Origin of the sequence: Psychrobacter pacificensis (genome assembly GCF_900101915.1) — a bacterium.
Taxonomy (GTDB): domain Bacteria; phylum Pseudomonadota; class Gammaproteobacteria; order Pseudomonadales; family Moraxellaceae; genus Psychrobacter; species Psychrobacter pacificensis.
Genome location: NZ_FNAL01000009.1, coordinates 1 through 115,343, shown reverse-complemented (window position 1 = coordinate 115,343; position 115,343 = coordinate 1). Strand labels below are relative to the sequence as shown.

Sequence of the window (115,343 nt, the reverse complement as noted above, 5' to 3'; positions counted from 1 at the left end):
TCATTTTATTATGAATAGCAAGAGCCGCACTTTGAATCAGTTCTCCGCCTTCATGGGCTAAAATTTGTGCGCCTATCAGTTTTCCCGTGGATTCTTCAGCTACCAACTTGATAAAACCATCCGTTTCAAAATTTGCTAAAGCTCTTGGTACGTTTTCCATATCAAGTACACGACTTATCGTATTTATTCCTACCGCTGAAGCTTGTACTTCGGTTAGACCTACCGTAGCAACTTGTGGGTCGGTGAATATAACAGCAGGCATGGTAGATAAGTCGAGTTGCGCATTTCCACCTGTCATATTAATTCCAGCCCTACTTCCGGCAGCAGCAGCAACATAAACAAATTGTGGCATATTGGAGCAATCTCCAGCGGCATAAATGTTAGCTGTTGATGTTTCCATCATACTATTAACAACAATGGCACCACTTTTATCTGTTTCAACACCAACATTTTCTAAACCAAGCTTTCCAGTATTTGCATGGCGACCCGTAGAGATAAGCAATTTTTCAGCGATTAATGTTCCTTCGTTAGTTTCCAATGAAAAACCATTGCTATCATAAGAAACATGACTTGCTTGCGTATTATTAAGTACCCTAATACCTTCTTTTTCAAAGCACTCTGCCAGTTTTTCACCTAATAACGGATCTTCAGCATATAAAAGGGTATGTCTGGCTAGAATTGTCACACGGCTACCTAAACGGGCATAAGCTTGCGCAATTTCCAGAGCAACAACGGAGGAGCCGATGACAACTAGACTACTCGGTAACTCTTCTGCAAATAAGGCTTCTGTTGATGTCCAATAAGGTGTATCAACTAAACCCTTAATTGGCGGAATGCTTGGTGTAGAGCCTGTTGCAATTAAAATGCGATCTGCAACCAGCTCTTCTTCACTACCATCAGACTTGTGAACTAGCAAGGTATTTTGATTTTTAAAACGTGCATAACCTTTAAGTAAAGATAGCGCGGGATTACTCTCTAAAATACGTTGATATTTAGCATCGCGTAGTTCTTCGACGCGAGCGTTTTGCTGATGTGCTAATAAGGAGCGGCTAAGTTGTGGCTGAATATTTTCTAAACCATCAAACGGGTTAGTACGTTGCTGATGCGCTAATTGCGCAGCACGGATCAATATTTTTGAAGGAACACAGCCGACATTTACACAGCAACCTCCGATTACATCGGCTCCTTCAATGATAGTAACTCTTGCTCCGCCTTCTGCTGCTTTAATCGCACTGGCAAAGGCCCCTGAACCACTACCAATAATGGCTACATGTAATTGTTCTGGCTGGATGTCATTTGGCGAGCAACAACTATTCGTTGACATATTTTATTCCTCTTAAAAAGTTAAGCGGTACAAGTTTCATCATCACAGCATTTATTCGCAGGAGAAACCATGTCCCAAATTGATACAGCAACCATTAGTCCTAGCCCCGTATAAGTAACGTATGAACTCCACCCGTACTGGAACCAAGGGTATAAAGAGAGTAAAACCAAAATGGGGCCAATTGAACCGATAAAACTACGGTGCCATTGACGATGGCTAAACCAGCCTAAGATATTCATTGCCAGCGCTAATACTGCAAACAGTGGTAACAACGTATTGATAAATACCCCTTCCCACTGACTAAGAAATCCCATCCCAATTGCCGCACCAAGACTAGCTATCGCGGGAAAACACATGGCGCATCCCATTGCCGAAACAAGTGCACCTATAGAGCCTGCTTTATCTCCGATACGCGTAACTAGTTCTAAGGGGCTAAATATTACTTATTTTCACTTTTTAAATTTGAAGGGTAGCCAGCGTTGGTAGTCGCTGCAATTAATGCATTGATGTTGGTTTTAGTGTCATCAAAAGAAACAACAGCTAGCTTAGGCTTGTAGGTAACTTTCGCATTTTCAACGCCATCAACATTTTCTAATGACTTTTTAACTGTGATTGGACATGTCGCACAGTTCATCGTTGGCACTTCCAGTGTAACTGTTTTTACTTCAGCAAAAGCACCAAAACTAGAAAGTGAAAGCAGTGCGGTTAATAATAATTTTTTCATAATTAGCTCCAAATTTTAAAATGTTATAAATTTCTTGATCTGTATATTAAGCAAACAAAAGTATCCAATAATTACTGGTCACTAAAATTGTCGCAACTATAGCGCTCAGCCAGAAAATGACTTTTCGTTGTTGCTGTTTCTTAGGAATTGCACAGGCCGTTCCCGGCTCACACTCTTCTACAGGACGGTAAATTTTCCAACCTGAGTAACCAAACAACAACACTACAAATGCGATAAATAATGGCCTATAGGGTTCAAATGCAGTTAAATTACCAATCCATGAGCCACTTACCCCAAGTAATAACAGGAGCAAAGGACCTACACAGCATACGCCTGCGCCTAATGCTGCTATGATGCCTCCTATCATTGGAAGGTTTGATTCTTTTTGATTCATATAGATACCTCATTAGATAATGCAAGTGTATTGCATGTACCTAAGTACGGAGTCAAGGGTGATTTATAAAAAATTTATCTTTGATAATCTGCTACGACAGATACGGGGAATAAGCTAACTTGAATTAAGGCGCAGAAGTAAAATTGGATATGCTGTTTTAGTGGGAAATGGTAGTTAAGTGAATCATTTACTTCGGTTGCAACGAATCAATTATTGGGCAGTGGCTATCGTCATCATTATTTTGGCATTGTCCTAAATGTTCTTCCAAAGCGTGTTCTAACAACAACAAGTCAGCCATCTTTTTTTGTACTGCGATCAGTTTTTTATTAGCTAATTCTTGTACTTTACTACATGGACTATCGTTTAACGCAAGTAACCCTTCAATCTCATTTAGCGTAAAACCTAATTCTTGAGAACGCTTGATAAAATGTATTCTATTTACCGTTTCTTTCGGGTAATGTCTATAGCCCTGCATAGGCTTTGGTGGTTGTTTAATTAAGCCTTTGCGTTCATAAAAGCGAATTGTTTCGACATTTACACTCAGTTCTTTAGCCAACATACTTATGGTTCGTTTAGACACGTTATCAATTACCTTACTGACTTTTTGTTTACTTACTTTATATCTAATTAAAGTGACCATCAATGAATACCAGTTTAAACATCGCTAATTGATTTTGTTTTTTCTTCTATTAAATAAGTAAAGTTACCGTTGTTACAACAATATTAAACCACAACAATGTATGGTTTATCCTTTTTCATTATCAAAGTCCAAATTAGTGTTATTACATGCAGTTCTACATGAGTATACCCTAGCGGAACCATCTATTTCAGCATTTAAACCTATTAACAGACCACTTAAAACAGACCGGTATAATGGAACCACTTATATTAAGTCGTCTTTGATTATTTATAAATAGGTATTATTCACACTAAAATAATCAAGTACGACGTGAACAATACCTATACGGCGATGAGCCATAACAAATATATCAATTAGTAAGCGACTTATCCGCCATTTCATTAGCCATCTTCAATGCTTGGTATAAACTCGTCGCACTTGCGCCGCCGCGTCCCGCCAAGTCTAGCGCCGTACCATGATCGACAGAGGTGCGAATATAAGGCAGTCCTAAGGTGAGATTTACCGTATCACCAAAGCCGTGTGATTTGAGTACGGGCAACCCTTGATCGTGATACATGGCGATGACTGCATCGCAGTTTGCTAAGTGTCTGGGGGTAAACAGCGTATCGGCTGGCATCGCCTCTGAAATATTGACGCCTGCATCGGTGAACTCTCGTAAGACTGGATTGATAATCTCAATCTCCTCCATACCCAAATGCCCGCCCTCGCCTGCATGTGGATTGAGACCGCACACCAAAATACGAGGCTGCGTGAGGCCAAACTTTTCTCTCATGTCATTGACAACGATTTGTACTGTTTGACGTACATTATCCGCGGTGATGGCAGCAGGTATGTCTTTTAATGGCAAATGGGTAGTGACAAGCGCGACTTTCATCGCTTGATTGGCAAGCATCATCACCACTTTCTCACAGCCACTTTGCTGCATAAAAAACTCGGTGTGACCGCTAAACATAGTGCCATCCAATAGCTTGATACCAGCATCTATCAGCGCTGATTTTTGTAAAGGACCTGTGACGATAGCGGCAACTGTTCCATTTACTGCTAACTGATGAGCAATGTCTAATTGCTGAGCCACCATCGCTGAGTTGGCAATATTGATTTGTCCGCCAGTAACTGGTCCTGCACAAGGGACGTTAAGCAAAATAAAAGCACTATCAGCATCTATATCCTGCTGTGCTATCTGCTCGGCCGCGTCCATATCAAAGTCACCAGCCTCGTTGTCAATGGTTTGCCAAATAGGCACTTCTGTCAACACGCCAGCTGAAACCAACTCCTCTGCACGGACTTGCATCGTGCTCGCATCAGCGGTTACCCAAATGGGACGGTCAAAATCTTGCAGCTTGCCCTCTGCCGCCAGATTCAATACGACATCCATTCCAATGCCCGCAGGTTCACCTGTCGTGATTAATAATGGTCGTTTTTGTTCTGTCATAGCAATAGCCTTATTTTATTTAAATTTTTGATTTTATTATATTTATCGTCAATATTTTCAGTTGTTACGTTTAGACAATGGATGCGGTCTCTTATTTTATGCATAACAATCACTGTAGATTTAGTTGCTTACCCAGCCTAAAAAATCACATTATGTGTTAAACTTTCGCTTCTGATTGTAGCATTTGCAGGCAAATCTAAAACCACGTTTTGGTACATCTACCGTAGAGATGTACCATATCTGTTTTGCGCTACCATCGACATCTTTTTTTATACCCATTTTGACTCATTAGGCACTCATGGCAGAAAACGACAAAACCGACGACTTACTCAATCAGACACCGCCGCACAATATCGATATTGAAAAGGCATTGCTCGCGTCTTTGATGAGTATCGAAGAGGCGTACGACAAGATTGCCGATATCGTCACCAAAGATGACTTTTATGCGGGGCGACATCAATATATTTTTGATGCGATTGCTCACCTTGCAGCCGTTAATGAGCCTTATGATACGGTCATGGTACACGACTGGTTAGAGGCGCAAAAGTTACTCAAAGGTGCAGGTGGGGACAGCTACTTAGCTGATATTTTGAGCCAAAGTCCGGCGACCTTGTTTAACCTGACTGCTTACGCTCAGCGCGTACGTGAGCTCTCAACGCTGCGTCAGCTCATTACCACGGGTAATGACATGCTAGCGCTGGCCTACAATCCAAAAGACCAAAGCGTTAGTGATATCTTGGACAATGTCGAAGGTAAGATATTTAGCATCAATGAGCAGCATAACAAACGCGCGGAACAGCGTGGCCCTGTCGGTATTACTTCGGTCTTAACCAATGTTATCGATCAAATTCAAGAGCTAAAATCCAACCCCGATGGCATGATTGGTTTACAAACGCCATTTGTCGAGCTGAATAATAAAACGCAAGGGCTACAATCAGGCGACTTGATTATCGTCGCCGCTCGTCCTTCTATGGGTAAAACCACTTTTGCAATGAACTTGGCAGAAGGGATTTTATTTAATGAAGATTTGCCTGTTGTGGTGTTTTCGATGGAGATGCCGGCAGAGTCTATTGTCATGCGTTTGCTGTCTTCATGGGGCGCGATTAACCAGACGCATCTACGTTCTGGGCAAATGAATGAAGATGAGTGGGCAAAGATGATGAACGCCATTCAGCATCTACAGTCTAAGCATTTATATATTGATGACAGTACCGCCTTGCCGCCATCCGAGATGCGCTCACGCTGTCGACGTATTGCCAAAAACCATGATGGGCGCTTGGGTGCTATCGTGGTCGATTATCTTCAGCTGATGAAAGTGCCGAGCCTAGATGGCAACCGTGTTGGCGAGATTTCTGAGATTTCGCGCAGTCTAAAGGCGCTCGCACGTGAGCTTGAATGTCCCGTGATTGCGTTGTCACAGCTTAATCGTAGTCTAGAAAACCGTCCAAATAAACGCCCAATTATGTCGGATCTACGTGAGTCTGGTGCAATTGAGCAGGATGCCGATTTGATTATGTTCATCTATCGTGATGAGGTTTATAATGAAAACTCAGACCACAAAGGTGTGGCGGAAATTATTATCGGCAAGCAGCGTAACGGCCCTATTGGTACCGTACGCTTGGGTTTTGAAGGTCAATTCACCCGCTTCATTAATCTAACGCCAGAATACTATCAAGGCGTCAGTTTTGAGAATGATGAGTAATCAGCGTTATAACATTTAAGTCTTAGTAAAATGTAAGCCCATACCGATTTTGGCTTACTCACAAGTTAGTAAGTAGCTTTAACCACATAGCCAGTATAGTATCAACTCCATTGATGCTGTACTGGCTTTATCACTTCATAATTCTACTCATAAAGAAGGCGATTATGCGCACCATTACCATAAAACCAAAAGCCATTACTCATAATCTCAATCAAGTAAAACAACGCGCACCGCAAGCAAAAGTCTTAGCGATGGTCAAATCCAATGCGTATGGGCATGGCGTGGCGGCGGTATTACCAGCCCTGCAGCAAGCAGATGGTATTGGGGTTGCGACTTTAACCGAAGCATTAGAAGCCAGACAATTAGGTTGGGAGAAAACCATTGGTCTAGTAGAAGGGGCATTTAGCGCTGATGAGTGGCAACAAGCCATTGATCATGATATTAGCTGCGTGATTCACCACGGACCACAGTTAGAATGGGCACTACAAAACTTCCCGCCAGCTGGTAGTGCAACTAATGTGGTTTGGCTAAAATATAATACAGGTATGAACCGTTTGGGTTTCAATGCTGAGGGTGTGCTATCAGCAGCCAAGCGTTTGCATGAAGCAGGTTATCAGCTGATCCTAGCCACCCATTTTGCCAATGCTGATGATCATGACCATCCATTAAATGCCATGCAGATTGAGCGCTTCTCAAGCGTACTTGCGACTTTGAAAGATACCATTAGCCTAGATATCAAAGGCTCATTATGCAACTCTGCTGGCATCGTCAACTTCCCAGAGTACCATTATGATTGGGTACGCCCAGGCATCATCTTATACGGTAGCTCGCCTGTCGTCGATAAAAGCGCACAAGAGTTAGACTTGCAGCCCGCGATGGAATTTAGTGCTCAAATTATGGCATTACAAACGGTCAGTGCCAATGATGCGATCGGCTATGGTAGCCGCTGGCGTGCGCAGCAAGACACCAGAACCGCTCTCGTGAGTGTGGGTTACGGAGACGGCTACCCGCGTGTAATAAGTGACGACGCTTATGTCACCGTCATCGATACTAACGACAATCAAAGCTACCGTTGTCCTGTGATTGGGCGTGTGGCAATGGATATGATCGTCATTGATGTCAGCAAAACGCCTGAAAGCCTTGCTTTGGATAGCAAAGTCATGCTCTGGGGCGATGCGCCGCGTGTCGATGAAGTGGCAGGTCATGCTGGAACGATTAGCTATGAGCTGTTATGTCGCCTCAGCATACGTCCAAACCGTACACAGGCATAATCATTAACGGCACAGGCATTAGCATACGAGTACTATGGCTTGCTAATGCGATTTCGGTCTATTTAGCAAGCCATTCGATCTTGATAAAATTGCACGTTTACATTGAAAGTAAATACGCTATACTAAAAGTTTGTTGTCAACCCAGTATACGCACTGACGCGATGATATTGAAGACTGATGACGTTTCACTGACTGCGATCGACTGCTAGGATTACTATGAGTTTGCGCCATTTTTTAACCTTATCTGATTTAACCAAACAAGAACTAGAAAACTTAATCAAACGCGCAAGCGAATTGCGTAAGATGCAACACGCAGGCGAGATATATCAGCCTTTCGTTGGTCGTACGCTTGGCATGATATTTGAAAAATCTTCAACGCGTACCCGTATCTCATTTGAGACCGGCATGGGTCAATTTGGTGGTAATGCTATATTTTTATCACCCAACGATACGCAGCTCGGTCGCGGTGAGCCATTAGAAGACTCAGCACGCGTGATCTCCAGCATGGTTGATATCATTATGATTCGTACCTTTGGGCACGAAAAAGTCGAGACCTTTGCTGAATACTCAAGCGTCCCTATTATCAATGCGTTGACCGATGAATACCATCCTTGTCAATTGCTTGCTGATATGCAGACTTATTATGAGCATCGCGGTAGCATCGAAAATAAGATCGTCACGTGGGTCGGTGACGGCAACAATATGTGCTCGTCATTTATGCAAGCCGCCAATCAGTTTGGTTTTGAATTACGCGTGGCAGCGCCTTATGGGTTCGAGCCTGATCCGAAACTTATGGAACGCTTCTCACATTGCGTGAGCTTGGTCGAAAACGTACAAGACGCAGCCAAAGATTCTAATTTGATTGTCACCGATGTATGGGCAAGTATGGGTCAAGAGTCCGAGCAAAATACGCGCGCACGTCGTTTTGCCCCTTATCAAGTGACGCCGTCTCTACTAGACAAAGCCGACCCTGAAGTGGTGTTTATGCACTGTCTGCCCGCCCATCGTGGTGAGGAGATCTCTCATGATATGCTAAATGATCCGCGCTCTGTTGTGTGGGATGAAGCCGAAAATCGTCTACATGCGCAAAAAGCCTTGATGGAGTTTTTGCTAAAAGACAAAATCAAACTACCTGCCTAACTTACCGTGTAAAAAACAGTAAGATAAGTTATTAGTCCGTTCATAAATAAAAAAGCCGTTCAGATTTGGACGGCTTTTTATCTGTAAAAATGGCTTGAGACTGTATTCTTGAGACTGTATTAGCGCGTAAGCGTTGTTACGCCATCTGCACTGGCTTTTAATAGCACATCCGCTTGGTTTGCCGCAAAGATACCATTACAGACCACACCCACGATATTATTCAGCTCTTTTTCAAGCGCGATTGGATTACTCACATCCAAGTCATAAGTATCTAGAATAACGTTGCCGTAATCAGTGACAAAGTCTTCACGATAGACAGGCTCACCGCCCAATTTTGCTAATTGACGCGCGACATAAGAGCGCGCTTGCGGCAGGACTTCAATCGGCACTGGAAACGCGCGACCTAAGATCTCAACGCTTTTGCTCTCATCAACCATACACACAAACTTTTTGGAAGCAGCCGCGACGATCTTTTCGCGAGTCAATGCACCGCCGCCGCCTTTGATAAGTTGCAAGTGCTCATTGACCTCATCAGCACCATCGATATAAACATCAAGCGTACCAGCAAAGTTTAGATCAACAATTTCGATACCAAGCGCACGCAGTTTGTCTTCAGTCACCTGTGAGCTGGCAACCGCACCAGCAAGCTTCAATTGTGGCAACAACTCAATCAAACAGTTGACCGTACTACCCGTCCCCACCCCAAGTATCATATCATCTTCGATATAGCTTAGGGCAGCGCGGGCGGCGGCTTGCTTTTGTGCTTGCTGATCACTCATCATAAATCCTTGGAAAATAAACGTATGGTCTTAAAAAAAGTAAAAGGCTAAAACAAATAAAATGCGTGGCTATTATAACCGATGATATTGATCGATGTTAGCGCAATCACAATTCTAATTCGGTAGTCATATAATACTTATCTCACAACGTTCTTCACCACACGCTTTCACTTTATATTCATTCAGGCATAAAATCCCAAGAAAACTGCAATTGAGTCTTGCAAGATACTCAAAATCAGCATAGGCTAATCTATTTCATTTTTATATTCATTCTGTTTAGGGATTACTATGCTGTCACACTGGGTACGAGCCATACTACAAGCCACCGTCTATGACGTTGCGATTCAAACACCACTTGAAACGGCGCCCAAGCTGACCCAACGTTTTGCCAATGACATTCGTTTTAAACGTGAAGACTTACAACCTGTCAAATCTTTTAAGTTACGAGGTGCCTACAACCGTATCAGTCAGCTAAGCGATGAGCAAAAAGCGCGCGGCGTTATCTGCGCCTCAGCAGGCAACCATGCTCAAGGCGTGGCTTACTCTGCGCGCAAACTGTCACTAAACAACATCATCGTTATGCCAACGACTACGCCTGATATTAAGGTAGAAGCCGTCAGAGCGCTTGGTGGCAATGTCGATCTGCATGGCGATAGTTTTGATCAAGCAAACCGCTATGCAATAGATCGTGCTGAGCGCGAGGGCCTGACCTTTATACCGCCTTATGATGATGAATTGGTGATTGCTGGGCAAGGAACCATCGCGCTTGAGTTGACCCAACAGTGGCGTAACATGGATTATGTGTTTGTTGCCGTTGGTGGTGGCGGTCTCATCTCAGGTGTCGCCGCATTTTTGGGAGAAGTGGCACCGCATGTCAAAGTGATCGCGGTAGAAGCGGAACAATCAGCTTGCCTAAAAGCCGCACTTGAAACGGGTGAACGTGTCAAACTTGAGCAAGTCGGACTGTTCGTCGATGGCGTGGCAGTCGCGCAAATTGGTGAACTGCCTTTTGACGTCGTGCGTACTCAGAAAAGTGACAATTCAGGCCCTATCGTGGAGCCTAACGTCGTCACCTGTAGCAACGATGAAGTCTGCGCAGCAGTCAAAGATGTGTTTGAGGAGAGCCGCAGTATCGTAGAGCCTGCAGGTGCGTTGGCAGTTGCTGGTATGAAAAAATATATCACAGCGAACAATATTCAAGGCAAAAACTGCGCGGCCATCATTTGCGGCGCTAATATGAATTTTGACCGTCTGCGTTATATTGCTGAGCGCACTGAGATTGGCGAGAAAAAAGAAGCTATCTTTGGGGTTACTATACCAGAACAAACTGGCGCTTTCTTGAACTTCTGCCGCAGTCTGCACGGTCGTAATATTACTGAGTTTAACTACCGTGCCGATAGCAAAAAGTCACCAGACTCAATGGAGCCTGCCTCAATCTTTGTCGGTATTGCATTAAAAGAAGGTGAAAAAGAGCGTCAAACTATTAGTACTCAATTGGCAAATGATGGCTATACCGCTCACGATCTGACTGACGATGATATCGCCAAGTCACATATCCGTCATTTGATTGGTGGTCACGCTAAGGTCGAAAACGAGCAGTTACTACAAGTGATATTCCCAGAGCGTCCGGGCGCCCTGCTGACTTTCTTAGAAAAATTGGGCGATGACTTTAATATCACTTTATTCCATTACCGCAACCATGGTGCCGCTGAAGGCCGTGTACTGGTTGGTCTACAAGCCTCAGAAAGCAACTCTCGTCAGCTACAAGACGCCTTACTAGACATCGGCTATGACTGCACGACGGTCAATGACAATATTGGCTATCAGTTATTTTTGAAATAATGACTTAACGGGATATATTTAGACCTTATTATAAAAGCGACTTGTCATATGATGGGTCGCTTTTTACTTTCTATAATCTGCTACAGACGGCGACGAACACAAAACCTTATTTGTAAATACCAAATATGCCCTCATATTATTTGATATAAAAACAAATACAGAGTGAGCTTTATGAAAAAAAATACTGATGATAACACCCAAGGTTTGGTCAAAATTCGTCTCGATAAATGGTTATGGGCCGCTCGGTTTTACCGCACACGCACCCTTGCCAAGCAAGCCATTGAAAGCGGACGTGTGCATTATGGTGGCAGCCGCGTCAAGACCAGTAAAGAGATTTCAGTCGGCGATGAGCTAACCATTCGTCAAGGCTCAGCGACCGCCATGACTGAAAAGACTGTCATTGTTGAGGCGCTATCTGCACAGCGGGGCAATGCGACCGCCGCTGAGGTGCTATACTCAGAGACCAAAGAGAGCGAAACGCGGCGTGCTTATTATGCTGAACAGCGCAAACTGGCCAACCTTGCTCGTCCTGATAATAAGCCCAACAAAAAAGAGCGCCGTGACTTACAGCGCTTCAAAAGCAATCAAGATTGATACAGCATTACCCTCGCATCACCCAGTTACCTATAGCATTGTCATAAACCCAGTATTAAGTGACGCTATTGTCTAGTCTCTGTCCTTGCCATTCAAGCGATTAAGCGTTACGCTAGTCGTTGGTTCAATCGATTGCATGCTAATAAAAGCCGCATTAACAGTGCTGGTTTCTTATAGCATGTTTTTTTGTTATAGAAGGTCATATTATGCTGATGAAAGCCTGTACTCCCTCGTCTGTATTATTGGTTTGTTTAGGAAACATCTGCCGCTCCCCTACCGCTGAGGAAGTTTTCCGTCAGCAAGCGGCGATTGCTGGACTCTCAATAAAGATAGACTCAGCAGGTACCAGTGATTCACATGTCGGCGACAAACCTGACCCACGTTCGCAGCGCCATGCGAAATCACATGGCTACAAAATTAATAAATTGGTTGCACGCCAAGTCAGCGCCGATGACTTCCGTGATTTTGATTTGATCTTAGCCATGGATTCACAGAATTTGGCTGACCTACAAGCCATTAAAGACGACATGGCAGAGTCAGAAGAGGACTTGGCAAAGCTGGCCCTATTTAGTGAAGAAGACCCTACCTATTGCGGCAGTGATGTGCCAGATCCATATAAAGGCGATAACGATGATTTCGAAGAGGTGATCGAGCGCATCGAATCAAGCGCCCAAGCTTGGATCGAAAGCTGGAAGGCTTGCTAGCTATAAATTCTATATTTCTGCTACTCTTGCATCCGGTATCCTCTATAATATGGTTAATCCTCTATAAAAGAGCTGCAGCGTTAACCGTGCTTGAAGTAACACAGTTACGTCTGTACTCAACTGCCTTGTATCTCTTTTAAATTGAATCAACTATAGCTACCTTATTATTTATTATCCTTTTGCCCCATAGGCTATGTTATGACCCAAGCTGCACGCCTTGATCTCGACGCTCAGACCATGACTATAAATGACTCATCAGCGACTCTGTTAGTCAGTAATTCAGTCGATTTGGCACATAGCAATACGATGGCACTGTCGTGTGTCGCTGACTCTGTAGTGACGTTGACCAATGAGGCACAGCTTGATGACTTTATGGCAACCTATGCAGAGGATGTAGAGCATCAGCTGTCATTATTTGTCTTATCTGGCGGTAGCAATGTTTTATTACCAGCAGCGTTAAATGCAGTGGTATTGCAACCCAAAATGCGCGGTATTCATTTGACTGCACAAACCGACGATTATGTTGATATCGAAGTAATGGCGGGCGAAAACTGGCATGATCTAGTCGTACATACAGTCAATCAAGGCTGGTATGGGTTAGAAAACCTTGCGCTCATACCTGGCCTAACTGGTGCAGCGCCAGTACAAAATATTGGTGCGTACGGTGTGCAATTAGAAGACTGCTTACAATATGTACGCGCCTATCATTTACCGACACAAACTTGGCACCATTTATCAGCGGCCGACTGTCAATTTGACTATCGTGATAGTATCTTTAAACGCACGCCAAATACATGGCTGATCAGCCGCGTGGCTTTTAGACTGCATACAGATCCCACCCATATTTTAGCCAGCTATGGAGATGTACAGACTGTGGCGCAGCGCTATGCGGAACAACAAGAGCGCGAGCAAGCCAATCCTCATGACGTTATGCAAGCCATTATAGATATTAGACAACAAAAGCTACCAGACCCAAAACAGCTACCTAACTGTGGCAGTTTTTTTCAAAATCCTATTATTGGTCAAGATCAATTTACGGCGCTGCAAACAACTTATCCAGCTATCGTTGGTTATCCGATGCCTGACGCGATGGTAAAAGTTGCCGCAGGTTGGCTCATCGAGCAAGCAGGATTAAAAGGGGGCGGCATCGCACCTATCATGACTCATAAACATCAGGCGCTGGTACTGACCAATCATACTCCTTATCAAGCAACTCAAGAAGATGTGGAAACAGCACAGCGCTATATCGCCAACATCGTCTATGAGAAATTTGCAATTCAGCTATCACGTGAGCCAGTTTGGGTGAATGCTGATGGCTCAATTGGATATCCTGAGCATGTGGTCTAAACAATCATGGTCTAAACGCTTATGGCGAAACTATTTGCGTTCAGCCGAACGAATGGTGAAGCTATTCCGTATCATCAATATTACCTTTGTATTAGGCTCGACGTCTGTTATTTTAGTCCTAATCAGTTTGTTCACACCGCTATTTTCACAAGCCGTTGTCTATATATTTGCGCTTCTTCCTTTACCAAAAATGCCTTCTGCTGCTATGAGCTCTCCGCCGACTGCTTACGTGGTATTAGGCGGTGGTCTAACTAATGATAATAACAATCAAATCATCCTCAATCGCTATAGCCTGAATCGTGTCCGTACCGCGGCTGGGGCCTATCACGATCTTCCCTTACCTATTGTACTAAGCGGCGCTGAAGCCCCTTGGCTAGGTCAATGGCTCATTGAGCATGGTATCGATGGGCTGATAAGCGAAAATGCCAGTATGAATACGTGCGAAAACGCCCGTTTTACAGCCAAGCGTATTCCGCTTCATCACGTTTACCTTATTACTGATAGTTATCATATGGCACGTGCGCGCAGACAGTTTGCCTTGAATGGTATTAATAGCACACCGCTTAGCGCACCATTGCCAGTGAGACGCGACTGGATGAAACCTGCGCAAAACCTAAGTCATTCACGGCGGGCTGTTTATGAAATCGCCGCCTATCTACGGGATGTGATACGTCCGCAAATGAACTGTCGTCACGCCGATGATGTGACTTCACAGCAGCTCCTAACACCGCGAGGCAGTGCCAAAAAAGCATCTGATGAATAGGTTTTTATACTAAACGCGCAGCTAATATCGTCATATGATGCTACGCCTCATTCTAATCGCTACAGATCATCCACTGCATTTGCGATGGGTGTATAATAATAAAAGACACTGCTATTGAAGAGAGTTACCATGCTCAGTATATTTTTATTAATCCCATTAAGTCTCATGCTATTTGTGGTTGCCATCTGGGCGGTGCGTTATGCGGTAAAATCAAACCAGTTCGAAGATTTGGACAATGCATCACAGCGTATCATATTGGATGATCGTCAAGAGCGCAGGCAAACCATGCAGGCTCATGAGCGCGCGGTGCAGTCTCAGCCTTCTGCTGATACCGAGCCGTCAGATGATAACGTTGATAAAGATGCGCTCGTTCGTACTGATGTAGAGAAAAACACAAAAATCTAACCTTTATTCTTCTCTCTTTTCATCGTGTAATGATGAGCTTTCGTTAGATAATAATCGTGTCTATAGATACGGCCTTTATGACTTTTAGGAGATGCATCCATGACCATGGCTTTACTTGCTGCGGCATTACTGATGGGGTTTTTTGGCTCGCCGCATTGTTTGGGTATGTGTGGCGGTCTTGTGACGGCATTTGGTCTGTCTATGAAAGATGTCAGTCCTACTAAACGCCGCGCGCTGGTGGCCACCTATCATCTTGGCCGTCTGAGCAGTTATGCACTGTTAGGTCTGCTGGCAGGATTTATCGGTACGACGGTGTTAGAGCCACTCATGAAAGGCAATAGCTTGCCACGTATTTTACTGGGCGCAGTGTTGGTCTTTGTGGGTGTGACCATGCTTGGCGCACCTTTTTTGAATAAGCTCGAGCGTTTTGGTATGCGCTTTTGGCAATACCTCAGCCCGCTACGCCAAAAGGTCTTTCCCCTAAACACCTTTCCACGTGCATTGACAGCTGGTTTGCTTTGGGGCTTTTTGCCTTGCGGTTTGGTATATGGCGCCCTACTCATCGCGGTGGTGGCTCACAACCCATTAAGCGGTGCAGCGTTGATGTTTGTTTTTGGTCTTGGCACGGTGCCGATGTTAGTTGCAACGCACGAGACAGTCGGCTGGTTACGTGACAAGATTGGTCGTTTTCGCTTAAGGCAGTTAAATGGTGCGGTGATGGTACTCTCAGGTTTGGCAGTTGCTGTCGTTCCTATGGTCATGGCAAACATGCATGGCGGGCATGGTGGTGGACACGCACAGATGGATCATAGTAGCCACTCTGCTATGATGTCTGAGACAGATGCTCATAATATAGATCAGATGAATCACGATATGACGCCAGCTATGGATCATGATATGCAAGACATGGATAATCATATGGATCATAGCATGCATGATATGGGTGATGACGCCACCTCCATGCATCATGGTCAATAATTTCTAACACATAACTCGAGTACTGCGCGGACTTTACCAAGCGTACAAAAACCCCTTAATATCAAAAATGATATTAAGGGGTTTATTGGTTAAGTGTTACCTATTTATAGCAATTATTCCTGCCACTGCTCAAGCGTAAACTTGGTTTCTAAATGCTTCTCTAATGCTGGTATATTAAATGCGTCATCTTCACTGACAAAGCTAATGCTAATGCCTGTTTGCCCAGCGCGGCCCGTACGACCAATACGGTGGACATAATCATCTGGTTGATCGGGCAAGGTATAGTTAACGACATGACTGATATCATCAACATGGATACCGCGCCCTGCAACATCTGTCGCCACCAAGATAGACGTGTGACCATCCTTGAAGCGCTGCAAGTATTTCTCACGTTTTTGCTGAATTACATCACCTGAGAGCATGACAATCTTATGCGCTTGACGCAGTTTATGATAGAGACGCTTGACTTGATCTTTGCGATTGGCGAATACAATGACCTTTTCAACGGCCTCCTCACTAATAATACGCTGAAGGGCTTCGAGTTTTTGATCTTCTGTCAGTAAGTAAAAGTGCTGATCAACCAATTCGCTGGTCTTGTGTTCTGGCTCGATTTCCACAAACTGCGGCTCATGCAACCAGCGATACGCCAAATTCATCACATCTTGGTTAAAAGTAGCAGAAAACAGTAAGCTTTGACGGTCTGTATTGGCGGGCATACGCCCCACAAGGCGCTTGATATCAGGGATAAAACCCATGTCCAGCATACGGTCTGCTTCATCAAGCACCAGCACCTCTACTCGATCTAAATACACCATGCCTTTATTGGCAAGATCAATTAGACGGCCAGGCGTCGCCACCAAAATATCAACGTATTGGCGCTCAAGCTCATGCTGCTGGGTTTCGTAATTGGTCCCACCCATAATACAGACACTGTGTAATGAGGTGTATTTGGTCAGTGCAATGCAGTCCTCAAATATCTGTTGAGCCAGCTCGCGAGTTGGCGCCATAATCACGGCACGCGGCTCACCTAGATAACGCGTTTCATCATGCGTAAAAGGACGTTTGAGTAACGCTTCCATGATTGTCAATAAAAACGTTGCTGTTTTACCCGTTCCCGTTTGCGCCTGTCCGATGGCATCTTGACTTGCTAGTGTATGCGGTAGTATTTTCGCCTGAATCGGCGTGAGTTCCGTGAATCCCAAATCACTCACTGCCCGCAGGGTCGCGGTTGAAAGTGGCAAATCAGTAAACGTTGTAAAATTACTCAAAAAAATATCCTTTTAAATTAGTTGCTTGTATTTTATCAATCACAAATCAGCTCACAATAAAATTTTATACTGACATAAGCGTGACCAATAGTAGTCGCAACATTATATCTATAGATGGCCGCTAGACATACGGGTACAAAAAAAGCCAAGCCCAATACCTGACCTACCAAATATGCTGTTGTTCACTCAACATGGGTAAGACAATACGGGCTTGACTCAGTAGTATATCAGTAGTTCATACAGACATTATAACTAAACTGCTTTAATGTCTGGATAGATTACTCTTCTAACTTTCTGACTTCTTCAGCTTGTAGGCCTTTTTCACCTTCTACTACGCTGAACTCAACTTTTTCGCCATCTTTTAAAGAACGATAGCCATCACCCTGAATCGCGCGGAAATGGACAAAAATATCTTCTCCGCTGTCACGTTGAATGAAACCAAAGCCTTTTGAGTCATTAAACCACTTAACGATACCTTGCTCACGAGCTGACATAATATTACTTCCTAAAAAAGTTCGCTTAGCCCCAAATTCCTTTGCAACATTGCATATAAACGGGATCTAAGATGATGAAATCAAAAACTTAAGAGTACTAATCTAGTCACAGTCATCTTTAAAACGCTTATATAAAAGAAAGCCAATCTTGCAAACTATCTCTCATATCAATGACAGTAACAAACTTGCAATACTTATTGCATAAAAAATATCATAGCACGGGTTTTTAGCAACATAAAGACTTTTAACACGCTTTTTAAGGCATGGGTGAGTTTTTCCTGTAATTTTTTTATAACCCAGCCTACAAGCTGCTATTATAAAGGGATACGCTGGATCAGCGTGTGCAACCTATTTGTCATGCATACCTTATTCATTATAATAAATCATTCACATATTTAAACAGCGATAGAGATTACTATGACGTCCTCTTCTCCATCTACAGCAGCAGAAAATCCTGCTGACCAACACATCGATCAGACCCTCAATCACAAACTGCTATTGGTGAATGGCGTCAACCTGAACTTATTGGGTAAGCGTGAGCCTGAAATTTATGGCCATATGACGCTGGTAGATATCGAAAAACGCTTGGTCGAACGAGCCGCTCAGCACAGCATTGAATTAATTTGTGTACAGTCAAACCATGAAGGCGATCTAGTAGATAAGATTCAATATTATGGTTTATTAGCAGAAAAATCTGCCCAAGCTGATGCCGTTATTATCAATCCTGCTGCCTTTACCCATACCTCAGTTGCCCTACGCGATGCGTTACTAGCGACACAGAAGCCTTTTATAGAGGTCCATTTATCCAATGTCCATGCACGTGAGCCTTTCAGGCATCATTCCTATTTGAGCGATGTCGCAGTCGGTGTCATCTGTGGTTTGGGTCATATGGGTTATGAGATGGCACTAGACTACTGGCTAAGCAATATTTATTCAGTCAATACAAGCACTTAAGGTGTTTTCTAATTTTATAGATTACTAGCTTTGTTAATAAAGTAAAACTTCTTATTTTTCACACATTAGTTAAACAGTAATTGTTTGATGAAAATAATAGAATTATGACTGAGCAAAACAATCCACTATATGGTGATATGAATGGCAAAAACGTCCGGAAAGCGCTTTATGAAACTCGCTGGCATGACAGCAAGCATCGCCGGCAAAGCCGCTAAAAACTCGTTTAAGCATCTCTCGAGTGACGAAGAAAAGCGCCTACAAGCTCGCTCAGACTTGATGCAAGACGTGGGTATCCAGATTGCCGAGACGTTGGGTGAGATGAAAGGTGCGGTGATGAAAGTCGGACAAATTGCCTCACAGTACAAAGACGTGTTCCCGCCTGAGGTCGCAACTGCCCTAGAAAAACTCCAAAAAGATGCACCGCCCATGCCTTATGCGCAAATACGTGCACAAGTTGAGCGTGAGCTTAAAGCACCGATGGCAGAGCTGTTCAGTGAGTTTGACGAGACGCCATTTGCCGCAGCATCTATTGGGCAAGTCCATAAAGCTGTGCTACCTTCTGGACAAAGGGTCGTGGTCAAAGTCCAGTATCCTGATGTCGATGAAAACTGTGATAGCGACCTCAAACAGGTGCGCATGGCGCTAAAAATTGCAGGTGTGCTCAATATGAGTAAGCAGTTGCAAGAGCAGTTATTTAATGAGATTCGACAGAGTCTACACGACGAGTTGGACTATACCAAAGAGGCGCACAATCTGCGTGTATTTGGTGCCTTTCATGCTGATGATGAAGGTCTCATTATCCCAAAAGTCATTAGCAGCCACTCTTCTAGACGGATTTTGACACTGACTGAGGAGATAGGAGAGACATTGACCGTCGCTGCAACATGGGACAATGCCATTAAGCAAAAAATAGCAAAGCGCTTGTTTCATTTTACCGCAGGACAACTATTTAGTCTGTACCGTATGCATTGTGATCCGCATCCAGGCAACTTTGCTTTTCGGCAGGATGGTAGTGTTGTGGCGTATGACTTCGGCGGTATCCGTAGTTACAGTGATAGCGAGGTCCAACTATTCCGTCGTTTTGCCAAGCATGCTATCAAAGGCGATGTGACCGCGCTTGAGCAAGACCTTGTCGCCTTAGATATTCGCCGTGATGATGATAAAAACATCCCTGGCGAGTTTTATGAAAAATGGCTATCTATTGGTCTAAAACCACTATCTATCCGCCCATACCAAGAAGGGCCATTTGATTTTGGTAGCAGTCAAATACACCATGAGGTGATTGCCCAAATGCGCACTTCATTAAAATACTTCGGTCAGTTTCAGCCCTCTGCCACCACCATGATGTTAGACCGTACCGTATCTGGACAGTACTGGAATCTGGTCAATCTTGGCGTTGAGACTGACCTCTCGCCGCTCGTTGATGAGTACATTGACGTATAATAAGCGATCAATTGGCAATAACAGTCAAACCTGTCATTAAATGTGGAGCGCGTGCCCGCAGCGATCGCAAAAGTCTGCGCCCACTGCATGACCGAATTTACCACAGTTCGGACAAGTGACAGGATTAAGCTGCGGACGCATATTACGAGCCAGCTCAGAGGTAAAAATACCTGTCGGTACAGCGATAATCGAATAACCTGTGATCATAACCATGGTTGCAATTGCTTGGCCTAACGGCGTCTTGGGCGACATATCACCATAGCCAACTGTCGTCATCGTGACGACCGCCCAATAGATAGACAATGGAATACTAGTAAACCCGTTCTCAGGCCCCTCTACTACGTAAATGATTGAACCAAAGATGGTTACCAATAGCACAAGCGACAAGAAGAAAACGGTAATTTTCTGCTGACTGGTTTTGAGTGCAGAAGCCAAAAAACCTGCTTGTTGCATATAGGCTTTAAGTTTTAGGACACGGAATACACGTAAGATACGTAGCACTCGTATGACAAGTAGATACTGCACACCTACAAATAGTAAGCTGAGATAGCTTGGCAAAACAGACAACAAATCCACTATGCCAAAAAAACTAAACGCATAGCGCAAGCGATTGGGTGCTGAAAACAACCTTAGTGCATACTCAATGGTAAATAGAATCGTAAAAAACCACTCTGCATAAAAAAACAACGTGCCATATTGCAAGCGCATGTACAACACACTATCAAGCATGACGACAGCCACACTGGTCAAAATCGCAATCAATAATACAATATCAAAGAGCTTACCCAAACGGGTATCTGTACCTTCAATAATAATATGCGTACGGTTACGCAAGTGTGTTAGGGCTTCAGCAGTTGGTCGCTTCATAGAATCAGTAACTTTATAAAATCAATGGCTTGATAGCGTTCCATGACTTAAAATGTGATGGATAAGGGCAAGTTGGTCAAAATAGTTAAAACTGGTTTATAATATTGCTCACTTATCACAGTGAATACAATCTATAATTTGCCACAGTGTAGCAAAAAAGCACTCTCAACAACATACAAATCGTTAACGTGCAAGTAGCGCTATTACCTGATATAGACAAAATAATGATAGTATAAAACAAGGTGATCAGACATCGAAGGCTGTAATTCATCGCCTTCTTGCACATAAAAAATAATACGTAAACCTTAAGGATGTTATATGGCAGGCCATTCAAAATGGGCAAATATTAAACACCGTAAAGCCCGTCAGGATGCAGTAAAAGGTAAAATATTTACCAAAATTATTCGTGAAATCGTCTCAGCTGCCAAACAAGGCGACCCCGACCCTGACAAAAACCCGCGCTTACGTGCTGTTATCGAAAAAGCGCTATCAGTCAATATGACTCGCGACACGATCAACCGTGCTGTCGACCGTGGTACAGGCGGCGGTGATAATGAAAAAATGGAAGAAGTCAGTTACGAAGGCTACGGTGTCGGCGGTGTAGCGGTACTGGTCGAAACCATGACTGATAACCTCAATCGTACGGTCAGTGAAGTCCGTCACGCCTTTACCAAATGTGATGGCAATCTTGGTACTTCAGGTTCAGTGGCTTATCTGTTTACCAAACGCGGCGAGATCACTTTTAATGATGTAAGCCTAGAAGATGAAGTCATGATGGTGGCACTAGATGCGGGCGCCGTTGATATCGAAAACGATGGTGAAAGCTTGCTTGTCATCACTGAGTGGGAAACTTTCGGTCAAGTTCAAGACGCGCTTAACGCTGCTGGTCTTGTCTCTGACAATGCTGAAGTCACCATGTCACCATCTACCACGGCTGAAATCGACAATGTGGAAGATGCTGAAAAAATCCTAAAGATGATCGATATGTTAGAAGATGCGGATGATGTGCAAGAAGTTTATACTAACGTGAACTTCTCTGCTGACGTCATGGCGCAGCTTGAGGGATAGCCAGCTTAATAACTAAATACTGGCAAGAACACCCCCAGAAAAAGCACCAATCAATTGTCGGTTTGGTGCTTTTTTCTGCTCACTCATTCAATAGTTGAAGCGTTATATTTATCTTTACGTTCTACACCTAACCCCTTCAAGCGCCAGCAGATATTCCTTCTTATCTAATCCACCTGTATAACCGCCAAGCTTACCGTCGCTTGCAATCACTCGGTGACAAGGCACAATGATACTAAAAGGATTTTTGCCATTAGCCTGTGCAACCGCGCGGAACCCCTTCGGGCTATTAACACGCTGCGCGAGGGTGGCATAGCTGATGGTTTCGCCATAGCCAATCTCTTGTAGTGCCCGCCATACGCTTTGTTGAAACTCAGTACCCATAGAAAAATCTAAGGGCAAGTCCAATGTCTTGCGTTTACCAGCAGCATAATCTTTGAGTTGGAAAATCGTTTCTATCAGTAAAGCTTGAGTAGGCTCTTTCATGCTTAGGCTATTGCTGTCTATAAAGGTAAAGTCTTCATCTGTCAGGCCATAATATTTTTTAAGCTTGGGGACAGATTTTGAGCTGTGCCAAGTATTACCGGGCAGCAGCCAGTTGGCTTCAACGAGCACAGGCTGGTCATGCTCATCGAGACGGGCAATGAGCGTTAATCGATACGATCCAAAAGATGCTTCGGTCACTATCATGGCTTTGATTTCCAAATTATTTTAAAGATTGTTTAGCCGTTACAAATAGCGGTTCTACTCTTTGTCATCTGTCTCAAACAAAGCGGCGACAAACTGTTTCGGACTAAAGGCGCGCAAGTCATCAATCGACTCACCCACACCAATATAGCGGATAGGCACGTCTGTCGTTTCGGCAATGTTAAACACCACGCCACCTTTTGCCGTACCATCTAGCTTCGTAATGGTGATACCTGTCAATGGTACAATCTTGTTAAATAGCTCAACTTGGTTAATGGCATTTTGACCCGTGCCAGCATCGAGTACGATCATACCTTCATGCGGAGCGCTTGGATCAGCTTTACGCATCACGCGCACCACTTTCTCTAACTCTGCCATCAAATGTGTCTTGTTTTGTAGACGGCCAGCGGTATCTGCTATGAGTACGTCGATATTTTTTGCTTTGGCAGATTGCATCGCATCAAAAATAACAGAAGCACTATCAGAGCCATGACCTTGTGCCACCACTGGGATATGATTACGCTCGCCCCAAATCTGTAGCTGCTCGGTGGCAGCCGCGCGAAAAGTATCCCCTGCTGCGAGCATGACTGATTTACCCTCACCTTGTAAGCGCTTGGCAAGCTTACCGATGGTTGTGGTTTTGCCCACACCATTGACGCCCACAACTAAGATAACAAATGGTTTTTTGCTGGTATCGATCACCAGCGGCTCAACCTTAGGCGTTAGGATATCAACCAGCTCACTTTGCAAGGCTTTATAGAGTGAGTGAGCATAAATCAAGTCACCACGGGCAGTCTGCTCGGTCAGGTTCTTGATGATACGGTTGGTTGCATTAACGCCGATATCAGCAACCAATAACTGATCTTCGACCTCTTCTAACAGCTCGTCATCGATCTCTTTACCACCGATAAGTATGCTGACCATCCCTTCGGCCAAATTTTTACGTGACTTACTCAGCCCCGTCTTCATACGGTTAAACCAGCTGCCTTTTTTCTTATTGTCTTGTGGCTCTGCAGCAGGCTCTTGTGGCGTAGTCGTCTGTACATTACTGCTAGCGGCTGGACTTACGCTTGGCGTGTCCCCGAGCTGCTCTTGTAATGGCATGGCAGGAATGGTTGTCGCAGTGTCAGGTTTGCTCGTAGTGCCTGTCTCTTTAGCACTTGAAAAGCTCTCAGAGGCACCTTTAGGGACGTTATGCTCTTCTGTCATAACAATTGGCGTGGCCAAAGCAATATTTTCTGCTGCCTGATTGTTTGAGACATCTGGATTTGCCGTATTATCCCTTTGTGGCGCAGCACTCTCTGTTTCATCAATAATGGTTACAGATTGCGCCGGTAAACTGGGTAAGGTAATATCATCGTCATCTAAGTCATCAAGACCATCATCAAGATTGATGACCACACGGTTGCTATTGTTTGGGTTATTCATAAGTTTGCCCTAAAAGTTATCGCTATTAATTATTTGTTTATTGTAAATGGATTTTTAGATTGTCATAAGCTTGCCAGCTATATGACCATGGGTTTTAGCCTATTTTAGCATAATTCAAGTCGCGCTTAGCCCTTACCATAGTAGACTGTCGTCAAAAATTATCTGCTCAAAAAATCACATAATGATTTGAGAGAGTTTTGCTTAAGGTTTGGACACAAAATTCTGACTTGTTCCTTGCAAGACTTCGCCTACTCTACCAAGACTCATTCAAAAATCCTTATTAGGAAACGCTTATGTCATCACTCTCTAAACACTATAAAAGCATTGCCAATATCAGTATGGCGATTTTGCTAACGACAACTGTATTATCTGTGGCAGGTTGCAATACGACGCAAGGTATTAGACCGACTGCGAGTGTTATGGTAGGTGCTCAGACATCACTGTGATGCATTGTATTGCTATGATTACGTCCATCACTTCAGTCATTATTTTATATAAGTAGACCATACCATGCCATTGTCTTTACCACTACCTACTACGCCGTTACGTATCGCCTGTGCTCTAACGGTGGCAACATTATTTTCTGCCTGTCAAACCACCGCACTACCTTCTAGCACGACTACCACCACAAAAAATACGGTCACGACAGATGGGTCATCTCAAAGCGCATTTAGTAAAAATAAAACAACTGATGAGGCAAAGCCCTCTGCGTTGACAATGGATATGTCAGGTCGACATGAGTACCAGTTAGAAAATGGCCTAAAAGTGGTCATAAAAGAAGACCACCGTGCACCCGTCGCCATGACCCAGATTTGGTATCGGGTGGGCTCGGCAGATGAGCCGCTGGATAAAGGCGGCATCTCTCACTTACTTGAGCATATGATGTTTAAAGGCACCAACAATGTATCAAGTGATGATTATGAGCGGTTGATTGCCAAGTTTGGCGGGGTTAACAATGCTTTTACCAGCTATGATTATACGGGCTACTACGAGCTATTTCCTGCCAATCGTATGCCGTTGGCGTTAGAGCTTGAAGCAGATCGAATGAAAAACCTCACCTTCAATGACAAAGAGTTTGCCAAAGAGCACCAAGTTGTCATGGAAGAGCGACGTCAGCGTACTGATGACAATCCCCTTGCCAAAGCTTACGAATCCTTTCGCCTGCTAGCATTGCCTAACAGTCCAAAAGGCGAGTCTGTCATCGGACCTATGAGTGAGCTTGAATCTATCAAACTCTCGGATCTAAAAGACTGGTACAAGACATGGTATGCGCCCAATAATGCTACTTTAGTCATCGTCGGCGATGTGCAACCACAAGAAGTACTCACTCAAGTCAAACGCTATTTTGGTGAGCTGGCGCCAAGCAACGTACCTAAGCGTAACGCTGTCACTCAAAAAGGCTTTCGTGGTTATCAAAAAGTAGACTCTGAGCAAGCGGTGCAAGTGCCCGTTTTGCTACTGGGTTACAACGTACCTAGCCTAGTGACAGCAGGCGCAAACAATGAAAAACAGGCTTACGCCCTCTCGCTTGCTCAAGATGTACTCGATGGCGGTCTATCTGCACGCTTGGAGAGTCGATTGATACGTGAGCAAGGTCTACTGACCACGGTTGGTACTTCTTACGATTTGTTAGATCGCGGCGATGGGCTATTTATGATTCAAGCGACAGCGCGCGAAGGTGTCAGTTTAGAACAAGCGCAACAAGCCATAATATCAGAGATAGAAAAACTCAAAACCGATCCCATTGCTGCCGATGAAATCAGTCGCGCCAAGACCAATGCCGTCACTGGCCTAGTATATGCACAAGATAGCATGGAAGGACAAGCACGTATGATCGGCTCATTACAGTCTATCGGGCTGGATGACAGATTACTTGCTAAGTTACCAACCAAACTAGATGATATCAGTGTCGCTGACATTCAGGCTGCCAGTAAGAAGTATTTGGTTAAGGACAACTTAACGGTGATGCATATTGTGCCCCCAAAAGAGAACACTACCAAAGCACAATAAATACTGCCTGTTATCAGAACGTCTCATAAAAGCGACGATATAACCGTATTCTTAATAAGAAGAACATCATGTTTCAGAATAAATATAACTCTCAAGCAACACACAAATCTTTGAGTAATGCTTTGCCCTCTACATCATCTAATCTCCCATTAAAAAAGCTATCATACCTTAGTACCAGCATAGTTTTTGCGTTGAGTATATTGGCTAATACTGCCCAAGCCGACACTACAGGCGCTGAAGATTACCGAGCCCCTACTGCTGTTGATGCAAGTGCGCCGATTGCAGCCTTATCTAAACTTACCAGTATCGATGATGCCAAATCTTTAAAAGTCACAGTGCCAACGATTCAAGAGTTTAAGACCAAAGCTGGCGTTCCTGTCATGTTCGTTCAGACCACAGCCTTACCGATCGTCGATGTGGACTTACGTTTCAATGCTGGTAGTGCCCGTGATGGCAGCATCAGTAAAGACGGTTTTGGCATCGCCAACATGACCGCAACGATGCTTGAGCAGGGCTCCAAAAGCTTAGATGAAGATGCGTTCACGCGTGCTGTTGAAACACTAGGCATCAATCTGGGCAGTAGTGCCTATAAGGATATGTTCATTGTTTCGCTACGCAGCTTATCAGACGATAAACACCTGTTACCAGCTGTTGATTTGATGACGCAAATGGTGAGTGAGCCTACGTTTAATGACGAGGTATTAGCACGTAACAAGTCACGATTACTCGTTGGCTTACAGCAGCAAAAACAAGACCCTGGCAGTCTTGCCAGTATTGCCTTTGATAAGGCTTTATACGGCAGTCATCCTTACGCTCATCCCTCAGTCGGTACGCTAGAGAGCGTGCCAACTATCCAGAAGCAACAGCTGATAGACTTTAAAAATCGGTATTTAGTGGCGGCAAATGCCTCTATCGCTATGACAGGCAATCTGACCTTGGTACAGGCGAAAAAACTGGCTGAAGATATCACGACTAAACTATCTGCTGGTCAAGCTGCCGCTGATTTACCTGAGCCTAAACCTCTCACTAAATCACAGCACATTCATATTCCCTTCCCAAGTACCCAAACTACCGTATTGATGGGACAATTAGGCAGTAAACGTGCAACCAATCCAACAGCCCAGCAGCAGCAAACCAATTTTGCGGTTGGTAACGAGATAATGGCAGGTGGTGACTTCAATGCCCGTTTGATGACTGAGATTAGACAAAACCTCGGCTACACCTACGGTATTTCAGGATCAATGAATCCGATGCTAGCACGCGGGCCTTATCAGATTGGTTTTTCAACACGCAATGACAAAGCACGTGCGGCAATCGATGCAAGCTTAGCGGTTATCGATGACACGTTAGAAAAAGGAGTCACTCAGGACGAGATACGCCTGACCAAAGACAATCTCAAAAATAGCTTCCCGATGGGTTTTGCAAGTAACGCAGGGATCAATGGGTTGTTAGGAATGATGAATTTCTATCAATTGCCAAACACTTACTTGGCCGATTATGTCAACCGTATTGATCAAGTCACGCTGTCAGGGGTCAACAAAACGCTGCGCGATACCTTAAATCCGGATAACTTTTTAATCGTGACAGTTGGGCAAGACGATCCTTGGAAGGGGATAGAAGCTACGACAAAAACGACCAAATAACAAGAGGGAAATAAGCTAGGTTAAATTCACTCAGTTAGATAACAAATAGCGTGAGTGATGAGCGATTCAGTATGCCCGACTCATCACTCATGTGCTTATTATCTTGTGACTGACTTGTGCTATCAAAAAAGACTACGAATACTCTTTATCAGAGTTATCAGAAATGGTCATTACGATGTCGTAATTGAGGTTTTGAGGCTTATAGGTGGCACCATTATAGCTCAGTCGAATGATATGCTTGTCGTAAGACATGACCTTATAACCACCATTAGCAAAGTTATGTAGCGCGGGGACTATAAGTAAGGCTTCGATTTGGCGATTATTTGTGGCGACTGAAATATGCTGACCTTCTCGAGGATATAGGAAATAGTCACAATAATCGTTTACCATTACTTCTGCAACACGCTCAATAACCTGACTACCCTGTTCTTCTATCAACTTTGGGCATACATCAGCGCGCTCTGAGGCCAAACGAGCATAAGAGTTTCTAATACTGTCTTCAATGTTTTCAGAATTTTGTGCGATGCTATCACGTGTTAGCGCAGCTTTATCTGTCACCAGCGAGCTGTTTTCAGGATAGGGTTCTGGACTGCAGGCACTCACCAATAATATGGAAAATGATGCCATTCCTATTAACGTGGTGTAAATATATTTTGAGCGAAAAAAACGTTGTTTCCTTTCATTCGATTTACTGCATCTTGCAACTGCTGAATGCTGCTTTGTCATAAATCCCGCTTATAATAACCATAATCTTCTTCCTTGAAGAGTGATAAGGATATAAAGATAGTAAATGGAAATATTCATATTAGAACATAAATATTAAATTCCAAACAATTTTTTAGTGAACTTGCGCGTCTAGCCAGCTCATCCTATTAATCATTTACCTGTAAAATTTATAAGCGATATTATACTGTTTCTCGTTTTTTTATTGTCACTAATTTGAGTGTGCGCTTGCTTATGACGCGTTAACCCTTAGCTATAGTGAATTCGGTATAAAAACGATACAGTGGGACTGGGATAAATTTTTCGCAGCATCGAGCAGCGTAGGCACAGCACGCAAGGAAAATTTAGACCAGTTCCACCTTGATATATAATGTATCTGTTTTATTTAGGATTGACTATATCTAATAGCGACAAGAAGAGCTACTACTGGTATGGTTAAAACCCCATTTACGATAACCATCGGTATCGAGATGAATCGCACCTGTGGCATATAAACCCAAGCCAAAGTTGTAAGACTGTCCTTGATACTGCCAAAACTGGCACAAGCCATCCTGCATCGTACTGAGGCGCCATAGGTTGTCTTCGTACTCTGGCACCCAAATATCCATGGCACTTGCATTCATATGCTTGCTACTGCCAGCACCGCCAGCACAGTCGTTCAGCCCAGGGCTACGATACACCGAGCGTATCTCAGTACTTAAAGGCAAAATGCCTTGATTTTTTAGCTCACTATAGAGGTGTAGTGTTGGCACGATATTGGCCCACAACTCTCGCGGTGGCAGCTGATAAGGCTCATAACCGCATTTGTCCCAGCTGCGCGCGGTGGTAAGTAGCTGAGACAGTGGTGGTACATTTTGTGCACCCACACGTGCGCTCAAATAGCGCTGATATTCGGCTACTTGCCTAGCACGGTAACTGTTACTGTTGAGCCATGCATTAAAGTCCATGCTCGTAAGATCGTTATTAGCACTATTATAGGTGTTATTCGTTGTGCTGTAGCTGTTATTACGGTAAGTTGTATTATAAGTCGGTCTTCGTTGATTCACATTGACGCGTTTGTTTTCCTCGATAGACAGACTGGCATCAATTTCAAAATCACGCTGCTTTTGTGCAATCAAGCTTTGCATACTATCGCCATTTGATGCATTTGCGCCACTTAACATAGTGACACCAGGGCGCTGACTAGAGACATTGTTAGAAGGCGATATATAAGCATTGCTAGTGTCGCCACTGCCTTGACGCACTTCGATACGGCGTTCACTACTATCAGTTATAATAGCGGCATGAACATTGATGCTACTCATACAAACAACCAGTGCAAGAATAGGCTTCTGGATTTGTCCATAGTTATGGTTTTTTGATTTTATCATTGCAGGAATCTACCGCTAAAAACGTTTTATCGATACTATCAAATTTTCAGCAAGCAGGCTAAACTATCGCCTCTAATCTGAGGCAGGATATTCGTAATTAACACTTATCCTTATCACTTTTATAATTACGTGACTTTATTGCCTAGATGTTAAGTATCTGCTTGTTTTTTTGTCCGTGAGCTTCTATTAGAATAGAGACCGTCAAATACTCATCACATATTTTATATAAGACAGCTTAGAGAACCTCTCCCTTTTACTCCAACTGCTAGCCAAACTTTGCCTATGTCTTCTAACCCGCAATACCGTTTTTCACGTCAGAGCCATCACTTAGGCCAAGGTCATGCACCGACGATCTGGCAACGTATTCACATCGATCCGTGGTTGACCTTGCTTTTGTTAACGGTTTGCTGCATTGGCCTGACGATTTTATATAGTGCTGCCAGTCAAGACATCGGCATGGTCATACGTCAGATGGTAAGTTACGGTGTGGCATTCACCGTAATGTTTGCGATGGCACAAATACCGCCAAGCCTTTACCGTACCTTTACGCCTGTGTTTTATGTATTAGGTCTTATATTATTGGTATTGGTTGATATCATTGGTGAAGTGCGTATGGGTGCTCAGCGCTGGATCAACTTACCTGGGTTTGGTAGTGTGCAGCCGTCTGAGTTTATGAAGCTTGGTATGCCGATGATGTGTGCTTGGTTTTTGTCCAAGCGTGATCTTCCGCCATCACCGTCCAGTATTGCCATCACTCTGGCATTGATTATCGTTCCTGTATTGCTGATTGCAAAAGAGCCTGATCTTGGCACTTCGCTTTTAGTCGCTGCTAGTGGCATTTTTGTGCTGTTCTTGGCGGGCCTATCTTGGCGTCTGATTTCTGCTGCTGTGGTTTTAGCGATACCTTTTATTGCATTTGCTTGGAACTTTTTGTTGCATGATTATCAGCGTACGCGCGTCCTAACCTTACTCAATCCTGAAGCCGATGTACAAGGTGCTGGATGGAATATTATTCAGTCAAAGACAGCCATTGGGTCAGGTGGTCTCACTGGCAAAGGGTATTTAGAAGGCACACAGTCGCATCTGCATTTTTTACCAGAAGGTCATACTGACTTTATTATTGCAGCTTTCTCTGAAGAATTTGGTTTACTAGGTGTCATGCTGCTGATGTTTATTTACTTTTGCCTTTTGTCGCGTGCCTTGTATATCGCTTTCACCCATCCTGACATTTATAGCAGGCTGCTTGCGGGCGCTATTGCCATGTCTTTCTTCGTTTATATATTCGTCAATGTCGGTATGGTTGGCGGTATTTTACCTGTTGTTGGCGTACCCCTTCCTTTCATCAGCTATGGTGGTACCGCTATCGTGACTTTGATGGCAGGTTTTGGCTTATTGATGTCGATTCACACTCACAAATCTGGTTAAAAACACTGATAAACAATACCTTATATATAAAACATCAGTAAATTATCATTGAAATATGACAAACACACATCATTTATATCTCTCAAAAACACTGAGCATAAAATAAAGCACTCTTGCATGACTAATGACAACAAAGTTTAGATTAAATCAAAGTATCAGCGATTTTGCTACTATTAATATTTTGTTACTTTTAATAGATACTACATAACCCCCAGTCATGACCAGACTATCAAAATGCTGTCATGAGACATAAAGTATTGTTATTTAATTACTTGTATCATACTGTCATTAACAGTGATTTTTTTAACCAAAATGAATTGTAAATCAGGGCTGAAATATTTTATTTCTTGTTTTTTACAAAAAATTGCGTTAACCTCGTTTTACTGTACTTTGATACATAACCCGTACATAGCCACTAACAAAATTTGCATTTAATTATACTTTGGTTGTAGATTGGTCGTATAGTTAGCATCTTGTAGATTTCAGACTTTCAAATACACTACTTAATTAACGGTTTAATAACAAAGCATCACGCAAAAACTTTTAAACCCTTCATTACTTTAGCAATATCAGAAAGTTTGTATATCGGAAGTTTTATAGATACGACATATAGTGACATTGGTACTTACTCTCCAAGTTAAAAATAAGTACTCAATGAATATCACTGACTATCATTTAAGCATGTCCTAAGTAACTACGGTCATTACTACCGCTACTTATGATCATAAAATGAAAAATTACCATATATTGAAACCTATAAGAGTCTCGCCCTAAATATTAATCGCTATCAAAACAATAGATTAATATAAAGATTCTAGAGTTTGATTCACTGTTAGATTGGTCTAACGCTGTCATACTTAATCTAAAAATTTAGAGTTAGGTTTTGGTGTATAAGTTATAGAGGTATTTATGAATAAGCGTTTATCTGGTTTACTTACTATGTCGGCAGTTTTATTCGCTGGCTCTGCAGTTGCTACAAATGTAAATGCTGTAGAAGCAAAAACCTCCCTTGCAATGATTTCACAAGATAACGCCTCCCATATCGATCGTGTACTTGGTGAGCTTAGCCGTCAGCATGATGGTGCATCAAGTTTGGTCAAATCAGCACGTCAGCCTACTTCATTAGCACTTAGTAGTTCACTATTAGCGAGTGATACCACTCAAGTCACTAATGATGAAGATGTGTTAGAGCGTCTAACCGCAGTAGCCTCTAATTCTGTTAGTAAATTTAAGCAAACTGGTCTTGCCTCTTGGTATGGTCGTAAGTTTCATGGCCGAAAAACTGCTAGTGGTGAAACTTTTGATATGAATGGTTTGACGGCAGCACATCGCTCACTACCACTCAACTGCTATGTCAAAGTGACCAACAAGACGAATGGCAAGAGCGTTGTAGTAAAAGTGAACGATCGTGGTCCATTCCATGGCAACCGCGTATTAGATTTATCGTATGGTGCAGCTAAGCGCCTAGGTATCACTAATAAAGGTGTCGGTAATGTCGCTATTGAGCGTGTTTCAGGACCTTAGTTTTAAAACTTATAGCATATAAAAAAGCCCTTAACTTATCATGAGTTAGGGGCTTTTTTGATCAAATCTTTTATACTTTTCAAGATTGGTTATAACTCAAACGCACTTTCGATGGCATCGTCAAGACGTTCAACAGCAATCACATTGATTCCTTTAAATTGAGGCGCATCTTTAGCAGGTGCATTGGCCTTTGGAATAATCGCATGTTTGAACCCATGCTTCATCGCTTCTTTTAAACGCTCCTGACCGTTGGGTACTGGACGGATTTCACCAGATAAACCGACCTCACCAAACACTGCTAATGACGATGGTAATGGCTTTTCTTTGATGCTTGAGGCACATGCCAACAACACTGCCAAATCAGATCCAGTCTCTATGACTTTGACGCCACCAACAACGTTGACATAGACGTCTTGTCCACTGGTATGAATGCCACCGTGACGATGCATCACTGCTAGTAGCATGGACAAACGCTGGAAGTCCAAACCCAACGCCATGCGTCTAGGCTGTCCTTGGGAGTCATCCACCAACGCTTGCACCTCAACCAGTAATGGCCTAGTCCCTTCACGGCTAACCATAACAACAGATCCAGCAACGGGCTTATCATAACGGCTCAAAAATATCGCTGATGGGTTGGCAACTTCTTTGAGCCCCATGTCAGTCATGCCAAAAATACCCAGCTCATTAACCGCACCAAAACGGTTTTTGACTGCACGAATCATCCGAAAACGTGAGTCAGACTGACCTTCAAAATACAATACCGTATCGACCATATGCTCAAGTACACGTGGGCCTGCTAAAGTGCCTTCTTTCGTCACATGGCCCACTAAAAATAGCGCTGTACCTGTTTGCTTTGCATAGCGCGTTAAGATCGCGGCAGACTCTCTGATTTGACTGACGCCGCCTGGTGCAGAATTGATGGCGTCAGTATAAATAGTCTGGATAGAGTCAATAATAGCAATGGCTGGCTGCTCTTGGGTCAAGGCCGCACAAATGGTTTCCACATTGGTCTCTGCGAGTACGCGAAGTCTATCAGCAGGTAAATCTAAGCGTTTGGCACGCATAGCTACTTGTGCAAGTGACTCTTCGCCAGTCACATAAAGCGCGCTACCTGCCAAAGAGTCAGCACGTGCCATATTAGTCGCTGTCTGCAACAATATGGTTGACTTACCAATACCCGGGTCACCACCGATTAGTACGACGGAACCAGCTACCAATCCGCCACCCAGCACACGATCAAACTCACTAATGCCTGTTGGCAAGCGTGTGTCTAGCGTCACACTGACTGCGTTAAGTGGCATAACGGCGCTGTGAGTGCCAGAGTAGTTACCAACTGGTGCAGCAGTACTACGAGAAGTGGATCGGCCGGCATTAGGCTTGGCGGTACTTTTATTGTGATGCGGCATACTGACATTTGGCGCTTCTACCAAGCTATTCCATTCGCCGCAATCTGTACACTGCCCTGCCCATTTGCCAAAATGCGCGCCGCAATTCTGACAGACATAACTGCTTTTATTTTTTGCCATAAATGATGAGCCTTATCCAGATGATTAGTCGAGAATAATGAATAAAATATCGTACGCTCTTTGATGAGTGGGAATGTAAGAGTGTTTGTCGCGATCAGCCAGTTGTGAGTATCGAAAGCTGTATTTGATAGAAGGAAGAGCGTTAAGCGTAGGTTATTCTAAATATAATGAAGATGTTGACTGCTGGCTTTATAAGTTAGTTGCAATGCTAAAATCAGCAGTTCGTGTAGATAAGAATATGAGTAAAAAATGATTTAGCACAGCGGGCTATACTTGAAAGTCTTTACCTAAGTAAACAGATTTGACCAGATCATTTTCTAAGACTTCCGATGAAGTACCTTCGGCAATGATAGCCCCTTCTGAAACAATATAAGCCTTTTCACAGATGGCTAACGTATCACGAACATTGTGATCAGTGATTAAGACACCAATACCACGATTTTTCAGTGTCAAAACAACATCCTTGATATCGCCAACAGAAATGGGGTCTACACCAGCAAATGGCTCATCCAATAAGATAAATTTAGGATCCGCTGCTAGCGCACGAGCAATTTCACAGCGACGACGCTCGCCGCCTGACACACTCATTCCAAGTGAGGTACGTACATGTTCTAAATGAAATTCGCCAATCAGCTTTTCAAGCTCTTGCTGCTGCTCAGCTTTACTTAATTCTGTACGAGTCTGCAAAATCGCCAATATATTGTCTTCGATAGATAATTTACGGAAAATCGACGCTTCTTGCGGCAAATAACCAATACCAGCACGAGCACGCTCGTGCATAGCGTATTTAGACAGATCCATTTTTCCTAGAGTGACACGGCCCTTATCCATATTGACCAGTCCCACCACCATGTAAAAACTGGTCGTTTTACCAGCACCATTCGGGCCTAGCAGTCCAACAACTTGGCCTTGCTCAACAGAAAACGAGACATCTTTGACTACCCAGCGCTTGCCGTAACGTTTACCCAAATTTTGCATAGTCAAGCGAGCGACAGGCGCCGTATTGCTATTTGATACTGAAGAATCTATATTTTTATTGTCACTCATAGCTTACTCTTGCTTTCACGATATTCGTATACTACCAAAAACCTATTCATGCTTTGGTTGGCTAGGTTAGCGAACGCCACTTTGGTTGGTATTATTATTTGGTGGAAATACCAACTCTACTCGCTGATTACCACCAGCGGTCGCTTCTACATCACCTGCTTTTAGACTATAACGAATAACATTACCGGCAAAACTTGCCCCATTCTGAACCAGCTTGGCATTTCCTGTTAGAGTGATAATGCCAGATACCGCGTTATAATCAATCTTATTTGCCTGACCTTTTGCCAAGCCTTTTTCTTGCGTCACAACCTGCTGCATAGTTGCTGGACGACCCGTCGCTACCGCTGAATTAATGCTGCGCTGCTGCGAGAGATTGACTGTGATATTGTCCGCAGTCATTTTAAAAGTGCCTTGAGTAATAATGACATTACCTGAGTAACTAGTGACGCCAGTACGCTCACTATAAGTGGCCTTGTCCGCTAGCAGTTTGATTTGCTGATTGGCATCTGATGGCAGTGCATGGCCATACAATGGTAGGGCTAACAACATAAACGTTGGAACAACACGTAGCTTATGTGAGCAGATTGATGCGCATAAAGTAGGCAAAAATTTAGATTTCATATAATAACTCGTTTCATAATTGTTGATAGGATTTGCAAACTTCATGATGGCTGCTGTTTTAATGTAGTAGAAAACGCTAGTTTAAAATAATGCTTTGTCTTGACGATCAGCGGGCGTAAAAGCGACAGCAACTTGCCCAAACTCATATTCACCCGTTTCCAGATTGGCAGTCATGCTGGATGCTTCAAAACGATTCATCCCTTGTTCAATTTTGACGGGCTCATCGCTATACACTTGACCAGACTTTGTATTGCCTTTTAGGGTACTACCAGTCACTTTGATTGGCTCAATATCAGACGCCTCTTTATTACCTTCGCTAACCAGTGTAAAGCCACCTGATAAGCTCAACTCCCCTGTTTGCTGACTGATGGCTGCACTACCTGCTTGAATACGGTAGCGCTGCTCTGTTGACGGCTCCCAATTCATCGTGATGCCTGACATCTCATCCTGATTGGTCTCAGGATTATGCGTTAAAGACTCAGCAGTAAGTTCATACTCAGTTTCACCTTGCTCATTTGTCTGAACTGCTTTGATATCAGTGGCTTCATAATCGACATCTGTCGTCTCGATATTGACTGGTGGCGACACATCCCCTTGTTGCTGGAAAAACCAGCCCGCAATACCAGCAATAATCAACGCTAATATAATGAGAACACGTGTATTCACGACAGTTCATCCTGAGCTTGAGTTTCATCAAGCGTATAATGTGCAATAAAGTCTTGATAATGTCCGTACCCCTTTAAGATGAGATCACATACTTCACGTACTGCACCTGCACCCCCTGCTCGAGTGGTGACCATATCACTGCGTTTTATGACTTCCGCGTGTGCATTGGGTACGGTTGCTGCAAACCCTACCGTTTGCATCGCTTTAATATCTGGCAAGTCATCACCCATATAAGCGCAGTCGGCAGCAGTAATATTGAGCGCAGGGTCAAGAGACGATAATAACTCTTTTAGTGCAATGAGCTTATCATCCCGTCCTTGTACCACATGATTGACACCCATTTCTGTTGCACGTTTATCAACCATAGCGCTGCTACGCCCAGTAATAATAGCAGTTAAAATGCCATAACGCGCTAGAGACTTAACACCGACGCCATCCTGTACTGAAAACGCTTTGGTTTCGATACCATTTGCGTCGTAGATAATTTGACCATTAGATAAAATCCCATCGACATCCATGATCAATAGCTTTACTTGTCCGGCTTTTTTTATTAAATCTTGCATTATTTGTCTCTTTTTGACGAATATTTTTCTAACTATTTTATATGAAAAACCAATCGTTCTATCAACTATTAATGAATTACTTTACACCAGCTTGTAATAGATCATGAACCGTAATGACTGCTTCTAAACGATCTTCATCATCAATAATTAGTAATTGACTGATACCATTTTCATTCATGACACTCAAGGCATCCGATGCGCGCATTGTTTTACTGATATGGCGTGGGTTACTGACCATTACCTCATTCATCGGCGTTTGTAGATCAATACCTTTTTCAAGACCACGGCGTAAGTCACCATCTGTAAATACGCCAACGACTTTATCATTATCATCCGTCACCACGGTCATCCCTAAGCGTCCAGCAGACATCGTAAATAGTGCTTGCTGTAGCGGTGCTTGTTGGTGAATCAAGGGTAAGTCTTCTGACTTGGTATGCATTAAATCTTCGACACGCGTCAATAGCTGACGACCTAATGCGCCCGCTGGATGCGATAATGCAAAGTCCTCAGAAGTGAAGTTACGAGCATGTACCAAGGCGACCGCTAGAGCATCCCCTAACGCTAAGGTAGCCGTTGTACTCGATGTAGGGGCAAGATTGAGCGGACAAGCCTCTTGTGAGTGGCCAAGGGTCAAAACAATATCAGCCGCTCGTGGCAGCATACCGCGTTTATCTCGGCTGATACTAATTAGAGGGATGTTCAAGCGTTTGACCACTGGCAATAGCATCTTAATCTCATCGGATTCACCAGAGTTCGAGATAGCAAGCAGTACATCACCTTTGACCAGCATGCCCAAATCGCCATGACCTGCCTCACCAGGATGCATAAAAAAAGCAGGCGTACCCGTCGAGGCAAAAGTCGCTGCTATTTTACGTCCAATCAATCCTGATTTACCCATGCCCGTTACTACCACTCGACCCTGACAAGCCAAAATAACGTCACATGCTTGTGCAAACCTGTCATCTATCTGCTCCGTCAACAATGCTAATGCAGATATCTCAGTATTAATCGCGTCAATAGCCGTTGTGATAAATTGCTCATGGGTCAAATCAGTTGTAGTATCGCTCATGAATCTGCTCTATTTTTATAATGAATCAACCTAGTATTTTACTATACTCTGTTTCATATTAATAATGGCCTACCATTTATATAATGGAGGCAGCCATTATTTTTTACAGTAACTATCTGCTTATTTATATAAAAAAAACCCACTATAGCAGCAGGTCTTAATCGTATAAATCATGTCTTTTAATGTATAGTTGGATAATATACTCAATGCGTGCAGCTAATTAACTATTGGTATCATTCGATCCGTTGTCCGGCTTTTCTTCAAAGCCCGTACCGTCTGTCGGTGCATCAAAACCACGATCCTGTCCAAAGCCGCCGCGCTCAAAACCGCGTTCCTGACCTTGTCCAAAGCTACCACGCTCAAAGCCACGTTCTTGACCTTGACTAAACCCTCCGCGATTAAATCCACTACGACTAGAGGCAAAACCACGCTCTTCAAAACCGCCCGCAGCAGGATTGCTGCCACGCTCAAAGCCACCCCCTTGATAACCAGTTTGCGCTAAGCCTTGAGGTTGAGCGCCAGTACCTGTAGTGGTTGTACTACTACGCGGGTTACGAGCTGGCACTACGGTTGAGATGGCATGTTTATATACCATCTGACTGACTGTATTTTTGAGGAGTACAACATATTGATCGAATGATTCAATTTGGCCTTGCAGCTTGATACCGTTAACCAAAAAAATAGAGACAGGAATGCGATCTTTGCGCAGCGAATTCAAGAATGGATCTTGTAAAGTTTGTCCTTTTGACATGAAATCTCTCCTAAATATTATATAGTTATGTTTAGAGTGCCAATTATTCTAAGTGTCAATTTAATTATAGTGGCTAAAAGGTAGATACAATAATATGTTTTCTTTATAAAACGTATCTAAATAAATATTCATTGTTCTTAAGTTATTCCACTTTAACGCGAGTACGTTATCATTGTCAGTAATTAGGTAACCACTTGTTTCATCAAGCGTTTTTTCTGTAAAAGTTAATAGCTATCTACTACCAAGATAACTGTATTTAACGGCTACTAGATCTGTAGTAAGCTCAAATTATAACAGTTATCCACGCTAATTTTTGAAACTAATTGTGATTCTTTATTTATATATCAATAACGTGCTTTGAAAACGTAAAGTAAGACGCAAGCCAATAAGATAAAAGTATATTTTCAAAAAAGATAATCTCTTGCTTGTGCCATTGTTGTAAAGTTTTTTAGCACCATCCCTTTGGTGACCGCATCATCAAACTCAGATGCAGCATCAGGCAATTGAGCAACTTTTCTAAGCCATGTATATTGGCGTTTTGCCAGCTGCCTTGTGGCATATAATGCCTTATTTTGCATTTCCTGACAAGCAAGCGCTTCGGTCTCAGCATAGGATACATCTGGCTGAGCATTTGTGTAAACGCCCTCGCCTTGCATCTTATTTATGGCCATTAGGCTTTTAGAGTCTGCAAAGGCTTCATAAAATTGGGCTTTGTCCAAATGGGTTTTATCCAATACTGGATGCTGCGTACGAACGAGATATTCCAATACTTGGCGATAACCCACACAGCGCATCGACGGCATATTAGGGGTCAGCGGGTACTTCTCAAGTAAGCCAACAACCTCTGCCACTAACCCTTCTTGCCACATGATATCAAGGCGCTGTTCGATACGCGCATGTAACCACGGGCGGTCTGGTATCACTGACAATGCATGCCACTGCTGTTCTGGATGATGGGCCAAAGCTTGTTTTGGCTCACGCTGCCAGTCGCTTATGGGCCTATCTGTCTGCAAATAAACCTCAATTGCCCGAGTAATGCGCTGAGTATCCGTCGCATTCAAACGCTGATGGCTAACTGAGTCAACATGGCCAAGATAATCATATAAAGCACTGATACCTTCCTCTTGTCGCCACTGCTCAACGCGTGCACGTACGCTGTCATCGCTATCAGGTACGGGAGACAGGCCATCGAGTAGCGCCATGTAGTACATCATAGTGCCGCCTACTAACAGCGGTATCTTTTTGCGCTCATGACACTCATCAATAAGACGTGCTACATCATCAATAAACTCAGCGACGCTATAGCTTTGCATGGGATCAATAATATCAACCAAATGATGCGGATAACGCGTTAATTCATCTGCTATTGGTTTTGCGGTACCAATATTCATATCGCGATATATCAGTGCTGAATCCACAGAAATCAGTTCAAAACGGCCTGTATCGTATAATTCATATGCTAATGCTGTTTTTCCGCTGGCAGTGGGCGCCATCAGACACACGACACTATTATCAGGCAGATTAGTAGAGACGCTATCAGACGAATATTGCATAGAATTGCCTTTCTCAATATGTAGTTGGCTAAAATAGTAGTCAGCTTGATATTTATTCGGATGTAGAAGATAACATTAGTGTGACTAAACGATGACTGTCTAAGATTCTGATCGCATTTCTTGTCAGTATATCAGCGAGATCTGCGACAAAAACCGCAGAGTCTTGTGCAGTCATTTGCGAGCTTACTGTTGTAAGCTGTTGATTGATCTCCATAGCACTGTTTGACATTTTATCTTTTTTAAATACCTTATTGCTAAATATAGATGATTCAAACAACTGTCTTACCTTTGACTGCCAGTCTTTAGTACTTATTAATAGACATTGCCCTTGATGATAAAATAAGAGCCAAGGTAGGTTTTTATCAGTTGCGGTTGAATCGATAACAAGAGCCTCTGCATCATTAATAATATCCAAGCAGATTGGTAAGGATGAAACTGTAGGCGCTTCGGATGAACGATACGAAGTACGGCGACTTTGCTGTAACGGCTCATCGACATAAGATGGTGCTGGTTCTTTAGCTGGCGACTTATGTGAAAATGATTTGCTTGAAGCAGATTGATATGACTGCCTAGGAGCTTGCACTTGCCTGCTCTGTCTTGTGTGATCTATAGGCATATCATTGGGCAAATGTGTGTCAGACAAATTATCTACAGAGACGTCTTTTTTTGACACTTCTGGATTATCGGGGCTAGCAACCTTTGACGTAGCATTGACTATTTTTAGCTGTGAACGAATCGTATGGCTTAAGTGAGCCATGATATTGTTTAGCGGACTGATTTTGATACGCTGCTTCGATGGATGCACATTGACATTGAGCCACTGGGTTGGCAACTCAAAATAAAGCGCATACCCCATACCTGCTAGCTGAGCGCTCTGAGCAAGTTGACGCATTTGGTTACTGATCAATGCTTCTTTTACCAAGCGACCATTCACATAAATTAGCTTTGGCAATGCTATCTGCTCATCAGTCATCGGCCATAACCAGCCACTGATTGCTGCCTGATTAACCGTGCTATCGCCGTACGCTACAGACGACTGCACAAGACTCGATAAATCTATCGATATCGCTAGCGCATTGTCCGTTAATGGCATACCAGTCGCTTGTTCTAGACGCGGCAATGGTAGACAGTTAGCATCATTATCGTTAACGTTTGTAGCATTTGCAGACAATGATAACCGCTTTTTATTGTCATGAAAAAGTGTCAGTGCGACATCAGCTCGCGCCAGTGCGACTTCACGGACGATGGTCTCGATATGGCCAAATTCAGTGGCAATAGATTTTAAATTACCGCGGCGGGCAGGCACATTGAAATATAAGTCTTTGACTATGATTGTTGTGCCGCGATTATGCACGACTGGTGTGAGCTTTGGGGTATCATCTAACACCCCAGCCACCTGTAGTTGACGGCCTATACCACTCTCATCATGGCTACTCGTCAAGGTCAAACGAGAGACAGCCGCCATCGCTGCCAATGCTTCACCTCGAAAACCGAGCGTCGTAATGCCGTGCAAGTTCGCAACATCAGCGACTTTGCTAGTCGCATGACGAGTAATCGCCATCACCATATCATCAGGATGAATACCCACACCGTTATCCACCACTTCAATCATGCCCATACCACCTTGAGTAATACGTATCTCAATATCGGTGGCACCTGCATCAATGGCATTTTCGAGCAGCTCTTTGACGACCGCTGCTGGACGTGTCACGACCTCACCTGCTGCTAGTTGATTAATCAGCAGCGGCGATAGTTTTTTGATGCGGGTGTTGTGGTGGTTATCTGGCATTGATAGATGTCATATTTTAAAAGAATGGCAAGTGGTGTGATTTAGATATTAAATTTTGATAAATCCAGACCTTGCGCTTGGCCTGCTTTTGATACTCTTAAGTGCACTTGGCGTGCTTCATTACCTTTATCATCGTTTTCAACTTGCGTAATATCGATAAACAAAGTTGGCATCGGTAGATAACCATCAGCACGGCTCGCCCATTCAATGATAACGAGCGCTTCAGGCTCATCTAAATACTCATCAAAGCCAATAAAAGACAGCTCTTCTGGATCTTGGAGACGATATAAATCTGCATGATAAACTGGCTTAGTCGTGCCATTGCTTTGCTCAATGCTATAAGGCTCAACCAAGGTATACGTTGGGCTTTTTACCGCACCAGTATGACCGAGAGCATGCAACCAGTAACGCGTTAAAGTGGTTTTACCTGCACCCAAATCCCCTGCCAGCCACACACTACCCGTCAGCGGCAATGCTGCCAGTTGCTTAGCCAATAACTGAGTGCCTTGCTCAGAGTTCAGTATCAAAGTTTGCACGCTGTCACTGTTTTCTATTGATTGATCATTATGCATCAGTCTGAACCTGCATAGTCACCGTTGGATTGGTGAAGCTTTCACCGCGAATCAGCTTGGCATACAGATCAGAGTCCGTCCACTCAGCACGAACTTGTTCACTAAATTCGAAATCCTCTAAAACCAGCTTACCCATCTGCTCGTTTGCCACATCATCGGCGAAACACTGCGCGTAACCTGTTGCCGTTTCATGAGCAATCACTGAATACACCCTGACATCCGCCTCACCATTTTGCATTTGCGTCTGTCGCAGTATTTCTTGCGCCCAAAAGAAAATCACCCGTGAAAACTGCTCTGCTGACGGAGATACTGGTAGGCTAATCCAGCGTGCGCTAAATTTCTTACACGCTGCGACATATTCAGGATCGTCTTTGTTCCAAAAACAAATGGCATGATCAAAGCTGTCGATAATATCTTTGATAGAAGATTTTAGCAGCCCAAAATCATAAACCATTTGCCCATGGTCTAGACGGGTGGCTTCTAAAATCAGCTCAATCTGATAGCTGTGACCATGGATGGAGTGTTTGCAGCGCTCAGAGCTACAGTTGCGAACGATGTGAGCGTTTTCAAATTTGAATAGTTTACGTATACGCATAATAAGGTGACCAAAACAGTGAGCACAGTGGTGCTAAATGTTAATAAATAAGAGTTTGCCGCGTTTATGAATCGGTTTATGGCTAATTATAGCAAATCGCCATGTATCCGTAAGTAAGCACTTATGAATACCATGATTGATTGAACGAATCAGTTAGCGAATAGCTTGGCTAAAACAATGATTTCGCTAAAGGAAAGAAACAAGAGAACTGAATCGTAGGCGAATTGTGCGAGTGCTATCTATTACCAACGCTTAAACTTATACTCAATTGGGTAAGCTGTTATGTATGTTAGTCATCACCATACTTACCTTAAGTCAGCCCAATTGGCTTAGCAGGTTGTATGCGTTATCTACAAAGGAATTACCATGAGCAAAGTCAAGACAGTAAGAAGAATGTCAAAAAGAAACCACTTTTGACCGCCAAAGAAAAGAAAGCGGCGAAACAAGCGAAAAAAGACGACAATGGTAGCATCTTAGGTAAACATTAATATTTTTCGTATCAATATGCCGATCTGACCTAGTGGTTTGATTGGCGTTTTTTTGAGTTGGCCACTCGTTTTTTTTAGGCACTGCGCGGCGCAAACATAATAATCGCCATTCCTAATAGTGCAACTACTGAGCCCACTATGTCCCACACGGTTGGTCGTATCCCATTGACCGTCCATAACCATAAAATCGCCATACAAATATATACGCCACCATAGGCCGCATAGACCCTACCTGCAGCAGTCGGATGTAATGACAGCAGCCAGACAAACGCGATCAAACTCAGTGCGCCAGGTATTAATAGCCAGATAGATTTACCTTCTCGCAGCCATATATAAGGCAAATAACACCCTGCAATCTCAGCCAATGCGGTCAGCGCAAAAAGCCCAACGGTCTTTAATTCTGTCAAACTTACCTACTCCTCAACGGTGATAAATCCAGTCAGGTATTGTACGGCATTGCCAGAAATAAGCACTCTATCGTCTGCCACGGTACAGTCAAGCACACCGCCGCGACTAGATGCTTGATAAGCGACTAATTCATTTTTGGCTAAACGCTTCGCCCATAAAGGGGCAAGTCCAGTATGAATCGAACCTGTTACTGGGTCTTCATCACCACCATTTGCTGGCCAAAAGTATCTAGAGACAAAATCATAATCATGATACTTCTCTGAGGTTGCCTGACAAGTTACCACCACATCATAGGGCGCTAGCTGCTTCAACTTTTCATTATCACGCGCGACATTCAGCACATCGGATTCAGAATCATAGATGACGAAATACGCTTGAGTATTACGGTAAACTTCAGCAGGCACAATGGATAGACCTGCTAATAAACTATCAGGAATCTCATCGATTCTCTCAGGCATTCTATTGGGAAAATCCATTTGCATTTTGCCAGAATCCGTTTTTGCGACTGTCAAAATACCAACCGCTTTGGCTGAAAAATTAATCGACTGTACGTTTGAATTTTTATTAAACAATACATAGGCAGCGGCTAAGGTCGCATGACCACAGAAGTCAATTTCGGTCAATGGTGAGAACCAACGAATATGATAAACACCTTTGCCATCAGCAACAATAAAAGCGGTCTCAGACAAGTTATTTTCAGACGCAATAGATTGCATCAAAGCATCATCTAACCATGTATCTGTCACAATAACCGCCGCAGAATTGCCTTTAAACAACGTGTCAGTGAAGGCGTCTATAATATTTATTTCTAGTTGCATGGGATGTTCTCATTTTTATAATTTTTTAAAGATTAATCTTGGTCATCATTATCTTAGGAGAAATCAAAATAAGAAATAGTTGACCAAAACTTAATACTTAGATCAATAGGCAATAGTTTCGGTGATGTTGTACTGTAGCTAACCAGTCTTGGCAACGAGCTAATATATACCTAGTTCGCTAATTGTCTCAAAAAATCTCACTATAGCTAGGACAACATAATTATTTTAGCATTTTGACAATATTGAAATAGATAGTATGACACACAAAACCCCAGTAAAATCTATCATGGCAAACAAACTTCTTAAATAACCGCCTATCTAGGCCGTACCAACACTTTAAATTTAAATAGGAAATTAGTGTCATGATGCGTATTGGATTGTTTTTATTGACCAACTTGGCCGTGATCGTGGTCTTTAGCATTGTGTTTGGGGTACTATCGAGGTTTTTTGGGATTGGCGGTGTATATACGGCAGGCGGGCTAAATTATGTCAGCCTTGCAGTTATGTGCGGTATCTACGGTCTGGTCGGCTCAATGATTTCGCTATTTCTGTCAAAATGGATGGCCAAAAAATCCACGGGTACGGTGGTAATAGAATCTGCACGCAACCCAACTGAGCAATGGCTGGTCGATACAGTGGCAAAACAAGCGCAAGCGGTAAACATCGGTATGCCTGAGGTTGGTATTTTTAATAACTCGCAGCCAAACGCGTTTGCGACTGGCTGGAATAAGAATAAAGCGCTGGTAGCGGTATCCTCTGGTCTACTACAAAATATGAATCAAGATGAAATCGAAGCGGTACTAGCGCATGAGATTGGCCATGTAGCCAACGGTGATATGGTAACCCTCGCCCTCATTCAAGGCGTGGTCAATGCGTTTGTGATGTTCTTTGCGCGCATTGTCGGTAGTTTCGTGGACCGTACTGTGTTCAAAAACACCAGTGATCGCCCAGGTATCGGTTACTTTATCACCAGTGTTGTGATGGATATTTTGCTTGGGTTTTTGGCGTCTGCCATCGTGATGTGGTTTTCACGCTTACGTGAATTCCGTGCGGATCAAATGGGCGCAAAACTTGCCAGCCGCGAAAAAATGATCAGTGCGCTTGATGCGTTGCGTCCTTCTGCACAGCGACCAGATCAAATGCCTGAGAGTATGAAAGCATTTGCAATCTCGTCTGGACAATCTCAAGGCTTTAGTATTGCCAACCTGTTCCGCTCACACCCAACATTGGATGATCGTATTGCGGCGCTACGAGAATATAATCCTAGTGAAGGGTGATGAAGAAAACATAATTACGCTGTCATAAAAACGCTTATATAGCGTACAGTGTGTATTTCACTACTCTAGCTAATCCAATCTATTTCCATGAGTTTATCGATTTCTTTTCTATACTTTGGCTCTACATAAATAGGAATATACTTCTCCCCTATTTCTTTTGCAATAGCATATCGGTGATGTCCGCCCATTAACATAACCTCTCCCATAAGGTGAGGTTTTACCAGTGGCGGCGATATAGGTCTTTTTTCAGATAAATAGACAATCAAATATGCCAAGCTACTTTTACACCCTACCGTCCACAGCTCGCCTTTATCCCTACGGCTAAAATGACATAGTTTACTATTTAAGGCATGCAACTCTACTTTCCCTAATATAAAACCTTCTGGATAGTGAGTTTTAAAATTTGATTCATTTTCACCATCTAGAGAGAAGCGTTGACCTTCTTTTGATAAGTCCCAATTAAAGGTGATAGGTGGCCAATCTGAAGAATCTGTTTCTATATACTGATTTGCCTCGCTGGATATTCTTGAATGTAGTATCTTTTTAGAACGATAACTTTCTAAAGTTTCACCTGCGTTATCGGCAAAAATATTGTCAATGATCTCATCCATATCCATATTTAATTCCATTTCTCAATGCCAGACGAGCTGTCATAAATTTTGTTCATTATATAGATCAACCTTGAAAATACTCAGCTCTTGTTCCTCTTTAGTAGTATCTAATCATCCCCTAGAAATAGTGAATCCAGCTCCTCTTTTTTACAATACAATCAAACACAAAAAAGCCTATCTAAAAAAGATAGGCTTTCTATTAAATAAACTTACTGACTAAATATCAAACTCAAGCGCTCTATCACCTTCGCTATCTTTGATACGCGTTGGCAGACCAATCTTATTCAATAGATTGATAAATGGCTTAGCGTCTAGCTCCTCGACATTGACCATCTTACCGGTGTCCCACTCCCCAGTCGCGACAAGCATAGCGGCTGCGACGGGTGGCACGCCTGCAGTATAGGAGATACCTTGGCTGCCCACTTCGTTATAAGCGTCTTTATGATCTGAGACATTGTAGATAAACACTTCCGTCTCAACGCTATTGATTTTACCTTTAACTTTATCACCAATGCAGGTCTTGCCTGTATATTCTGGTGCCAGCGAGCTTGGATCTGGTAGTACCGCCTTCACGACTTTTAGCGGCACCACTTCTTGGCCTTCAGCCGTCATCACTGGCTGCTCAGACAGTAGGCCTAAGCTCTGTAGGACAGTGAAGACATTGATGTAGTGCTCACCAAAGCCCATCCAAAAACGAATGTTTGGTACATCTAGGTTGGCTGACAATGAATGCACTTCATCATGACCACTCAGATAGCTGTTCTGCACACCCACAACTGGCAAATCATCCGTACGTTTGACTTCAAACATTTTATTAGACTGCCACTTGCTATCTTGCCAAGAGTAAACTGTCCCTGTGAACTCACGGAAGTTAATTTCTGGGTCAAAGTTAGTCGCAAAGTATTTGCCATGACTGCCCGCATTGATATCAATGATGTCAATATCAGTCACAGATCCTGCATCCATCATGTCATAACCCAAGCGTGCATACGCATTGACCACACCGGGATCAAAGCCTGCACCTAAAATAGCAGTGACATTATTGTCTGCACAGCGCTGTTTGCGTTGCCACTCGTAGTTGTTGTACCACGGCGGTGTCTCACAAATCTTGCGTGGATCTTCATGAATAGCCGTATCTATATATGCCGTGCCTGTTTCAATACAAGCTTCTAGTACGGTCATATTGATAAATGCCGAGCCAACATTAATAAGTATCTGTATTTTTGTGTCTTGTATCAGCTGCACGAGTGCTTGGCTGTCCATGGCATCGACCTGATGCGTATGCAAGACTGCAGCCTGCTTAAAGCTGTCTTTTTCTTTTACGCTCTGCGCGATGGCATCGCATTTGTCTTTGGTACGTGAGGCGATATGGATCTCGCCGAGCACATCATTGTGCATCGCACATTTATGCGCGACCACTTGAGCGACACCACCTGCTCCGATGATAAGTACGTTTTTTTTGTTAGATTTGGCTGGTTGTTTTGTGTTCAATGAACAATCCTCCTTTGTGTCCCTGTCGATACCATTGATTGTGGCTATGCAAAACAGAAACGAGTGAATGATATGCGTGAATTAAAAAGGAAGACCGAGGAAAACCCACGCACCCGTCGGGCAGATAATACTCCATTATTTGCCCGACGCGATTATAACAATTTTTATTCCCTTATCGGTAAAAAATATGTATAAAAAGTAGAGATATTAAAATGCATACTAATACAGGTTAAGCCTTTGTTTTTTAAACATTAAAATACAAAACCCGACAATAACATAGTCTTAAAAACTAAGGCTACTAACGCTACTAAGGCTTAAGATAGGCTGGCTTTATATTCCTCATAGTCAAACTCACGCTGGATATCAGTACTGCCATCCAAACGGCGGATCACTATCGCTGGCATATTAACCCCATTGAACCAGTTTTTCTTGACCATCGTATAACCGGCCGCATTACCAAAGGCGATCTTATCGCCTATCTGAAGATTACTCGGTAATGCATACTCACCAAAGATATCACCTGCCAAGCAAGAACGACCATAAATAATGGTATGGTCTGCCGACTCAGCATTGGCTTCAGACGGCGCAGCTTCTGCTGGATTGCCAGTAGGTGCAATATTGCTAGCAGTATTATTGATCGCGGCAATCGGTGCGGACTCACGATAGATAAGCAAGTCGAGCATATGTGCTTCAATCGAAGCGTCGACGACGGCGAGATTTTTTTGATTGTGCATGGTGTCTAACACTGTCGTGACCAACGTGCCCGCGCCATGGATACTTGCTTCGCCTGGTTCTAAATAAACTTGCACGCCATAGGTCTCACTAAATACTTTTAATCTGTCAGCCAGCTTTTCTAATGGATAATCAGGCGCGATAAAATGAATGCCGCCGCCTAAGCTCACCCATTCAAGTTGCTGCAAAATATCGCCAAATCTAGATTCGATATCTGCCAAACTTTCACTAAAGGCTTCAAAACTGTCATTCTCGCAATTGTTATGAATCATAACGCCTGTAATATCGCTTAGTACCGCTGCGATTTTATCTTTATCGTGCTCACCAAGGCGGCTAAATGGACGTGCAGGATCAGCAATCAAAAATGATGAGTTGCTGGTTTTTGGATTTAATCGTAAGCCTACTGGAACACCTTGCGCTGCCGCTTGATTTTTAAAAGCAGTTAGCTGTGAGATTGAGTTAAATATAATCTTATCAGCATAACTGAGTACTTCAGGAATTTCATCTGCACTATAGGCGACGCTATAAGCGTGGGTTTCTTTTTTATCGCTGCTACTGGCATCAGCGTTATTACCAAAGGTCTCATAGCCCAATCTCACTTCGTTAAGTGAAGACGAAGTCGTGCCATGCAGATAAGGCTGCATCACATCAAAAACACCCCATGTGGCAAAGCATTTTAGTGCCAATAATGCTTTTGCACCAGACAGCTCACATAGCCTAGCGATGATTTTCATATTGGCAACGATCGCCGCTTCATCAAGCACGTAGTATGGCGTTGGTGGCAACGATACGTTGATAGAATTCTCTAGATTTTTTGCATTCATAATAGGTTACCTAATAGACACTCTGCTGTTGGTATCTTGACAGACAGATATAAATATTTGCGCTATAGTAGACTAAATCCATCATAATTAGAATATCTTATGGCACTCTCAACCGATTATTCCACCTCTGCCAGTCGATCCCATGCCTCTCAATTAGACCCAAAACATATAGACTTGACGCACCTCCACCCGGATGCGCGTGCAGTATTGGATTTTTGGTTTGATAAAGATAATGAAGCGTGTTGGTTTGAACAAAACGATCGTTTTGATAAGCAGATAAAGGACAAGTTTGGTGACATTTGGCAGGCAGCAAAGCAAGGTGAATGCGTTAAATGGCGCCTCGCAGAATCTTCTCTAGATGGCAATAGTTCAATAACAGCGCTAGCAGGACGATTGGCAGAAATCATTGTCTTAGATCAGTTTTCACGAAACCTGTGTCGCGAACAAGCCTGTGCTTTTGCCCAAGACGGTATGGCATTAGTTTTAGCACAAGAAGCCACTCAGCAGCCCTATTTTGACACTTTACCGATGCAATGGCGTAAGTTTATGATTATCCCATTTATGCACTCTGAATCTGCCTTAATTCATGAGCGCTATTTGCCATTATTTAGACAGTTAAATGATGCCACTACGCTAGATTTTGAATATCGTCATAAAGAAATTATTGATCAATTTGGGCGTTACCCACATCGTAATGAGGCACTAGGGCGCAAATCAACTGAGGATGAAAAAGCCTTTTTGCAACAGCCAAATTCTTCATTTTAAAGTAGGTTTTATCCAGTCTGCTTACTTTGTCACATTCTTATAGTGTCTTTATATAAAACAAGGACTGAGCCAGTTATCTGGTTCAGTCCTTTTGTTTGTACAATTGATTAAACGGCTTAACTAATAATTTACCTTACCCGTCGTAAAAGTGAATGACTTACTTTCTAAGTTTTTATCATCAATCAAGATATCAAAGCTTACTTGATACTTTGTATTGCCATACAGACCACATTGCTGGCTTTGATTTGCCGCGCGATTAACTTCGCAGCTCTTTAGTGCATCTGTTAATGGCAAAATAAATGCCTCATTCGCTGGTAATGCGTAGTTGGTGTTCACATACGGATCGTTATCAAAGTCGATCAATTGAATCGGTATATTAGTATTTCGCTGAGTATCTCGGAACTTGATGTTGCTGACTTTGATTTTGTTTGCTGATGGCATACTCACATAAACAGGCTGTCCGATAGGATCGGTACGTAAATCGCGACCTGTTCCTTTAACAGGGTTTGGCGACTCACTATACAGAGCAGTTACTGTATCAGTCACACCTTGACAGGGATAAGTAAAAACACCTGACACGGTTGTATCTTTGGTCGCTTGTGTCGCTGAGGCATGGCTAACCAAGACATAACCTTGGTTAAGAGCTGGATTTTTGGCATCCGGTTTATATAAAACCATGCCTGAGCCAACAGCGCTTGAGGTGGGTAGCATCAATGAACGCAAATGATAGGGTGCTGCCAACAACGACTTGGCCATTGATGTTGCCACCACATCCGTTTTCAGAAAGCTTCCTGCTGAATTGAAGTAGACAGATTGAGCAATATTTTCTGTGGCACCATATTGTGCGTTGCTGTATTTTGCGTTTAATAAGCGATCTGAGAAATCTAATCCACCGAAGAATGGGTTATTGCTACCTGTCAAACTAGCAATATCGCTGATTTTATTTTCGACATGGGCATTAAAACTGGTCGGCGTGCTATTAGCAAAGACGTATTTGATATAGTTTGCGTGCTTAATCGCAATATCATCAAGCGCGGTATCAACAGATAAACCACCTAAGCCACAGCTGGTTCTTGCCAGACTAAATTGATTATTAGCACTTAAGGCTGCTTGCGGATTATTCTCAGTAGGATTACTATCGCTTGGCTCACTATCTTGCTCTTCTTGTGTTTCGCTCTGTGGATTATTGGATGTAGAACCATTATCAGAGTCACCACCACCACCGCAGGCCGTTAAAAATACCGCTAAGAAAAGCACTACAGCAAGGTTCTTTTGAGGGGGATGAGCCATCATTTCTTATCCTATAAAATAGTAATATATATAATTCTAGTGAGAATAAAATTCAAAATAAAAGCTTAGTCATTGATTTAACAGCACTTTATACCAAGAGCAACATATTGTATTACATTTTATAAATTTTCGCTCGTTATTTTTCCGAAAATTTGCCTGTTTGTTAACATAGGTATATATCTTCTTTCTGCTGGTACATTAAATCTTTATCATTAGACGATTTCTAGACGAGATATTGTCGTTTAAAATTAGCTCTCTAATGCCTTTCTCACTGGCGCAAAGCTGCGCCTATGTGCTGATAAGACACCATGTCTCTCAATGGCTTCCATATGTGCGCGAGTTGGATAGCCTTTATGTTTGGCAATACCGTATTCTGGATACTGCATGTCAAGGGCATACATGGTCTCATCACGGCTCACCTTTGCCAATATACTAGCCGCTGCGATACTGGTATGACGTGCATCACCCTTCACCCATGCTTGGCAATCAACAGAAGATGGCGATATGCCCAATTCGTGAAATGTAGCATGGCTCAAATCAGGACAGCGATTACCATCAAACAATACTTCAATTTGTAATTGTTTAAGCAATGTATTCTCATTGTTTTTAGTCACCAAGCATGTAAGAGCGGCATCTAGCAGTGCCTCCGTACACAAGCGCATACCGAGCATGGTAGCCTGCAAAATATTGACTTGATCGATGACAGCTGCGGGTACATCAGCGATGATATAACTGACTGCATGCTGTTGTACCAATGGATAAAGAAGATCGCGCTTTTTTTCGCTCAGCTTTTTGGAGTCTGTCAGTATCGACAATGGTGTGTCTTTGAGTGGTTGTTCTTCAATCAATCCTGACCAAGACGCAGGCAATATCGCGGCGGCCACATTGACACTACCTAGTAACGGTCCACGTCCTGCTTCATCAACGCCAATTTTTAATATTGACTGTTCTAAGCGTTGCGCTTCATCGCGCTCATATTGAGCAAACAGCTTAGAGGTATTCAACTGTCCATATAAGCGTATAGGCGCCGCCAATTGAATATACTGCCCTTTGACATCAATATGATCAATACTGACGTCAATTATCTGGGCTAGGTTTTTTGTGCTAGGTTGAATTTGCATAATATTAGAAAGTCTTTCTAGGTTAGGTAAGATTGGAGGCATTACTATCGCTCATAAAATATTGTTCAATCACGCTATTCGCTGGCTCATGATTGCTTTGCTGCTGCAACGTGTGCTTTGTCGCTAATAGATCTTTTAATTGCTCAGCATAAGCACGCGGTTGTAATAGACGCATCACCGTACGGCAAATATTATCCCCACTTGCCTGCTCTTGAATAAGCTCAGGCACAATCGGCGCATTAGCCAAAATGTTAGGCAGTGCCACATAAGGCACTTTTACCAGACGTTTGGCAATCTGATAAGTGATCTGATTCAATTGATAAACCACCACCATCGGACGCTCAAGCAGCATTGCCTCCAATGTTGCTGTCCCAGAAGCTAGCATCACGATATCTGACGCTGCCATCGCATGCTGACTAAACTCTGGCTGAGTATCATCATAAACGACGACAATAGCTGCCCGCAGCTGCTCTGAGCATTGATCAATGACTTCTTGCACAATATATTGGTGATTTTGATCAACCGTTGGAATGATAAAACACAGTTTTGGGTCTAATAATATGAGCTTTTGAATGCCGTCAAGCATCAATGGCAAGATAGCGGTAATCTCGCCACGCCGAGAGCCAGGCATCACGCAGATAAGCTGGCTGACATCATCAAACCGTTCAATAAAAAACTGCTGTAAACCATCATTGTGCCAGACCAGCTCGCTACGGCGCTGATTGATTGGCGTGTCTATCAATGCTTGATCAATGGTTCGTAGCAACGGATGCCCCACACAGATCGCCGGATGATTATGACGCTCATAAACCGGTAGCTCAAATGGGAATAGGCACAATACCAAATGGGTTGCCGCTTTAATATTATGGATACGCGACTCACGCCATGCCCAAATAGAAGGACTGACATATTGCACACAGAACACGCCTTGTGGCTTGAGTTTTTTAGCGACCCGTAGGTTAAAATCAGGTGCATCGATACCAATAAACCAATCGATATTGGCTGTCTTAAACGCACTCAATAGCTCGCGGCGTGCTTTGAGCAAATCTGGTAGCTGCGCCATGACTTCAACCAGACCCATCACTGCCAAACGCTCTAATGGAAAAATGCTTTGCAATCCTTGCGCTTGCATCTTAGTGCCGCCCACGCCTACCCAAACGATGTCATCACGCAGATTATTCATCTGTTGCATAAAATCTGCGCCTAAACTGTCACCTGACACTTCACCTGCGACAATGGCTATCACTAGCGGTGTGGCAGTCGTTTTAGGTTTATTAAAATCCGTCTCTGTTTGGCTGATGGAATCAGTATGTGGATGAGACGTAGCAGAATCTGTCATGACAAGCTCTCAATATTGAAGATATACAAATAAAATAAATCGTTGTTGTAAAATATAACACAGTCAGTCAATGATAGAGGTTGATGACATACACATTTTATCTGTGTCTATTTTTTGGCATTCATGTTTTAGTGTGCAATCGTTTTAGTGCGCAATCATAAAGCCATCGCGGTCGCTATCATACGTGACGATGATACAAATAGCTAAATTCACGCATAAAGTCTGATCGTTGAACACCCAGCACTTAATTCATCCTTATTAATAGACAGAAAAAACGAAATACCAAACGTGCATTTGCGAATTCAAATATAACCTTAATCATGTGTAAGTATAACTAAGTTTTAGTTTCCTCATTCCAGTTATCAGTCAATTAACTACCGGACTACCCTTGTCAACCAACACTTTTGTCCGCATAATGAATATTCCTATAAATCAGCTAGACGATATATAACCATGACAACATCAGTTACCCATAATGCAGACATTGACGACGTGAATATTGAAAAATTTATTCCTTTGATTACTCCCGCTGAGCTAAAAGCTGAGCTACCTCTGTCAGACGATGCATACAAAACCGTACTAAACGGTCGCCAAACGATCCAAAATATCTTGGATGGTAAAGACAAGCGTCTGTTTGTGGTCATTGGACCCTGCTCTATCCACGATATTAAAGCGGCCCATGAGTATGCCGATCGCTTAGCCGTATTGGCAAAAGAGATCGAAGACAGCGTATTTGTCGTCATGCGTGTTTATTTTGAAAAACCTCGTACCACAGTCGGTTGGAAGGGTATGATTAATGACCCTGACATGAATGACAGCTTTGATATCGAAAAGGGCTTGCGTACGGCGCGCAAGTTATTGCTTGATTTGAATGAAAAAGGCTTGCCTTGTGCGACTGAAGCCCTTGATCCAAACACGCCGCAGTACATTCAGGATTTGATCAGCTGGTCAGCGATTGGCGCCCGTACCACCGAGAGCCAAACACACCGTGAAATGAGCTCAGGCTTATCTTGCCCAGTTGGCTTCAAAAACGGTACTGACGGCGGTATGACGGTTGCTGTCAATGCGATGCAAGCCGTTAAAGAAGGGCATAGCTTCCTAGGTCTATCCTCAGATGGTAAGGTCTCTATCATCAAATCGAAAGGCAACCCTTACGCACACGTGGTACTCCGCGGTGGTAATGGCAAGCCTAATTATGATGAAACGGCAGTTGCTCAAGTTGAGAACGAACTGGCAAAAGGCAAAACCAATGGCAAAATCATGATTGACTCAAGCCATGCCAACTCAGGTAAAGACCCTTACTTGCAGCCGATGGTTATCCAAAACGTCGCTGAGCAAATTCAAAATGGTAATAAATCAATCATTGGCATGATGATTGAGAGTCACCTAAAAGGCGGCAATCAAAAACTAACCGCCGATTTAAGTCAGCTTGAGTACGGTAAATCTATCACTGATGGCTGTCTAGACTGGGATAGCACTGTCACCGCATTGCGCGGCTTGCGTGATATGGTAAAAGATGTGCTACCAAACCGCTAATAGCCATTAACGATAGTATATCGTCAAGCAAAAACTAAAAAGCCCTTTTCGTACTGACACGAAAGGGGCTTTTTATTGGGAGAATTTTAAGAAAAACATTTTCTTGAGCAGCTTAATTCTTAATGACAATTAATGCTATACGCTCAATTAAATAAAGCCAACTCTAGTTTGAGGTTGGCTTTATTTTAAAGTTAATACTACAGCTAAATTATTTCCTAGCTATTATCAATCAGCTATTTGCAGCACCTAATACACTCTCTAAGCTTTCAAGCACATGCTTAGATGAAACGTTCTTGCGCAAGTCTGTTAGCTGCTCATGTGCCATTTGACGACGTGGTTCAGCCAACGTATTCCAGCGTGCCAGCACTTGTAGCAGTCGCGACGCCAATACAGGGTTGGCATCATCGAGTTTTTTGATCACGTCTGTATACATCTTCAGACCCTCTGCTGTCCATAGTACTGTTGGTTGTGAGCTAAAGGCGCCGATAACTGAACGGACACGATTAGGGGTATTCCAATCAAAATCGGTATGCGCAATTAACGACTTGATAACATCAGGTGTCACATCATCAGCGGCGGCTTGCACACTGAACCACAAATCAATCACCAGATCATTTGCTTGGAAACGCTTATAGAAATCGGTCAAATAATGATTGGCTTTTGGCAGCTGATGGTTGACCATCGCCTTCAACGCACCAAAACGCTCTGTCATACAGCTAGCATGATCATATTGCTGTTGTGCCCAATCGGCTGCACCTTCAACGTTAGCAGTCAGTGCCATATCAAGCACCACATTACGCAGCGCACGAATGCCTCGAGCTTGAGCACTGTCTTCATAAGACTGCATTGGCAGATCATTGTATAACGTAGCCCATTGATCTTTTAATTTATCTGCTACTTGCTGATATAGTCCATCGCGCTGCTCTTTCACTAGTACCGGATCGTAGTCTTGAGGAATAGCAGAAGCCAGCTCTTGCGCTGATGGAATATCAAGTAATCGTGCGGCCAGCATCGCATCATCAGCTGCTAAAACGGGCAACGTCTGTGCCAAGGCTTCTAAATACACATCAGGACTGCTCTTCGCACCTTGGCTTTGCAGTAAAATACGGTTGACCAGCATTTGGGTGACTTGCCAGCGGTTAAACCCATTGGTTTCATGCTTGAGCAAAAATGCTAAGTCTGCATCTTGGTAATCATAGTTGAGCTGTACTGGCGCACTAAAATCACGCAGTAAAGACACAACAGGCTCACTTGCGACATTTTCAAACACAAACGTTTGCGTCGCCTCGTCAAGCAATAACATATGCTCAGCGACGATAGCGCCTGAGTCTTTATCAAACAGTGCGGTTGCTACAGGTATCGGCAACGGTTTTGGTGCATCAAAGCCTTTCACATGACGTGTTTGCTGATTCAAGGTAATCGTTAATGTCTGCGCTGCACTATCATAAGTTTGAGAGCCCGATACCACTGGCGTACCTGGCTGACGATACCAGTCGATAAAGTCCTCGATTTTGTCATCAGTGATGCTAAGGGCTGATAAAAAGTCTTCTACCGTGACCGCTTGTCCATCATAACGACGGAAATACTCGTCTGTTCCTTTGCGAAAATCATCCGGCCCTAATGTGTTCGCAATCATTCGTACGATTTCAGCGCCTTTCTCATAGACGGTCGTCGTATAAAAGTTATTAATCTCAACAAAGCTCTCTGGACGTACAGGATGTGCTAATGGGCCTGCATCTTCTGCAAACTGATGCGCGCGTAGTGTCGCTACATCATCGATACGCTGTACCGCACTTGATTGTTGATCTGCTGAAAACGACTGATCACGGTAAACCGTAAAACCTTCTTTCAAACACAGCTGAAACCAGTCACGGCACGTGATACGGTTACCCGTCCAGTTATGGAAATATTCGTGAGCAATAATGGCTTTTACGCTAAAACTGCGCGCATCAGTAGTGGTCTCAGGGCTCGATAACACGCAAGCGGTGTTAAAGATATTAAGACCCTTATTCTCCATTGCGCCCATATTAAACTGACTGACCGCCACAATCATATAGCGATCTAAATCATAGGCTCGGCCGTAATTGACCTCATCCCACTTCATGGCGTCTTTTAAGGCTTGCATACCAACATCGCATTTATCGATATCGGCAGATTTTGCGTAAACCTCAAGTAATACGTCCCGACCTTCGCTGGTCGTATAAGAGTCTGTCAATACATCCAAATCAGCAATAACACAGGCAAATAAATAGCTGGGCTTGTTGGTTGGATCCTGCCAAATCGCATAATGACGCTCTGGCGCATCAGCAACCTCGCCTGCTTCAACTAAATTACCGTTAGCCAATAACGTCGGATAGCGCTTATCGGCTTCCAGTCGAGTGGTAAATATCGCGAGTACATCAGGGCGATCAGGATAAAAAGTAATCTTACGGAAACCCTCTGGTTCGCACTGAGTCACAAACATCGTGTCGTCACCACTACCTGCCATGTATAGACCTTCAAGCGCGGTGTTAGTTTGCGGGCAGATACGTACCTGAATGTCTAAGGTAACCTCATCAGGTGCTTCATAAATCGTTAGCTTGCCATCTTCTTGCTGGTAGTGCTCAGATGTTAACGCTTTATCATTCATGATAATAGACAGCAGCTCTAACGATTCGCCAAATAAGACAATATCCCCTATGGTTTGGCGTACCATCTTAAGCGTACTATTTACCTGAGCATAATCTTCAAACAGCTTAATGTCCAAATGGACCGTTTCCACATCAAAACTTGGTTTTTGGTAATCCTTTAGATTAATTTTACTTGGTGCATGTGGGGGTACATCTGGCATTTCAGGGTTGATGATCTGAGCATCGGTTTCAGCAGTAGACATGGTAATTTCCTATTATTATTGATGATATGTTATGAGTGTTATTGTTTTGCTATTCGCATTATAGCTTTCGTCTTGATAGCAACGTTTATGGCGCTCAAAGTCACAATGAAAGTCACAACGGGCGCATGTTATATATGGTTTCCTGCTTATAGGTAGATTGACCTAAATCCTTATATTTCAAGTACGAGCATCGAGATAACTGAGTTTATCCTTCATATACATTCATGCTTGTTAATAAGCTTCTATATGAATGATTAAATCAACAATTGGCTCACGTTATCAATTGGATAATGCCGATGAAAATGATTTAATAGGCGCACTAATAACTCACCTTTCATAAACGGCTTATTATATGACAACACACACTGCCAAATACTCAAAGATCACGTTACCTCTACTGATAGAGTATGTTGATGCTCTCATGCCTTCGCTTGATAACTCACTTGATAAACAAGCACAAACGATGACTAGACAGACTGATGACACTACTCAGCTGTTATGGGTAGCACACGACAAAACAGAATTATCAACTCTGCAAACACAGCTCAAGAAAACTACACATATTAAAGATACGAATGTTAAAGATGATAATAACGTATCAGCTGAAGCATGGCACGTCTCCACTTTATCAGAGCTTGCTAAACAGCCTGTGCTTGAACGATACGAGCTTGCTTGCTTTTGGCTACCCACCCTCTCACAAGAGCTGTTACATCAATACATCCCTGCCCTCATGCGTTATCGTGATCTTTATGCAGCACACTTGCTGGTTGCACTTGATAGTTCCATTGATTTGAAACCTTATGGATTTACGCCATTTGATATCTTAAGCGAGCCATCTTTAGATATTAGTGATATTGAATCCATCACGTCTTCCACTGTATCAGCGGCGCTTTGGCAGTTCAATTTATATGATTATAAACAGCTACCGAATTGGCTCAATGCTGATTACTGGGCCAATCCTGAAAACTGGGGCAAATACCGCTGGTGATATAGTGAATTCAGTATAAAAGCGATACAGTGGGACTGGGATAAATTTTTCGCAGCCTCTGTCTGCGTAGGCACAGCACGCAAGGAAAATTTAGACCAGTTCCACCTTGATATATAATGTATCTGTTTTATTTAGGATTGACTATACGTTACATATCTATCGTTATTTACAGTAAAAATACTTACATAAATTAACAGTTAGTATATGATGTCTAAAGATTGCCTGAGTTTTATCGTAAGCAGTTTAAAAAATAAATTTAATTAAAATTTTAGGAGCTCGTCATGTCAATCAGTTTTTCTAAGATCGCTGTTTTAGCTGTACTATCAAGCGCCGTTGCACTCACTACAGGTTGTGCGACTAAACGTGCTACCTCAGAGGTTGTGGTCGCGCCGCTAGGTATTCCAGGTGGTCAAGTTGGCTATAATGGTGCCGTCATCGTTGATAACTCAGCCGCTGTCATTACTGGTGCTGAAAACTTACAAGCGGTTGTCTACTTTGCTTTTGATAGCAGCGAAATCACTGCGCAAGCGGCGAGTGTCCTTAACCAACACGTGAGCCTATTAAACTCAAACCCAGCAGCTGGTGTCGTTATCGCAGGTCATACTGATGAGCGCGGTAGCCGTGAATACAATATGGCACTCGGTGAGCGCCGTGCCCAAGCAGCACGTAATTATCTTGCTGCTCAGGGTGTCGCCGCCAACAACATCCGTGTCATTAGCTATGGTGAAGAACGTCCTGCAGCGGCTGGCAACACCGAAGATGCCTATGCACAAAACCGCCGTGCTGAGCTGTCTTACTAAGCGTCATTAAAAATCATTTGCTTTAAAAAAGCCCAGTAATGTTATATTACTGGGCTTTTTATACTCTATTGAGCTAAGTAAGATATAAATATTTCAAACTCAAATGTAAGATACCTAATTTTAAGTATATTATTTACATTTCTAAAAAAACTTCGTTTTCAATTAAAAATACTAATGACCACTCATGATAATACCAGTACTAAATATCACTAACGTCCAACTTACTCAACTCGACCATGAAACTTGGTGCGTGACTGCTCAAGTAAGTGATTTATCCAGTCCTGTAGGAATGAGCAACTTTTGGAACGACTCATACTGGTTATCAGTATATCCATCATCACATATAATCTTTACTGAGCTTCGTCATTTCAAATGGCATTATCATGCAGTACAAAAACCAATATCAAAACGTAGTATTGCTCATAGGCAACGTCAACAGCAGCGCCAAGGTGTGAGACAGTTACTACAAGCGCTACTCAATAAGCTAGAAATCAGCGATACCTTAGATGAGTCGAGCTTCCCCTATCGCCTTAGCAAAAGCAAGTATTACGTCTGTTTTAGCCATACAGCCGCTCATAACAAAGACGAATTCAATAAAAAATCTCATCAAAATATCCCTGCTATTTCATACAGCAAAATAGCAGCGGTCATCAGTCGTCGTCGCCCTGCTGGCATCGATATCGAGCACAATAATGTTGCTTGGCATATCGTCAAGCGTTTTTACTCAGATAATGAAGTTACTATCTTACAGACATTACCAAAAAATCAGCGTGATTATATTGCAAAGTTACTATGGCAAATCAAAGAAAGCTTTATCAAGATCCATCAGTATACGTTGGCACAAGGTTTAGGTATAGATTACTCTAATGTCATTCCTGCCTTGACTGATGATATAAATAAAGACCTTATTACTATCAGTCATACTAACGATCAATCCAATCACCAAATTGCAGTATTGCAAGCAGATCAAACAGTCGTCGTTTTTTGATCATATCTGGCAATGCTCTCGTATTTATTATCTTCGCTTTCTTCTAGACATAAAAAAACGACCCTAGAAAGGGTCGTTTTTTTTATTCTCTTCTAATAACAGTATTTACACTGTGATTAGATTAAAAACGGTAAGTTGCACCAAGTTTAACGATTGGCATCCACTCTAACCAGCTTTTATCTTCTAGATCTTTTTCAGCTTGACGCGCTGCATCTTGCGCCGCTACTACATTTCCGCCTTCACCAGTGTAACGAACGTTTGCATCTACTTTGCCCATATAAGCTGCACCTAGTTCACCAAATAAACCAAAGTTATTAGTGATATTAGGACGGAAGCCTACAGTTAAGTAAGGGGCTAACTTGTTACGGTGCTCAATACTACCTTCTAGGTTACCAACGTTATCACCGCCAAAATCTTCAGCTAAAGATTGGTCAAGAGTTGCATTACCAGCATAGAACTTGTTGCCATCAATACTGTAGTAACCTTCACCTTCAGCATTTGCACGAACATCAATATCGTTATCAGGAACGATGATACCAGCGCCCATTGTGAACCAGTTACCAGTAGGACGTAACTGTACACCTAAGTACGGGTTGCTAAAATCTGTATCTACGTCATAGTTGATGTCATTTGCATCGAAGTCACCGCCGAATAGGTCGGCAACATCGCCACCTGCCCAACCAGCTTGTAGTTCAGTTTTCTCGTTTAGAGACCAACCGATGTTAGCGCCATAACCTAAAGTACCAACTTCAGCACTAACAGATGCTGGGTTAACAGCTGTTTGGAAGAAAGTTTTAGTACCACCAACTACAGCACCAGTAGTGTTGCGTACGATACCAGCATCAGAGTTATATGCATAAGCAGGTTCTGCTTGGTAGGCAACAGCCACTGGTTCAGCTTTGTATACTACCGCATCGTTATTATCAACAACGATAACCGGATCAGCGGCTAATGCAGCAGTTGATGCTAGAACAGCAGCAGAGATAGCTGTAAGTTTAATAAGTTTCATAATTATTCTCCTAAAGTGTAAAGTAACTCGCCCGTAAAAAATGATAATTTTGCTCTTTTTAAACCACCATTTTGTTGAGTTGAAGAGATTAAAACAATTTTGACTCAAAAAGTCACCCCCATGGATGCGCTTTTTATTTGCCGTTATGTAAAGATTGCATAGTTACTGTAATAATTGCTACACCAACCTGCAAAACTTTGAATTCCTGTTACACAACTCTCTCAAAGCAATTAATCAGGGTAGACATGAATACTGATCCGCTTAATGTTCATGTGAGGGTATTACAAAATGTTTCATCATAATGTCTGAGTAAGCCACTCAACTCAACAGCAGTTATATAGCTTATTACTACAGAATATTGCAACGTGTGAGTTGAGGTATCTACTGTTTCGCTTAGAAAAAATTGTAAATATGGAAGCTAACAGTACAAATGTTCTTATATAGTGTCACCAAGCCTTGTCTCAGCTTGATATTGTGCTAAATTAGACATAGAAATAGATCTATTGTGGGAATGCAGATTTATTACTATTTATCTTCGTTATGAAAACATTATAGTCTCGTCAGCCTCACCCCCTTTTACTACTACTGAGCCTTTTATATGCCTAAAGTATCCTCGATCACCCGTGTGTTAGAGATCATAGAAGCCGTGTCATATGCTTCTAAACCTCTCTCTCCACTTGAGCTATCGCAAGAGTTGGATATTCCTAAACCGACCATACACCGTTTAATTCAGAATTTGGTCGACGATGGTTTTTTGACCGTTGATATCGGTGGCGGTATTGTTCCTGGTAAACGGGTTCGCAATCTGAGCGTTGAGCTTTGGCAGCAGCGCTTATTATTTAATGAGCGCCAGATGATTTTGCAAAAACTGGTTGATGAGCTTAAAGAAACTTGCGGTATCGGTGTTCCTTATCATATGAATATGATTTATACCAACCGCGCACAAACGACCTTACCATTGCAGATATACCTCCCAGTAGGTGCAAAGTCGCCCATGTGGTGTACGGCAACTGGTAAATTGTATTTGAGCCAACTGTCTACCACCAGTCGTAATAAAATATTGCAGGGTTTACCATTAGACAAATTCACCAAAAACACCATCACCGATATTGATGCTTTGAATGCCGAGCTCGACCGTATCGCTACCACTGGCATTGGTATTGATAACGAGGAGTTTATCTCTGAAATGGTGGGGGTGGCGGTGCCTATATTAGATAAAAAGTCGCGCTATCTGGCCTCATTGTACCTGCATGCACCAACGATACGCGTATCGCTCGACGAATTACTGACTCATGTACCTCGACTACAGCAAGCAGCGCAAGATATTCAAGCTCTCGTGTATGACTTACAAAGCTAATAGAGTCATTGCTCATTCATTACTATGATCAAATAAAAAAAGGTTCATGCTATAAATGTAGCATGAACCTTTTTTCATCTAACAAGCCCTCTTTAATCAGTCCTCACTATTCACGATAGTAAGAGTGATTGAGTATATGAGTCGTTATTTCTAAGGTAATTCTAAAACAATACCGAGGCATCATGACGGCCCATAATACTAGAGAAGTCTTTATCACCGTTCTCAAGCGTATGCGTGGCATATAACTCTGTTGCCTTGGCACCCATTGGCGTGTCTACATGAGTATCCTTTGCCGTTTGCATAGCAAGATTGAGATCTTTTTGCATCAGCTTACTCATAAAGCCACCTTGGTAGCCATTGCTAGAGGGAACGTTTTCCATAACTTGCGGATAAGGGTTATAGACCTCTAACGTCCAGTTACGGCCTGAGCTTTGTAGCATAATATCTGATAATACTTTGGGATCTAGACCGTTCTTCACCCCTAAATTAATCGCCTCTGCCGTGCCTGCCATTAGGATACCTAACAGCATGTTGTTGCAAATCTTCGCAACTTGTCCTGCACCATGTTCGCCTGCATGAAAAATATTTTTCCCCATTACAGCGAGTATCGGCTCAGCTTTGGCAAAAGCGTCGTCATCACCACCAATAATAAAGGTCAAGCTACCAGCAATCGCCCCGCCTGTCCCGCCAGACACGGGGGCATCCAAAAAGTCGATGCCAAGATGGCTTGCAGCGTCTGCCACTGTCCTAGCATCAGCAGCCGCTATTGTACTACTATCAATCACAAGCGTGCCTTTTGGTAATTCTGCCAGCAGACCATTAGCGCCACTATCGCCCAGATACACAGAGTGCACATGCTGACCCGCCGGCAGCATACTAATGACAACTTGAGCATTGCTCGCCGCATCTTTAGGACTCTGTGCCACGCGAGCACCTGCTTTTTCTAGGCGCTGGGTTGCTGCATCAGACAAATCAAAGACAGAAAGTGTATATCCTGCCTTTAATAAGTTTTCTGCCATAGGCGCACCCATATTACCAAGCCCAATAAAGGCAATATTTGGTTTAGAGTTATTATCCATCATCACTGTATCTTTTGTACCCATCTCATCACTCCTTGATGATTTATGATATAGTAGAACCTCAATAAAATTGATACAGCATAGGAAACGCGCTCGATTAAATGCTACTTTTCTTGCTTGCTGTGACTGCGTCTCCAGAGGCTGCGAAAAATAGCGTTTAATCTTGCTATACCGTTTTTATAATGGTTTCACTATATAGCCATTGCTACATACTATTTGACAATATTTGTTAGTAATATATTTACGTTATGTTTTACAATGCTTTTTTAAAAGTATTAAAAAACGCTGTCTGTCTTACTTTTTGAGTTGTCTGTAAATAATTAGCGCACATACTGACTGCCCAAAGCTTCCTCACCCAACCAATCTTCTAGAGGGTGCTCACCTTTTGGATAAGGATTGGCAAAGTGCTTATCGATATACGCTTGGCCTTCTACACTTACGCAGTCTGCCAACGAGCGCGACCACTGCGGATCTTTATCTTTATCAATCAATAATGCACGCACACCTTCTTTGAAATCAGGATTGGCTGCACAATGTACCGCCACGTTGGCTTCTAAATATAAAACTTGTTCTATCGACAAATCAGCGACTTTGTGATACAGCGCGTAGGTTAACGCTGCTGTCACTGGGCAACCATGACGATAGGTTGCAACTGCTCGCTGAGTCCAACTGTCTTCTGAAAAGTCTTTATTTAACTGTACTAGCGCTTCATCACTTTGTAGCAATGCATCGATATCTGCCAAACCGCCACTGTTCATCAATTTTTGGATAGGCTGCCAGTAGGTCGCAAGCTTACTATCAGACAACTCGGCTACTGGCAGCTCAGCAAGTGCACGGCCGACGATACTATGCGCACTATTATGATGGAACTTGTTTGAACTACTGGCACTATCGAGCGTTTGCCAGTCGCTCTGCTTAAGACGTTGTATGACAGCATCATAATCATGACTTGCAACAGCATACTCTGCTAGGTTGGCCAACAGCGCGTCATTGGCGTTACACATCGCGCCAGTCAAGCCTAAGAACAAACCTGTTTTGGCGGGCATTCGCTGCAAAAACCAACTGCCTGAGGCATCAGGAAATAAGCCAATGGTAATCTCAGGCATAGCAAAACGTGTGCGCTCAGTGACAATACGATGACTGCATCCTGCCATCAGCCCCATACCGCCGCCCATGATAATGCCATCACCCCAAAGTATTAATGGTTTTGAGTAAAAGTGCATTTGACGATATAGACGATACTCGTGACTGAAAAACTCAGTGGCATAAGGGTTTGGTATCGGCGCACTAGTAGACATACTGTCATAGAGCTTACGAATATCACCGCCTGCACAAAAGGCCTTATCGCCTGCACCTTTTAACACAATCGCCACTACTTGGTCATCCGCTTGCCACTCCTCTAACTGCGCTGCTAGCAGTTGACACATATCAACACTGAGCGCATTAAGCGATTTTGGGGTATTAAGTGTCATTATCCCGATTAGATGTCCGCAATCTGTTGGTTCAGTATTGAACAATACAGATGCCTCTTGCTCGGTATTGTTCGAAGAGTTTTGGGTGTCGTCGGTAGCTGCTGTCATAAAAGTGACCTACAAAGTTAAAAAGTTAAATAATGTCATGAGTGTTATGACCCAAGCATGTTAAGCAATGCTTATTTGTTTTGCCAATTGGGTTGACGCTTTTCTAAAAAGGCTTGCACCCCTTCACGCTGATCCATTGTGTCAAATAGCTTAACGAAAGCTTCACGCTCATGAATAAGATTTTGTGCAGGTGGCGTGTCTCTAGCCGCTTGAATCAGCGCTTTAGAATAACTGACGGCGACGGGTGATTGCTTAGCGACTTTTTTTGCCAAATCTTGAGCGGCTTGCAAACCTTCACCTTTTGCCGTGACCTCTTCAACCAGACCGATACGCAATGCGGTCTCTGCATCAACGCGCTCACCGCACAGTATCATGCGCTTGGCCCAACCTTCACCCACTAGCCAAGGTAGGTTTTGCGTACCGCCTGCACAGGGCAGTAATCCCACACCTGTCTCTGGCAGTGCCATCTGGGCGTGCGCTTCTGCGATACGGATATCACACGCGAGCGCACACTCCAGTCCACCGCCCATCGCATAGCCGTTGATGACGGCGATACTGACACCACGATAGGCAGACAGGGCTTCGAACGCCTCACCAAATGCAATCGCCATACTTATCGCACGGCCTTTATCACCATCTGAAAAATTGTTTAAATCTGCACCAGCCGAGAAGAATTTTTCACCATCTCCATGCACGATTAATGCGTAAACATCGTCATTGGCATTGAGATCTGTGATGAGCTGCTTAAGCGCATGCAGACTATCCATCGTCCACGTATGTGCAGGTGGATTGTTCAACGTCAATGTTGCGGTATGACCATCGATCGATAGCTGTAGATTGGTATAATCTGTCATAAAACATCCTTGTTTCAGTAGATCGAGATAAATTAGCGAAGTTGGCTTAGCCCTTCATCTTGCAAGACTTGACGTGAAATAATCACGCGCATGATCTCATTGGTGCCTTCTAAAATTTGGTGCACACGTAAGTCTCGTACATGACGCTCGAGCGGATACTCGTTTAAATACCCATAGCCGCCGTGCAATTGCAGAGCTTCATTGGCAACATCGAAACAAAGGTCGGTGGAGAGACGCTTGGCCATTGCGCAGTAGGTAGACGCTTGCCCATCATTGTTATCGACTTTACTCGCTGCAAGATACAGCATTTGCCGTGCAGCGATGGTCTGAGTCAACATATCAGCAAGTTTAAACTGTACCGACTGTAAGCTAGCAATTGGACTGCCAAATTGACTGCGCTCTTGTACGTAACTGGTTGCCGTCTCTAATGCAGCCTGCGCCGTTCCTACCGCGCAAATACCGATATTGATACGACCACCGTCTAGACCTTTCATCGCGATACGAAAACCTTGACCTTCTTCGCCTATCAGGTTTTCTGCTGGGACTTTGACATCTTTAAAGCTAATCGTTCGTGTCGGCTGTGCTTTCCAGCCCATCTTATGCTCATTTTTGCCGTATTCGATACCAGCACTATTGGCATCTACAACAAACGCTGATACACCTTTTGGCCCAGCACCACCAGTACGCGCCATCACCACCAATACATCGGTCGAGCCTGCGCCAGAGATAAAGGTTTTTTCACCGTTTAATACGTAGTAATCGCCTTGCTTCTCCGCTTTGGTACGGAGTGAGGCCGCATCAGAGCCTGCATTTGGCTCTGTTAAGCAATAGCTGCCAAGCCACTCACCGCTGACCATATTGGGCAAGTATTTTTTGCATAAGGGTTCGCTACCATACTCACCGATCATCCAGGCGGCCATATTATGAATGCTCATATAAGCCGCCACGGACGTATCACCCCATGCCAGCTCTTCGAATACCATTGCTGAGTCGAGTCTTGGCAGGCCCAAGCCATCATATTCTGGATTGGTGTATAGTCCCAAAAAACCAAGCTCACCCGTTTTTTTGATGATGTCCACTGGGAAATGCGAGGTGCGATCCCATTCAGCAGCGTTCGGTTTAAGCTCTTTTTGCGCAAACTGACGGGCTGTTTGACGAAAAGCAACTTGGTCATCGGTCAATGAAAAATCCATAGGGTCATCCTTGTTCTTATAGATCAAATAGAGGGCTTAAATCTCAGATAAACGTCAATAAAAACGCTGGTCAGAGATTTTATAGGACATTAGCGCTATATGATAACGGCATAACGATAATAAAATTGCGTTCAATAGTACCGCAAGTCGTATTAACGTTATACCGAAAATACAGTAATCCGACGATTAAATCGAAATCGTCGTGTTAACACCGCGGCTCGCTTCATCATCGAACCAACGTGCCGTCACTGTCTTCGTCTGAGTATAGAACTGTACGGCTTGCTTGCCATAAGGACCTAGGTCGCCAAGTTTACTGCCACGTGAACCTGAGAATGAGAACATTGGAAGTGGCACAGGAATCGGCAAATTAATACCGATTTGACCGACTTGGATATCTTGTTGGAATTTGTGGGCTGCCGCTCCTGACTGGGTAAATATCGCGGTACCATTGCCATGTGGATTGGCATTAAGCAGTGCAATTGCTTCGTCCAAGCTATCAGCGCGCATAATACATAGTACGGGACCGAATATTTCTTCTTTATAGATTTGCATGTCGCTTGTGACATTATCAAAGATAGTCGGCCCAACAAAGTTACCGTTCTCAAACCCTTCAACAGTAATTCCGCGACCGTCAAGTAGTAAACTTGCGCCCTCTTCTACCCCAGTTCCAATCAAATGCTCGACACGGGCTTTTGCAGCAGGAGAAATCAATGGTCCTAAATCTTTGTCATTTTTACCTGCTGAGACAACTAAACTTTCTGCTTTGGCTTTAATCTCGTCAATCCATTCACCAGCTGCGCCCACTAGCACGACCACTGACAATGCCATACAGCGTTGACCAGCGGCACCGAACGCCGCGCCCGCTAGCTGATTGAGCGTTTGCTCTTTATTGGCATCAGGTAAGATAACACCGTGGTTTTTTGCACCCATCATGCATTGGGCGCGCTTACCTGATTGGCTGGCACGCTCATAGACATGTTTACCAACGTTGGTAGAACCCACAAAAGAAACCGCTTTGATATCTGGATGATCACAGATAGCATCAACGGTAGCCTTGCCACCGTGCACTACGTTCAGCACGCCTTCTGGTACTCCCGCTTCAATCGCTAGCTCAACTAAGCGCATAGTCACCATCGGATCTTGTTCAGACGGTTTTAGGATGAATGTATTACCCGTAGCAATCGCCATTGGGAACATCCATAGCGGAATCATCGCGGGGAAGTTAAACGGCGTAATACCAGCACAAACACCGAGTGGTTGCCAAATACTATAAGTATCAACGCCTGATGCGACGTTTTCTACAAAGTCGCCGATTTGCAAATTGGCGATACCAGCGGCATGCTCTACCACTTCTAGACCGCGGAACACATCACCGCGCGCATCAGCAATCGTTTTGCCTTGCTCTGCGGTCAAGATTTCTGCCAACTCATCCATATGCTCGCGAATAAGTGTTTGATAGGTCAAAAAAATACGCGCACGTGTGGTGATTGGCGTTTTGCGCCAGGTTTCAAACGCTGTCTGTGCGGCGGCAACCGCTTGATTAATCTCATCATTGGTGGTTTGAGGGACTTTTGCGATGACTTCTTGAGTTGCTGGATCGGTGATATCAATCCATTCGTCGGTATTTGATTGTACGAACTGACCATTGATGAGCTGCTGAACGTGGTGCATAAGATATCCTTATCTTTTTTGCGAGACTACCGTGTGACGGTATCTGAGTATTCATTAAAAGTTAAGCGCTATAAATAGTTATTTGCAAAATATTTATAGAAAACCAAATTTTAAAATGATTTATTTTGTATCGTTATTGACTATAACAATAAATCAATTTTACGGTCAAGCGCTTTATCAAAATTTTCGCTAAGTTTGTTTTGTTAAAGGGGATTTATCCAAATAGTAGAAACAAAAAGCCCATGATTGCTCATGAGCTTCTAATAAGATCAACCTAGTTTTTAGGCGGAACCAACATAGTTGCTAGCCTATACCAACTAATAATCCTTCATTGATTGCTTAATCGCATCAATAGCGGCTGGATTATCAAGCGTCGACATGTCGCCGGTAGGCCTGTCCTCTGCTAACGCCCGAATAGATCGGCGTAGGATTTTGCCAGAGCGCGTCTTTGGCAATGCCTGCGGGAAATAAATGGCCGCCGGCCTTGCAATACCGCCTAAGGATTTGACCACAGCGCCTATGACTTGCTGCTCAATGCGGAAGCGGTTTTCGGTGGTTTCGACTTGCGATTGATCTTTTAGGACGCAGAACGCAATTGGTAGCTCGCCTTTTAGCTCATCTTGGATGCCTACCACAGCGCATTCTGCCATCTCTGGATGAGTACTAATTGCTTCTTCTATCTCTTGCGTACCTATTCGATGGCCTGCGACGTTTATCACGTCATCGGTACGCCCCAAGATGTAAAAGTAACCGTCTTCATCTGTCACTGCATAGTCTGAGGTAGAATACTGCTGGCCATCAAACAGACCAAAGTAGCTGCTGACAAAGCGCTCATCGTTACGCCATACCGTGGTGAGACAGCCAGGTGGTAGTGGCGCTTTAATCGCAAGCAACCCTTTTTCACCCGCCCTGCAAGGTTCACCTGTTTCCTCATTGAGGACTTTCGCTTCATAGCCATACATAGGATAGCCGGGCGAGCCCTGCTTGTGCGGTTTATGATTGAATTTTGGTGTATGGCTCAAGATCGGCCAGCCAGACTCTGTCTGCCAATAGTGATCTAGAATCGGTACGCCTAAATGCTGAGATAACCAATTAGCCGTTGACTCATCAAGCGGCTCACCTGCCAAAAAGAACGACTTGACACTAGACACATCGTAGCGCGTCATCCAGCTTTCATCTTGCTTTTTGAGCATACGTACGCCTGTAGGCGCCGTAAATAGAATATTAACTTTATTAGCTTCAACGATACGCCACCAGATACCTGGGTTCGGTAAGTGTGGTAAGCCTTCGTACATAACACTGGTCATACCCGCTAGCAGTGGCGCATAAATCGTATACGAATGCCCAACCGCCCAGCCAATATCTGATATCGCCCAGAATGTCTCGCCTGCCTTACCATCATAGACATAATCCATCGATGTTGTCAGCGCGACTGCATAACCACCAGTATCACGTTGCACCCCTTTTGGTGTGCCAGTCGTACCAGAGGTATAAAGCAGATAGGACGGTGTGTTGGATTCAAGCCAAACTGGTGCCACAACTGCATGGGCCTCGCAGCTGTGACGTCGTTCAGTCGCATAATCGACGTCGACACCTCTCGGCTCAAACGGTAAAATACCACGATTGACAACTAATACATGCTCAGGCTTGGTTGTTGCTTGTTCAACGCCTTGATTGACGAGATTTTTATAGTTAATAACCTTACCATCACGCAGACTTGCATCCACTGTAATGACCATTTTTGCCTCAGCATCATCCATGCGGATCGCCAAGTTATGCGCGGCAAATCCGCCAAATACGACTGAGTGTATAGCACCAATGCGAGCACAAGCCAGCATGGCATATGCTGCTTCTAGAATCATTGGCATATAGATAATGACACGGTCGCCTTTGCCAATACCATGACGCTGTAGCACGTCTGCGAAGTAATTCACTTCTTTGTATAAATCATTATAAGTCAGGCGGCGCTTGGCATAATCTGTATAAAACTCAACGTTATTGCCCAGATCTTTAAACGAATCAACGACCGCTGGAAAGGTTTCTATTAACTCTTGATTGATCTCTGATGACACCCACACAAAGGCATCTTGCTCTGCACGGTCTGGCAGATGACGATCGACACAGTTATAGCAAAGATTGGTTTCACCGCCAACAAACCATTTCGCAAAAGGCAGATTGCTGTCATCGAGAATCTGCTCAGGCTCTTTATGCCAGTAGATGCGCTTTGCTTGCTCAGCCCAAAAATTCTCTCGAGCCATAATGGAATCATGATAAATATCCGCGAACGTGGGCACGTCTGCCGCTAGAGTAGAGACTGGGTGTTGGGCGTGGTCGCTCATAGTAGCTGTCCTTAGCATAAACGAGAAATGGGATAAGAATTTTTTATAATCGGCGCATTGGTAAGTTGTTATTGCACTTGTATCGCGTGATATGATCTTTGTACGCGATTGGCTTTATCAACGCTACACTGTTGTGACTGCGGTAAAAAATGTCCTGATAAATACTGGTCATCCTTGCCAGAATTAAAAAACCGATACGTTATGTATCGGTTTAAAATGTAGCAGAGCCCATCACAAAGGTCAACTGTTAAGCGTGCAACACGCATTACATTTTGATGAGCACAAGCGTTTTGACATTCAATCGATAGATAATATTATACTTGAGTTTGATTGGCATACATCTCACGCATGACTTTTTTGTCATGCTTGCCAACAGAGGTTTTTGGCAGTTCATCAACGAATTTAAATTGACTTGGCACGCCATATTTAGGAATGATACCGCGCTCTACCGCTTTTTCTGCAATGGCTTTAATATCGTCAGCACTGGTTTCTTGAGCATTTGGTTTTAGTACCACCAAAGCCAACGGACGCTCGCCCCATTGCTTATCCCGAACGCCAATCACTGAGACATCCGCTACGGATGGATGCAGTGATAAAATCGTCTCAATCTCAAGCGATGAGATCCACTCGCCCCCTGATTTGATCACATCTTTTAGGCGATCAGTGATTTTAATATAACCATCAGGACGTATGTAAGCGATGTCTTGAGTGTGCATATAGCCACTCTCCCACAGCTCCTTACCAGCGTCGTCATTTTTGAAATAGCTTTGGGTCAACCAAGGTGCCCGTAGCACCAGCTCACCCGTATTCTCTTGACCCTTACCTACTGGTTTGTTGCCCTCACCCCATACTTGTGCATCGACCATAAGCACCGGCTTACCTGTCATACAGCGACGGGCGATGTCTTCATCTTCCGTCATTTCAGGCTCATTGAGACTAAATTCAGTCAGACTGATAAGCGGTGCCGTCTCTGACATACCGTAGCCGGTGTAAACTTCGATGCCTTGAGACATTGCTGTTTTTGCTAGCCCTTCGGTCAATCTTGAACCACCAATGATCATTTTTAGCCCATTAAAGCTGGCATCGCGATCTTGCGCCTCTTTGAGCACCATCTGCAAAATCGTTGGCACACAATGTGTGATACTCACCTTTTCATTGAGGATCAAATCCAGCAAGCTATCAGGCGCATAACGTCCTGGATAGACTTGCTTTAGACCCACCATCGTTGCTGTAAATGGGAAACCCCATGCGTGTACGTGGAACATCGGCGTCATCGGCATATAGACATCACCGTAGCTAACACCTTGCTTATTTGGTAGCATACCCAATGTTGCCGCTTCCGCTAGACTGTGCAGTACCAACTGACGGTGACTAAAGAAAACGCCTTTGGGATTCCCTGTCGTACCTGAGGTATAAAAGGTCGTCGCGATGGTATTTTCATCAAAGTCTGGAAAGTCAAAATGACTATCAGCAGCTTCTAGCAATGCTTCATACTCGCCTGTCACGCGGCTTTGATTACTGCCAAAAACCCCTTCAGCGGTCAAACCATTGTCGTCTAGCCAAATAATGTGCTCGATACTAGAATTTTCAAATTGATAGTCTTTGACCAATGGCGCAAACTCAGAGTTTAGCATCAGCACTTTAGGCTTGGCATGGTTGATGGTGTAGAGGACTTTTTCTGGTGATAGACGGATATTGACAGTTTGTAGAATGTACTCTGACATCGGTACCGCAAAATAAGACTCAAGATAGCGATTGCTGTCCCAGTCCATAACGGCAACGATGTCGCCTGCATCAAGGTTCAGGTCAGCAAGTACGTTTGCCAAGCGATTGATACGCTCAAACAAGTCCTTGTAAGTGAGTCGCTTTTTGTCCGCATAGACAATCTCTTGGTCTTGTGACACTGTTTTTGCACGGTTTAAGAGCTGCTTGACCAGTAATGGATAATCATAGGCAGAGGGGGCACCATGGTACATATTTGACATAGACCTAATTTCCTTGTTTGTCGCGCTTATAAGTTATAGATAGTAATAAATAAGTAGCAATAAGACATACTAATACAGAATGAACCGCTATAACCACACTATTTTTATAATATAGAGTCATTATTACTGTTGATAGCGTCCTGCTGAATACCAATCGGTTTTGGCGCAGTAAAAGCAACAAGCTTCACTGACCGCAATAAGATTGAATACCTCTTTGATAGTAAGAAAAAACCATCACCATGTAAAGCGACCTTACATTACGTATCATAAGACGGGTAACCAAACATAGATAATACCTGATATACCGTTAAGTGGCGCGTCTTGTCGTTTTAATCATCCCAAAACTGGCTATCAAGAGTGCCAATACCTGAACAAACAATAACAACCATACGGTAAGAGACCACTGCCCTCGCGCATAGGCTATACCACCCAGCCACGCGCCAAGCGTACCGCCTGTGTAATAGCCCATGTAATATAAGCCTGATGCCAATGATCGACCTTTTTTGACATTAACAGCAATATAGCTGATGGTCGCTGACTGCGTAATAAACACACCAGATGACATAACAGCAAGTCCTATGATTACCCCCCATAGTGGGGTCACCAAGGTCAACAGAACTCCAATCATGGAGATAATGATGGCTACCCGAACCGTACGTGCTGAGCCAAACCGGCGCAGCAAGGTCGTTGATAGTGGCGTAATAATCACACCAAGCAAATACACGGCAAAAATATTGGCGAGCGCACCTGTACCAAGCTCATAAGGCTTATCCGCCAAATGTAAGTTGATAAAAGTGAAGCAGCCTACAAGGGAGAACAGCACACAAGCGCCAAGCAGACAAGCGGTCACCACATAACGATTGGTGACATGCTCACCTAACGTCTGTATCGCTGAGCGAAAATTAGGATTGGCCTCAAAGTGACGAGACGATGGTAGCATCTTGCCAACCCATATCGCCCCCAACAAAGTCATCGCTGTCATCACATAGTAACCGTCACGCCAGCCAATCAGCTCATGCAAATGCCCCATCAAAAACCGGCCCATAAAGCCGCCAAGCACGCTCCCTGACACATAAAAGGACATCAGATCAGTCATTGCTCGGCCCTCAAACTCCTCACCGATATAAGCAATCGTCACCACCGTAATACCGGGTACAGACAGTCCTTGCATAAAACGCCAAATACCGACCCATTCAATACTCGAGCTTTGGGCAATCAGCGCTGTTGGTATGGCCAAAAATAACAAAGCACCGACGATAAAGGATTTGCGCCCGACGGCATCTGAGAGCATACCCAAAAATGGTGACATGATGGCAATGGCCAATACAGTAGCGCCAACGATCATGCCCGCTTGCACTTCCGTCGCAGAAAAGTCCACCATCATGACTGGCAGCACGGCTTGGATAGAGTACACCTGTAAAAAAGCAAACATACCAATCAGGCCAATCGTGAGCTTTAATATCCACGACGTAGAGTGACTGGATGAGGCTACTGTCTTTGGTGCAAAATTTTGATTTTTATCTTTAGAATTATTCACAAGGGCGCTTACTATAATTGATTATGCTATGACAAGGAGGCGTCATTGGCTTGGATAATGAAAGAATATAATGTGAAACTATGAAGGAGGTGCACAGCCATACAGGATATCTATTTATCATAATGACCAGAAAAGCATGTTAGCACACCAACCGATATACTCAGGTTTAAATGTGTTATTGGCGCTTGGTTAGACTCTCCATTTAGAATAAAGAATTGGATCTATACCCTCAATGATGACATTTACCTAACAACTTTTTATTTTTACACATCTACATTGCTTATATCTTTTCTATTACAGACTTTACGCGCTCAAAAATCAATAATCATAGGGTGCTACCTATCAATAAGCAAAATAATTGAACAACTAAATGATTAAGGAGTCATGTCAATGAATGATGAGATTTACGATTTAGGTGCAGGATTTTGGAGTATTCGAGGGTCATTTATAAAAAACGGCATTATGGATATCGGCGTCCAATGTGCGCTTATAAAGCTATCATCAGGCCGATTTATTTTTTTGGACAGCTATACTTTAAAAGACGAGGTTCGTCAGCAAGTGATGGCATTGACCAATGATGGTCAAGATGTCGAAGCCGTCTTAAATGTTCATCCATTTCATACGATACATTGTGCGCAAATGGCCAAAGACTTTCCGCAAGCCACGTTTTACGGTAGTAGTCGACACCCAAAACAAGTACCAGAAGTCAATTGGGCAGAGGATTTGGTCGAAAGTGATGCGGTCGCTGAGCGTTATCCTGAGCTGAAGTTCTCCCTACCTCAGGGCATCTACTACATCGCCCCTGATGAGTCAGTCCATGCAAGCTCATTATTGGTCTATCATCCTGCTAGCCAAAGTATATATGTCGATGATACGTTTGAGATACCACCTTCTAAGCTGTTTGATGCCGTACAGCCAAACCTAGGTTTACACCCCACCACCAAACAAGCACTAAAAGATGAGCCCGACGCTGGCAAAGCCTATTGTGATTGGGCGATAGATCTTGCACACGAATGGCGCAGCGTACATCATTTTTGCGGTGCACATTCAGGATTAGTCGTATTTGAAGAAGGCCAATTTGAAGCAGCGTTATTATCTGCTATTAATAACGCGCGTAGCGAGCTTGAGGCAAAATAACGACTCTAAAAAAAATGTAAAACATAAAAATTTCGACAAGAAAAACAATCACTTGTTGATTCAATATATTACATAAGGAAAACGATAAATGTCAGATGAAATTCATGATTTAGGGGCAGGATTTTGGAACATACGCGGGTCATTCCGTATCGGCGGTGTGATAAACATTGGTACCCAGTGCTCACTGGTCAAGCTATCCTCAGGACGCTTTGTCTTTTTGGACAGCTACGCCTTAACAGGTGACGTTCGAGACGAAGTCATGGCGCTCACCAATAATGGTCAAGATGTCGAAGCGGTGCTAAACGTTCATCCATTCCATACTGTATATTGTGCGCAAATGGCAAAAGACTTCCCTCAAGCCACGTTTTACGGCAGTAGTCGCCATCATAAAAAGATACCAGAAGTGCGCTGGGCTGACGATTTGGTAGAGAGTGATGCAGTCGCTGAGCGCTACCCTGAGCTTAAATTTTCAATGTCAGAGGGCATTTACTATATATCGCCTAATGAGATGATTCATGCAGGCTCCTTGTTGGCCTATCATCCTGCCAGCCAAAGCTTGCATGTCGATGATACGTTTATGAGTCCGCCCATCAAGCTACTAGAAGCGGTATTGCCTGAGCTGATATTGCACCCTACCACCAAAAAAGCACTCAAAGACGAGCCAAATGCAGGCGCACAATATTGCGACTGGGCAACCAACCTAGCACATGAGTGGCGCGACGTTCGCAATTTTTGTGCCGCACACTCTTATCTTGTTAGGTTCAAAGACGGTGAGTTTGAGAAGGCACTGATAAAAGCCATTGATAAAGCTCGACCCAAACTTATCAAAGCCTAATCTCTTCTTATATTGATATCGCGTAATGATAAAAAAGGGGCTAAGAGATAGCCCCTTTTTACCGCATGCTTATTAAGTCGCATGAGAGTAGTCTGGCGGTCGCTATCTGTATACTCTAGTATCGCTATGTTTAATGCAAAAGAGCATGATGTGTCATTGAAGCGCTGCCACGACTAAAGAGACAACCAAGATAGTGGTCGCTTATGATTAGCTGTCTTGTTTTAATACCCCTTGCCACTGATGGATAAACTTACCGTTTGGATCATATTGCTGGGTTTGTTTATCAAGATTGAACTGCCGACATCCTCTTGGATCCGCCCCCACGCCCGCCAGATATTGCCAATTCCCCCAGTTACTGGCGACATCATAATCGATAAGATGCTGCTCAAAATAAGTGGCACCATAACGCCAATCAAGACCTAGCTCATGGATAAAGCAACTGGCGACTAACTGTCGTCCACGGTTTGACATATATCCTGTTGCCTTCAGTTGATGCATACAGGCGTTGACAATAGGATATGCTGTATCACCATTTCTCCATTGTTCTAATTTTTTCTGGTCCAGTTGGGTTGATGGCGTGTGCTGACCAATACCTTTAAACCAGAATAATTTTTGCTGATGGGTGACAGCGTACCAATAAAAATATTCACGCCGAAGCAGCTCAAACCATATCCAATAAGTGGAGTCATTTGCGATTACATCACGCTCATAACGGCGCAGTCGATTCAATATGGTGTTGACAGACAACGAACCATTCGCCAGCCAAGCAGAAAATTTTGTGGAATGCGTCCATTCATCAAGCGCGTTTCGTGTGATTTTATAAGTACTTGGCGCGTCGGAATTAAAATAACTCTTTAAATGATTTAGCCCGTTCGACTCACCACCTTTGAAATTAGAAGATTGCTGTTTTTGTTGGGAGATTGCCTGCGCATTATCTTCGCCTGCTTTAAAGAAGTACTCGTACTCGCACCTATCCACCAGACTCTCAGGTATTGGGGCCAATCGCTCTGGCGTCGCGCAGATAGCGATGTCTTGTGCTGCATGCAATAAATCATAATCTGCTTCAATTTTTTTGCGGAACTGCGTAAAGCTTTTGGGCAAATCATCTAGCGGTAACTCATCAAACAAAGTAGCCGTTGTCTCAATATGCCAACGTATCTGCGGATGTTTATTCTGTAGTCGTACATATATTTGGTTCTGATAATAATCGGCCGTTTGACTCACACAGATATCTGTCACCTGCTGCGCCTCAATGAGTTCATTCAACTGCATGAAGGTATTCGGTGACGTTGGGGTTTTGTGTAGATGTAGCAACTTATTGCCAAGCAGCTCTAATGATGTATTTAAGTCCGCCAAACTCTCTTGCAAAAATTGCTGGCGGGCGACGCCCATCGTGTCATAATGATAAGCAGCCTGAGAGTTTTGATTGTCCAATATATCCATCAAGGATGAGGCATAAACCAGTAATAATCGCCCATCACGCGAGAGCTTGGCGGCTTTCGATAACGTGGCATTGTCCATCACTCGCAGGTCATTATGAAAGAGAATCAATACATTTTTACCAGATAGCTGATGGAACATGGCATAAACCTCTTATTGTTCGATAGCTTTTAATTAGAGCGTGTCGAACATTCGACCATGGCACTGACAGCGACTATTTTTTAGGCGATTCGATGTTAAAAATAATAAGTTTAGTCATTCTAAGCGCTTATTTTTAACGATGAAGCGGCAAAAAAGAGTCCTGTCCCCTGCTTTTATCGTTGGGGCTGATGCTAAAATTGCCCCATACTGCGTTACAAATCTCGCTAAGGCATCTGCATTATCGTCGCTTTGTGCCTTATCTGGAACAATTTTAGCGATCAGCAGTGCCTATTTGCGAATGTTCAACACGCCCTAATCTCAATACTCTTTTTTTATTGGGCTTTATTATAAAATAGCATATCTTGCTTACGACAAGTTTGGTATTGACTCATGGCATTAATAACCTACTAGCAAGGTAGTAATTATCCAAGCTAAAATCTACTTATCGCCATTGACTCTCATGCTCCGGACTGCTTAAATGGCCTACCTCTAGGAGAATACCATGACTGAAAAAAATATCGCTGAAGAGAACAAATCGGATGAAAAACGTAAACTTATCAATCGTTTTTTGATGAGACTGACAAAAGAGCAGCCACAAATGTATTATGCCACCACCTCTGAGATATCTCGGAGCATCCATACCATGATAAAAGAGCATACCAATCGCTTGTCAGTTGAAGAGCAAGCGCTGGTCAGACGTATGACTATCGAAGAGATTGAAGGGTTATTGGGTTTTCATGCTAGATAGATGACTAGACTATAGGCTAATTGTCATATAAGTAGGTTCAAGCACAACCATCGAACATCACAAAAAAAGACCGCTATCGAAGCGGTCTTTTTTTATTATTTATCGTAGTGCAATGCTATTAGAACGGATACTGACGTGGCTCGTTTTGCATTGAAATCCAATGTGTTCTGGTGAACTCTTCTAGTACCCATTCACCATTAAAGCGACCGATACCTGAGTTTTTCTCACCACCAAATGGCGTGTTACTTTCGTCGTTCACTGAGATGTCATTGATATGGGTCATACCAGCTCTGATACCACGAGCGAAACGCAGGCCTTTTTGCATATCAGCAGTGAATACCGCACTAGATAGGCCATACATAGAGTCATTGGCGATTGATAATGCATCATCTTCGTCTTTAGCACGAATGATACCAACCAAGGGTCCAAACACTTCATTACAGGATAGATCCATCTCGCGAGTGACTTCAGTAAAGATATGCGGCGGTACGACTTGGCCTTCAATCTCACCACTGAGTATCATTTTCGCGCCTTCCTCCTGCGCTTTAGCGATTTTCTCTTTGAGCGATTTGAGTTGTTTTTCGTTGATGATAGGGCCAACAGCCGTATCTTGCTTATTAGGATCACCGACATTCAATGTTTTGACATGGGCCAAGAAACGCTCTACAAAGTCATCATATATCTCGTCTTCCACGATAACCCTATTGATCGCGATACAGATTTGGCCTTGATGCAAGAATTTACCAAAAGCAGCGGCTTTGGCTGCTTGCTCAATGTCAGCATCCTTGAGTACCACAAATGGACTGTTACCACCCAGCTCAAGCGCGACTTGTTTGATATACTCACCGCCATTTGCTAGCTCACCGATGTGCTGGCCTACTGAGGTTGAGCCTGTAAATGATACTAAGCTTGGCGCTTTGTGCTCGACGATGGCATCGCCTATCTCACTACCGGAGCCGACCACGACGTTTAATAAACCTTTTGGCAGACCCGCTTCTTCAAATACTTTTGCCAGTAACAAACCGCCAGTGATGGGTGTGTCGCTCGCAGGCTTGAGCACCACTGCGTTACCGAGTGCTAGGGCTGGTGCGATAGAACGCTGGGTTAAATGCAGCGGAAAGTTCCATGGGCTAATGACTGCTACCACTCCGATGGGCTCGCGATAAATAAAGTTTTCTTTGCCAGGAGTGTTAGAGGGACGAATCTCACCGTGTACGCGGTTAGGAAAAGACGCTGCTTCAAGCGTGATGGCACGGGCTGAACTGAATTCGACCATAGCCTTGATGCGCGTACTACCTGATTCTTTAATCAGCCAATCGACGATTTCATCTTGGCGCTGATCTAGGATACTGACTACCTTATACATAACAGCTGCACGCTCAGCTGGCGTCGTTTTTGCCCATTTGGCTTGCGCTTGGTCGGCAGCATCGTATGCTTCATCAAGCTGGTCTTTAGTCGCTTGCTGAATTTCTACAATCGTATCGCCATTGTAGGGATTAGTATCAGTATTAATGCTATCATCTTTACCTTTTTGCCATTCACCGCCAATGAATTGCAAATGAAAATCGCTATAGGCATTACTGTTATTATCATTGCTTGACATAATTATCCTTATTTTTGCTTTGTTATATAAAAATTTATTTTCAGTACTTTGAATAAAATAGTTGAAGCTGTCTTATAGGTAAGATACTCACAGTTATGGTTAAATCACAAATTGACATAAATTAAAATCGAAAATTTATGATAACTGATAAGAACAAAACCTACCTTGATAGACGACTGGTCTAATGCTACCATAGATATTAGTAAAACAGGACTGTTTTTTCAGCCAATATTGTCGATAAAACGTAACACATATAAATATATAGCATTAGAATATGCCATCGACATGACGCTCAAATGAAACCTGACGACCCTATTACTACGATTATCAAGGGAGAAAATTCTATTTATGTCTAATATCACAGACACTAGCACCACACCCGATACCAAAGCTCATTTGCTTGCCACTGGTTACCAATTAATAGCCAAAAAAGGCTTTACCGCTGTCGGCCTCAAACAAATCTTAGATACAGCTGGCGTGCCTAAAGGCTCTTTTTATCATTATTTTGCCTCAAAAGAAGCCTTTGGTGAGGCCATCATCAATCATTACTTCAGCTTATATAAAGCTCGTCTTGATATCATCGATGCACAAAATTTGAGCGCCCAGCAAAAGCTATATGATTACTTCCAAAACTGGTACGACACCCAGCAGAACGGCTGTGATCACGACAAATGCTTGGTAGTGAAGCTAAGCGCAGAAGTGGCTGATATATCAGAAACCATGCGTAAAGCACTTGATACCGGCTATCAACAAACGACCATGTGGCTCGCCGAGCAGATCAAGGCAGGCTGGATAGATGGGTCTGTACCTCGTCACGATAATATATCAGCTGAGAGTATGGCCAAACGTTGGTATTTCGCGTGGCTTGGTGCCAGCCTAATGGCTAAGATCAGCCAAACGAATACGCCCCTAGCGGAAATTTGGCAAATGACGACGACTCAGATGGGACGTTGATAATAAGATAATAAACAGTAACGTTTTCGGTATTAGAGCCCCCTAAATTGGGGGCTTATGTTTGCGTCCACACATCATATTGTTATTTAAAACCCAATGCTTGATAAAAACGTTGTATGAGAGTTTTGTAATCATTTATAAACAATAACTAGACGACTGGTCTAATTGGTGTACAATGCGCATCAAGCATTTAGAGCAAATATAAAATAAGCATTGCTTACCACTCATTATCTAACGTCAACATATTTGACGGAACCATTTTTATCAACATTAGGAATTTTATGAATAACTTTCAATACTACAACCCAGTCCGCATCGTTTTTGGTGAAGGTCAAATCGAACAACTATCAGACCTAGTGCCTACTGACGCTCGCGTTCTTATTACTTACGGTGGTGGTTCAGCACAGCGTACCGGTACTTTAGATGAAGTAAAAACTGCATTAGCGGCAAGCGGTAACCGTATTGTGTTTGAATTTGGTGGTATCGAAGCCAATCCAGAATTCACCACACTATTAAAAGCAGCCGATATGGTGAATGAGCAAAACATCGACTTCTTATTAGCAGTTGGCGGTGGTTCTGTGATTGATGGCAGTAAATTTGTGGCACTCGTATCTTCATTAACTGAAGAAGATGGTACTGTCTCACGTGACCAAGCTTGGGACGCGCTAACAGGTTATTGCAAAAACATCGATTCTGCTATTGACCTAGGTGCGGTATTGACCATCCCAGCAACGGGTTCTGAGATGAACTCAGGCGGCGTGATTAACTATAGCGAACGTCAAGCAAAACTACCATTTGGTAACCCACTGGCCTTCCCTAAATTCTCAATCCTAGATCCATTCAAGACACTGACACTTCCTGAACGTCAGATTATGAACGGCGTTGCTGATGCCTTTGTCCATGTGATGGAACAGTATTTAACTTACCCAGTCAATGCCAAGGTTCAAGACGCTTTTGCTGAAAGCTTGCTCAAAATCCTTATCGATGAAGGTCTAGTCGTTAAGCAAGATCCAGAGAACCTAGAAACACGTAAGAACATTATGTGGACAGCAACTATGGCATTGAACGGCCTGATCGGTACTGGTGTGCCACAAGACTGGACAACCCATATGATCGGTCATGAGCTTACGTCTTTGCACGCTATCGATCATGCACGTACCTTGACCATCGTGTTGCCATCGGTCATGCGTGAGCTAAAAGAAAGCAAAAAAGAAAAACTACTCCAGTATGCTCGTAACGTATGGAACATCACTGATACTGACCAAGACGATGATGCCATCATCGAAACGGCCATTGTCTATACTGAAAACTTCTTCCGCGAACTTGGCTTGCCAGTGAGCTTAGAAGACGTCGATTTGACTGAGTCAGCGATTGATCCAATTATCAAGCAACTTGATGCACATAACATGGTCGAACTTGGTGAGCACGGCAAAAACGATTTGGACGTCTCACGTCGTATCTTACAGCGTGCTGTAACTAGCAAAGCGTCTTAATAAGCGATATAGCAAGAACTGTCAGAAGAATTATAAGAAAAATCGCGACAGTAACAATAACTACATAACGTTATGCTATTTATAGTAGCTATTCAGTTCAATGCTGAGTAGTTACTACCTCTAATACCTCTATAATAATGACAATGAATAAATATAAAGGAGTCCTACTATGAGCTTCGATAAAGAGCAGAATCAACAAACCAACCGTCAAATCAAACTTGCCAGCCGCCCGAACGGCGAGCCAACCGCTGACAACTTTGATCTGACAACCAGCGACATTCCAACGCCAAACGATAACGAGATGTTATTACGCACGGTATATCTGTCATTAGACCCATATATGCGTGGACGTATGAGCGATGCAAAAAGCTACGCTGACCCTTTAGCAGTCGGTGACGTCATCATGGGTGGCACGGTTGCTCAAGTGGTTGAGTCTAATATCGATAAATTTGCTGTCGGTGATTTGGTCGTATCAAATTCCGGCTGGCAGGACTACAGTGTCAGTGATGGCGAAGGCGTCCTGAAACTGGACAAAAACATGGCAAACCCTTCTTATGGTTTAGGTGTGTTAGGTATGCCCGGCTTCACTGGTTACATGGGTCTGACCGATATCGGCAAACCACAAAAAGGCGAAACGTTAGTTGTCGCTGCAGCCACTGGCCCTGTCGGTGCTACGGTCGGTCAAGTGGGTCATCAATATGGTCTTCGCACTGTTGGTGTGGCAGGCGGTAAAGAGAAATGCGATTTCGCGGTCAACGAGCTTGGCTTTGATGTCTGTATCGACCACAGAGCCGATGACTTTGCCGAGCAATTAAAAGCGGCCTGCCCAGATGGTATCGATATCTATTATGAAAACGTCGGTGGGCACGTGTTTGATGCGGTCATGCCCTTATTAAATGATCATGCTCGTATTCCCGTATGCGGTCTGGTCTCACAATACAATGCAACCGATCTACCTGATGGCAAAGACCGCCTAGGTCAATTGATGGGACTCATTCTCCGTCAGCGTCTCACAGTCAGAGGCTTCATTATCTTTGAAGAGTATGGCGACCACTTCCCAGAGTTCTTAGAAACCATGAGCAAATGGGTAGAGTCAGGCGACGTCAAAACCAAAGAATACATCGCTGATGGTCTAGACAATGCACCAAAAGCCTTTGTCGGTATGCTAAACGGCGATAACTTTGGTAAAACAGTGGTTAAGGTCTCTGACGTTCAGTAACTTATGTTAAATAATTGACTGTTAAATAATTGACGATAGGCAATAACTATTGTTAATAACAACTTAACGACACAACTTGCTAAGATCACTACTGAAAGTTACGTCTGAAGCTGGAATAATATTAGCGGTCACCACTTATACTGATAACGTTTTGGTCATCTGGCTTGTCATTTGAATGAATCCCCTATCAATAAAAATGTGGCTGTTAATAATTTGCTTTACTCACATATAAACAATAAATAAGGATAGTTATGAATATTTTAATGGTACTAACCTCACACGATCATCTAGGCGATACTGGTAAGAAAACAGGATTTTGGCTAGAAGAATTTGCAGCTCCTTACTATGCGTTTCTCGATGCAGGTGCCAATGTCACACTCGCCTCGCCTGCTGGTGGTCAGCCGCCGCTTGATCCTAGTAGCGATACCGAAGACGCTCAAACCAAAGATACTAAGCGCTTCAAAGAAGATAGCGAGGCGCAAAAGCACCTTGCCAATACCAAAAAACTTGCGGATATGAAAGCTGAAGATTTCGACAGCGTATTCTATCCAGGTGGTCATGGTCCATTATGGGATTTAGCAGTTGATAAAGACTCGATTAGTTTGATTGAGACTTTTGTACAGCAAGATAAACCCGTTGCCTTTGTTTGTCACTCTCCTGGAGCGCTCAAGAACGTCAAAGTCGATGGTGAGTACTTAGTCAAAGGTAAAACCGTTACCGGATTTACCAATTCAGAAGAAGAGGCTGTCGGCCTAACAGACGTAGTACCGTTCCTAGTAGAAGACGTATTAAAAGCTAACGGTGGTAACTATGAAAAAGCCGCTGATTGGGAAGAGTTTGTGGTCGAAGATGGTTTATTGATCACAGGTCAAAACCCAGCCTCATCAGAAGAAGCGGCTAAGCGTTTGATCAACAAGCTCAAAGGTTAATATCATGATTCGCTTACATCACCTTAATCAGTCACGTTCGTTGCGTACGCTTTGGCTCTTAGAAGAGCTAGGCGTGCCTTATGAAGTGGTCAGTCATCAGCGCGATGCCAAGACTCATTTGGCACCAGATTCCCTGAAGGCAGTTCACCCACTCGGTAAATCTCCAGTTATCGAGATGGATGGACAGATTTACGCTGAGTCCGGTGCGATTACAGAGTTATTGATTGAACGATTTGCGCCCGAGCGTCTGCGCCCTGCTACAGATAGTTCAGATTATGGATATTATCTGCAGTGGATTGACTTTGCAGAAAGCTCGCTGATGTTGCCATTAATGCTTGAGCTATTTACCAAAAAAGCAGGCATTGATGACAATGAGTTTTTGAATGGCTATATCGATACAGAAAAAACCAGATTGTTTGAATATCTGGATGCTTCGGTTGAAGGTAAGTCGTTCATTGTGGGTGATAAGCTAAGTGGTGCTGACTTTATGTTGTCATTTGACTTAATCATTCTCGCTAAGCGTCAAAAACTCGACGCTTACCCGAATATCAGGCAGTATGCTGAAGCGCTTGCCAGTCTCGATAGCTATCAGCGTGCGATGCAGCTAGAAGCAAAGTATGACGAAACCGTCTAACCTGATGCCTTAACTGACAGACCATTTTTTCGATACACACAAACAGCTCTGTATAGAGCTGTTTTTTATGCGTGCTTTATTTTATGATTGCATGAATAACCATCGAATTATAGTCATCAACGTCATATGAGAGCATTAAGCTGTAGAGCAACCAAACAAATTGCTCAGCACCATCCATCAATTACGTGTCGATGACAAAAGCACGATAAAAGTTATGATAAAATCCTTTCTGAATTTTTTGGGTTATCTTTCAGATACCATCAGTGAGTTGACTGGCGTTTCACGCTATAAACACCAACTGCAATGACCTGACTCCCCGTCTGGCATCTGTCCTATTTCACTCTATTTCCTTATATAGATTGTGGTAAGCCCATGAGTAACGAATACCAGTTTAAGCCCCACGAACAGCCAATAATGGTAGGCTCTCCAGCCAATCCTGACCATCCGGCACGCCGTAAAGTGTTTTATTTGCTCATTGGGATTTTTGTGGGTCTCACAGCCAGCTTCCAAAATGGTCTACTTGTCGCCAACCTGACGCAAATTCAGGGTCAGCTAGGCTTAACGCCAGCTGAAGGTGGTTGGATATCGGTCAGTTATAATATGACCAATGCCTGTATCACCGTTCTGCTGTACAAAATTCGTCAGCAATTTGGCATGTCGCTTTTTAGCAAAATCACCCTGTCATTTTTGTTAGCCGCCACCAGTCTACAGTGGCTGATCAGCAGTCACTTGTTAGACACACCTAATATTAGCATTGAGCCCTATTATTTAGAGATTGTCGCTAGGGGACTTAGTGGTATGGTGGCAAGTGGTATGACCGTATTGGGCTTGTTTTATTGTCTTCAGGGTATGCCAACCGTCAAACGTACTAGTGGTCTGATATTGGGATTTGGTCTGGTACAGTTTGGTATTCCATTATCACGTGTCATCTCGCCCTACCTCGCCATCGACGGTCAGCTTGAAAATTTATTTTTATTTCAATTTGGTCTGGCGCTGATTTGTTTTGGGCTGATTAATATATTAGAGCTACCACCAGGGAATACAGAAAAAGTATTTGAGAAATTGGATTTTATAAGCTTTGGTTTTTTTGCTAGTGGTCTGGCTGCATTGGCTGTCGTTTTGGTACAAGGTCGAATTTTATGGTGGACGACACCTTGGCTCGTCTATCCACTGATGATTGCTATCGTCGGGATTAGCATCGCGTTATGGATTGAGACGCATCGCAAAAATCCGATGCTACAAGTGCGCTGGATGCGTAGCCGCAATATTATTGCATTCATGGTGACGGGCGCTGTTATGCGGATTTTGCTATCTGAGCAAAACGTCGGAGCGGCAGGATTGCTCGCTAACCTCGGCTACGGTAACGATCAGCTGGTTACTTTTTATGCTGTTATTATAGCCGCCAGTGCACTGGCTTTGATTATTAGTATTTTTAGTACCAATGCGATGGATTTGCGCCGACCTGTTATTTTTGCCGTGGCATTGATTGCCTTAGGGTCTTGGATGGATGTTGGTGTATCTATTAATTCAGCACCCTATACGTTTTATCTCAGCCAGTTTTTGATTGCCTTTGCCGCGGTGTATTTCATGGGTCCTTTGGTTTTTGAAGGGTTTTTGCGGGCTATTGGCAGTGGCCCTGCGTATATTATTAGTTTTTCAGTGATTTTTGGCATCTCTCAAACAGTTGGCGGACTGGCAGGTGCGGCAGCCATTCAGGCATTTACGACCATTCGTACACAAATGCATTATGCAGATATGGTCAGCTCATTAAATTTGGGCGATCCTGCATTTAGCGCCCAGGTGGTAGGCACTCGTAACATGCTGTCGAATCAGACCACTGACGCGGCCCAAGCAAATATCGGTGCAATGAGCCAAGTACTGCAAGGCATTCAGCGCCAAGCAACGGTCGCAGCATACAGTGATTTGTTTTTTCTGATGGCCTGTCTTGCTACTGCCGTTACGATTATTTTGCTGCTCAATTATCTTTACAACCGCTACCACAAGCGCAACCCACTGGCCAAAGAGCTCGCCGTCATTGCCAAGATGCGCGAAACAAAATAGTCAAGCTTATTACACTGGTAATTTTTTAACCCGATTTATTTACAGTCAGACCACTTTAGTATTTGCTTATTCATATTTAGGAGCACGTCATGAGCCAAGAAAAACCAAATGAGCTTAACCAGCCCTCTCAGACGTCAACTGATGCTCCAGCAACAGACACACGTACAGAGTCTGCTACGGCTCCAGTAGAGACCGCTACAAGCGCTACGCAAAAGAAAACGGATACATCCGAGATACAAGCAGCTACTGATACGCCTGATAGCGTGCGTGAGGATAACTCTGTAGAAGGCTCTATAGAAAATCAAGACGATGATAATGAAACGCCTATGCCGCCAAAAGAGCCGATATCAAATACGGCTGGCTGGTCTCCCAAGAAAAAATCCTATCTAAATTTGGGATTATTGATTGCGCTGATTGTCATTGGTGCGGCCTTAATTTTATATGCTTGGAAACTGCCACCATTTACGCCTACGGTGCAACAAACCAATAACGCCTTTGTCAAAGGTCAAACCACTATTATTAGTCCGCAAGTTTCCGGCTATGTCACCGAAGTGGCGGTGCAGGATTTTGCTGATGTAAAAGCGGGCGATCTACTGATAAAAATAGATGATCGAACGTTTCAACAGCAACTTGAACAAGCTGAGGCCAATACTGAAGTGGCGGTCACCAGTCGCTCTACCAATGTTCAAGACACGCAATCTAGCCAAGCACAAATCGAAGCACGCAAAGCAGACTTATATAGCGCCAAAATCAATGTCGAGAGCGCTCGTGAAGACGTCAATCGCTATCAGGGCTTAGATGCTATCGGTGCGGTATCAAAAGCAGAAGTGGCTCATATCAAAGCAAAGCTGGCTCAAGCACAGGCAAGCGTGCAACAGGCTGAAGCCAATTTACAAGCCGCGCAACAAAACCTCGCCAAAACCAGTGGCACCCAACCCTCGCTGGACGCAAATATCAAAAGTGCTGAGGCAGGTGTGAAGCAAGCACAAATTAATCTCGATAATACGATCATCACAGCACCTGAGTCCGGTCAGCTGAGCCAAATCAGTGTCAAAGAAGGTCAGTACGTTAGCGCGGGCACCCAGCTCATGTATATCGTACCAAAAGGCATTTGGATTATCGCAAACTTTAAGGAAACCCAAATAGCCAGTATGGCAATCGGCGAACCAGCTACTATTCATGTGGATGCGCTTGGCGGTGCCAAATTCACAGGTCATGTGAGCAACATCTCACCAGCCACTGGCAGTGAGTTTAGTGCAGGTGCCGCCAATCCTGCGACAGGTAACTATATAAAAATTGCGCAGCGCATCCCAGTACGTATCGACTTGGATCCGCACCAACCTGAGCTTGCACGCTTGCGTCCTGGTATGTCCGTCTCTGTGGATGTCGATACCAATGCCAAATAAAGCAAATAACTGATATAAAAAAGCCACTCTAAATACCCGAGAGACTGGATATAGAGTGGCTTTTTTATATTTTTAAATGAGCTAGGATTTCAAAATCAGCCAAACACTATGGTAGTAGACGCTTGGTCGTCCAGCTTTCAGCGCTTTGGCTATCACCATCTTGCGTATATACGATGCGGTCATGCATACGGTTGGCACGACCTTGCCAGAACTCGATTTTTTCAACCGTAATTTCATACCCACCCCAAAACGCTGGCGTTGGCACTGTGGTGTTTTCTGGATATTTGGCCTGAAGTTGCTCGAACGTTTGCTCCATCACCTCACGATTGGTGACTTCACCACTTTGCGGTTGACTGACCCAAGCACCTATTTGGCTATCATGTGGACGTTTTTGAAAATAGGCAGCAGATTTTTCAGCGTCAATTTTAGCAATACGACCACTAATACGAACTTGGCGCTCCAGCTCATGCCAAAAAAACAGCGCTTCAGCATTGGGGTTTGCTGCAACGTCCTGTCCTTTCGCGCTGTCATAATTGGTATAAAAAATAATACCTGTATCCGTAATTTCACGCAGTAACACGATACGGACGCTAGGCTTATTGTCTGCACCGCAAGTTGCCAAACTCATAGCATAAGGTTCTTGCACTTTTTGCGCTATTGCCTCATCCATCCAAGCCTTAAATAGCTCAAATGGTGACGCTGGTACTGACTGTTGATCAAGCGCGCCTTTTTCATATGAAAGGCGTTGGTCGGTAAAGTCCATGCTCATGATCATTCCTTATTATAAAATTATGACATTTCAACATTGTAATCTTGAGTGCTAAGCTTTGAATATTAAGCTTTGAATATTAAGCGTTGAATACTATTAACCTAATACCGACTTGATATGATCAGCCAAATCATTTGCCATCACATCACACTCTATCTCATCATCAGACTCAACCATGACTCGAATCACAGGCTCTGTACCTGATTGGCGAATAAGAAGACGACCACGACCTTCTAAAGTCGTCTGTGCTTTGTCAAAAGCGGCGACCAGTTCTTCATGCTTGTATGGGTCTTGCATCTGAGACAGACGTACATTGACCAGCTTCTGTGGTAGTACGTCAAACCCTTCGACCAGCTCACTCAGTGCACGTCCTTGCGCTTGCATCACAGCCAATACTTGCAACCCTGCTATGATCGCATCGCCTGTACGGCTTTTGTCCAGGCACAGAATATGTCCAGATGGCTCACCGCCCAGTATCCAACCATTGGCCTCCAAGTCTTGCATGACATAGCGGTCGCCTACTTTTGCACGAGTAAAATCAATGTCAGCCGCCTTTAATGCCAACTCTAATCCCATATTACTCATAAGCGTACCAACGACGCCTTGCGCTTTGGTGAGTCCTTGGGTCGCGAGCACATATAAGATACCGTCACCATCAACCAGCTTACCTGTCTCATCAACCATCACAATGCGATCGCCGTCACCATCTAATGCGATACCAACATCTGCTTCATGCTCAAGCACCGCTTTTTGCAGACCTTCAGGATGAGTAGAGCCACATTCAGCATTGATATTGATGCCGTCTGGAGTGTTATTGATAGCGATAACACTAGCACCAAGCTCCCGCATGACTCTAGGTGCGACGCTATAGCCTGCACCATTGGCACAATCAACCACGACGGTCAGATGGCTAAGATCATACTGATATGGGAAGCTGCCTTTGCAAAATTCAATGTATCGACCTTTTGCATCGTCAATTCGGCGGTTTTTGCCTAGGTTTGCAGGGTCAAGGATAGGCATCGTGGCATTGTTACCATTAGCATCACTCATGATTGCCGTTAATCTGTCATTAATTGCTATCTGCATCTCATCACTGATTTTTTTGCCACTACCTGAGAAGAACTTGATACCGTTATCATAATAAGGATTATGTGACGCTGAGATAACCACACCCGCATCGGCATTAAAACTGCGAGTCAAATGTGCAATCGCTGGCGTCGGTAATGGACCAAGCATATAAACATCGACGCCAGCCCCGTTAAAACCTGCTTGCAGAGCACCTTCAATGACATAACCTGAGAGACGAGTATCTTTGCCGATGACCACACTTGGTTTGCGCGTAGAATTTTCGTTGGCTTCTATGAGCACCTGTCCAGTCGCATAACCCAGTTTTAAAATAAAGTCAGGGGTAATAGGCAATTCACCAAATTTTCCACGGATACCATCAGTGCCAAAGTAACTCATTATTTATATTCCTCAAGTCTAAAAATAAAAGGCCAAGCGTATGCGCAGGCAATACTTCTATTGTAATAATATGCTTTTATATTCTACAAAAAAAACAGCCAACAATAACAAAGCATTGTTGGCTGTTTGTATCTTAACGTCACTACAGCTCTGCAACTGGGCCAGTTCTCAAACAGTGCAGAGCTATAAAATACCGATTAGTTTACACGGTAGTTCGGCGCTTCTTTCGTGATCTGTACATCATGAACATGCGACTCTTTCATGCCTGCTGATGTGACTTTGATAAACTGTGGGTTGGTGCGCATATCTTCGATAGTCGCAGAGCCTGTATAGCCCATTGATGAGCGTAAGCCACCAACCAATTGGTTGACAATACCAGCGACAGGTCCTTTATAAGGAACGCGGCCTTCAATACCTTCTGGTACGAGCTTCTCTACGCCATCTTTGGCATCTTGGAAATAACGATCTGATGAGCCGTTTGATCCAGACATTGCACCCAGACTACCCATACCGCGGTAAGCTTTGTAATAACGGCCTTGGAACAGCTCAACTTCACCTGGTGCCTCTTCCGTACCAGCCATTAGTGAGCCTACCATAATGCACGATGCACCAGCCGCAATCGCTTTTGCCATATCACCTGAGTAGCGGATACCGCCATCAGCGATTAATGGGATGCTGTCTTTTAATGCGCTAGCAACATTATCAATAGCTGATATTTGTGGTACACCAATACCGGCAATGATACGCGTGGTACAGATAGATCCAGGGCCGATACCGACTTTTACCGCATCAGCGCCAGCATCACGTAGTGCAAGTGCCGCTTCGCCTGTTGCGATGTTGCCACCGATAACTTGAACATGCGGATAGTTTTTCTTGATCCAAGAGACTTTTTCAATTACGCCTTTTGAGTGACCATGCGCCGTATCCACTACGATCACATCAACATCAGCAGCGATTAATGCTTCGACGCGTGCTTGCGTGTCTGCACCTGTACCAACCGCTGCACCAACACGCAGACGACCTTTCTCGTCTTTACACGCATTTGGATTGTTTTCGGCTTTGGCAAAATCATTGACCGTAATTAAACCACGTAAGCGGAAGTTGTCGTCGATAACGATGACTTTTTCGATGCGATGCTCATGTAGCAATTTTTTGATATTCTCGTTGCTCTCACCTTCATGTACGGTGACCAACTGCTCTTTTGGTGTCATGATCTGACTAACTGGCAATGACAAGTTGGTCTCAAAACGCCAATCTCTGTGAGTCACGATACCTACTACGTTGTCTGTACCCTTTTCGACCACAGGTACGCCTGAGATATTATTGTCTTGCGTCAAGCGTAGCAATTCACCAATCGTCATCTCTGGATGTACGGTGATTGGGTCAACAACCGTACCCGCTTCAAATTTTTTGACGCGGCGTACTTGTGTTGCTTGCTTTTCGATATCCATACTCTTGTGCAAGATACCCATGCCGCCAAGCTGTGCCATGGTAATGGCCATCTCAGACTCAGTGACTGTATCCATAGCCGCAGAGATCAGCGGAAGGTTTAGTGTGATGTTTTTGGTCAAACGGGTAGACAGATCGGCAGTTTTTGGCAGAACTTCAGAATAGGCTGGCAATAATAAAACGTCATCAAAGGTTAAGGCTTCATCGACAATTCGCAACATACAGACCCCTAGTGGTGGTTATTTTGATGGGTAGGAGCTCAGAGTTAGGCATATCAATTATTGCAACTGCATACACAGTGCTGACACATGGCTAACCACTCAGTTATCCTATAAAAATAACGCCACATTATAACAAATAAGCACCTCTCTGACATACTATATTTGTCAGATTATTTTACACAAATACGTCTTCAGCGATAATAAACATACACTATATGTTTAATGACGCTTTTTTATAGCGAATAGCTCTCCTTGAACGTTACAGACTTTCTGTTAACGTAAAACGCTCTGTCGGCAAATACTTGTTTTGCTGCTGATGCAAGTAGCCAAGCATCTGCTCACGCACTTCGCAAGCAAGCGTCCATGCTTCTATGGGACCTACTGCTGAAACAGCACCGCGCAGCTGAATGGTGTTTTCTGTCACTTCAACAACAAATATTTCGGGCTCAGTTTCATTGTCCCAAAGCTCATTATCTTTAGTTACTGAGATAAACTGCTGGCGAATGGCCTTTATATCTGCACCATAATCAATGTATAAAAACACAGGACAGGTCTGATGCACTTCTGTATGTGACCAGTTCTCTACCCTTTCCGTGATCAACTGGCGCATCGGCACAATTAATCGACGCTCATCCCATGTTTTGAGTACCGCATAAGTGTAACGCAAGTCTTCCACAGTGCTGAAATTACCATCCATTATCACGCTATCGCCAATCCGTACAGGCTGCGTCACTGCCACCTGCACCCCAGCAATGATGTTACCCAATATAGGCTGAGCGGCGATACCAATAACCACGCCAGCAATACCAGCTGAAGTCAGTAAGGTTTTGCCAAGACCTTCCATGTTGGCAAACTCACTCAGTCCTATCCAGATACTACCCAATATCATGACAAAAATGAAAACGCGGCGGAATATCGACACATAAGTGCGACGACGGCGCACTTTATCAAAATGCTCTTCTCCTAGGTTTTCAATCTGCATGTCTTGGTAACGATTGGCAAAAAAATTAATAGTACGAATGCCTAGCCACATCGCACTAAATACCAACCCCGTCCAAATCAGCGGACGGGTTGATGAAGCCACTGCATCTAGATAAGGAAAACCACCAGAAACTAAGGTAAAAACGAGCGAAAAACTGATGGTAAAGGTCAAAGGCACGGTTAGCTTATTGGCCAAATCTGCCACGCCATTGGCACTGCCAGCAGAGATGTTGTATTTTTCATTATCAACATAACGGCTGATGAGTTTTTCCGTGCTTTTACTTAGTATCCAACCTACGCCCATGGTAAATAAGAAAAACATGATGAGCGCTGAAAACTCCCATAAGGCAATACCAAAAAACTGGAATTTTAACCAAGTAGGTAGATAACGCTCAAACTCCGATGGATGATATTGTTTATAAAGATTTTCAATATTACCCACTGTCTGCGCAGAGAACATCCAAACTGGCGCCTGATCACCTACCCTTACCCGCTCCAAGTAAACAGGAACACGACGTTCTCGGTACTCGATATAACCCAGCTGGATAGAGCGTCTAGGGATACCCATGACACTACTGTCGTTACCCAGTGGTGGTTCAATCAGACCATCAGGACGATCGGGCATATCATCAAATACGTATAGCTCTTTTTCGGATAGTAAAAAATCAAGCTGCTTGGTCAAATCAAGCGAACGGGTACGCTGGTTTTTCTCATCAATCAGATTCATATTGAGTGCATAAGCGGCCAAATCATACTGCTGCTTCATCACCGCAGATTGAAAAAACCCCAAAGTCGCAAGCGGCGTCGCCAAATTTGGTGGCTCAGCTAATGGTGGTAACCCGACATTGAGCTTGTTGAGTAAGTAGTAATTCTCGCTATACTCCCCTGTCAGTCCCACGTCACCTTGCAACGTCCCTGCTTGCTGTACCGCGCTACGCTCAGTGGGGTCAAATATCTCTTCGGTAATACCAGAGACGCTAATATTTTCGTCTTTGACTGTATTTATTTGTTGGACAGCGTACTCAGCCAAATTGTCAGGTTTGCTAGCGACTTGTGAGCGGCCTTCCTCATTTGCCGCACTAGCGGGTACATAGATAGCGCTGATGGCTATAATAAGAAACCCTAAAACTACCTGCAGTGCATTGCAGCGGATATTATTACGCTCTACATCGCGGCGGTGACCACCGTCAATATCCATTGCTATGCCACGATCATCAGCATTACTATTTTTAAGAGTATTCATATTTTCAAAGCCACTGGTCTACAAAAGGAATGGATATAAAAAGTGCATTCAGTATGCTTTAACCTAATGCACTCTGCAAAAAAAAGCCAGCGTGAGCTGACTTAATTTATTAGCATGCGTATGTAATCTGATGCACAGCGTCTATATATCTATGCGCGGCGCCATGTTGTACCAGCGCGGCTGTCTTCAAGCTCAATACCAGCCTCTTTTAGCTGCTCGCGTATTTCATCAGCACGCGCAAAGTTTTTGTTGGTTTTGGCATCGGCACGCTCGACGATTAACCCTTCAATAGCCGCATCAGTCAAACCATCTTCTGCTTTATCACCAATCACCGCTTGCAAAAACTGCTGCACAGGTTGTTGTAAGATATTCAACACCTGCGCCAGTGCTTTTAATTGCTGTGCCAACTGCCATGCTGTCTCAACTTCTTCAGCTTTGATGGCTTTATTGATGTCGCGTGCCAGACCAAATAAAACACTAATCGCTGTTGAGCTATTGAAGTCATCATTCATGGCTTTGATAAAGTCTTGTCCAGCAGCCGTACGATAAGCTTCGGTGGTCAAGTTGTCATCGATTACGATTGTTTGCCCTTTTTGCTGTTCAGCCAGTTTTAACGCATTATACAGTCTGCTTAGGCTATTATGGGCTTCATCTAATGCGCTATCAGAGAAATTAACTTGGCTACGATAATGGCTAGATAATAAGAAAAAACGCACCGTTTCAGGCAAGTATTTTGCTATAACATCGCGAATGGTTGAGAAATTAGCCAACGACTTGGACATTTTTTCGCCGTCAACATTGATAAACCCGACGTGCATCCAGTTACGCGCGTACTCGCAACCCGTCGCTGCCTCAGACTGGGCAATTTCATTCTCATGATGCGGGAACTGCAAGTCGTGACCGCCGCCATGAATATCAAAGGTATTGCCCAAGCACTTGGTCGACATGGCCGAGCATTCAATATGCCAACCCGGACGCCCCTGCCCCCAAGGTGACGCCCATTGCGGCTCATCAGGTTTCGCCGCTTTCCAAAGCACAAAGTCAAATGGGTTGCGCTTATCGTTTTCGACATCGACACGTGAACCTGCCTGCATCTCATCAAGATTGCGCTTAGACAATTTGCCATAATTCGCAAAACTATCAACAGCATAGTAGACATCGCCATTGTCGCCTGCATACGCATAGTCACCTGTGACCAGCGTCTCAATCATGGTTTGCATATCATCGATATGATCAGTCGCGCGCGGCTCAGCATCAGGTACTAAGCAGCCAAGGGCTGCAAAATCCTCATGCATCGCTGTAATAAAGCGCTGGGTCAACGCCCCAATCTCTTCGCCATTTTCAGCGGCGCGCGCAATAATTTTGTCATCGATATCAGTGATATTGCGTACGTAATTGACATCATAACCCAATTGGGTGAGCCAACGTACCACCATATCAAACCCGATCATCATTCGAGCGTGCCCGATATGACAATAGTCATAGACGGTCATACCACACACATACATACCCACTTTCCCTGCTTTGAGCGGTTCAAACGGACGCTTGCCGCCAGTCAGTGAGTCATAAATAGCAAGTTGAGACATCGCATCTGCAAGTGGTGTGGTCATAATAAAAGAGCCTTTTAGCATAAATAAAATAAATAGATTGAAAATATCAGCCGTAGCAAGTAAGCAAGCCGTACCGATGATATGATTATAATTTTAACGTAACCCATTATCTTAGCGAAAACAGGCGTAAAATACTACAATGAGCAGGCAACTACCACCATTCAATCATAAAAACCGTTAAGGATATAAAGATGGGCAATCGATTAAGCAAAATATACACGCGTACTGGAGATGATGGCAGCACGGGTATGGCTGATGGCAGTCGATTCAGTAAAGCTGACAATCTGTTCGGTGTCATGGGTGATATCGACGAGCTCAACTCACATATCGGACTGGTGCGTGCTCAACTACAAAGAAACAAAGGCCAATCGATTAGTAAGGATTTTTCTCAAGCCTTAGTTATTATTCAGCATCTATTGTTCAATATCGGCGGTGAGCTTGCCATGCCAGAATATGAGGGCGTCAATGCCACCCATATCGAGTGGCTAGAGCAACAAATCGATATGATGAATACCACGCTGCCACCACTAAAAGACTTTATTTTACCCACAGGCTCTGTACTGGTGAGCCAGTTGCATGTAGCACGTAGTGTGTGTCGCCGAGCTGAGCGCCAAGCTGTGTTATTGCAGGAGCAGCGCCCAGCAGCCATACGCCGCACTGCCATCAGCTTTATCAATCGTTTATCTGATTGGTTGTTTGTCGCCGCGCGCTTTTGTACAGATCCCGAACAAGTCTCTGAAGTACTATGGGACAGTCAAGTCTTGCAAAACTTCGCTGACAATCGCTAATGAATCAAACCTAATATTGCTAGCACCCTCTGACCTAGGTTGATTTTTCGAATATAAAAAAACCCGCAGCACTCATGTTACGGGGTTTTTATTACTTAGCAATATCTATCGACTACCAGTTGCTAACTACTCATAAAATTGCAAATTAGTAAGTAGCGCTATCATCTTCAATGATGACCATATCGATGGTTTCATCTTTCGGCACTGATTTTGGCGTCGCTGGCGTCGCTGGCGTTACTGGTTTTTTGGTCTCAGTAGTAGCCGCTGCTTGATTGTTTTCTGTCGAGCTGTTTTGGTTGCTGGTCGGTTTATTGATGGTTGGCGGCGTCGCAGGTTCAGTAGGACGAATTGGCTCAACTGGCGTGATGGTTCTAGGCTGCTGACGAGCGGGTGCTGCTTGAGTATTATTGTTACTGCTTTGGGCTGCTGCACGTCGCTCAGCACGCTCCTCATCCATCGCAGATTTCAACACAGAGCCTGCCATCACATCTGAAACCACAGTAATCAACGCTGGCTGTCCAGCAATACGCGTGCGCACTTGCCCGCCTTGAGTACCGACAACGTAAGTAAAGGCGTCATCAACGAGCATATTGTTATTGATACGGATATTGTCTTGCGCCAAACGAGATTGCAGGCTTGGCTGATTGTTAGCCGCTTGCACTTGACTGGCTTGATATAAGTCTTCACTTGGCAATGTCATGCTGACACTTGCTTGGCACGTTGTCATACCATTGTCATTGGCTTTTTGTAGTATGGCAGCGTTTTGTACATCGATAACCACGCCATTGATTTTTTCAGTGACAACGCCGCTTTCTAGACTAATCTCGGCATCATTGGCATAATTAGCAGCCAATGCTTGTGCCTGTTGGTTGAGTGTATTTTTTAAAGCAGATTTGAGACGGTCTTGTACCATCGGGTCATCACAATTGATAGCAGGAGCGACGGCACTTTCGGTCGCTACTGGCTCTTGTTCCGTCATCTCTGCCGTATCGGCAGTATCTTCTTTCTCTGAGCGATCACAGCCTGCAAGCGCCAAACCACATACTATTCCGATTCCAGCCACTTTATGCCACTTGCTCAAACTTATATTTGCTACGCTCATATTTACTTCACTCCCAATTTACTGGTTCTTACCGCCACTGATGGACAATATTTAACACTCAAACTGCATGGCAGACTTATAAAACAATGGTGTCATTAACGGTCTGCGATAGATTTGAAAACCACATCATTATACGGTGTTTGGTTGAAATGGTCATTAGTGTAGCCCATGGATATACAAATAGCGCCCCTCATTATGGGTAAAACCTGCGTTTGGTTGCAAAAACATAACAAATACTAGAGAAACATCAGACGCAAAGTATATTGGTCACGCCACAAATTCTATTAGACGTTGATGTCATGACAATATATGATGAGTCGTAAAATCAGTCAGTAGTCATGTGATATGGTAAATTTTAAAAACACGCGTTTATTAGGTCATCGTGGCGCTCGCGGAGAGAGTTTAGAGAATACCTTTTCAGGTTTTAAGTATTCTCAAAATCTAACCTCACAAGGCTTGGCAGGGGTTGAATTTGATATTCAACTGAATGCCGATGGTCACTTGATTGTGTTCCATGACGATGATTTGGAGCGTATGTGCGGTCAACAGTCGCGTATTGATCAGCTCGGGCTCACAGAGATTCAGTGCCGCTTACAATTCGGGCAGCCAATCATGACTTTAGCCAATATAGCGCCTGTACTGAGAGGATTTAGGGTGATTGAGCTTGAGATTAAAACGCACAATCGAACCAATTATGCAGTATTGATAAATGCACTGGCGCAAGAGCTTATCGATACACCGCTTGCCAGCTTACCAGTGGTGCTGACCAGCTTTGATGTGGAGCTGCATAATCGGTTGCAACGCCACAGACTATTATCTCGCATACCGCGAGGATTATTGATTCGCACGCCAGCTGCCTTGGCAAAAGCGACATACACTGCCCTACAGCTTGGCTGCGTTCAATTGGGTATTCATTATCCGCTTTTAACCCAAGACATTATCAAACATAGTCACCGTTATGGGCTACCCGTGAGCGCTTGGACGGTCAATGATGTCCATACGATTGAACAGCTTATAAGCTGGAATACCGACGTGATTATTACTGACTTTCCACGTCATTTATTATTACCTTGAACTGTCTATCCATATTTTTTCACTTTTAGATAAATCTCTTTTTTCACCCTTACAGTCCCTACATATCTATAGCGTTACTTACACTTCCCCTTAATGCCTGACAAGTTATCGGCATTTTTGACTCATACAGTCTATAATTCATACAAGTTATTGTTATTTAGCAATATTTTTATAGTGTATAAGTGTTCACTTTATATGATTTTTCAGGTACTATGGGGACTTAAATTAATACCGTTAGGGATATTATATGATTGCAAAAAAAGCACTTGGCTTACCGCTTAAAGGCTTACGTTTCGCTATCAAATCTGGCGATACCTTTGTAAAGAACGCCAGCACTCAAGTCACGCGTTTCAAGACTCGTTTTGATGAAAAGAAAGCGCAAATGGCTCTTGACGAGCAGCCTACGGCAAAACGCAACTACGCTAACGCTTCTGAGCAAACGGATGTTCTGACAAAAGAGCAAAGCATTGATATGCGTGAGTTTGAATTTACAAAAGCGCCAATCAACTGGATTCCAGCGACTTTTTTGGTAACGACGCCGATTGCTGCTGCTATCATTACACCATGGTATTTGTTTACTCATGATGTAAGCGCTCCTGTCTGGGGTGTATTTGGTGCCTTTATGGTATGGACTGGCATTAGCATCACCGCCGGTTATCATCGCCTGTTGGCGCACCGTGCTTACAAAGCGCATCCAATCGTCAAAAACTTTTTATTGCTAGGAGCTACCCTAGCGGTACAAGGGTCTGCATTTGACTGGGTTTCAGGTCACCGTGTTCATCATCGTCATGTCGATGATGTAATGGACGATCCGTACTCAGCAAAACGTGGGTTCTGGTTCAGCCATATCGGCTGGATGCTACGTAACTATCCTAGCGGCAACTTTGACTACAAAAACATTCCTGACTTGACCAAAGACAAAGTCCTACAGATACAGCATAAATATTATGGCCTATGGGTACTAGCCACCAACGTTGGTTTGGTCGCGGCTGTTGGTTGGTTGTTGGGTGATGTTTGGGGCACGCTTGTGTTGGCAGGTTTGCTGCGCTTGGTATTGACGCATCACTTTACTTTCTTCATTAACTCATTATGTCATATGTTTGGTAGCCGTCCTTATACCGATACCAATACTGCTCGTGATAACTTCATTTTAGCGATATTTACATGGGGTGAGGGTTATCACAACTACCATCACTTCTTCCAGTACGACTATCGTAATGGCGTAAAATGGTGGCAGTATGATCCAACCAAATGGTTGATTGCTGGCTTATCAAAACTTGGGTTGACCTCTGATCTGCGCACGGTCGATGATACGACCATCAAGCATGCCGAAGTTCAAATGCAATTTAAAGCAGCTCAGCAGAAAATCGATACCGCGACTGGTGGCGGTATTGACTTAACTCATGCGATGAAGAGCTTCCAAGATCGCATTAAGTTTGAATATGATGCCTTTACGCAGACAGTTGAAGAGTGGCAAGCGCTAAAAGCAAAAACAATTGAACTTAAAAAGACAGAGTTCGCTGATCGCTTGCACGAGGCTGATGATAAATTGAAGCATGATTATGCTAAGATTGAGCAAAAAATTCTTGAGCATAACAATAACTTGAAAAATGCTTTTCGCTCTATTGGTATCAGCAAAAAAGCCGCCTAACTGGTTTTTATAAGCTATCGTAATTGTCAGGTTTCTCCTTCCCTCTATCTGCCCTAGATAGGGGGATTTTTTTGTTTATAATTTATAATTTATGGTTTATGTCACTACCTCTACTTTTAATAATCTTATCCTCGTAGTAAATGATGAAATATATAGGCTCAATCGTTGCAACCTCCAACCTAGAGACAGTAACCAACTATAGTCAATCAATACTAAAAGTGGTACAAGGCAGACGAGTGCAAGTACTACAGTAGTAGGCTAAACGAGTCTAACGCTGTAACACTTTAATAGTGGTTCGACTATAATCCACTAAACTCAGCTCACCCAAAGTAGCTAGTTTTATTTTTTGGCTAGATATTACAAGAGACGGACAGAGTGCAACGATGCCATATGAGAGCTATGCTATAGTGACATTCTCACTTTTATATTTTAATGGAAACGGCCTGTATGCGTTATCAAAACACTTACGTCAACCTAGACACGCGCCTTTATCATGAGCAGCCACCGACGCCACTAGACAATCCTCGTGTCGGTCACTTCAACACTCAAGTTGCACAGCAGTTAGGTTGGGCAAACGACGAGGACCTGATGACCAATTGGGTTGAGATATTGGGCGGTCAATACGTGCCAGCTGATTTCAAACCATTATCGATGGCCTATGCCGGTCACCAGTTTGGACAGTGGGCTGGGCAATTGGGCGACGGACGCGGTTTATTGATGGCGCAGGTACTCGATGTTGATGGACAGCCACAAGACTTGCATCTTAAAGGTGCTGGTTTGACGCCCTACTCGCGCATGGGTGATGGACGCGCAGTCTTACGTAGTACTATTCGCGAATACCTTTGCGGTCATGCATTGACGCAGCTTGGCATCCCCTCGTCTAACGCTTTGGGGTTTGTGGTATCTGATACGAGAGTACGCCGTGAGCGTATCGAAGCAGGTGCAGCGTTGATGCGTGTGGCTGATAGTCATATTCGTCTCGGTCATGTCGAATGGATTGCCAGCTTTGCCCCTGATGTACTGGGTGAGTTCACTGACTATATGATTGACACTTACTATCCAGAGTGCCGCGATAGCGAAACGCCTGTCTTAGCTTTCTTGACCGCAGTGGTTGAACGTACGGCCCGTATGATTGCTGATTGGCAATTGATTGGCTTTGCTCACGGTGTGATGAACACAGATAACTTATCTATCACAGGCAGTACTTTGGACTTTGGGCCGTTTGGCTTTATGGAGCGCTTCAATCCTGCATGGATTAATAATCACTCAGACCATACGGGTCGCTACGCTTATCAGAATCAACCTGCTATCGGGCATTGGAACCTAAACGTTTGGCTGCCACACTTTATGCGCCTAGAAGGCGTTACTCGTGAGACGCTCGCTGAGTGTTTAGCGCCTTATGAAGCAACCTTTATGCAGCATTATCAGCAAGGTCTGTGCCGCAAGCTTGGCCTACCGCATCAAAGAGAAAACCTCAGCTTGGCCTTTGAATGGTTGACACTATTAGAAGACAATTTGCTCGACTATACCAATAGTTTCCGCGCCCTACTCGGTTTGGTCGCACCAGCAGATCATCCTTATGAGCAAAAGCTACTGGTTACCATGACCACCGAATTAAGCGGTGATGCGCAGCAAGTATGGCAAGACTGGTCAACACGTTATCTGGCACAGATCGAGCAGCTGTCACTTGAGCAGGTAGTTAACGGTATGCAGACAACTAATCCTGTCTATGTCCTTCGTAATAGCATGGCGCAGCGTGCGATTACTGCCGCAGAGCAAGGTCAGTTTGAAGAAGTTGATCGAGTGTTTCGCTTATTAGACAATCCTTACAGCGTGCAAGATATCGCTAATGATCTAGATACTAATGCGCCTGCACCGGATACACCGCAGATGCCTATTAGCTGCTCATCTTAGTAGTTGCCCGCTTTAACACTTTTCAATTCTGTAATATTTTGAAATATTATGAAATTAAGGTTGATATCCAACTGCATTTTTTGGCATTATCAACGAGATAAATAACGAATATCATTTTATTATATTATTCGCACAATTCACCGTTGTTGACTAGGCAGTGAATTGGCAATAATGCTAGAATGAATATTTTAGCTGGTTTGCTTTTTTGACCTGATCTTTGATCGTCGACCATGATTCTGATGGTCGTGAGTCGTTTAACGTCTTTATCCCTTTCAATTATTATCATTCAATGATCTTTGGAGGGTTAGACGTTGTTTTTTATCACCATTTAATTTATTCCAATTTATTCCAACCATGGCAATTATTATGAATGACGATACCACTTCGAATACGGATAACCTCAGTACAGAAAAAGAGCAGTTTGAACAAGCTGCCTTACATTACCATGAGTTTCCACGCCCAGGTAAAATTTCGGTAACCCCTACTAAGCAGCTAGCCAACCAACGTGATTTAGCACTCGCCTACTCTCCAGGTGTTGCTGTACCTTGTCTTGAGATCCAAAGAGATCCAAAACTTGCGTCTAAATACACGGCACGTAATAACCTCGTTGGTGTTATCACTAACGGTACTGCTGTATTGGGTCTGGGTAATATCGGTCCATTGGCATCGAAGCCAGTCATGGAAGGTAAAGGCGTTCTATTTAAGAAGTTCGCAGGTATCGACGTTTTTGATATTGAAATTGCTCAAAATGATCCAGACAAATTCATCGAAGCGGTTGCCTCCCTTGAGCCTACTTTTGGTGGTATCAACCTAGAAGACATCAAAGCACCAGAATGTTTCAAAATTGAGCGCGTACTACGTGAGCGCATGAACATTCCTGTGTTCCATGATGACCAACATGGGACGTCAATCATCGTTGCCGCAGCCATGCTAAATGCTTTGTTGATTACTGGCAAAAAAATCGAAGAAATTAAAGTTGTCTGTTCAGGTGCAGGTGCAGCCGCCATCTCTTGTCTAGACATCATTTGCGCGCTTGGTGTTAATAAAAACAACATTATTGTTTCAGATTCACGTGGCATTATCAGCACTAGTCGTGAAAACCTTGATGAAACCAAACAACGTTATGCTCGTGAGACAACCGCTACCTCTATCGAAGAAGTGATGGACGATGTGGATATGTTCTTAGGTCTATCTATGCCAGGTACTCTATCAGAAGATATGGTTCGCCGTATGGCAAAAGATCCTATTGTCTTTGCACTTGCCAACCCAACACCTGAAATCATGCCAGAATTGGCACATGCGGTACGTCCAGACGTCATCATGGCAACTGGTCGCTCAGATTATCCAAACCAAGTAAACAACGCACTATGCTTCCCATACATCTTCCGCGGTGCCTTGGACGTTGGTGCGACAACCGTCAACGAAGAGATGAAAGTCGCTTGCGTAAAAGCCATCGCTGCCATGGCACACGTCGAAGCAACCCCTACGACCAACGTCAGAAACATCGAGACGATGAAAAGCTTCGGTCGTGATTACCTAATCCCTGGCCCACTAGAGCCAAACCTAATCATCGAGATTGCCTCTGCGGTTGCCAAAGCGGCAATGGACTCAGGCGTAGCGACACTGCCAATCGAAGACATGAAGGCATATCGTCAGCGTCTGTCTGAGTTTGTCTACAACTCTGCGTTTGTTATGAAGCCTATCTTTGCACGCGCTAAGTCTGCGCCAAAGCGTATCGTATACTGTGAAGGCGAAGACAATAATATCTTATTGGCCGTACAAGTGGTCGTCGATGAAGGCTTGGCTCAGCCAATCTTGGTTGGTCGTCCAGCAGTCATCAACGATCACATCAATAAGTTGGGCTTACGTCTAAAAGATGGCGAAAACATCACGATCGTCAACCAAGATGATGATCCTCGCTACAAAGACTACTGGCAGGGCTACTACGAGAAAAACAAGCGCCGCGGCGTGAGTATCGAGCTTGCTCGTCGTGATGTTCGCCGTAAAACCACGTTGATTGGTTCTTTATTGGTTGACAACGGTGATGCTGACGGTATGGTTTGTGGTACCTTTAGTGACTACCAGATGCACCTAAAGTATGTCGAAAGCGTCATTGGCAAAAAAGAAGGCATCAATGATTTTTATTCGATGAATGCCGTATTGATGCAAGATCGCAACATCTTTATCGCTGATACGTACGTGCATGAAGATCCAACCGCTGAGCAGTTGGCTGAGATGACCGTTCTGGCTGCCGATCAAATCCGCCGTTTTGGTATCACGCCACGTGTTGCATTAGTCTCTCATTCAAACTTTGGCGCTTCAAATCTTGCCAGCGCGGTCAAAATGCGCAAGGTTCATGAGCTACTAACTGACATGAATGTCGACTTTGATTTTGAAGGCGAGATGCAAGGAGATGCCGCACTGAATGAACATATCCGCCTAAACGATATGCCATCAAGCCCACTAAAAGGCGCTGCGAACTTGCTGATCTTGCCAACGCTTGACGCCTCAAATATTGCCTTTAATTTACTTAAAACGGCAACCAGCAGTGCGTCTATTGGACCTATCTTGTTAGGTACGAATAAGCCAGTACATATCTTGACGCCATCAGCGACTGCTCGCGGTATCGTCAATATGACGGCATTGACTGTGACTGAAGCACAAGATTTAGAAAGCGAAAAATAATCAGACGTCCTACTTCGTATGATTATGTGATTCAAAAGGGCTCTGTCATCCATTGGCAGGGCCTTTTTGCTATACTAAAACCGGCCAATGCACATCACGCATGGGCGGTTTTTTGATTTATTGCGATTGGGCCGCTGATATCGGTTCAATAAGAAGAGGCTTTTATGCAAATTTATCTTGTGGGTGGTGCGGTTCGAGATCAACTATTACAACAACCTGTCAAAGATAAAGACTTCGTCGTCGTTGGTGCAACTGTCTCAGAGATGCTTGATGCAGGGTTTCAACAAGTAGGTGCGGACTTCCCTGTGTTTTTGCACCCCACCACTCATGAAGAGTATGCCCTTGCACGTACAGAGCGCAAGCAAGGCTCAGGATATAAAGGCTTTAGCGTACATGCCAGTCCTAATGTTAGTTTAAAAGAGGATTTGCAGCGCCGTGATCTGACCATCAATGCAATAGCTATCGAGGTTGTGAGTCTCACCGATGATACCCCTGTCAGTGGCGATGTCATTGACTATTACGGAGGATTACAAGATTTAGAGAGTCACATACTGCGCCATGTGTCTGGCGCTTTTAGCGAAGACCCATTACGAGTGCTGAGGACGGCTCGATTTTACGGGCGTTATTATGATTTGGGTTTTACCATTGCGGAAGACACCTTGACCCTAATGCGTCAACTGGTCAACTCAGGAGAGCTTGCTCATTTGAGTGCGGAACGTATCTGGCAAGAGTCGAGCCGTGCAACGATGCAACTATCACCGCAAGTATACTGGCAGCAATTGTTTGAGATTGGTGCGCTTACAGAGTACTTTGCCCCATTGCATGATGCTTGGGAGGACACTCATATACGAGAGACGGTTCAGACAGCATTATATTTTGCAGGCCAAATGCGCCTAAACTTGCCACAGCGTTGGGCACTGTTAATGGTCAGCCTGACCCCGTCACTATTTAATAATGAACATACGCATGACCAATCTGACCAATCAAAAGCGCTAAGAGATATCAATGATACCGGTAATAAAGCTAAAGTCCCCAAAGCGCATACGCAGTTTGCTATCCTATTCGCTCAGCAAGCCGAAACGCTGAGCATGATAAACAGTCTGAGCGCTGCCAAAAAGATTGACCTTATACAAGCTTGTGGTGCTCATAAAGAGCCAGATAAGCTGTCACAGCTCCTTGTCTGCAGTCACGTCTTACAGCTGGCAACACAGCACCGTCAGATGATGCTAGCACTAAATAGCTTTCATGCAATCGGTATGACAGATATTGCACCAGATCTTAAAGGGCCAGCCATCGGAGCAGCCTTACGTCAAAGCAGAATTGAACACTTACAAGCGCATGACACCTATTAAAAAGCATTTTAAAAAACATTGTCACTATGAACCAAGAACCTAACACTCTGCTATCAAAGAATACTGACACCCAACCTCCGGTGATGCTGGTAACTGGTAGCGCTAAGCGCATCGGTGCGGCAATTATCAGAGCAGCGCACACTCAAGGCTACCGTATCATTATCCATTGTCATCGTAGCGAAAAAGAAGCTAATAGCTTAGCTGACCAATTTAACAAAAGCCGTGCTAATAGCGCAGTGGTTATTGTTGCGGATTTGGCAGTAGTCAATCATGGTGCAGCGTTAGAGGATTTTGTTAAAAATATCATAGAAGCCTTTGGACAGCTAGATGTACTGGTACATAATGCGTCACGGTTCTACCCAAGCCCGCTTGGTAACATTGATTATACGCAGTGGGATGAATTACTTCTAACCAATGCCAAGGCGCCTTTACTATTGAGCCAAGCGCTAGTGCCCTACCTCAAACATCAGCAAGGCTGTATTATCAGCTTATTGGATATTCACGCGCATGATAGACCGTTTAACAATTATACGGTCTATAACATGGCAAAGGCTGCGCATCGAATGATGGTTCAGTCGCTAGCGTTAGAGCTGGCACCAGACATACGCGTCAATGGTGTTGCACCTGGCGTCAATATCTTACCCGACCCCAATGGCGACCAAGCCATGGATGAAGTACAACAAACCAATATTATCGATTCAATCCCTATGCAAAGAATCGGTAAACCTGAGGAGATTGCTCATAGTGTACTGTACTTGGTACAGGCGCATTATGTCACAGGTGAAATTATCACAATCGATGGGGGGCGTAGCCTGACTATGGCTGGTAGTGGCTTTTAATCCGCTTTTAAACCGATTAAAAATTTATTGGTTACTTGCCATCTTTTACTTGAAAAATTCAAAAAATCAGGTATCATTGTGCGTCTAACGTTAGGGCCCATAGCTCAGTTGGTTAGAGCAGAGGACTCATAATCCTTTGGTCGTAGGTTCAAGTCCTACTGGGCCCACCATATTTTAAATCAGGCTTGTTCGCAGCGATGCGGCAAGCCTTTTTTTATGGGGATTTTAGAAGTTTCGGAATATATAGGTATATGGCGAACTATATAGAATATTGGTATATTTGTTGGTATAGATTATACCAACACGGAGATATACCAACATGCCATTAACTCATACTATTATCAATAAATTAGCTCCAAGCGAAAAATGCACCCCCAGCCGGCCTGATAAGCACAGTGACGGTGATGGTCTACAGCTGTGGGTAAGACATACAGGTAATAAGGTTTGGGTCAGCGCTTATCGCTGGCAAGGTAAACAGCAGTCACTCACTTTAGGTAAATACCCAATAATCACATTACAACAAGCACGACAGCGTAACCTAGAAATAAAGCAGCTTATTAGTGAAGGTATTAACCCAAAAGACAAGAAAAAAGAAAAGCGCGCTGAGCAAGATGGCTCGAGGCTTTTTGATAGTATTGCACAGACTTGGTATGCAGACCGTAAAACCTTTTTAGCGCCAAGTACATTTAGTCGCAACTATTCAGCTTACACACGTGACGTTAAACCAGTTATCGGTCATAAACTAATCGACGACATTACATCGCCTGATATTTTGACGATTGGTAAAAGTATCGAGGCACGCGGCGCTAATGAAATGGCTCGCCGCATAATGGCAGAAGTAGGACAGATATTTAAGCATGCTATTCGTATAGGTGTGGCTACCTCAAACCCAGCAGCAGATTTATCAGCGGCCATTAAACCGCATAAAACTAAAAATCATAGTCGCATTACTTCGAAAGAGTTGCCAAAACTCTTACAAGATATCAATGACTACACTGGGCATATCACAGTCAAATTAGGCTTATGGTTTCTATGCTACACATTCGTACGTACCAATGAGCTTAGGTTCATGGAATGGTCAGAGATAGCTTGGAACGATAAAATTTGGCGTATACCTGCAGACAAAATGAAGATGGATAGACCTCACATTGTGCCTCTTGCACCACAGGTCATAGATATATTAAAACAAATTAAAGAGCTGAATTTTTCAGAGCAGTATGTATTCTACAACCCTTCAACTCGCAAACCTTACAGCCAAAATGCTTTTATTAACGCTTTATATCAAATGGGCTATAAATATAAAATGACGGGACATGGATTCCGAGGACTGGCGAGCACTATACTTCATGAACAAGGCTTTATGCATGAAGCCATTGAGTTACAACTTGCCCATGAGCAAGAAAATAAAATTAGTAAAGCCTATAACGGCGCTCAGCATTTAGATTACCGTCAAAAGATGATGGATGAATGGGCGGATTATGTAAGCTCTTTAAAATAAGGGGTGTAATGTTTGTATGCCCAACAAAACCTCAGGTCTTTAAAATGACAAATACAGGTAAAAATATGAATTATAATAAAGAGTTATTTTATACTTTAGACGAAGTAAGGGAATTACTTCTCAAAACAGAAGACCGCTCATATAGTAAAGACGAAAGTATTGTACGTTTGATCCACACTGATCGTCTAACACCATATATAAGCTATAGCGGTCCAGTCGATATTGTAACAGAGGCAGAAGATGTTCCAGAAAAAAGTATAAAAGAAATCACAGATAGCTTATATCACACTATCAGCACTCAAATGTGCAACCTGGAAATTGGAGAAACAATCCACCCTCATGACTATGATTCAAGTACAAGTCTGAGAAACACAAAGCGCTTTATTGAAAAACTTTTATTCAGTTTAAATGCTAAGCGAGCTACAAAGAATCTCGGAGTATCTATACTAGTTGAAGGGGTCTTCAGATTGCTACCTTTAAGTGTCACATATCTAGGAGGCAATTTAGAGGTCAGTCTAGGACCCAAAATGTTTATACCTGAAAAAATTGAGGCTGATTTTGGTGATAAAGATCTCAATAATGATGAAATCAAAAATATTTTAGGTTATACCTTATCGCCTATTAATAAAGATGATTATGAACTTATATTCTTAAAAAATGACTTACAGTACATTATAACAGTTATTGAAAGTAGTCATGAACTTCCAAAATTGAGAAATAGTTTATCTGATACAAACAGAATAATTAGTCAAAAAAACAAAGAAATAGAAATACTTAGAAAAAAACTTGATAAATCTCAGTCTCAACAGACAAAAAATGATGTCAAAGATAGTGCCTACTCATTAATATTAGTTCTTAAAGATTTGTTACTAAATCCTGATATCTCTGCATATCATTTTAAAAGTGAAAGCCCTAAAAGCACAGGTAAGCCAACTCAATCTGGTTTAATTCAACATATTGTAGATGAAAATATTCCGAAACTTGGTCAAAGAAATATTGAAGACATTTTTGCTGATGCAAATGAGCGTTATAAACGCTAACATTAGCAACTTGCGATTTAGTGATCGCAAATTGCGATGACATTCTTATCTTATTTTACTATATTCCATACGTACCGCAGCATGTCGCTGCAGTACACATGGAGAAATAAAATGACCGATCAATATAACGATAATGACTGTAACGCGTCACTAAAAAATGAGTCAATTAGTACGCTACCGATCCAGGGCATGTCACGAGCAAAAACTATCCTTCCTTTTTTACCATTTTCGAGAACGACTTTACACCAGTGGAGTCGTGATGGTAGGTTTCCTGCCAGCATAAGACTGTCTCCAACCGTAGTGGCCTGGCGAAACTCTGAGGTTCTAGAATGGATTGAGAGCCATTCTACGTTTTCTAATGATAAGGAGGCATAGTCATGAGTAAAAACAACAAGGTTACACCTCCTGAGGCAATTGATGAGCAATCAGTTGACCCAATAAAAAAGCTGAGCATCCTGCCAGATGCTCAGCCTTCGAAGAGTACTAAAGATGACATTGACCAGCCATCATTAGATATTTTATCACAAAATGTGCCGAAAATTAGCTCAGAGGAAGCAAAAGCTATTATTAACAATATAGCTAAATTACCAGAGCTAGATTATCAGCTAGCACGAATTGATACTGCTAAGTTTTTAAATGTAACATTAAACGCATTTGATAAATTGGTCAAGAATGTAAAAAATGAGCTAGATGAAAACACTCAAAGTTTAGTCGTTGATACTAAGCCAAGCTCAGAACCAGTATTAGATATTGCTTTAATAGTTAGTCTAATATATCAGATACTAGAGGATCACATCGCTTGCACTGATGCAGTTAAAGTTTCTGCTACGTTATGGATATTAATGACATGGCTCGTACCAGCAAGTGATGTGTTGCCGATAGCTTGGATCAATGCTCCAGAAAAACGCTGCGGTAAAAGTACGCTATTAACATTAATGAGCCTTTTGAGCAAAAAGTCGCTGTCAACATCTAATATCACAAAATCAGCTTTGTATCGTTGCATTGAAGCTTATACACCAACGTTATTTATTGATGAAGTTGATACTTTCATTAATGATGATAAAGAAATGCGGGGCATACTAAATGCAGGGCACAGTCTTGAGCATTCTAAGGTTTTACGCTGTGTTGGAGATGATAATAAGCCAGTAGCGTTTAATGCATATGGTGCTAAAGCAATCTCAGGTATTGGCAAAATCCCTGGCACATTAATAGATCGATCAATATCTCTAACTCTGCGTCGTAAAATGAAAAATGAGTCAAAAAAACGGCTTCGTGAATTACCTATAGACGTCACTAAAACTATCCAGTCTCAGCTTGCAAGATGGTCTGATGATAATATGTTAGCGGTAAAAGCAGCAAAGCCAGTGTTACCTCCTCATATCAATGATCGTGCACAAGATAACTGGGAAATACTTCTAAAAATTGCACTAGTACTTGGTGATGACTGGCTAGAGCAGGCTTATAAAGCTTGTATTGAAATATCGGGTTTAGAAAGTGAAGAACCAAGTTTAAATGAGCAGCTATTAGCTGATATTCAAACCGTTTTTAATCTACATGGGACAGACAGACTTTTGAGTAAGAATTTGCTGGCAGGATTATGTAGAGACCCAGAGATGATCTGGTCGACTTTAAATCATGGTAAACCTATCACCCTACGGCAAATAGCTAAACGATTGAGTGGATTCAAAATTTCATCTAAAGATATGAGGACGCGTGACCTACGCGGTAACGAAGCGCGAGGTAAAGGTTACGATGTTAGAGACTTTGAGGATGCCTTTTCACGTTATCTATCACATTTACTATAGATTTTAGAGCATATACGAGAGACTGAAATCTGTTTGATACAGGTTTCGGTTCTTTTATTTTATTTAATCCAATTGTTTAGCACTGATAATCCATCCGGAAAATCAGAACACTTCTAGATACAGATTAACTGCTAAAATCCTTATCGAATTATTAGTTTAACAAGTTTATTTACCTTTATGGTGTTTTTCAGCATAGCTCATAACGCTTATATCTAAACCTTTACCTAACTCTGAGCATAAATTACTCTTAAACGGAAAGAATCAGGCTCATCAGCAATACTTGAACAGTGGTATATAAATGCATTCTAATTATTTAGTAGAGTCGAGACCATCCCGAATTCTGTGTAACTGCCATTTAGATTAAATGCTTACTAATACGATCATCAAACATAATCATAAAGCGATTAAGAGCAGACGTCCAGTTACGAATAGGCATCGACCACTTTTTGGATGCCTGCTGGGTGGCTAAGTACACCACTTTAAACGCTGCCTGATCAGACGGGAACACCTTACGCTTATTCACCGCTGTCCGAATCACACTGTTTAGCGACTCAATAGCATTGGTGGTATATATGACTTTTCTAATGTCTTTAGGGTAGCCAAAGAACACCGTT

At 43.4% G+C, this 115,343-nt stretch carries 97 protein-coding genes, 1 tRNA gene and 3 pseudogenes (1 of these 101 running past the window's edge); 48 read left to right on the top strand and 53 right to left on the bottom strand.

The window, feature by feature from the left end; all coding sequences use genetic code 11:
- From merA to pdxA, 6 genes and pseudogenes are all read right to left on the bottom strand, one after another.
- A pseudogene (gene merA, locus BLR43_RS07370) lies at positions 1-1,276 on the bottom strand (mercury(II) reductase); its annotated part reaches 116 nt to the left of the window's first position; the annotation flags it as partial.
- Between the two features lie 68 nt (positions 1,277-1,344).
- Positions 1,345-1,764 (bottom strand): organomercurial transporter MerC, encoded by a 420-nt coding sequence (merC, locus tag BLR43_RS07365; RefSeq protein ID WP_093070026.1) that lies wholly within the window; start codon positions 1,762-1,764, stop codon positions 1,345-1,347.
- Positions 1,764-2,048 (bottom strand): mercury resistance system periplasmic binding protein MerP, encoded by a 285-nt coding sequence (gene merP, locus BLR43_RS07360; protein ID WP_008110847.1) that lies wholly within the window; start codon positions 2,046-2,048, stop codon positions 1,764-1,766. The genes merC and merP overlap by 1 nt, the downstream gene beginning before the upstream one ends.
- A gap of 46 nt (positions 2,049-2,094) precedes the next feature.
- On the bottom strand, positions 2,095-2,442 hold the full coding sequence (locus tag BLR43_RS07355; RefSeq protein WP_016899520.1) for a mercuric transporter MerT family protein: 348 nt from the start codon (positions 2,440-2,442) through the stop codon (positions 2,095-2,097).
- Positions 2,443-2,629: 187 nt separating this feature from the next.
- A complete protein-coding gene (merR, locus tag BLR43_RS07350) occupies positions 2,630-3,001 on the bottom strand; it encodes a mercury resistance transcriptional regulator MerR (RefSeq protein WP_033011277.1) in 372 nt (123 codons plus the stop codon).
- Between the two features lie 430 nt (positions 3,002-3,431).
- Positions 3,432-4,514 (bottom strand): 4-hydroxythreonine-4-phosphate dehydrogenase PdxA, encoded by a 1,083-nt coding sequence (gene pdxA, locus BLR43_RS07345; protein ID WP_071001651.1) that lies wholly within the window; start codon positions 4,512-4,514, stop codon positions 3,432-3,434.
- Positions 4,515-4,812: 298 nt separating this feature from the next.
- Here pdxA and dnaB point away from each other — a divergent pair, with 298 nt between their 5' ends.
- The 3 genes from dnaB to argF all read left to right on the top strand — a co-directional run bounded on the left by dnaB (position 4,813) and on the right by argF (position 8,627).
- The gene (dnaB, locus tag BLR43_RS07340) at positions 4,813-6,216 is read left to right on the top strand and encodes a replicative DNA helicase (protein ID WP_071001653.1); all 1,404 of its coding nucleotides are present in this window, start codon (positions 4,813-4,815) and stop codon (positions 6,214-6,216) included.
- Between the two features lie 164 nt (positions 6,217-6,380).
- Positions 6,381-7,487: an alanine racemase gene (alr, locus tag BLR43_RS07335; RefSeq protein ID WP_071001654.1), complete on the top strand. Its 1,107-nt coding sequence runs from the start codon at positions 6,381-6,383 to the stop codon at positions 7,485-7,487.
- A 216-nt stretch (positions 7,488-7,703) separates the two neighbouring features.
- Entirely contained in the window at positions 7,704-8,627 is a 924-nt protein-coding gene (gene argF / locus BLR43_RS07330) for an ornithine carbamoyltransferase (RefSeq protein ID WP_071001655.1), read from the top strand.
- 119 nt (positions 8,628-8,746) lie between these two features.
- Here the strand turns inward: argF and rpiA are convergent, their stop codons facing one another.
- Positions 8,747-9,406: a ribose-5-phosphate isomerase RpiA gene (gene rpiA, locus BLR43_RS07325; RefSeq protein ID WP_071001657.1), complete on the bottom strand. Its 660-nt coding sequence runs from the start codon at positions 9,404-9,406 to the stop codon at positions 8,747-8,749.
- Between the two features lie 288 nt (positions 9,407-9,694).
- Here rpiA and ilvA point away from each other — a divergent pair, with 288 nt between their 5' ends.
- From ilvA to BLR43_RS07290, 7 genes are all read left to right on the top strand, one after another.
- Positions 9,695-11,248, top strand: a complete 1,554-nt coding sequence (gene ilvA / locus BLR43_RS07320; protein ID WP_071001658.1) for a threonine ammonia-lyase, biosynthetic — start codon at positions 9,695-9,697, stop codon at positions 11,246-11,248.
- 171 nt (positions 11,249-11,419) lie between these two features.
- Positions 11,420-11,842 carry an RNA-binding S4 domain-containing protein gene (locus BLR43_RS07315; protein WP_071001659.1) on the top strand — a complete coding sequence of 141 codons (423 nt, stop codon included), beginning with the start codon at positions 11,420-11,422 and terminating at the stop codon, positions 11,840-11,842.
- Positions 11,843-12,048: 206 nt separating this feature from the next.
- Entirely contained in the window at positions 12,049-12,546 is a 498-nt protein-coding gene (locus tag BLR43_RS07310) for a low molecular weight protein-tyrosine-phosphatase (protein ID WP_083328818.1), read from the top strand.
- Positions 12,547-12,783: 237 nt separating this feature from the next.
- Positions 12,784-13,893, top strand: a complete 1,110-nt coding sequence (gene murB / locus BLR43_RS07305; protein ID WP_071003614.1) for a UDP-N-acetylmuramate dehydrogenase — start codon at positions 12,784-12,786, stop codon at positions 13,891-13,893.
- Positions 13,883-14,656 (top strand): YdcF family protein, encoded by a 774-nt coding sequence (locus BLR43_RS07300; protein WP_071001661.1) that lies wholly within the window; start codon positions 13,883-13,885, stop codon positions 14,654-14,656. Before murB ends, BLR43_RS07300 begins: the two co-directional genes overlap by 11 nt.
- Before the next feature lie 129 nt (positions 14,657-14,785).
- Positions 14,786-15,061, top strand: coding sequence for a cbb3-type cytochrome oxidase assembly protein CcoS (gene ccoS / locus BLR43_RS13845; RefSeq protein ID WP_058024050.1), 276 nt, complete (start codon positions 14,786-14,788; stop codon positions 15,059-15,061).
- A 99-nt stretch (positions 15,062-15,160) separates the two neighbouring features.
- Entirely contained in the window at positions 15,161-16,039 is an 879-nt protein-coding gene (locus BLR43_RS07290) for a sulfite exporter TauE/SafE family protein (protein ID WP_093070024.1), read from the top strand.
- 113 nt (positions 16,040-16,152) lie between these two features.
- Here BLR43_RS07290 and BLR43_RS07285 read toward each other — a convergent pair whose 3' ends face one another.
- On the bottom strand, positions 16,153-17,307 hold the full coding sequence (locus BLR43_RS07285) for a DEAD/DEAH box helicase (RefSeq protein WP_093070021.1): 1,155 nt from the start codon (positions 17,305-17,307) through the stop codon (positions 16,153-16,155).
- Between the two features lie 278 nt (positions 17,308-17,585).
- Entirely contained in the window at positions 17,586-17,801 is a 216-nt protein-coding gene (locus BLR43_RS07280) for a cold-shock protein (protein ID WP_058024053.1), read from the bottom strand.
- Positions 17,802-18,218: 417 nt separating this feature from the next.
- Between BLR43_RS07280 and aroQ the strand changes: the two genes are divergently transcribed.
- Entirely contained in the window at positions 18,219-18,755 is a 537-nt protein-coding gene (gene aroQ / locus BLR43_RS07275; protein WP_093070019.1) for a type II 3-dehydroquinate dehydratase, read from the top strand.
- 141 nt (positions 18,756-18,896) lie between these two features.
- Positions 18,897-20,198, top strand: a complete 1,302-nt coding sequence (locus tag BLR43_RS07270) for an ABC1 kinase family protein (protein ID WP_093070016.1) — start codon at positions 18,897-18,899, stop codon at positions 20,196-20,198.
- A 36-nt stretch (positions 20,199-20,234) separates the two neighbouring features.
- Here the strand turns inward: BLR43_RS07270 and BLR43_RS07265 are convergent, their stop codons facing one another.
- Entirely contained in the window at positions 20,235-21,065 is an 831-nt protein-coding gene (locus BLR43_RS07265) for an ion transporter (RefSeq protein WP_093070013.1), read from the bottom strand.
- A gap of 318 nt (positions 21,066-21,383) precedes the next feature.
- Between BLR43_RS07265 and BLR43_RS07260 the strand changes: the two genes are divergently transcribed.
- Positions 21,384-22,133 carry a YebC/PmpR family DNA-binding transcriptional regulator gene (locus tag BLR43_RS07260; protein WP_093070005.1) on the top strand — a complete coding sequence of 250 codons (750 nt, stop codon included), beginning with the start codon at positions 21,384-21,386 and terminating at the stop codon, positions 22,131-22,133.
- A 114-nt stretch (positions 22,134-22,247) separates the two neighbouring features.
- On the opposite strand, the gene BLR43_RS07255 is transcribed toward BLR43_RS07260, so the two are convergent.
- Entirely contained in the window at positions 22,248-22,820 is a 573-nt protein-coding gene (locus BLR43_RS07255; protein ID WP_093069992.1) for a methylated-DNA--[protein]-cysteine S-methyltransferase, read from the bottom strand.
- A 54-nt stretch (positions 22,821-22,874) separates the two neighbouring features.
- Positions 22,875-24,245, bottom strand: coding sequence for a signal recognition particle-docking protein FtsY (gene ftsY, locus BLR43_RS07250; RefSeq protein ID WP_093069990.1), 1,371 nt, complete (start codon positions 24,243-24,245; stop codon positions 22,875-22,877).
- A 293-nt stretch (positions 24,246-24,538) separates the two neighbouring features.
- Here ftsY and BLR43_RS13615 point away from each other — a divergent pair, with 293 nt between their 5' ends.
- From BLR43_RS13615 to BLR43_RS07240, 3 genes are all read left to right on the top strand, one after another.
- The gene (locus BLR43_RS13615) at positions 24,539-24,691 is read left to right on the top strand and encodes a hypothetical protein (protein ID WP_167669392.1); all 153 of its coding nucleotides are present in this window, start codon (positions 24,539-24,541) and stop codon (positions 24,689-24,691) included.
- A 64-nt stretch (positions 24,692-24,755) separates the two neighbouring features.
- Positions 24,756-26,255: a M16 family metallopeptidase gene (locus tag BLR43_RS07245; RefSeq protein ID WP_379542929.1), complete on the top strand. Its 1,500-nt coding sequence runs from the start codon at positions 24,756-24,758 to the stop codon at positions 26,253-26,255.
- A gap of 200 nt (positions 26,256-26,455) precedes the next feature.
- Positions 26,456-27,898: a M16 family metallopeptidase gene (locus BLR43_RS07240; protein WP_227674277.1), complete on the top strand. Its 1,443-nt coding sequence runs from the start codon at positions 26,456-26,458 to the stop codon at positions 27,896-27,898.
- 132 nt (positions 27,899-28,030) lie between these two features.
- Here the strand turns inward: BLR43_RS07240 and BLR43_RS07235 are convergent, their stop codons facing one another.
- Both BLR43_RS07235 and BLR43_RS07230 read right to left on the bottom strand, forming a co-directional pair.
- Positions 28,031-28,624: a hypothetical protein gene (locus tag BLR43_RS07235; RefSeq protein WP_143007420.1), complete on the bottom strand. Its 594-nt coding sequence runs from the start codon at positions 28,622-28,624 to the stop codon at positions 28,031-28,033.
- A gap of 398 nt (positions 28,625-29,022) precedes the next feature.
- Positions 29,023-29,925, bottom strand: a complete 903-nt coding sequence (locus BLR43_RS07230; RefSeq protein WP_227517174.1) for a D-Ala-D-Ala carboxypeptidase family metallohydrolase — start codon at positions 29,923-29,925, stop codon at positions 29,023-29,025.
- 348 nt (positions 29,926-30,273) lie between these two features.
- On the opposite strand from BLR43_RS07230, the gene rodA reads away from it, so the two are divergent.
- Positions 30,274-31,416, top strand: a complete 1,143-nt coding sequence (gene rodA / locus BLR43_RS07225) for a rod shape-determining protein RodA (RefSeq protein WP_071001679.1) — start codon at positions 30,274-30,276, stop codon at positions 31,414-31,416.
- A 909-nt stretch (positions 31,417-32,325) separates the two neighbouring features.
- Positions 32,326-32,940, top strand: coding sequence for a septal ring lytic transglycosylase RlpA family protein (locus BLR43_RS07220; RefSeq protein WP_071001681.1), 615 nt, complete (start codon positions 32,326-32,328; stop codon positions 32,938-32,940).
- Positions 32,941-33,029: 89 nt separating this feature from the next.
- On the opposite strand, the gene radA is transcribed toward BLR43_RS07220, so the two are convergent.
- The 12 genes and pseudogenes from radA to BLR43_RS07165 all read right to left on the bottom strand — a co-directional run bounded on the left by radA (position 33,030) and on the right by BLR43_RS07165 (position 43,692).
- Positions 33,030-34,466, bottom strand: a complete 1,437-nt coding sequence (radA, locus tag BLR43_RS07215; protein ID WP_093069985.1) for a DNA repair protein RadA — start codon at positions 34,464-34,466, stop codon at positions 33,030-33,032.
- A gap of 267 nt (positions 34,467-34,733) precedes the next feature.
- Positions 34,734-35,513 carry an LPS export ABC transporter ATP-binding protein gene (gene lptB, locus BLR43_RS07210; RefSeq protein ID WP_071001684.1) on the bottom strand — a complete coding sequence of 260 codons (780 nt, stop codon included), beginning with the start codon at positions 35,511-35,513 and terminating at the stop codon, positions 34,734-34,736.
- Between the two features lie 66 nt (positions 35,514-35,579).
- Positions 35,580-36,062: a lipopolysaccharide transport periplasmic protein LptA gene (lptA, locus tag BLR43_RS07205; RefSeq protein ID WP_223334273.1), complete on the bottom strand. Its 483-nt coding sequence runs from the start codon at positions 36,060-36,062 to the stop codon at positions 35,580-35,582.
- 153 nt (positions 36,063-36,215) lie between these two features.
- Positions 36,216-36,800 (bottom strand): LPS export ABC transporter periplasmic protein LptC, encoded by a 585-nt coding sequence (gene lptC, locus BLR43_RS07200; RefSeq protein WP_058024069.1) that lies wholly within the window; start codon positions 36,798-36,800, stop codon positions 36,216-36,218.
- On the bottom strand, positions 36,797-37,363 hold the full coding sequence (locus BLR43_RS07195; RefSeq protein ID WP_093069982.1) for a KdsC family phosphatase: 567 nt from the start codon (positions 37,361-37,363) through the stop codon (positions 36,797-36,799). The genes lptC and BLR43_RS07195 overlap by 4 nt, the downstream gene beginning before the upstream one ends.
- A 76-nt stretch (positions 37,364-37,439) precedes the next feature.
- Positions 37,440-38,432, bottom strand: a complete 993-nt coding sequence (locus BLR43_RS07190) for a KpsF/GutQ family sugar-phosphate isomerase (RefSeq protein WP_093069980.1) — start codon at positions 38,430-38,432, stop codon at positions 37,440-37,442.
- A 220-nt stretch (positions 38,433-38,652) separates the two neighbouring features.
- Complete coding sequence (gene hfq, locus BLR43_RS07185; protein ID WP_058024072.1) at positions 38,653-39,183, bottom strand: RNA chaperone Hfq; 531 nt, start codon at positions 39,181-39,183, stop codon at positions 38,653-38,655.
- A 404-nt stretch (positions 39,184-39,587) separates the two neighbouring features.
- Positions 39,588-39,767 (bottom strand): annotated as a pseudogene (locus tag BLR43_RS14030) (tRNA (adenosine(37)-N6)-dimethylallyltransferase MiaA); the annotation flags it as partial.
- A pseudogene (miaA, locus tag BLR43_RS07180) lies at positions 39,756-40,676 on the bottom strand (tRNA (adenosine(37)-N6)-dimethylallyltransferase MiaA); the annotation flags it as partial. The pseudogenes miaA and BLR43_RS14030, both read right to left, overlap by 12 nt.
- 112 nt (positions 40,677-40,788) lie before the next feature.
- Positions 40,789-42,525: a DNA mismatch repair endonuclease MutL gene (gene mutL, locus BLR43_RS07175; RefSeq protein WP_093069975.1), complete on the bottom strand. Its 1,737-nt coding sequence runs from the start codon at positions 42,523-42,525 to the stop codon at positions 40,789-40,791.
- A gap of 41 nt (positions 42,526-42,566) precedes the next feature.
- Complete coding sequence (gene tsaE, locus BLR43_RS07170) at positions 42,567-43,097, bottom strand: tRNA (adenosine(37)-N6)-threonylcarbamoyltransferase complex ATPase subunit type 1 TsaE (protein ID WP_093069973.1); 531 nt, start codon at positions 43,095-43,097, stop codon at positions 42,567-42,569.
- Positions 43,090-43,692 (bottom strand): 6-pyruvoyl trahydropterin synthase family protein, encoded by a 603-nt coding sequence (locus tag BLR43_RS07165; protein ID WP_093069971.1) that lies wholly within the window; start codon positions 43,690-43,692, stop codon positions 43,090-43,092. The genes tsaE and BLR43_RS07165 overlap by 8 nt, the downstream gene beginning before the upstream one ends.
- Positions 43,693-44,033: 341 nt before the next feature.
- Here BLR43_RS07165 and BLR43_RS13610 point away from each other — a divergent pair, with 341 nt between their 5' ends.
- Entirely contained in the window at positions 44,034-44,180 is a 147-nt protein-coding gene (locus BLR43_RS13610; protein ID WP_167669391.1) for a hypothetical protein, read from the top strand.
- Positions 44,181-44,254: 74 nt separating this feature from the next.
- Here the strand turns inward: BLR43_RS13610 and BLR43_RS07160 are convergent, their stop codons facing one another.
- Both BLR43_RS07160 and BLR43_RS07155 read right to left on the bottom strand, forming a co-directional pair.
- Positions 44,255-44,587 (bottom strand): YnfA family protein, encoded by a 333-nt coding sequence (locus tag BLR43_RS07160; protein WP_093069968.1) that lies wholly within the window; start codon positions 44,585-44,587, stop codon positions 44,255-44,257.
- A 6-nt stretch (positions 44,588-44,593) separates the two neighbouring features.
- Complete coding sequence (locus tag BLR43_RS07155; RefSeq protein ID WP_093069966.1) at positions 44,594-45,406, bottom strand: PhzF family phenazine biosynthesis protein; 813 nt, start codon at positions 45,404-45,406, stop codon at positions 44,594-44,596.
- Between the two features lie 362 nt (positions 45,407-45,768).
- Here BLR43_RS07155 and htpX point away from each other — a divergent pair, with 362 nt between their 5' ends.
- Positions 45,769-46,683 (top strand): protease HtpX, encoded by a 915-nt coding sequence (gene htpX / locus BLR43_RS07150; RefSeq protein ID WP_093069964.1) that lies wholly within the window; start codon positions 45,769-45,771, stop codon positions 46,681-46,683.
- Positions 46,684-46,748: 65 nt separating this feature from the next.
- Here htpX and BLR43_RS07145 read toward each other — a convergent pair whose 3' ends face one another.
- The 3 genes from BLR43_RS07145 to BLR43_RS07135 form a co-directional block, all read right to left on the bottom strand.
- Entirely contained in the window at positions 46,749-47,300 is a 552-nt protein-coding gene (locus BLR43_RS07145; RefSeq protein ID WP_093069961.1) for a ParB N-terminal domain-containing protein, read from the bottom strand.
- A gap of 210 nt (positions 47,301-47,510) precedes the next feature.
- Complete coding sequence (locus tag BLR43_RS07140; protein WP_093069960.1) at positions 47,511-48,785, bottom strand: saccharopine dehydrogenase family protein; 1,275 nt, start codon at positions 48,783-48,785, stop codon at positions 47,511-47,513.
- A gap of 314 nt (positions 48,786-49,099) precedes the next feature.
- A complete protein-coding gene (locus BLR43_RS07135) occupies positions 49,100-50,341 on the bottom strand; it encodes a carboxynorspermidine decarboxylase (RefSeq protein WP_093069957.1) in 1,242 nt (413 codons plus the stop codon).
- Positions 50,342-50,440: 99 nt separating this feature from the next.
- Here BLR43_RS07135 and BLR43_RS07130 point away from each other — a divergent pair, with 99 nt between their 5' ends.
- Positions 50,441-51,106, top strand: coding sequence for a DUF924 family protein (locus tag BLR43_RS07130; RefSeq protein ID WP_083328820.1), 666 nt, complete (start codon positions 50,441-50,443; stop codon positions 51,104-51,106).
- Between the two features lie 120 nt (positions 51,107-51,226).
- Here BLR43_RS07130 and BLR43_RS07125 read toward each other — a convergent pair whose 3' ends face one another.
- The 3 genes from BLR43_RS07125 to lpxB all read right to left on the bottom strand — a co-directional run bounded on the left by BLR43_RS07125 (position 51,227) and on the right by lpxB (position 54,856).
- Positions 51,227-52,399: a CAP domain-containing protein gene (locus tag BLR43_RS07125; protein ID WP_093069955.1), complete on the bottom strand. Its 1,173-nt coding sequence runs from the start codon at positions 52,397-52,399 to the stop codon at positions 51,227-51,229.
- A gap of 245 nt (positions 52,400-52,644) precedes the next feature.
- The gene (locus tag BLR43_RS07120) at positions 52,645-53,517 is read right to left on the bottom strand and encodes a ribonuclease HII (protein ID WP_093069952.1); all 873 of its coding nucleotides are present in this window, start codon (positions 53,515-53,517) and stop codon (positions 52,645-52,647) included.
- Between the two features lie 22 nt (positions 53,518-53,539).
- Positions 53,540-54,856 carry a lipid-A-disaccharide synthase gene (gene lpxB, locus BLR43_RS07115; RefSeq protein WP_093069950.1) on the bottom strand — a complete coding sequence of 439 codons (1,317 nt, stop codon included), beginning with the start codon at positions 54,854-54,856 and terminating at the stop codon, positions 53,540-53,542.
- A gap of 453 nt (positions 54,857-55,309) precedes the next feature.
- Between lpxB and BLR43_RS07110 the strand changes: the two genes are divergently transcribed.
- Positions 55,310-56,392, top strand: coding sequence for a 3-deoxy-7-phosphoheptulonate synthase (locus BLR43_RS07110; RefSeq protein WP_093069948.1), 1,083 nt, complete (start codon positions 55,310-55,312; stop codon positions 56,390-56,392).
- Positions 56,393-56,621: 229 nt separating this feature from the next.
- On the opposite strand, the gene pepN is transcribed toward BLR43_RS07110, so the two are convergent.
- A complete protein-coding gene (pepN, locus tag BLR43_RS07105) occupies positions 56,622-59,222 on the bottom strand; it encodes an aminopeptidase N (protein WP_244265489.1) in 2,601 nt (866 codons plus the stop codon).
- A gap of 394 nt (positions 59,223-59,616) precedes the next feature.
- Here pepN and BLR43_RS07100 point away from each other — a divergent pair, with 394 nt between their 5' ends.
- The 3 genes from BLR43_RS07100 to BLR43_RS07090 all read left to right on the top strand — a co-directional run bounded on the left by BLR43_RS07100 (position 59,617) and on the right by BLR43_RS07090 (position 62,040).
- Positions 59,617-60,252 carry a DUF6231 family protein gene (locus BLR43_RS07100; protein WP_093069943.1) on the top strand — a complete coding sequence of 212 codons (636 nt, stop codon included), beginning with the start codon at positions 59,617-59,619 and terminating at the stop codon, positions 60,250-60,252.
- Between the two features lie 281 nt (positions 60,253-60,533).
- Positions 60,534-61,052: a peptidoglycan-associated lipoprotein Pal gene (pal, locus tag BLR43_RS07095; protein ID WP_093069940.1), complete on the top strand. Its 519-nt coding sequence runs from the start codon at positions 60,534-60,536 to the stop codon at positions 61,050-61,052.
- Between the two features lie 184 nt (positions 61,053-61,236).
- The gene (locus BLR43_RS07090) at positions 61,237-62,040 is read left to right on the top strand and encodes a 4'-phosphopantetheinyl transferase superfamily protein (RefSeq protein WP_143007418.1); all 804 of its coding nucleotides are present in this window, start codon (positions 61,237-61,239) and stop codon (positions 62,038-62,040) included.
- A 121-nt stretch (positions 62,041-62,161) separates the two neighbouring features.
- On the opposite strand, the gene BLR43_RS07085 is transcribed toward BLR43_RS07090, so the two are convergent.
- Positions 62,162-63,049, bottom strand: coding sequence for a hypothetical protein (locus tag BLR43_RS07085; RefSeq protein WP_093069937.1), 888 nt, complete (start codon positions 63,047-63,049; stop codon positions 62,162-62,164).
- A 598-nt stretch (positions 63,050-63,647) separates the two neighbouring features.
- On the opposite strand from BLR43_RS07085, the gene BLR43_RS07080 reads away from it, so the two are divergent.
- The gene (locus BLR43_RS07080) at positions 63,648-64,406 is read left to right on the top strand and encodes an IclR family transcriptional regulator (RefSeq protein ID WP_093069935.1); all 759 of its coding nucleotides are present in this window, start codon (positions 63,648-63,650) and stop codon (positions 64,404-64,406) included.
- Between the two features lie 161 nt (positions 64,407-64,567).
- Here the strand turns inward: BLR43_RS07080 and mmsB are convergent, their stop codons facing one another.
- The 8 genes from mmsB to BLR43_RS07040 all read right to left on the bottom strand — a co-directional run bounded on the left by mmsB (position 64,568) and on the right by BLR43_RS07040 (position 76,569).
- Positions 64,568-65,509 (bottom strand): 3-hydroxyisobutyrate dehydrogenase, encoded by a 942-nt coding sequence (gene mmsB / locus BLR43_RS07075; RefSeq protein WP_071001711.1) that lies wholly within the window; start codon positions 65,507-65,509, stop codon positions 64,568-64,570.
- A gap of 296 nt (positions 65,510-65,805) precedes the next feature.
- Complete coding sequence (locus tag BLR43_RS07070) at positions 65,806-67,065, bottom strand: enoyl-CoA hydratase/isomerase family protein (RefSeq protein WP_093069932.1); 1,260 nt, start codon at positions 67,063-67,065, stop codon at positions 65,806-65,808.
- Positions 67,066-67,136: 71 nt separating this feature from the next.
- Positions 67,137-67,919 (bottom strand): enoyl-CoA hydratase, encoded by a 783-nt coding sequence (locus BLR43_RS07065; RefSeq protein WP_071001713.1) that lies wholly within the window; start codon positions 67,917-67,919, stop codon positions 67,137-67,139.
- Between the two features lie 32 nt (positions 67,920-67,951).
- Complete coding sequence (locus BLR43_RS07060) at positions 67,952-69,112, bottom strand: acyl-CoA dehydrogenase family protein (RefSeq protein ID WP_071001714.1); 1,161 nt, start codon at positions 69,110-69,112, stop codon at positions 67,952-67,954.
- 186 nt (positions 69,113-69,298) lie between these two features.
- Positions 69,299-70,783 carry a CoA-acylating methylmalonate-semialdehyde dehydrogenase gene (locus BLR43_RS07055; RefSeq protein WP_093069929.1) on the bottom strand — a complete coding sequence of 495 codons (1,485 nt, stop codon included), beginning with the start codon at positions 70,781-70,783 and terminating at the stop codon, positions 69,299-69,301.
- Between the two features lie 317 nt (positions 70,784-71,100).
- Positions 71,101-73,122 carry a propionate--CoA ligase gene (locus tag BLR43_RS07050; RefSeq protein ID WP_227674264.1) on the bottom strand — a complete coding sequence of 674 codons (2,022 nt, stop codon included), beginning with the start codon at positions 73,120-73,122 and terminating at the stop codon, positions 71,101-71,103.
- Positions 73,123-73,436: 314 nt separating this feature from the next.
- Complete coding sequence (locus BLR43_RS07045) at positions 73,437-75,107, bottom strand: fatty acid--CoA ligase (RefSeq protein WP_071001717.1); 1,671 nt, start codon at positions 75,105-75,107, stop codon at positions 73,437-73,439.
- A gap of 307 nt (positions 75,108-75,414) precedes the next feature.
- Positions 75,415-76,569: an MFS transporter gene (locus tag BLR43_RS07040; RefSeq protein WP_265088265.1), complete on the bottom strand. Its 1,155-nt coding sequence runs from the start codon at positions 76,567-76,569 to the stop codon at positions 75,415-75,417.
- A 465-nt stretch (positions 76,570-77,034) separates the two neighbouring features.
- Between BLR43_RS07040 and BLR43_RS07035 the strand changes: the two genes are divergently transcribed.
- The gene (locus tag BLR43_RS07035) at positions 77,035-77,781 is read left to right on the top strand and encodes a hypothetical protein (protein WP_093069923.1); all 747 of its coding nucleotides are present in this window, start codon (positions 77,035-77,037) and stop codon (positions 77,779-77,781) included.
- Positions 77,782-77,869: 88 nt separating this feature from the next.
- Positions 77,870-78,616 carry a hypothetical protein gene (locus BLR43_RS07030; protein ID WP_093069920.1) on the top strand — a complete coding sequence of 249 codons (747 nt, stop codon included), beginning with the start codon at positions 77,870-77,872 and terminating at the stop codon, positions 78,614-78,616.
- A 207-nt stretch (positions 78,617-78,823) separates the two neighbouring features.
- On the opposite strand, the gene BLR43_RS07025 is transcribed toward BLR43_RS07030, so the two are convergent.
- The gene (locus tag BLR43_RS07025; protein WP_093069918.1) at positions 78,824-80,197 is read right to left on the bottom strand and encodes a DASH family cryptochrome; all 1,374 of its coding nucleotides are present in this window, start codon (positions 80,195-80,197) and stop codon (positions 78,824-78,826) included.
- 502 nt (positions 80,198-80,699) lie between these two features.
- Between BLR43_RS07025 and BLR43_RS07020 the strand changes: the two genes are divergently transcribed.
- Positions 80,700-80,945, top strand: coding sequence for a hypothetical protein (locus BLR43_RS07020; protein ID WP_093069915.1), 246 nt, complete (start codon positions 80,700-80,702; stop codon positions 80,943-80,945).
- 118 nt (positions 80,946-81,063) lie between these two features.
- Here the strand turns inward: BLR43_RS07020 and BLR43_RS07015 are convergent, their stop codons facing one another.
- Complete coding sequence (locus BLR43_RS07015; RefSeq protein ID WP_093069913.1) at positions 81,064-82,548, bottom strand: aldehyde dehydrogenase family protein; 1,485 nt, start codon at positions 82,546-82,548, stop codon at positions 81,064-81,066.
- Between the two features lie 348 nt (positions 82,549-82,896).
- Between BLR43_RS07015 and BLR43_RS07010 the strand changes: the two genes are divergently transcribed.
- From BLR43_RS07010 to BLR43_RS06980, 7 genes are all read left to right on the top strand, one after another.
- Positions 82,897-83,502 carry a TetR/AcrR family transcriptional regulator gene (locus BLR43_RS07010; protein WP_093069911.1) on the top strand — a complete coding sequence of 202 codons (606 nt, stop codon included), beginning with the start codon at positions 82,897-82,899 and terminating at the stop codon, positions 83,500-83,502.
- Positions 83,503-83,783: 281 nt separating this feature from the next.
- Positions 83,784-84,995, top strand: coding sequence for an iron-containing alcohol dehydrogenase (locus BLR43_RS07005; protein ID WP_093069908.1), 1,212 nt, complete (start codon positions 83,784-83,786; stop codon positions 84,993-84,995).
- A gap of 169 nt (positions 84,996-85,164) precedes the next feature.
- Complete coding sequence (locus tag BLR43_RS07000) at positions 85,165-86,214, top strand: NADP-dependent oxidoreductase (protein ID WP_093069906.1); 1,050 nt, start codon at positions 85,165-85,167, stop codon at positions 86,212-86,214.
- Positions 86,215-86,465: 251 nt separating this feature from the next.
- Positions 86,466-87,143, top strand: coding sequence for a type 1 glutamine amidotransferase domain-containing protein (locus tag BLR43_RS06995; RefSeq protein ID WP_093069903.1), 678 nt, complete (start codon positions 86,466-86,468; stop codon positions 87,141-87,143).
- 4 nt (positions 87,144-87,147) lie between these two features.
- The gene (locus BLR43_RS06990) at positions 87,148-87,777 is read left to right on the top strand and encodes a glutathione S-transferase family protein (protein ID WP_093069901.1); all 630 of its coding nucleotides are present in this window, start codon (positions 87,148-87,150) and stop codon (positions 87,775-87,777) included.
- Between the two features lie 372 nt (positions 87,778-88,149).
- Positions 88,150-89,838, top strand: coding sequence for an efflux MFS transporter permease (locus tag BLR43_RS06985; RefSeq protein ID WP_093069899.1), 1,689 nt, complete (start codon positions 88,150-88,152; stop codon positions 89,836-89,838).
- A gap of 89 nt (positions 89,839-89,927) precedes the next feature.
- Positions 89,928-91,244 carry an HlyD family secretion protein gene (locus BLR43_RS06980; protein WP_093069897.1) on the top strand — a complete coding sequence of 439 codons (1,317 nt, stop codon included), beginning with the start codon at positions 89,928-89,930 and terminating at the stop codon, positions 91,242-91,244.
- Positions 91,245-91,350: 106 nt separating this feature from the next.
- Here BLR43_RS06980 and pdxH read toward each other — a convergent pair whose 3' ends face one another.
- The 5 genes from pdxH to cysS form a co-directional block, all read right to left on the bottom strand.
- Entirely contained in the window at positions 91,351-92,007 is a 657-nt protein-coding gene (gene pdxH, locus BLR43_RS06975) for a pyridoxamine 5'-phosphate oxidase (RefSeq protein WP_201587730.1), read from the bottom strand.
- 102 nt (positions 92,008-92,109) lie between these two features.
- Positions 92,110-93,477: a phosphoglucosamine mutase gene (gene glmM / locus BLR43_RS06970; protein WP_093069892.1), complete on the bottom strand. Its 1,368-nt coding sequence runs from the start codon at positions 93,475-93,477 to the stop codon at positions 92,110-92,112.
- Positions 93,478-93,674: 197 nt separating this feature from the next.
- Positions 93,675-95,147: an IMP dehydrogenase gene (gene guaB / locus BLR43_RS06965; RefSeq protein WP_093069890.1), complete on the bottom strand. Its 1,473-nt coding sequence runs from the start codon at positions 95,145-95,147 to the stop codon at positions 93,675-93,677.
- 259 nt (positions 95,148-95,406) lie between these two features.
- Positions 95,407-97,371 (bottom strand): mechanosensitive ion channel family protein, encoded by a 1,965-nt coding sequence (locus BLR43_RS06960; protein ID WP_227674263.1) that lies wholly within the window; start codon positions 97,369-97,371, stop codon positions 95,407-95,409.
- A gap of 149 nt (positions 97,372-97,520) precedes the next feature.
- Positions 97,521-98,981: a cysteine--tRNA ligase gene (gene cysS / locus BLR43_RS06955; protein WP_093069887.1), complete on the bottom strand. Its 1,461-nt coding sequence runs from the start codon at positions 98,979-98,981 to the stop codon at positions 97,521-97,523.
- A 191-nt stretch (positions 98,982-99,172) separates the two neighbouring features.
- Between cysS and BLR43_RS06950 the strand changes: the two genes are divergently transcribed.
- A complete protein-coding gene (locus BLR43_RS06950; RefSeq protein ID WP_093069884.1) occupies positions 99,173-99,769 on the top strand; it encodes a cob(I)yrinic acid a,c-diamide adenosyltransferase in 597 nt (198 codons plus the stop codon).
- A gap of 145 nt (positions 99,770-99,914) precedes the next feature.
- On the opposite strand, the gene BLR43_RS06945 is transcribed toward BLR43_RS06950, so the two are convergent.
- On the bottom strand, positions 99,915-100,871 hold the full coding sequence (locus BLR43_RS06945) for a hypothetical protein (RefSeq protein ID WP_093069882.1): 957 nt from the start codon (positions 100,869-100,871) through the stop codon (positions 99,915-99,917).
- Between the two features lie 345 nt (positions 100,872-101,216).
- Here BLR43_RS06945 and BLR43_RS06940 point away from each other — a divergent pair, with 345 nt between their 5' ends.
- From BLR43_RS06940 to BLR43_RS06890, 11 genes are all read left to right on the top strand, one after another.
- Entirely contained in the window at positions 101,217-101,945 is a 729-nt protein-coding gene (locus BLR43_RS06940) for a glycerophosphodiester phosphodiesterase (protein WP_093069879.1), read from the top strand.
- A 472-nt stretch (positions 101,946-102,417) separates the two neighbouring features.
- Complete coding sequence (locus tag BLR43_RS06935) at positions 102,418-103,596, top strand: acyl-CoA desaturase (protein WP_208855954.1); 1,179 nt, start codon at positions 102,418-102,420, stop codon at positions 103,594-103,596.
- A 447-nt stretch (positions 103,597-104,043) separates the two neighbouring features.
- Complete coding sequence (locus BLR43_RS06930) at positions 104,044-105,510, top strand: protein adenylyltransferase SelO (RefSeq protein WP_093069874.1); 1,467 nt, start codon at positions 104,044-104,046, stop codon at positions 105,508-105,510.
- A gap of 366 nt (positions 105,511-105,876) precedes the next feature.
- Complete coding sequence (locus BLR43_RS06925; protein WP_093069872.1) at positions 105,877-108,195, top strand: NADP-dependent malic enzyme; 2,319 nt, start codon at positions 105,877-105,879, stop codon at positions 108,193-108,195.
- A gap of 164 nt (positions 108,196-108,359) precedes the next feature.
- The gene (locus BLR43_RS06920) at positions 108,360-109,547 is read left to right on the top strand and encodes a tRNA nucleotidyltransferase/poly(A) polymerase-related protein (protein WP_093069869.1); all 1,188 of its coding nucleotides are present in this window, start codon (positions 108,360-108,362) and stop codon (positions 109,545-109,547) included.
- 26 nt (positions 109,548-109,573) lie between these two features.
- Positions 109,574-110,386, top strand: a complete 813-nt coding sequence (locus BLR43_RS06915; protein WP_093069866.1) for a pteridine reductase — start codon at positions 109,574-109,576, stop codon at positions 110,384-110,386.
- A gap of 93 nt (positions 110,387-110,479) precedes the next feature.
- A tRNA-Ile gene (locus BLR43_RS06910) sits at positions 110,480-110,556 on the top strand.
- A gap of 149 nt (positions 110,557-110,705) precedes the next feature.
- Positions 110,706-111,884, top strand: a complete 1,179-nt coding sequence (locus tag BLR43_RS06905) for a tyrosine-type recombinase/integrase (protein WP_025650692.1) — start codon at positions 110,706-110,708, stop codon at positions 111,882-111,884.
- A 44-nt stretch (positions 111,885-111,928) separates the two neighbouring features.
- Positions 111,929-112,924, top strand: a complete 996-nt coding sequence (locus tag BLR43_RS06900) for a hypothetical protein (RefSeq protein WP_143007416.1) — start codon at positions 111,929-111,931, stop codon at positions 112,922-112,924.
- 36 nt (positions 112,925-112,960) lie between these two features.
- On the top strand, positions 112,961-113,299 hold the full coding sequence (locus BLR43_RS13970; protein ID WP_320157874.1) for a helix-turn-helix transcriptional regulator: 339 nt from the start codon (positions 112,961-112,963) through the stop codon (positions 113,297-113,299).
- Positions 113,300-113,301: 2 nt separating this feature from the next.
- Entirely contained in the window at positions 113,302-114,729 is a 1,428-nt protein-coding gene (locus BLR43_RS06890) for a DUF3631 domain-containing protein (RefSeq protein WP_025650695.1), read from the top strand.
- 355 nt (positions 114,730-115,084) lie between these two features.
- Here BLR43_RS06890 and BLR43_RS06885 read toward each other — a convergent pair.
- Positions 115,085-115,343, bottom strand: a 259-nt coding sequence (locus tag BLR43_RS06885; protein WP_143007415.1) for a transposase, incomplete at its 5' end; no start/stop codon positions are given.

Excerpts from the sequence above, each read along its gene's own strand:
- merP (WP_008110847.1), bottom strand. The coding sequence starts at position 2,048 with ATGAAAAAATTATTATTAACCGCACTGCTTTCACTTTCTAGTTTTGGT.
- BLR43_RS07355 (WP_016899520.1), bottom strand. The coding sequence starts at position 2,442 with ATGAATCAAAAAGAATCAAACCTTCCAATGATAGGAGGCATCATAGCA.
- merR (WP_033011277.1), bottom strand. The coding sequence starts at position 3,001 with ATGTTGGCTAAAGAACTGAGTGTAAATGTCGAAACAATTCGCTTTTAT.
- pdxA (WP_071001651.1), bottom strand. The coding sequence starts at position 4,514 with ATGACAGAACAAAAACGACCATTATTAATCACGACAGGTGAACCTGCG.
- dnaB (WP_071001653.1), top strand. The coding sequence starts at position 4,813 with ATGGCAGAAAACGACAAAACCGACGACTTACTCAATCAGACACCGCCG.
- alr (WP_071001654.1), top strand. The coding sequence starts at position 6,381 with ATGCGCACCATTACCATAAAACCAAAAGCCATTACTCATAATCTCAAT.
- argF (WP_071001655.1), top strand. The coding sequence starts at position 7,704 with ATGAGTTTGCGCCATTTTTTAACCTTATCTGATTTAACCAAACAAGAA.
- rpiA (WP_071001657.1), bottom strand. The coding sequence starts at position 9,406 with ATGAGTGATCAGCAAGCACAAAAGCAAGCCGCCGCCCGCGCTGCCCTA.
- ilvA (WP_071001658.1), top strand. The coding sequence starts at position 9,695 with ATGCTGTCACACTGGGTACGAGCCATACTACAAGCCACCGTCTATGAC.
- BLR43_RS07315 (WP_071001659.1), top strand. The coding sequence starts at position 11,420 with ATGAAAAAAAATACTGATGATAACACCCAAGGTTTGGTCAAAATTCGT.
- BLR43_RS07310 (WP_083328818.1), top strand. The coding sequence starts at position 12,049 with ATGCTGATGAAAGCCTGTACTCCCTCGTCTGTATTATTGGTTTGTTTA.
- murB (WP_071003614.1), top strand. The coding sequence starts at position 12,784 with ATGACTATAAATGACTCATCAGCGACTCTGTTAGTCAGTAATTCAGTC.
- BLR43_RS07300 (WP_071001661.1), top strand. The coding sequence starts at position 13,883 with ATGTGGTCTAAACAATCATGGTCTAAACGCTTATGGCGAAACTATTTG.
- ccoS (WP_058024050.1), top strand. The coding sequence starts at position 14,786 with ATGCTCAGTATATTTTTATTAATCCCATTAAGTCTCATGCTATTTGTG.
- BLR43_RS07290 (WP_093070024.1), top strand. The coding sequence starts at position 15,161 with ATGACCATGGCTTTACTTGCTGCGGCATTACTGATGGGGTTTTTTGGC.
- BLR43_RS07280 (WP_058024053.1), bottom strand. The coding sequence starts at position 17,801 with ATGTCAGCTCGTGAGCAAGGTATCGTTAAGTGGTTTAATGACTCAAAA.
- aroQ (WP_093070019.1), top strand. The coding sequence starts at position 18,219 with ATGACGTCCTCTTCTCCATCTACAGCAGCAGAAAATCCTGCTGACCAA.
- BLR43_RS07270 (WP_093070016.1), top strand. The coding sequence starts at position 18,897 with ATGGCAAAAACGTCCGGAAAGCGCTTTATGAAACTCGCTGGCATGACA.
- BLR43_RS07265 (WP_093070013.1), bottom strand. The coding sequence starts at position 21,065 with ATGAAGCGACCAACTGCTGAAGCCCTAACACACTTGCGTAACCGTACG.
- BLR43_RS07260 (WP_093070005.1), top strand. The coding sequence starts at position 21,384 with ATGGCAGGCCATTCAAAATGGGCAAATATTAAACACCGTAAAGCCCGT.
- BLR43_RS07255 (WP_093069992.1), bottom strand. The coding sequence starts at position 22,820 with ATGATAGTGACCGAAGCATCTTTTGGATCGTATCGATTAACGCTCATT.
- ftsY (WP_093069990.1), bottom strand. The coding sequence starts at position 24,245 with ATGAATAACCCAAACAATAGCAACCGTGTGGTCATCAATCTTGATGAT.
- BLR43_RS13615 (WP_167669392.1), top strand. The coding sequence starts at position 24,539 with ATGTCATCACTCTCTAAACACTATAAAAGCATTGCCAATATCAGTATG.
- BLR43_RS07245 (WP_379542929.1), top strand. The coding sequence starts at position 24,756 with ATGCCATTGTCTTTACCACTACCTACTACGCCGTTACGTATCGCCTGT.
- BLR43_RS07235 (WP_143007420.1), bottom strand. The coding sequence starts at position 28,624 with ATGACAAAGCAGCATTCAGCAGTTGCAAGATGCAGTAAATCGAATGAA.
- BLR43_RS07230 (WP_227517174.1), bottom strand. The coding sequence starts at position 29,925 with ATGAGTAGCATCAATGTTCATGCCGCTATTATAACTGATAGTAGTGAA.
- rodA (WP_071001679.1), top strand. The coding sequence starts at position 30,274 with ATGTCTTCTAACCCGCAATACCGTTTTTCACGTCAGAGCCATCACTTA.
- BLR43_RS07220 (WP_071001681.1), top strand. The coding sequence starts at position 32,326 with ATGAATAAGCGTTTATCTGGTTTACTTACTATGTCGGCAGTTTTATTC.
- radA (WP_093069985.1), bottom strand. The coding sequence starts at position 34,466 with ATGGCAAAAAATAAAAGCAGTTATGTCTGTCAGAATTGCGGCGCGCAT.
- lptB (WP_071001684.1), bottom strand. The coding sequence starts at position 35,513 with ATGAGTGACAATAAAAATATAGATTCTTCAGTATCAAATAGCAATACG.
- lptA (WP_223334273.1), bottom strand. The coding sequence starts at position 36,062 with ATGTTGTTAGCCCTACCATTGTATGGCCATGCACTGCCATCAGATGCC.
- BLR43_RS07195 (WP_093069982.1), bottom strand. The coding sequence starts at position 37,363 with ATGCAAGATTTAATAAAAAAAGCCGGACAAGTAAAGCTATTGATCATG.
- BLR43_RS07190 (WP_093069980.1), bottom strand. The coding sequence starts at position 38,432 with ATGAGCGATACTACAACTGATTTGACCCATGAGCAATTTATCACAACG.
- hfq (WP_058024072.1), bottom strand. The coding sequence starts at position 39,183 with ATGTCAAAAGGACAAACTTTACAAGATCCATTCTTGAATTCGCTGCGC.
- mutL (WP_093069975.1), bottom strand. The coding sequence starts at position 42,525 with ATGCCAGATAACCACCACAACACCCGCATCAAAAAACTATCGCCGCTG.
- tsaE (WP_093069973.1), bottom strand. The coding sequence starts at position 43,097 with ATGCATAATGATCAATCAATAGAAAACAGTGACAGCGTGCAAACTTTG.
- BLR43_RS07165 (WP_093069971.1), bottom strand. The coding sequence starts at position 43,692 with ATGCGTATACGTAAACTATTCAAATTTGAAAACGCTCACATCGTTCGC.
- BLR43_RS13610 (WP_167669391.1), top strand. The coding sequence starts at position 44,034 with ATGCGTTATCTACAAAGGAATTACCATGAGCAAAGTCAAGACAGTAAG.
- BLR43_RS07155 (WP_093069966.1), bottom strand. The coding sequence starts at position 45,406 with ATGCAACTAGAAATAAATATTATAGACGCCTTCACTGACACGTTGTTT.
- htpX (WP_093069964.1), top strand. The coding sequence starts at position 45,769 with ATGATGCGTATTGGATTGTTTTTATTGACCAACTTGGCCGTGATCGTG.
- BLR43_RS07145 (WP_093069961.1), bottom strand. The coding sequence starts at position 47,300 with ATGGATATGGATGAGATCATTGACAATATTTTTGCCGATAACGCAGGT.
- BLR43_RS07135 (WP_093069957.1), bottom strand. The coding sequence starts at position 50,341 with ATGAATGCAAAAAATCTAGAGAATTCTATCAACGTATCGTTGCCACCA.
- BLR43_RS07130 (WP_083328820.1), top strand. The coding sequence starts at position 50,441 with ATGGCACTCTCAACCGATTATTCCACCTCTGCCAGTCGATCCCATGCC.
- BLR43_RS07125 (WP_093069955.1), bottom strand. The coding sequence starts at position 52,399 with ATGATGGCTCATCCCCCTCAAAAGAACCTTGCTGTAGTGCTTTTCTTA.
- BLR43_RS07120 (WP_093069952.1), bottom strand. The coding sequence starts at position 53,517 with ATGCAAATTCAACCTAGCACAAAAAACCTAGCCCAGATAATTGACGTC.
- lpxB (WP_093069950.1), bottom strand. The coding sequence starts at position 54,856 with ATGACAGATTCTGCTACGTCTCATCCACATACTGATTCCATCAGCCAA.
- BLR43_RS07110 (WP_093069948.1), top strand. The coding sequence starts at position 55,310 with ATGACAACATCAGTTACCCATAATGCAGACATTGACGACGTGAATATT.
- pepN (WP_244265489.1), bottom strand. The coding sequence starts at position 59,222 with ATGCCAGATGTACCCCCACATGCACCAAGTAAAATTAATCTAAAGGAT.
- BLR43_RS07100 (WP_093069943.1), top strand. The coding sequence starts at position 59,617 with ATGACAACACACACTGCCAAATACTCAAAGATCACGTTACCTCTACTG.
- pal (WP_093069940.1), top strand. The coding sequence starts at position 60,534 with ATGTCAATCAGTTTTTCTAAGATCGCTGTTTTAGCTGTACTATCAAGC.
- BLR43_RS07090 (WP_143007418.1), top strand. The coding sequence starts at position 61,237 with ATGATAATACCAGTACTAAATATCACTAACGTCCAACTTACTCAACTC.
- BLR43_RS07085 (WP_093069937.1), bottom strand. The coding sequence starts at position 63,049 with ATGAAACTTATTAAACTTACAGCTATCTCTGCTGCTGTTCTAGCATCA.
- BLR43_RS07080 (WP_093069935.1), top strand. The coding sequence starts at position 63,648 with ATGCCTAAAGTATCCTCGATCACCCGTGTGTTAGAGATCATAGAAGCC.
- mmsB (WP_071001711.1), bottom strand. The coding sequence starts at position 65,509 with ATGGGTACAAAAGATACAGTGATGATGGATAATAACTCTAAACCAAAT.
- BLR43_RS07070 (WP_093069932.1), bottom strand. The coding sequence starts at position 67,065 with ATGACAGCAGCTACCGACGACACCCAAAACTCTTCGAACAATACCGAG.
- BLR43_RS07065 (WP_071001713.1), bottom strand. The coding sequence starts at position 67,919 with ATGACAGATTATACCAATCTACAGCTATCGATCGATGGTCATACCGCA.
- BLR43_RS07060 (WP_071001714.1), bottom strand. The coding sequence starts at position 69,112 with ATGGATTTTTCATTGACCGATGACCAAGTTGCTTTTCGTCAAACAGCC.
- BLR43_RS07055 (WP_093069929.1), bottom strand. The coding sequence starts at position 70,783 with ATGCACCACGTTCAGCAGCTCATCAATGGTCAGTTCGTACAATCAAAT.
- BLR43_RS07050 (WP_227674264.1), bottom strand. The coding sequence starts at position 73,122 with ATGAGCGACCACGCCCAACACCCAGTCTCTACTCTAGCGGCAGACGTG.
- BLR43_RS07045 (WP_071001717.1), bottom strand. The coding sequence starts at position 75,107 with ATGTCAAATATGTACCATGGTGCCCCCTCTGCCTATGATTATCCATTA.
- BLR43_RS07035 (WP_093069923.1), top strand. The coding sequence starts at position 77,035 with ATGAATGATGAGATTTACGATTTAGGTGCAGGATTTTGGAGTATTCGA.
- BLR43_RS07030 (WP_093069920.1), top strand. The coding sequence starts at position 77,870 with ATGTCAGATGAAATTCATGATTTAGGGGCAGGATTTTGGAACATACGC.
- BLR43_RS07025 (WP_093069918.1), bottom strand. The coding sequence starts at position 80,197 with ATGTTCCATCAGCTATCTGGTAAAAATGTATTGATTCTCTTTCATAAT.
- BLR43_RS07020 (WP_093069915.1), top strand. The coding sequence starts at position 80,700 with ATGACTGAAAAAAATATCGCTGAAGAGAACAAATCGGATGAAAAACGT.
- BLR43_RS07015 (WP_093069913.1), bottom strand. The coding sequence starts at position 82,548 with ATGTCAAGCAATGATAATAACAGTAATGCCTATAGCGATTTTCATTTG.
- BLR43_RS07010 (WP_093069911.1), top strand. The coding sequence starts at position 82,897 with ATGTCTAATATCACAGACACTAGCACCACACCCGATACCAAAGCTCAT.
- BLR43_RS07005 (WP_093069908.1), top strand. The coding sequence starts at position 83,784 with ATGAATAACTTTCAATACTACAACCCAGTCCGCATCGTTTTTGGTGAA.
- BLR43_RS07000 (WP_093069906.1), top strand. The coding sequence starts at position 85,165 with ATGAGCTTCGATAAAGAGCAGAATCAACAAACCAACCGTCAAATCAAA.
- BLR43_RS06995 (WP_093069903.1), top strand. The coding sequence starts at position 86,466 with ATGAATATTTTAATGGTACTAACCTCACACGATCATCTAGGCGATACT.
- BLR43_RS06990 (WP_093069901.1), top strand. The coding sequence starts at position 87,148 with ATGATTCGCTTACATCACCTTAATCAGTCACGTTCGTTGCGTACGCTT.
- BLR43_RS06985 (WP_093069899.1), top strand. The coding sequence starts at position 88,150 with ATGAGTAACGAATACCAGTTTAAGCCCCACGAACAGCCAATAATGGTA.
- BLR43_RS06980 (WP_093069897.1), top strand. The coding sequence starts at position 89,928 with ATGAGCCAAGAAAAACCAAATGAGCTTAACCAGCCCTCTCAGACGTCA.
- pdxH (WP_201587730.1), bottom strand. The coding sequence starts at position 92,007 with ATGGACTTTACCGACCAACGCCTTTCATATGAAAAAGGCGCGCTTGAT.
- glmM (WP_093069892.1), bottom strand. The coding sequence starts at position 93,477 with ATGAGTTACTTTGGCACTGATGGTATCCGTGGAAAATTTGGTGAATTG.
- guaB (WP_093069890.1), bottom strand. The coding sequence starts at position 95,147 with ATGTTGCGAATTGTCGATGAAGCCTTAACCTTTGATGACGTTTTATTA.
- BLR43_RS06960 (WP_227674263.1), bottom strand. The coding sequence starts at position 97,371 with ATGAATACTCTTAAAAATAGTAATGCTGATGATCGTGGCATAGCAATG.
- cysS (WP_093069887.1), bottom strand. The coding sequence starts at position 98,981 with ATGACCACACCACTTGCAGATGCGATGTCTCAACTTGCTATTTATGAC.
- BLR43_RS06950 (WP_093069884.1), top strand. The coding sequence starts at position 99,173 with ATGGGCAATCGATTAAGCAAAATATACACGCGTACTGGAGATGATGGC.
- BLR43_RS06945 (WP_093069882.1), bottom strand. The coding sequence starts at position 100,871 with ATGAGCGTAGCAAATATAAGTTTGAGCAAGTGGCATAAAGTGGCTGGA.
- BLR43_RS06940 (WP_093069879.1), top strand. The coding sequence starts at position 101,217 with ATGGTAAATTTTAAAAACACGCGTTTATTAGGTCATCGTGGCGCTCGC.
- BLR43_RS06935 (WP_208855954.1), top strand. The coding sequence starts at position 102,418 with ATGCGTGAGTTTGAATTTACAAAAGCGCCAATCAACTGGATTCCAGCG.
- BLR43_RS06930 (WP_093069874.1), top strand. The coding sequence starts at position 104,044 with ATGCGTTATCAAAACACTTACGTCAACCTAGACACGCGCCTTTATCAT.
- BLR43_RS06925 (WP_093069872.1), top strand. The coding sequence starts at position 105,877 with ATGAATGACGATACCACTTCGAATACGGATAACCTCAGTACAGAAAAA.
- BLR43_RS06920 (WP_093069869.1), top strand. The coding sequence starts at position 108,360 with ATGCAAATTTATCTTGTGGGTGGTGCGGTTCGAGATCAACTATTACAA.
- BLR43_RS06915 (WP_093069866.1), top strand. The coding sequence starts at position 109,574 with ATGAACCAAGAACCTAACACTCTGCTATCAAAGAATACTGACACCCAA.
- BLR43_RS06905 (WP_025650692.1), top strand. The coding sequence starts at position 110,706 with ATGCCATTAACTCATACTATTATCAATAAATTAGCTCCAAGCGAAAAA.
- BLR43_RS06900 (WP_143007416.1), top strand. The coding sequence starts at position 111,929 with ATGACAAATACAGGTAAAAATATGAATTATAATAAAGAGTTATTTTAT.
- BLR43_RS13970 (WP_320157874.1), top strand. The coding sequence starts at position 112,961 with ATGACATTCTTATCTTATTTTACTATATTCCATACGTACCGCAGCATG.
- BLR43_RS06890 (WP_025650695.1), top strand. The coding sequence starts at position 113,302 with ATGAGTAAAAACAACAAGGTTACACCTCCTGAGGCAATTGATGAGCAA.